Here is a 98,704-nt window from a genome sequence, read left to right as displayed (position 1 = left end):
GCCCAAATCGCATCCCCGATTTACCCCACCTCATAATCCCCCCGCACGTCCGGCCCCGGCCCCCCCCCGCACCCCGGGGGGCGGCCGGCGCCCTACGTGTATTCAGCTCTGCGTGGGTTCAGCCCCCGGCTGCTTCAGCCCTGCTGCCGCGACGGCCGTGAAGGCCTCCGCAGTGCCGCCCACCGCTTGGCGACCCGCTCGGACCCCCGTGCCTTGACCGCCGTCCAGCGGTCCGAGACCGCCCACACCACCCGTGCGGCCGAACGCGGGGCGAGTGTCGCCCGCAGCCGTGCCGAGCGGTTCGACGTGGCCCACAGGCCGTCCGACACACGCCGCACGTCATCGGCCAGGCCCGCCGTCAGCTGCGGCCGTGGCGCATAGAGCACCTGTTCGACCGCAGCGGCCAGCCGGTGGACCGATTCCGCGGGTGCCGCGGTGAGCTGACCGATCCGTACGATCCGGGCGGCCGCCTTGCGCGGGGTCTGTGACTCGTCCGGCGCGATCCCGTGGTCCCAGGCCGTGTCGGTCACCTCGAGCCAGGCGGCGAGGGTCCGCGCGGCCGCGTCCGCCTCCGTACGGCCCGTCGAGCCCAGGCGCACCGCACGGATGCGCCGGCGCCACAGCATCGGCAGCAAGGGCAGGCCGAGGACCACCAGCGCCCCCAGGGTCACCGCCACGATCGTGTCGATCGGCGGTCCGTCACCGCCCGAACCGCCCGCGACCGCCGGGGCCGTGCTCGCGCAGCCGCCCTGCCGCTGCTGGTCGGGCGGGCAGCTCGCGGAGGCGGAGGGCTCGTCGGACGGCGCCGACGACGAGGTCGGCTCCGGCGCCGCCGGGTCGCTCGCACCGTCGGAGGGGGTGTCCGGACGCGTGTACTCCGGCACCGTGCCGCGGTTCGGGGTGGGCTCGAAGCGGGTCCAGCCCACGCCCTCGAAGTACAGCTCGGGCCAGGCGTGCGCGTCCCGCAGACCGACCGACATCGAGCCGTTCGCCTGCGCGGCGCCGGGCGTGAAGCCCACCGCCACGCGCGCCGGGATGCCCAGGGTCCGCGCCATCGAGGCCATCGCGAACGAGAAGTGGACGCAGAAGCCTTCCTTCTGCTCCAGGAAGCGGGCGATCGCCGCCGGGCCGCTGCCCGCGCGCACCTGCGTGTTGTAGGTGAAGCCGCCCTCCGAGGCGAAATAGTCCTGGAGATTGACCGCTTTCTCGTAGTCGTTCGACGAGCCCTTGGTGATCCTGCGGGCCTCGGACGCCACCACGGACGGCAAGGTGTCGGGCACCTTGGTGAAGTCCCGCGCGATCTGCCTCGGCGGCTCGGCGGCGTTGGCCAGCTGCTCGGCCGTGGGCTCCACGATGAGGCTCTTGACCTCGTACTGCGCGCCGCGTGTCGTCTGCCCGCGGTCGCCCACCAGAGCGCGCCCCACCGGCTCGTACCGCCAGCGGCCGTTGATCTTCACCTCGCTCGCCGGGTAGGGCATCGGCAGCCAGTTCTGCGCGTAGCTGTCGGCGGCCGCGATGTTCGTCTGGATCTCGCTCCTGCGGACGTCGGGGTAGAGCCCCGGCGGGTCCTCCAGGCGCGGGGGTACGTCCTCGATGCTGCGGACGGTGGTCTTCCAGGTCGTGCCGTCGAACTGGTCGAGGGAGACGATCCGCAGGTAGAGGTTCTCCGTCTCCTTGGCGTTCGTCTTGTACGAGATGACCTCGCGGTCGTCCGGTTCGTTCAGGCTGTCCTGGAGCGCGACCAGCGGATTGACCGCGGAGATCGTGCCGCCACCACCGGAACCCGAACCTCCGGCGCCGCCGGAACCGTTGAGGAGCCCGCCGTCCAGGGCGGGCAGCGCGAGCGGCACCACCAGGGCGATGCCCAGGGCCACCGCGCCGATGCGCCGGCCCGTGCGGACCGGCGCGATCGCACCGCTGTCGGTCTCGAGGCCCCCGGAGATCCGTCCCGGCGCCCGCGCCGCGCCCCCGAAGACCCGCCCCCACTGGGAGAGCCGGTCCCGGCCCTCCGCCAGGAGCAGCAGCAGATACCCGGCGGCCGCGAGCAGGAACCACAACCACCCGGCGCCGTCCCCGGAGAGCCCCGCCGCGACCGAGTACAGCGCGAGCAGCGGCAGACCCGCGGGCGCCGCCGTACGGAACGTGACCGCGAGGGCGTCCACCGCGAGGCCGATCACCAGGACGCCGCCGACCAGCATCAGCCGGATGCCGTCACTGAGCGGCGCCGGGATCGCGTACTGCCCGACGTCGTTGCCGCCCGCCTCGAGGAGCAGCCCGAACTCCCGGAACACGTCGGGGCCCGGGATCACCCCGCCGATCGCCTGCCTGCGGGCGAACACCAGCGTCAGCATCAGCAGCGTCACCAGGGCCTGCACCGCGACCGTGACCGGCCGGGCCAGCGGGACCCGCCGGGTGAGCGCACCCACGCCGCTCTGCAGCGCGAGCAGGATCGCCGCCTGGACGAACCACGTCGCCGGATCGACGAGCGGCAGCAGCGCCCCCGAGGCCATCAGCGTGGCCGCCGTGGCACAGAGCGCGAGTCGCGCGCGCCCACTCATGAACGTCCCCCTGTTGTCGTGCCCTTGGTCCTGCCTGCCGGGCCGCCGATCGCCCCCGGCCCCCGCCTCATCCCCAGCCCCCGGTCGTCGTGCCCGCCGTGGGAGCCGGGCCCGCGCCTGCCCGCAGATGGTCGGCCTGACGCCACAGGTCCACCAGGGCGGCCCCGGGAGGCACCGCCACGGCCGTCCAGCCCGCCTCGCGCAGCATCCGGACCCGCTCGTCGCCGGGGCCCGCGGGAGCGCCGCCGGAGCTCTGCGCCCAGACCGTGGCGTCCAGGACGAAGGCGACCGCGGCGCCACTGCGCTGGCGCATCTTGGCGGCCACCGTCGCCTGTTCCTCGTCGAGGTCGCCGAAGAAGGCGATCAGGAGGCCTTCGTTGCCGCCGCGCAGCACGTCGTACGCGGGTGAGAGCCCCGTGCCGTCCGAGTGGTCGATCACCGCGAGGGTGTCCATCATCAGCCCTGCCGCGTCCGCCGACTCCTGGCTCGCGCCCGCGAAGCCGTCCGAGCCCTCGCCGGGCACGGAATTCCCGGTGTCCGTCAACAGCCGTACGGAAAAGCCCCGTTCGAGCATGTGGACCAGCGTGGACGCCGTGCCCGACACCGCCCACTCGAAGGCCGAGTCGGGCCCGGCACCCCGGAAGGCCCGCGCCCGGGTGTCGAGCAGGACCGTGCAGCGGGCCCGCTGCGGCTGCTCCTCGCGGCGCACCATCAGCTCCCCGTAGCGAGCCGTGGAGCGCCAGTGGACGCGGCGCAGGTCGTCGCCGTGGCGGTAGCCCCGCGGGATCACGTCGTCCTCGCCCGCGAGGGCGAGCGAGCGGTTGCGCCCGTCGCCGTACCCCTTGGCCTCGCCGGTGAGCCGCACCGGAGGCAGCGCTTCCACCCGCGGGATGACCGTCAGGGTGTCGTACGTGGAGAAGGAGCGGGTCAGTTCGCACATCCCGAAGGGGTCCGTCAGACGCAGTTGCAGCGGGCCCAGCGGATAGCGCCCCCGCAGGTCCGAGCGGACGCGGTAGGAGACCTCACGGCGGCCCCCCGCCTCCACCCTGTCGAGCACGAACCGGGGCCGTGGTCCCAGGACGTAGGGCACCCGGTCCTGGAGCATGAGCAGCCCCGTGGGCAGCCGCGAGACGTTGTCCATCCGCAGGTGGACCCGCGCCTCCGAACTGGCGGGCACGCGCCCGGGGGAGAGCCTGCGGCTGCCCGCGACGCGGTAGCGCGTGCGGTAGAGCACCGTCGCGCACACCAGCGGGAGCACGGCGAGCAGCAGCCCGACCCGGAGCAGATCACTCTGCCCCAGGACATACGCGCAGATGGCCGCGGCGACCCCGGCCGCGAGGAACGAACGCCCGCGCGTGGTCAGACCCGCGAGCGCGGTCCGCAGTCCGCCCTTGCCCTCCTCGTCCTGCGCCGGCTGCGGCCCCCCGGCCGCCATCACAGCCTCCGTGCGCCGGGCGGCTGCTGGTTGAAGTAGCCGCTGTTCGGCTGGACGGCGGCGGGCACGGGCGTGCGCTGGAGGATCTCCAGGACGACGGATTCCGCCGTACGCCGGTTCAACTGGGCCTGGGCCGTGGGCAGCAGCCGGTGCGCGAGCACCGCCACGGCGAGGGCCTGGACGTCGTCCGGCAGCGCGAAATCGCGGCCGCTGAGCGCCGCGGAGGCCTTGGCCGCCCGCAGCAGGTGCAGCGTCGCGCGCGGCGACGCCCCGAGTCTCAGGTCCGGGTGGTTGCGGGTCGCCGCCACCAGGTCCACGGCGTACCGCCGTACGGCCTCGGCGACGTGGACCGTGCGGACCGCGTCGATGAGCTTCACGATGTCGTGCGCGTGCGCCACCGGCTGGAGGTCGTCGAGCGGCGAGACACCGCCGTGCACGTCCAGCATCTGCAGCTCGGCCTCCGCGTTCGGATAGCCGATCGAGACGCGCGCCATGAAGCGGTCGCGCTGCGCCTCGGGGAGGGGATAGGTCCCCTCCATCTCGACGGGGTTCTGCGTCGCCACCACCATGAAGGGGCTCGGCAGCTCGTAGGTCTGCCCGTCGATGGTGACCTGGCGCTCCTCCATGGACTCCAGGAGCGCCGACTGCGTCTTGGGGGACGCGCGGTTGATCTCGTCGCCGATCACGATCTGCGCGAAGATCGCGCCGGGCTTGAACTCGAAGTCCCGGCGCTGCTGGTCGAAGATCGACACACCTGTGATGTCCGAAGGCAGCAGATCAGGCGTGAACTGGATGCGCCGCACGGAGCAGTCGATGGACCGTGCCAGCGCCTTGGCCAGCATGGTCTTGCCCACGCCCGGCACATCCTCGATCAGCAGATGCCCCTCGGCGAGGAGCACGGTCAGCGAAAGCCGTACGACCTCTGGCTTGCCCTCGATCACACCCTCGACCGACCCGCGGACACGCTCCGCTGTGGCGGTCAGATCTGTGAGGCTCGCTCGATCGTCATAGGTCGTCACCCGGCCCTCCTCGGACACGTTCTCCCGGGCCGACGCATGTGTGTGCGGCCCGGCCCACCCCGAATCACGGACACCACGCACGAATCGTTCAGCGTGGTGCCCACCCCGCATTCTTGTTGGGCATACCGGGTTGTGTCACTCGCCCGCGGATAACTGGCGGCGATATGTCAGCTCTTACGGCCTTTTGCCTGCCGAGGTGTTCCGGAAAGATCGGCTCCGGACCCGGTCACGCAGGGTCGATCTCCCGCAGCAGACCGGTGGTCACATCGAAGACGAATCCCCGCACATCGTCGGTGTGCAGGAGGAACGGCGAGGTCCGCACCCGCTGCATCGACTGGCGTACGTCCTGATCGACGTCCCGGAAGGACTCCACCGCCCAGGCGGGCCGCTGGCCGACCTCGAGCTCCAGCTCGTGCCGGAACTCCTCGGTGAGGCTCTCCAGACCGCAGCTGGTGTGGTGGATCAGCACGACGCTGCGCGTGCCGAGTGCGCGCTGGCTGATCGTCAGGGAACGCATGACGTCGTCGGTGACCACGCCGCCCGCGTTGCGGATGGTGTGACAGTCGCCCAGCTCGAGGCCGAGCGCGGCGTGCAGATCGATGCGGGCGTCCATGCAGGAGACGACGGCCACGCCGAGGACGGGGCGTGCGTCCATGCCCGGGTCCGTGAAGCCGGACGCGTACCGCTTGTTCGCCTCGACGAGGCGGTCCGTGACGGTGTCGCCGGCGGCTATGCCGCCGGTCTGCTCTGCGGGGAAGCCCGTGGGCGATGCGGAAGTCGACATGGCTACGACGGTAGTCGGCACTGATCGCCGGGGCCCGCTGTGAGAAGGGACAAAGAACGTCAATGAGCCTTGTTGTGAGCTAACCCACAGGGGTGCGGCGGCTACACCCGAACGGGTGACGAGGCGTCTTTCGCGGTCCGTCGACGACCCGTCCGCGACGCGCAGGCCAGTTGATTGACCGGGCGACACGGTGGACTAAAGTGACGCGAAGTGGGAGCCGTGACCCTGCTCCCAGCTGGACTGTTCACCCGGAGATTCCCTGAATCCCCCCACGTGCGCGACGCGTACGTACGGCTCGGCCTCCTCCCGCTCCCGGTCGGCTGACGCCACTTCCCCGGCGCCAGCAGGCCATTCCCCTTCTGGAGCGGGCGGGGACCCGGCCGTGCGCACCGCGCTCCGCGCCGGACCTGAGAGGGCCCTTTGAGCCACACCCGACACGTCCCGGTGATGCTCCAGCGATGCCTGGACCTGTTGGCCCCCGCGCTCGCCGAGCCGGGCGCGGTCGTCGTCGACTGCACCCTCGGACTCGGCGGCCACAGCGAGGCGCTGCTCTCCACCTTCCCGTCGGCCCGCCTCATCGGCCTCGACCGGGACAAGGAAGCCCTGCGGCTCTCCGGGGAGCGGCTCGCCCCCTTCGGTGACCGGGCCGACCTCGTGCACGCGGTCTACGACGAACTGCCCGAGGTGCTCGACCGGCTCGGCATCGCGAAGGTGCAGGGCGTCCTGTTCGACCTCGGCGTCTCCTCGATGCAACTCGACGAGGCCGACCGGGGCTTCGCCTACGCGCAGGACGCGCCCCTGGACATGCGCATGGACCAGACGACCGGCATGAGCGCCGCCGAGGTCCTCAACACGTACGCACCGGGTGAACTGGTGCGGATCCTGCGCCAGTACGGCGAGGAGAAGCAGGCCAAGCGGATCGTGAGCGCGGTCGTCCGCGAGCGCGAGAAGGAGCCGTTCAGCAACAGCGCGCGGCTCGTCGAGCTGATCCGTGACTCCCTGCCGCAGGCCGCCAAGCGCACCGGCGGCAACCCCGCAAAGCGCACCTTCCAGGCCCTGCGCATCGAGGTCAACGGCGAGCTGAGCGTCCTGGAGGCGGCCATCCCGGCGGCCGTGAAGGCGCTCGCCGTCGGCGGCCGCATCGCCGTCCTGTCGTACCACTCGCTGGAGGACCGGCTGGTCAAGCAGGTGTTCGCGGCCGGCGCCGCGACGACAGCCCCGCCCGGCCTGCCCGTCGTCCCCGAGCGCTACCAGCCCCGGCTCAAGCTGCTCACACGCGGCGCCGAACTCCCCACCGAGGAAGAGGTCGCCGAGAACCGCCGGGCGGCCCCGGCACGGCTGCGGGGTGCGCAGCGCATCCGCGAGGAGGCTCCGTGAAGCGCGCCCGCCGGGAGGACCCGTGAACGGCGTCCCTGAGGAGGCCCCATGAGCAAGAAGCCCGAGCTGCGGGGGAGGGCCGCCCGCCTGGCGCGGCTGCTGCCGTCGGGGCCGAGCCAGGCCGCGCGCACGCCGTTCGTGCTGCTCGTCGTGCTGCTGCTCGGCGGCGGTCTGATCACGCTGCTGATCCTGAACTCCTCGCTCAACGAAGGCTCGTTCCAGCTGAGCGAGCTCAAGAAGGAGACGACGGAGCTCACCGACCAGGAGCAGGAGCTCCAGCGGGACGTGGACGCCTACGCCGCCCCTGAGGCCCTCCAGCGCCGCGCCCGTGAGCTCGGCATGGTGCCGGGCGGTGACCCGGCCTTCCTGAACCCGGACGGCACCGTGCGCGGCGTTCCCGAAGCCGCCGAGCAGTCCTCCGCGCTGCGGCCTGATCCGCGCCCGCAGGAGGTGGCGTCCCCGGCGCCCTCGGTCTCGCTCCCGGTGGCTCCGTCGCCCACACCACTCCCGGCGTCCCCGGCGCCCTCCGCCCCGGCACCGGACGCCTCGCCCACGCCCCACCCCTCCGCGACGCCCGGCCCCACGACCTCCGGCAGGTGACGTAAGTGACGGACCGCCAACCCCCGCGACGCAGGGTCCCGGGACCCGCGCGGCCCTCGCGCCCCGCCCGCCCCGGCGAACAGCGCCGCACAGGAGGGGGGTCCGGGCCCGCGCGCCGCCCGCGCCCCGCCACCCCCAGGCAGCCGCCCCGCACCATCCGTCTCGGCAGCCCGCGGCCCCGGCTTCGCATGGTGAGCCTGGGGCTGACCCTGGTGATGCTGGCCTTCGTCGTGCGCCTCCTGCAGGTGCAGGCGGTCGACGCGAGCGTCTACACCGCCAAGGCCGAGAAGAACCGCTACTTCAGCCATGTCCTGACCGCCGAGCGCGGCGGCATCACCGACCGCCGCGGCGTCGAACTGGCCGCCAGCGTGGACGCGTACGACATCACGGCCGACCCCACGATGTTCACCGCCAAGGAGATGGGCATCAAGGACGCGCCCGAGCAGGCCGCAGCGCTCCTCGCCCCGATCCTCGACAAGGACACCGACCGGCTCACCGAACAGCTGAAGACCCCCAAGACGCGCTACGTCCTGCTCGCCCGCAGGCAGACCCCGCAGGTCTGGAAGCAGATCAAGGACCTGCGCAGCGCGCTCGCCGACAAGGAGAGCGCCGACAAGAAGAGCGCCAACATCCTCGCGGGTGTCTTCCAGGACCCCAGCAGCAAGCGCGTGTACCCGAACGACGACCTGGGCGCCGGGATACTGGGCTGGGTCAACGCCGAGGGCAAGGGCGCGGGCGGCCTCGAGCAGCAGCTCAACAAGGAGCTCGCCGGCAAGGACGGCAAGATCAGGTACGCCCAGTCCGGCGGCCACCAGGTGCCCACCGCCGGCAGCACCGAGACGCCGGCCGTGCCCGGCTCGGACGTCGAGCTCACCATCGACCGCGACATCCAGTGGGCCGCGCAGAGCGCCATCACCAGGCAGGTGGAGAAGTCCGAGGCCGACCGCGGCTACGTGATAGTGCAGGACAACAAGACCGGCGAGATCCTCGCGATGGCCAACTCCCCGGGCTTCGACCCGAACGACCTCTCGCAGGCCGACGGGACGGCCATGGGCAACGCGTCGCTCCAGGACGCCTTCGAGCCGGGTTCCACCGCCAAGGTCATGTCGATGGCCGCCGTCCTGGAGGAGAACGCGGCCACGCCCGCCACCCGTGTGACGGTGCCCAACCGGCTGCACCGCGGCGACCGGCTCTTCCAGGACGACATCGACCACCCGACCTGGCACCTCACGCTCAACGGCGTGCTCGCCAAGTCCAGCAACATCGGCACGATCCTGGCCACCGGAGAGCTGGGAAAGACCCAGAAGGAAGCCAACCGGTCGCTCTACTCGTACCTGCGGAAGTTCGGCATCGGCAAGAGGACCGGGCTCGGCTTCCCCGGCGAGACGGACGGCATCTTCGCGCCCGCCGACAAGTGGTCCACCTCGCAGCAGTACACGATCCCGTTCGGCCAGGGCTTCTCCATCAACGCGATGCAGGCGGCCTCCGTCTACTCGACCATCGCCAACGACGGCGTACGCGTCGAGCCCACGCTGGTGCGCGGCACGAAGGGACCCGACGGCCGCTTCACGCCCGCGCCCAAGCCCAAGAAGACCCGGGTGGTGAGCGCGAAGACCGCCAAGACGCTGTCGCGGATGCTCGAATCCGTCGTCGACGACGAAGAGGGCACGGGCACCAAGGCCCGCATCCCCGGCTACCGGGTCGCGGGCAAGACGGGTACGGCCAACCGGGTCGACCCGGAGACCGGCAAGTACAAGGGCTACACCTCGTCGTTCGCCGGTTTCGCGCCCGCCGACAAGCCGCGCGTCACCGTCTACTGCGCGATCCAGAACGCCACCAAGGGCAGCTACTTCGGCGGCCAGATCTGCGGTCCCATCTACAAGGAAGTCATGCAGTTCGCCCTCAAGACGCTCCAGGTCCCGCCCACCGGCAAGGGCGCGGCCCGGCTCCCCGTCACCTTCGAACCCTGAGCCCCACCAGGACAAACCCGTGACAACGATCACTCCGCGGCCGGGGAACCAGCCCCCGCCACACCGCCCGCTTCGCCCTGAGCCCGGTGCGCCCGGTACGCTCACCGCCGTGCCACACGCTGATCAGTCCCAAACCACCCAGAAGGGCGTTCCCGTGACATATCCGGGGCCGCCGCGGCCGGTCCAGGTCTCCGCGACGCCGCTCGCCAGGATCGCCGATCAGCTGGGCGTCGCCGCCCCGGGCACCGGGGAGGTCAGCGGCATCACGCACGACTCCCGCGCGGTCCGCCCCGGCGACATCTACGCCGCGCTGCCCGGCGCCCGGCTGCACGGCGCCGACTTCGTCGCCCAGGCCGCCGACCTCGGCGCCGCCGCGATCCTCACCGACCCGACGGGCGCCGAACGCGCCGCCGTCACGGGCCTGCCGGTCCTGGTCGTGGAGAACCCGCGCGGCTCCATGGGGGAGCTCGCGGCCACGGTCTACGGCCACCCGGGCCGCGATCTGCTGCAGATCGGCATCACCGGCACGTCCGGCAAGACCACCACGGCGTACCTCGTCGAGGGCGGTCTCAAGGGCGCCAAGTCGACCGGCCTCATCGGCACGGTCGAGATGCGCATCGGCGACGAGCGGATCAAGTCCGAACGCACGACCCCTGAGGCGACCGACCTCCAGGCGCTGTTCGCGGTGATGCGCGAGCGCGGCGTCGAGGCCGTCGCCATGGAGGTCTCCTCGCACGCCCTCGTGCTCGGCCGGGTGGACGGCTGCGTCTTCGACGTCGCCGTCTTCAACAACCTCAGCCCGGAGCACATGGAGTTCCACTCCGACATGGAGGACTACTTCCAGGCCAAGGCGCAGCTGTTCACCAAGCTGCGTTCCAAGGTCGGAGTGGTCAACTTCGACGACGAGTACGGGCGCCGGCTCATCGACGAGTCCGAGGTCCCCGTCACCACCTTCTCCGCCGAGGGCCACCCCGACGCCGACTGGCGCGCGGAAGGCGTAGAGGTCACGCCGTTCGACTCCACGTTCGTCGTGGTCGGCCCGCAGGGCGAGCGGATCACCGCCAAGTCCCCGCTGGCCGGCCCTTTCAACGTCGCCAACACGCTCTCCGCGATCGTCTCGCTGGCCGTCGCCGGGATCGACCCGCAGCAGGCCGCCGACGGCATCGGCGCCGTGGCGGGCGTCCCCGGCCGCCTGGAGCGCATCGACGCCGGCCAGCCCTACCTCGCGGTCGTCGACTACGCCCACAAGACGGACGCCGTCGAATCGGTCCTGCGCGCCCTGCGCAAGGTCACCGAGAACAAACTGCACATCGTCCTCGGCTGCGGCGGCGACCGGGACAAGACCAAGCGGATGCCGATGGGCGCCGCGGCGGCCAGGCTCGCCGACACCGCCGTACTGACCTCCGACAACCCCCGTGGCGAGGACCCCCTCGCGATCCTGGCCACGATGCTCGCCGGTGCCGCCGACGTGCCGTCCCACGAACGCGGTGACGTCGCCGTCTTCGAGGACCGCGCCGCCGCCATCCGCGCGGCCGTCGCCCGGGCCGAGCCCGGCGACACGGTGCTGGTCGCGGGCAAGGGCCACGAGCAGGGACAGGACATCGCCGGGGTGGTGCGTCCCTTCGACGACCGCCAGGTACTTCGCGAAGCAATCCAGCAAACCCAGGGATGAATCTGTGATCGCCCTCTCCCTCGCCGAGATCGCCAGTGTCGTCGGCGGGCAGACGTACGACATACCGGATCCGTCCGTCCAGGTCACCGGACCGGTCGTCAGGGACTCCCGTGAGGTGGAGCCCGGCAGCCTCTTCGTCGCCTTCGCCGGCGAGCGCGTCGACGGCCACGACTACGCGTCCGCGGTGATCGAGGCGGGCGCCGCCGCCGTCCTGGCATCGCGCCCCGTCGGCGTCCCCGCCATCGTCGTCGACGACGTGCAGGCGGCGCTCGGCGCCCTCGCGCGGCACGTCGTGGAGCGGCTCGGTGCCACGCTCGTGGCGCTCACCGGCTCCGTCGGCAAGACGAGCTCCAAGGACCTGCTCGCCCAGGTGCTGCGGAGCAAGGCGCCCACGGTCTTCACGCCGGGCTCGCTCAACAACGAGATCGGCCTGCCGCTCACCGCCCTCAGCGCCACCGACGAGACGCGGTTCCTCGTCCTGGAGATGGGCGCACGCGGCATCGGCCACATCCGCTACCTCACCGGCCTCACCCCGCCGAAGATCGGCCTCGTCCTCAACGTCGGCACCGCCCACATCGGCGAGTTCGGCGGACGCGAGCAGATCGCAGTGGCGAAGGGTGAACTCGTCGAGAGCCTGCCCGCCGACGGCACCGCCGTCCTCAACGCCGACGACCCGCTCGTCCGCGCCATGGCTTCGCGCACGAAGGCGCGCGTCCTGCTCTTCGGAGAGGCCGCCGACGCCGACGTACGTGCCGAGAATGTCCGGCTCACGGAGATCGGACAGCCTGCCTTTACGCTGCACACACCCTCCGGGTGCAGCGACGTGACCTTGCGGCTGTACGGTGAGCACCACGTGTCGAACGCGCTTGCCGCGGCCGCCGTCGCCCATGAGCTGGGCATGTCCGCAGACGAGATCGCCCGCGCGCTCTCCGAGGCGGGCACGCTGTCCCGCTGGCGGATGGAGGTCACCGAGCGCCCGGACGGCGTGACGGTCGTCAACGACGCCTACAACGCGAACCCCGAGTCCATGCGAGCCGCCCTGCGCGCGCTCGCGGCCATGGCCAAGGGACGTCGTACGTGGGCGGTGCTCGGTCATATGGCCGAGCTCGGTGACGAGGGGCTCGCCGAACACGACGCGGTCGGACGGCTCGCTGTCCGGCTGAACGTGAGCAAGCTCGTGGCAGTCGGGGGCAGGGAAGCGTCCTGGCTCCAACTGGGCGCATACAACGAGGGTTCGTGGGGTGAGGAGTCGGTGCACGTGTCCGACGCACAGGCGGCGATCGACCTGCTGCGCAGCGAGCTGCGCCCGGGAGACGTCGTGCTGGTGAAGGCTTCCAGATCGGTCGGTCTCGAGCGGGTCGCCACGGCGCTGCTCGATGACTCCGCGTCTCCCGAGGGGCAGGTCGCCGGCCGATGAGGCAGATCCTCTTCGCGGGTGTGATCGGGCTCTTCCTGACCCTGGTCGGAACCCCGCTCCTTATCAAGTTCCTTGCCCGCAAGGGCTATGGGCAGTTCATCCGGGACGACGGCCCGCGCGAGCACCACAGCAAGCGCGGTACGCCGACCATGGGTGGCATCGCCTTCATCCTCGCCACGCTCATCGCGTACTTCCTCACGAAGATCATCACGGGCACGGAGACCACGCTCTCCGGTCTCCTCGTGCTCTTCCTGATGGCGGGCATGGGCCTCGTCGGCTTCCTCGACGACTACATCAAGATCGTGAAGCAGCGCTCGCTCGGTCTGCGCGCCAAGGCGAAGATGGCCGGCCAGCTGATCGTCGGCATCGGCTTCGCCGTGCTCGCGCTGAACTGGCCGGACAACCGCAACCAGACCCCGGCCTCCACCAAGCTGTCGTTCGTCACGGACTTCGGCTGGTCGATCGGCCCGGTGCTCTTCGTGGTCTGGGCGCTGTTCATGATCCTCGCGATGTCGAACGGCGTGAACCTGACGGACGGCCTCGACGGCCTCGCCACGGGCGCCTCCGTGATGGTCTTCGGCGCGTACACCTTCATCGGTGTCTGGCAGTACCAGGAGTCCTGCGCCAACGCCGTCACGCTGACCAACCCACAGGCGTGTTTCGAGGTCAGAGACCCACTCGACCTCGCCGTCGTGGCCTCCGCCCTGATGGGTGCCTGCTTCGGCTTCCTGTGGTGGAACACCTCGCCCGCCAAGATCTTCATGGGTGACACCGGCTCGCTCGCCCTCGGCGGCGCGCTCGCAGGACTCGCGATCTGCTCGCGCACCGAGATGCTCCTCGCCCTGCTCGGCGGCCTGTTCGTCCTGATCACGATGTCCGTCGTCATCCAGGTCGGCTCGTTCCGCATGACCGGCAAGCGCGTCTTCCGCATGGCGCCACTGCAGCACCACTTCGAACTCAAGGGGTGGTCCGAAGTCCTTGTGGTGGTCCGCTTCTGGATCATCCAGGGCATGTGCGTGATCGTCGGACTCGGCCTCTTCTACGCAGGATGGGCAGCCAAGAAGTGACCAGCTGGCAGGGGAAGAACGTCACCGTCGCCGGGCTCGGCGTCTCCGGGATCCCGGCGGCCCGCGTGCTGCACGGCCTGGGCGCCCTCGTCACGGTCGTCAACGACGGCGACGACGAGCGCTCCCGTACGCAGGCCGATGAGCTGAGGTCCGAGGGCATCAGCGTCCGCCTCGGCGACGGGGCCACCCTGCCCGAAGGCACCGAACTCGTCGTCACCACACCCGGCTGGCAGCCGGACAAGCCGCTCTTCGCGGCAGCCGCCGCTGCCGGTGTCGAGGTGTGGGGCGACGTCGAGCTCGCCTGGCGCCTGCGCGACCCCGATGCCGCTCCGTGGCTCGCGGTCACCGGCACGAACGGCAAGACCACGACCGTGCGCATGCTCGCCTCGATCCTGGAGGCGGCCGGTCTGCGCACCGCCGCCGTCGGAAACATCGGGGTCTCGCTCCTCGACGTCGTCACGGGCGACGAGCCGTACGACGTGCTCGCCGTCGAGCTCTCCAGCTACCAGCTGCACTGGGCGCCCTCGCTGCGCGCCCACTCCGCGACCGTCCTGAACCTCGCGCCCGACCACCTCGACTGGCACGGCTCCATGGAGGCGTACGCCGCCGACAAGGGCCGGATCTACGAGGGCAATCAGATCGCCTGCGTCTACAACGTCGCCGACAAGGCGACGGAGGACCTCGTCCGCGAGGCCGACGTCGAAGAGGGCTGCCGCGCCGTCGGTTTCACGCTGAACGCGCCCGCGCCCTCGCAACTGGGCGTCGTGGACGGCATTCTGGTCGACCGTGCGTTCGTGCCGGACCGTCAGAAGCAGGCGCAGGAGCTCGCCGAGATCTCCGACGTGCAGCCGCCCGCGCCGCACAACATCGCCAACGCCCTGGCCGCGGCCGCTCTCGCGCGCGCCTACGGCGTGCCCGCGACGGCTGTACGCGACGGCCTGCGCGCCTTCCGTCCGGACGCCCACCGCATCGAACACGTCGCCGACGTGGCCGGGGTGGCGTACGTCGACGACTCCAAGGCCACCAACACCCACGCCGCGGAAGCCTCGTTGGCGGCGTACGAATCGATCGTCTGGATCGCGGGCGGGCTCGCCAAGGGCGCCACCTTCGACGAGCTGGTCACCAAGTCGGCCAAGCGGCTTCGGGGTGTCGTCCTGATCGGCGCCGACCGCGCGCTGATCCGCGAAGCCCTGGCGCGACACGCGCCCGAGGTCCCGGTCGTCGACCTCGACCGGACCGACACTGGGGCGATGTCCGAGGCGGTACGGCAGGCGGCACGGCTCGCCGAGCCGGGGGACACCGTACTGATGGCTCCGGCCTGTGCGTCGATGGACATGTTCACCAACTACAACAAGCGTGGTGACGCGTTCGCGGACGCGGTCCGCGAACTCGGCGCGAGCGCCTGACGCGGGCCCAGTGGTCCGGGGCGCCCGGCACCCTTAGGAGGGCACGTGGCAGCGTCTTGGTGGCTGGGCGGGGGTCCTGATGGCAGGCAGTAGCGGGCGCGCGCCCACGCGCCTTGCCAAGCGTCCCGCGCCGGTCCGTTCCCCGCGGGCTCCGCGCCCGCCGAGCGAGAACGCGGTGCGGCGGTTCGTCACCCGGCTCAAGCGCGCCTGGGACCGGCCGCTGACGGCCTACTACCTCATCTTCGGCAGCAGCCTGCTGATCACCGTGCTCGGCCTGGTGATGGTCTACTCGGCGTCGATGATCCAGGCGCTGCAGCTCGACCTGCCCGCCGCGTACTTCTTCCAGAAGCAGTTCGTCGCGGCCGTGCTCGGGTCGATCCTGCTGCTCGTGGCCATGCGCATGCCCATCAAGCTGCACCGGGCGCTCGCCTATCCCATCCTCGCCGTGACCGTCTTCCTGATGGTGCTCGTGCAGGTCCCCGGGATAGGGCGCAGCGTCAACGGAAACCAGAACTGGATCTATCTGGGCGGCCCCTTCCAGCTCCAGCCCAGCGAGTTCGCCAAGCTCGCCCTCGTCCTGTGGGGCGCCGATCTGCTCGCCCGCAAACAGGACAAGCGCCTCCTCACCCAGTGGAAGCACATGCTGGTGCCGCTCGTCCCGGTCGCCTTCATGCTGCTCGGCCTGATCATGCTGGGCGGCGACATGGGCACGGCGATCATCCTCACGGCGATCCTTTTCGGCCTGCTCTGGCTCGCGGGGGCGCCCACCCGGCTCTTCGCGGGAGTGCTCTCGATCGCGGCCCTGCTCGGCGTCATCCTCATCAAGACCAGCCCCAACCGCATGGCGAGGCTCGCCTGCATCGGCGCGACGGATCCGGGCCCCGGCGACCAGTGCTGGCAGGCCGTGCACGGGATCTATGCCCTCGCATCCGGCGGATTCTTCGGTTCCGGCCTCGGCGCGAGTGTGGAAAAATGGGGTCAACTGCCGGAACCGCACACCGACTTCATCTTCGCCATCACCGGGGAGGAACTCGGCCTGGCGGGGACGCTGTCGGTGCTCGCCCTGTTCGCGGCTCTAGGCTATGCGGGTATCCGCGTGGCCGGACGCACGGAGGACCCCTTCGTACGGTATGCCGCGGGAGGCGTGACCACCTGGATCACGGCGCAGGCCGTGATCAACGTCGGTGCGGTGCTCGGTCTGCTGCCGATCGCCGGTGTCCCGCTCCCGCTGTTCTCCTACGGGGGTTCGGCCCTGCTGCCGACCATGTTCGCCATCGGACTCCTCATCGCCTTCGCGCGGGAGGATCCGGCGGCAAAGGCGGCCCTGGCCATGCGGCAACCTCGGGTGAGATGGAACACGATGAGACGGCGCGTCAAGGCGCGTTCGTCCGGAGAGCGGTGAATTTCGGTGCATGTCGTACTCGCCGGTGGGGGGACCGCCGGCCACATCGAGCCCGCGCTCGCCCTCGCGGACGCCCTGCGGAGGCAGGACCCGACCGTGGGCATCACGGCCCTGGGCACGGAGCGTGGACTCGAGACCCGACTCGTACCCGAGCGGGGCTACGAACTGGCGCTGATCCCGGCCGTTCCGCTGCCGCGCAAGCCCACTCCTGAGCTGATCACCGTCCCGGGGCGGCTGCGCGGCACGATCAAGGCGGCCGAGCAGATCCTGGAGCGCACGAAGGCGGACTGCGTGGTCGGCTTCGGCGGCTATGTCGCGCTGCCGGGCTACCTCGCGGCCAAGCGGACCGGTACGCCGATCGTCGTGCACGAGGCCAACGCGCGCCCCGGCCTCGCCAACAAGATCGGTTCGCGGTACGCGCACGGGGTGGCCGTCGCCACGCCGGACAGCAAGCTGCGCAACTCCCGCTACATCGGCATTCCGCTGCGCCACACCATCGCCACGCTGGACAGGGCCCGGGTCCGTCCGGAGGCGCGTGCCGCCTTCGGCCTCGACCCGAACCTGCCGACGCTCCTGGTCTCCGGTGGCTCGCAGGGCGCGCGGCGGCTCAACGAGGTCGTCCAGCAGGTCGCTCCGGTCCTTCAGCGCGCCGGGATCCAGATCCTGCACGCGGTCGGCCCGAAGAACGAAATGCCGTACGTCGAGAACATGCCCGGTATGCCGCCCTACATCCCGGTACCGTACGTGGACCGGATGGACCTCGCGTACGCCGCGGCGGACATGATGCTCTGCCGTGCGGGCGCGATGACCGTCGCCGAACTCTCCGCCGTCGGGCTGCCGGCCGCCTACGTCCCGCTGCCCATCGGCAACGGCGAACAGCGGCTGAACGCCCAGCCGGTGGTGAAGGCGGGCGGTGGACTCCTCGTGGACGACGCCGAACTGACGCCCGAGTGGGTGCAGGGCAACGTACTCCCGGTGCTCGCCGATCCGCACCGGCTGTACGAGATGTCCCGTGCGGCCTCGGAGTTCGGCCGCAGGGACGCCGACGACCTCCTCGTCGGCATGGTGTACGAGGCGATCGCGTCGCGCCGCAACGGGTGAGACGGCACTAGAGCACAAGAAGGCAGGGGACCGTGGCCGGACCGACCACCGCCGAACGGCAGAAGCCCGCTTCTGGTGGGTCCCGCCCGCCCCGCCCTCCGCGCTCTCTGCGATCCCGCGTACGCATGCCGCGGCCGCGCACCCTGATCTTCTCGCTGATCGCGCTCACGCTGGTCGGTGCGGGAGGATTCTGGCTGTTCTACGGCTCGCAGTGGCTGCGCGTGGAGCGCGTGACGACGTCGGGGACCCGGGTCCTGACGCCCGAAAAGGTGCGCGCGGCGGCCGCGGCTCCGGTCGGGGCACCCCTGATCTCGGTCGACACCGACGCCCTTGAGGACCGGCTGCGCAAGAGACTTCCGCGCATCGACTCGGTCGAGGTCGACCGATCCTGGCCGCACACGATCGGTCTGAAAGTGACCGAACGCAAGCCGGTTCTGCTTATCGAAAAGGGCGGAAAGTTCGTCGAAGTGGACGCCAAGGGAGTGCGATTCGCCACGAGCGGACAAGCGCCCAAGGGTGTCCCACTCCTGGAATTGAGGCCGGATCAGGAGAACGCGGAGGCGAGTCTGCGCCGTTTTGACTCGCACCGACTGCGGCGTGAGGCGGTACAGGTCGCGGGTGCGCTGCCCGCGGCGGTGGCCCGCGATACTCGGGCCGTCAAGGTCCGTTCGTACGACTCCATCTCGCTGGAGTTGAGCGGCGGACGCACCGTGGAGTGGGGCAGCAGCGAGAAGGGTCAGACGAAGGCAAGCACACTCACCGCCCTGATGAAAGCCGCCCCCAAGGCACGGCACTTCGATGTGAGTGTCCCCACCGCCCCTGCGTCGTCGGCGAGTTGACGCATATCGCCGCAGGCCAGCACCCTGGTTCGGCAGCGCTACGGCTGATCACATAGGGTGAAAAGAAAAACGGGAGGTTCGGCGTGTTCGTTGAACGTGCGCCACTTGTCGACTTAGTGTCCTGTTCGGAAGAGTCCAAGGAACAGACACACTGGTAACCCTAAACTTCAGCGTTAGGGTTCGGGTCGGCGTTCGGACCGTCCCATTCGGCATCAGTCGTCGCGGCGCTTGACCGCGAGGCGGCGACACGTAACTCGAGGCGAGAGGCCTTCGACGTGGCAGCACCGCAGAACTACCTCGCAGTCATCAAAGTCATCGGTGTCGGCGGCGGTGGTGTCAATGCCATCAACCGGATGATCGAGGTCGGTCTCAAGGGCGTCGAGTTCATCGCCATCAACACCGACGCGCAAGCCCTGTTGATGAGCGACGCCGACGTCAAGCTCGACGTAGGCCGGGAACTCACCCGTGGCCTCGGCGCCGGAGCCAACCCGGCAGTCGGCCGCAAGGCGGCCGAGGACCACCGCGAGGAGATCGAGGAGGTCCTCAAGGGGGCCGACATGGTCTTCGTGACCGCCGGCGAAGGCGGTGGCACCGGCACCGGCGGCGCACCTGTCGTCGCCAACATCGCCCGCTCCCTGGGCGCCCTGACCATCGGCGTCGTGACCCGGCCGTTCACCTTCGAGGGCCGTCGTCGCGCCAACCAGGCCGAGGACGGGATCGCGGAGCTGCGCGAAGAGGTCGACACCCTCATCGTCATCCCCAACGACCGGCTCCTGTCCATCTCGGACCGCCAGGTCAGCGTTCTGGACGCCTTCAAGTCGGCGGACCAGGTCCTGCTCTCCGGTGTCCAGGGCATCACCGACCTCATCACGACCCCGGGTCTGATCAACCTCGACTTCGCCGACGTCAAGTCGGTCATGTCCGAGGCCGGTTCGGCACTCATGGGCATCGGCTCGGCCCGCGGCGACGACCGCGCGGTGGCCGCCGCCGAGATGGCGATCTCCTCGCCGCTCCTGGAGGCGTCCATCGACGGAGCGCGGGGAGTCCTGCTCTCCATCTCCGGCGGCTCCGACCTCGGCCTCTTCGAGATCAACGAAGCGGCCCAACTGGTCAGCGAGGCGGCCCACCCCGAGGCCAACATCATCTTCGGCGCCGTCATCGACGACGCCCTGGGCGACGAGGTCCGGGTCACCGTCATCGCGGCGGGCTTCGACGGCGGGCAGCCGCCGTCCAAGCGCGACACCGTCCTCGGCTCGGCGTCGTCGTCCAAGCAGCGTGACGAGCAGCCGGCGGCCACGAGCCGTCCGGCCGAGTCCCGTTCGCCTTACGGCGGCCTCGGCAGCGTCACGTCGCACGAGGAGCCCTCGGCCCCGGAGCCCGTCGAGACGACCCCGGTCAACGAGACCCCGTCCGCGCCCGTGGCCCCGCCGCAGGTGCCGCCGGCCCGTCCCTACTCGGACAGCCAGGCCGAAGAGCTGGACGTGCCGGACTTCCTGAAGTGATAGACCGGCACAGCACCACGGGCGGCGCGCACTTCGCCTTCACCGACAGGTGGGGCGGGGTGAGCGCCGTTCCGTACGCGGAGCTCAATCTCGGCGGCGCGGTCGGCGACGACCCCGAGGCCGTGCGCACGAACCGTGCGCTGGCCGCCACATCGCTCGGCATCGAGCCGGCGCGCGTGGTCTGGATGAACCAGGTCCACGGCCCCGACGTCGTCGTGGTCGACGGGCCCTGGGGCTCCGACGCCGAGGTCCCGGCGGTCGACGCCGTGGTGACCGCCCGCCGCGGCCTCGCCCTGGCGGTCCTCACCGCGGACTGCACGCCCGTCCTGCTCGCCGACCCGGTGGCCAAGGTGGCCGCCGCGGCGCACGCGGGCCGGCCCGGCATGATCGCCGGGGTCGTGCCCGCGGCCGTCGAGGCGATGATGAAGCTCGGCGCGGACCCGGCCCGCATGGTCGCCCGCACCGGGCCCGCCGTCTGCGGCCGCTGCTACGAGGTGCCCAAGGAGATGCGCGCCGACGTCGCCGCGATCGAACCCGCGGCGTACGCCGAGACGAGCTGGGGCACCCCGGCGGTCGACGTGACCGCGGGGGTGCACGCCCAGCTGGAGCGGCTCGGGGTGCGCGACCGGGAGCAGTCGCCGGTGTGCACCCTGGAATCCGGTGACCACTTCTCGTACCGCCGCGACCGGACCACCGGTCGTCTCGCGGGCTATGTCTGGCTGGACTGATAGGGCATGACGGACCGTAAGTCTCAACTCGCCGCAAATCTGGCACAGGTCGAGGAGCGCATCGCCGCGGCGTGCGCGGCGGCGGGGCGCAAGCGGGAGGAGGTGACCCTGATCGTGGTCACCAAGACCTATCCCGCGAGCGATGTGCGCATCCTCTCGGAACTCGGCGTGCGTCATGTCGCCGAGAACCGCGACCAGGACGCGGCCCCCAAGGCCGCCGACTGCTCGGATCTGCCCCTCGACTGGCACTTTGTCGGTCAATTGCAGACCAACAAGGTCCGTTCTGTGGTCAGTTATGCCGATGTGGTGCAGTCCGTGGACCGCCCCAAGCTCGTCACCGCCCTGTCGGCCGGTGCCGTGCGGGCCGAGCGGGAGATCGGCTGTCTGATCCAGGTCGCCCTCGACGCCGAGGAGAACGGCCGGGGCGAGCGCGGGGGTGTGGGCCCCGGCGGAATCGAGGAGTTGGCCGGGCTGGTGGCCGAGGCCCCGGGGCTGCGGCTCGACGGTCTGATGACCGTGGCGCCGCTCACCGGTCCGTACGCGGGACGGCAACAGGCGGCGTTCGAGCGGCTGATGGAATTCTCAACCCTCATGCGCGCGACTCATCCGGCTGCGAACATGGTGTCGGCAGGGATGAGTGCGGACCTCGAACAGGCCGTGGCGGCCGGAGCGACACATGTGCGCGTCGGTACGGCGGTACTCGGAGTCCGACCCGGGCTCGGGTAACGTCGCCAAGAAGTCGGACCACAGCAGAAAATATGGTCATTCTCGCTGTTGGGCGGGGAGGCCTCGTGGATCGCGGGCAGTTGGTGACGACAGCCGATCCACCACAGAGCGGAGGACTCAGAGCATGGCCGGCGCGATGCGCAAGATGGCGGTCTACCTCGGCCTCGTGGAGGACGATGGGTACGACGGTCCGGGGTTCGACCCCGATGACGAGTTCGAACCCGAGCCGGAGCCCGAGCGGGACCGCAGGCGGCACGAGTCGCCGCACCAGCCCCATCAGTCCCGTCAGGCACACGTGCCCGAAAGGGACGAATCGGTACGAGTGGTGCAGCCCCCCGCACAGCGTGAGCCGGTCGCCCATTCCGCTTCGCTAGCCGCGGAATCCGGACGTCCGGCACGTATCGCCCCCGTGGCATCCATCACACCTGAACGTCAGAGCCTGGAGAAGAACGCACCGGTGATCATGCCCAAGGTCGTGTCCGAGCGGGAGCCCTACCGCATCACCACGCTGCACCCGCGGACGTACAACGAGGCCCGTACCATCGGGGAACACTTCCGCGAGGGCACTCCGGTGATCATGAATCTGACCGAGATGGACGACACGGATGCGAAGCGACTTGTCGACTTTGCCGCCGGTCTGGTGTTCGGTCTCCATGGCAGCATTGAGCGAGTGACGCAGAAGGTGTTCCTGTTGTCGCCTGCTAACGTCGATGTAACGGCGGAGGACAAGGCTCGCATCGCAGAGGGCGGGTTCTTCAACCAGAGCTGAGACGTAAGTGAAGCAGTAACGCAGAACCGGCAAACGCAGCACGGGTAACAGGGGAGAGGGAACCGCGAACATGAGCGTGGTCTGGCAGGTGCTTTACATCGCGCTGATGTGCTTCCTCATCGTGCTGATCTTCCGGTTGGTCATGGACTACGTCTTCCAGTTCGCCCGCTCATGGCAACCCGGCAAGGCGATGGTGGTCATTTTGGAGGCCACCTACACTGTCACTGATCCACCGCTCAAGCTTCTGCGGCGGTTCATTCCGCCGCTGCGTCTCGGGGGCGTGGCGCTCGACCTGTCCTTCTTCGTACTGATGATCATCGTCTACATCCTGATCACCGTCGTCAGGTCGGTGTCTGTGTGAACGATACGGTCTTGCCGAATGCCGACGACTACGTTGAGGTGAAGAGATGCCGTTGACCCCCGAGGACGTGCGGAACAAGCAGTTCACGACCGTCCGCCTCCGAGAAGGCTATGACGAGGACGAGGTCGATGCCTTCCTCGATGAGGTCGAAGCCGAACTGACTCGCTTGCTCCGCGAGAACGAGGACTTGCGCGCCAAACTGGCCGCTGCCACCCGCGCCGCTGCGCAGAACCAGCAGCAGGGCGGCATGCGCAAGCCTCCGGAACCGCAGGACCAGCGCGGTCCCGGCGCACCGGTGCCCGCCGCAATATCGGGCCCGCAGCCGGTGCCGCCGCAGCAGCAGCACCCGCAGCACCAGCAGATGGGCGGTCCGCCGCAGCTGCCCGGTGGTGCGCCGCAGCTGCCCGCAGGCCCCAGTGGGCACGGCCCGCAGGGCGGTCCGCAGGGACCGGGCCCGATGGGTCAGGGTCCGATGGGCGGCCCCATGGGTGGTCCCATGGGCGGCCACGGTCCGCAGATGCCCCAGCCCGGTCAGGGCCCCGGCGGCGACAGTGCCGCGCGCGTGCTCTCCCTCGCCCAGCAGACCGCTGACCAGGCGATCGCGGAGGCCCGTTCCGAGGCCAACAAGATCGTCGGCGAGGCGCGTTCGCGCGCCGAGGGCCTTGAGCGTGACGCCCGTGCCAAGGCTGACGCCCTGGAGCGGGACGCGCAGGAGAAGCACCGCGTCGCGATGGGCTCCCTGGAGTCCGCCCGCGCCACGCTGGAGCGCAAGGTCGAGGACCTGCGCGGCTTCGAGCGCGAGTACCGCACGCGTCTGAAGTCCTACCTGGAGTCGCAGCTCCGTCAGCTGGAGACCCAGGCCGACGACTCGCTGGCCCCGCCGCGGACCCCGGCGACGGCTTCCCTTCCGCCGTCCCCGGCGCCTTCCATGGCACCGGCCGGCGCGGGCGCCCCGTCGTACGGCGGCCAGCAGTCGATGGGCGGCAACCAGCAGAACGCCGGTCCGTCCTACGGCGGCCAGCAGCAGATGTCCCCGGCGATGACCCAGCCGATGGCGCCGGTGCGGCCGCAGGCTCCGCAGCCCATGCAGCAGGCCCCGTCGCCGATGCGTGGCTTCCTCATCGACGAGGACGACAACTGACGGCCGTTTCCACGCCTTAGGCGTCGGCAGCGTTCAGGGCGAGGCTCCCAGTTCTTCTGGGAGCCTCGCCCTTTTCCGTACATGGGCGCGCAACGCCGAAGGCCCGGCCCCGCCATCTCTGGCGGGACCGGGCCTTCGCTGCTTCCCGGGGCGGTTACGCCTTACGGAGACGGAACGTGAGCGACAGCGACTCGTCCGTGAACGTCTCGCCGTACGCCTCGTCGGCCTCGCCCTGCTCGAAGTCCGTGGCGAGGACCTCGTCCGCGATGAGCTCGGCGTGGTCGGCCAGGGCCGTGAGCACGACCGGGTCCGTGGAGGTCCAGCGCAGGGCGATCCGGTCCGCGACGTCCAGGCCGCTGTTCTTGCGGGCCTCCTGGATCAGGCGGATCGCGTCACGGGCGAGGCCTGCCCTGCGCAGCTCCTCCGTGATCTCCAGGTCGAGGGCGACCGTGGCGCCGGAGTCGGACGCCACCGACCAGCCCTCGCGCGGGGTCTCCGTGATGATGACCTCGTCCGGGGCCAGCGTCACCGTCTCGCCGTCCACCTCGACGGACGCCGTGCCCTCGCGCAGGGCCAGGGACAGCGCGGCCGCGTCGGCGTCGGCGACGGCCTTGGCGACCGCCTGGACGCCCTTGCCGAAGCGCTTGCCCAGCGCGCGGAAGTTGGCCTTCGCGGTGGTGTCGACCAGTGAGCCGCCGACCTCGGAGAGCGACGCCAGCGAGGAGACGTTGAGCTCCTCGGTGATCTGGGCGTGCAGCTCCGGGTTGAGCGAGTCGAAGCCAGTGGCCGCGACCAGGGCGCGGGACAGCGGCTGACGGGTCTTGACGCCCGACTCCGCGCGCGTGGCGCGGCCCAGCTCCACCAGGCGGCGCACCAGCACCATCTGCTTCGACAGCTCCGGGTCGATCGCCGACAGGTCGGCCTCGGGCCAGGACGTCAGGTGGACCGACTCCGGGGCGTCCGGGTCGACCGGCACCACCAGGTCCTGCCAGACGCGCTCCGTGATGAACGGCGTCAGCGGGGCCATGAGCCGGGTGACCGTCTCCAGGACCTCGTGCAGGGTGCGCAGGGCCGCCTTGTCGCCCTGCCAGAAGCGGCGGCGGGAGCGGCGTACGTACCAGTTCGAGAGGTTGTCGACGAACGTGGACAGGAGCTTGCCCGCGCGCTGCGTGTCGTAGCCCTCGAGGGCCTGGGTGACCTGGTCGGTGAGCGCGTGCAGCTCGCTGAGCAGCCAGCGGTCCAGGAGCGGGCGCTCCGCGGGCGCCGGGTCGGCGTCGCCGGGGGCCCACTTCGACGTGCGGGCGTACAGGGCCTGGAAGGCGACCGTGTTCCAGTACGTGAGGAGCGTCTTGCGGACGACCTCCTGGATGGTGCCGTGGCCCACGCGGCGTGCCGCCCACGGGGAGCCGCCGGCCGCCATGAACCAGCGCACCGCGTCGGCGCCGTGCTGGTCCATCAGCGGGATCGGCTGGAGGATGTTGCCCAGGTGCTTGGACATCTTGCGGCCGTCCTCGGCGAGGATGTGGCCCAGGCAGACCACGTTCTCGTACGACGACTTGTCGAAGACGAGCGTGCCGACCGCCATCAGCGTGTAGAACCAGCCGCGCGTCTGGTCGATGGCCTCCGAGATGAACTGCGCCGGATACCGGCTCTCGAAGAGCTCCTTGTTCTTGTACGGATATCCCCACTGCGCGAAGGGCATCGAACCGGAGTCGTACCAGGCGTCGATGACCTCGGGGACGCGCGTCGCGGTCTCCTGGCAGGTCGGGCAGGGGAAGGTGACCGCGTCGATGTACGGGCGGTGCGGGTCGAGCTCCGACTGGTCGGTGCCCGTCAGGTCGGAGAGCTCGGCGCGCGAGCCCACACACGTCAAGTGGCCTTCCTCGCAGCGCCAGATGGGCAGCGGGGTGCCCCAGTAGCGGTTGCGGGACAGCGCCCAGTCGACGTTGTTGTTCAGCCAGTCGCCGAAGCGGCCGTGCTTGACCGAGTCGGGGAACCAGTTGGTCTTCTCGTTCTCCTGGAGGAGGCGGTCCTTGATGGCGGTCGTGCGGATGTACCAGGACGGCTGCGCGTAGTAGAGCAGCGCGGTGTGGCAGCGCCAGCAGTGCGGATAGCTGTGCTCGTACGGGATGTGCTTGAAGAGCAGACCGCGGTCCTGGAGGTCCTCGGTGAGCTTTTCGTCGGCCTTCTTGAAGAAGACACCGCCCACGAGCGGGACGTCCTCCTCGAAGGTGCCGTCCGGGCGCACCGGGTTCACGACGGGGAGGCCGTACGCGCGGCAGACCTTGAGGTCGTCCTCACCGAAGGCGGGGGACTGGTGGACCAGACCCGTGCCGTCCTCGGTGGTCACGTAGTCGGCGTTGACCACGTAGTGCGCGGGCGCGGGGAACTCGACGAGCTCGAAGGGGCGCTGGTAGGTCCAGCGCTCCATCTCGGCGCCGGTGAAGGTCTGTCCGGTGGTCTCCCAGCCCTCGCCGAGGGCCTTCTCGACGAGCGGCTCGGCGACGACGAGCTTCTCGGAATCCTCTGAACCCTTCGTCGCGACGACGTACGTGACGTCCGGGTGCGCGGCGACCGCGGTGTTGGAGACGAGGGTCCACGGGGTGGTCGTCCACACCAGGAGGGCCGCCTCGCCCGCCAGCGGGCCGCCGGTGAGCGGGAAGCGGACGAAGACGGAGGGGTCGACGACCGTCTCGTACCCCTGCGCGAGCTCGTGGTCGGAGAGGCCGGTGCCGCAGCGCGGGCACCAGGGGGCGACGCGGTGGTCCTGGACCAGGAGGTCCTTGTTGAAGATCTCCTTCAGGGACCACCAGACGGAGTCGACGTACTCGGGGTTCATGGTGCGGTACGCGTCGTCGAGGTCGACCCAGTAGCCCATGCGGGTCGTGAGGTCGGCGAAGGCGTCGGTGTGCCGGGTCACGGACTCGCGGCACTTGGCGTTGAACTCGGCGATGCCGTACGCCTCGATGTCCTTCTTGCCGTTGAACCCGAGCTCCTTCTCGACCGCGAGCTCGACCGGGAGGCCGTGGCAGTCCCAGCCGGCCTTGCGGGCGACGTGGTAGCCCCGCATGGTGCGGAAGCGCGGGAAGACGTCCTTGAAGACGCGGGCCTCGATGTGGTGGGCGCCCGGCATGCCGTTGGCGGTGGGCGGACCTTCGTAGAACACCCACTCGGGGCGGCCCTCGGACTGCTCCAGGCTCTTGGCGAAGATCTTCTGCTCGCGCCAGAAGTCGAGCACGGCGTGCTCAAGGGCGGGCAGGTCGACCTGGGCGGGCACCTGGCGGTACTGCGGCTGCGTATTCAACGGCTGCGTGTTCAACGCGCTTCCTCCGGCGGACGATTCCGTTCCGTCGGAGGGACGAGAGCCCTTGTCGTGCTCCCGCGGTACCACCCTCCTTGGCCTTCCCTGCGCGTGTGGCGCACGGAAAAGCCCCCTCATTGGGGTCGCGATGCCGGGTCTACTGGCCTCTGCCTGGGCTTCGGCTTTCTTCCGGCGACTCCGGGGTGATCTTCACGTCGCGCCTGCCCCCGGGCTCACACCGTCCCCGGGTCGCTCATGGCCGCGTACGCCGCTACTCGTCCCCATCCACGCTTCTCGCTCCGCCCAGTGTAAGGGCCCCGGGCGAACGCGGCCGACCGGTTTTCGCGGGGCGGCGGGGGCCGGCGGCGGGGGCTTCAGGCGTGCTGGGGGACTTCGTCCCTGAGGGATTCGCGGACCATCTTGCGCAGCTCCGCGCTGTCGGTGTGGCCGTGGACCGACACGGCGTGCTCACTGGCGGCACGGACCACTTCCTCCTCCTCGCCGGAGATGGCGAGGGTGCAGTTGGTCTCGCTCGGGAACTCTCTGCAGTCGGCTGTCTTGCGCATGGTGCACCTTCTTCGGTTATGCACCAGTTTATTCCTGTTTCCGGCCTCGAATCGGCTCGCGCCCGGTGGCGTCCGTACCGCCGGGACTGACCCGAATGGCGACATGCGCCGAGCCCGGTTCCTGGCCCGTCCCGCCGGGCGGATTACCGGGCTGGGAGCTGGGCACAACGCATGCATGCTCGCCGCGCGGCACCCGTGGGGCGGGCGCATCAGGCGGCGTGCCCCGTTGCCGCGGGCTCCGAGTCGATTTATCGTCCCAGCACGAATCGCGTGCAAGATCACAATATGTGAAGGGGCCGCGGCCATGGTGGCGAAGAAGACCGCCGTACAGCATCCGGCGTCGGGCAGATCCACGGGCGCGGCCACGAAGAAGACCGCTGCCGAGAAGACCGCTGCCACGAAGACAGCCGCCAAGAAGACGGCAGCCAAGAAGACCGCCGCCAAGGAAGCCGTGGCGAAGAAGGCGGCCGTCAAGAAGGCCGTCGCCAAGAAGGCGGTCGAGAAGGTCGCCGACATCGGCAAGAAGACAGCCGTCGAGGAGGGCGCGGCCAAGGAGCCCGCTCCGAAGAAGGCCGCCGCGGGGAAGAAGGCCCCCGCGGCCAAGAAGACAGCTGCCAAGAAGAGCACGGCCAAGAAGACGGCCGCGACAGCGGCCGAGGGTGCGGCTCAGGCCGCGGAGACGACGGGAGCCACGACAGTGGTCACGAAGAAGACTCCGGGCACGGCGACGGCAGCCAAGAAGCCGACGGCGGTGCCCAAGGCGCGCGTCGCCGCCGCGGAGCCCGGTGAGCTCGCGGTCCGCCCCGGCGAGGACCCCTGGACCCCGGAGGAGGTCGAGGAGGCCCGCGCTGAGCTCCAGAGCGAGGCGCTGCGCCTCGGCAGCGAGATCACCTCCTCCGAGGACGCCCTGGCGGGTCTGATGCGTGACTCCGGGGACGGCGCGGGCGACGACGACGCGGACACCGGCACGAAGAACATCACGCGGGAACATGAGATGTCGCTGGCCGCCAACGCACGCGAGATGCTCGAACAGACGGAGCGCGCCCTGGAGCGCCTCGACGCGGGTACGTACGGCATCTGCGAGAACTGCGGCAGTCCCATCGGCAAGGCGCGGATGCAGGCCTTCCCCCGCGCGACCCTGTGCATGGACTGCAAGCAGAAGCAGGAACGGCGCTACTGAACACGGCCTGACCACCTGGTGCCGTACGTGTGTGCCGTACCCTCGTCCCCAGTCAGGTACCTAGGTTGAGGGACTCACGTGGCAGAGGCGGAGCGCATCATCGGTACGCCGGATATCCCTGAGGCCGACGGGGCCGAGCCGGAGCAGTCCGCCTCGGGCTCCGGCGAGCCGTCGGGGCAGGACGAGTCGGCCGCGCCGGACGAGCAGGGCCCCAAGGGCAAGGGAAAGCGGAAGCTCCTGGCCCTGTTCGCGGTGGCCGTGTTCGCGTACGCCCTGGATCTCATCAGCAAGATGATCGTCGTCGCGAAGCTCGAGCACCACGAGCCGATCGAGATCATCGGGGACTGGCTGCAGTTCAACGCCATCCGGAACGCGGGCGCGGCCTTCGGGATGGGCGAGGCGTTCACCGTGATCTTCACCTTCATCGCCGCGGCGGTGATCGTGGTCATCGCCCGCCTGGCCCGCAAGCTCTACAGCATGCCGTGGGCCATCGCGCTCGGCATGCTGCTCGGCGGCGCCCTGGGCAACCTCACCGACCGGATCTTCCGTGCCCCCGGTGTGTTCGAGGGAGCGGTGGTCGACTTCATCGCGCCCAAGGGCTTCGCGGTGTTCAACCTCGCGGACTCGGCGATCGTGTGCGGCGGCATCCTGATCGTGATCCTGTCCTTCCGCGGCCTGGACCCGGACGGCACCGTCCACAAGGACTGAGCCCGGGCGGTGAGCGGGCCTCCGGCGGGGCTCGCGGTGCGGGAGTGTCGGCCGCCTCCTGCATACTCAATGGGTGAGCACGATTCCCGAGATCCGTACCCTGCCCGTGCCGGACGGCCTGGAGGGCGAGCGCGTCGACGCCGCCATCTCCCGCATGTTCGGTTTTTCCCGCACGAAGGCCGCCGAGCTGGCGGCGGCAGGCAAGGTGATGGTCGACGGCAGCGTGGTCGGCAAGTCCGAGCGTGTGCATGGCGGCGCCTGGCTGGAGGTGGAGATGCCGCAGGCGCCCGCTCCGGTGCAGATCGTCGCCGAGCCCGTGGAGGGCATGGAGATCATCCATGACGACGACGACATCCTCGTGATCGTCAAGCCGGTGGGCGTGGCCGCGCACCCGAGCCCCGGCTGGACCGGCACCACGGTGATCGGCGGCCTTGCGGCGGCCGGGTACCGCATCTCGACCTCCGGTGCCGCCGAGCGCCAGGGCATCGTGCACCGCCTGGACGTGGGCACCTCCGGCCTGATGGCGGTCGCGAAGTCGGAGCGCGCGTACACCTCCCTGAAGCGGCAGTTCAAGGAGCGCACGGTCGACAAGCGTTACAACGCGCTCGTGCAGGGTCACCCCGACCCGATGAGCGGCACGATCGACGCCCCCATCGGCCGCCACCCGAACCACGACTACAAGTGGGCGGTCACGGCCGAGGGCAAGCCCTCCGTCACGCACTACGACCTCATCGAGGCGTTCCGCGCGGCCTCGCTGCTCGACATCAAGCTGGAGACGGGCCGCACGCACCAGATCCGCGTGCACATGGCGGCCCACCGCCACCCGTGCGTGGGCGACCTGACGTACGGCGCCGACCCCACGTTCGCCAAGCGGCTCGGTCTCACCCGCCAGTGGCTGCACGCGGTGCGGCTCGGCTTCGAGCACCCCGGTGACGGGCAGTGGGTGGAGTTCGAGAGCACGTATCCGGACGACCTCCAGCAGGCGCTTGACCGCGTCCGGGCGGAGAGCGAATGAGCGCCGGGGTCACCTGCCGGGTCGCGGTGGGGACCGACGACCTGGAGGCCTGCTTCGCGGTCCGCAAGGAAGTCTTCGTCGTCGAGCAGCAGGTCCCCGAGGACCTTGAGTACGACGCGTACGACGCCGACGCGGTGCACGTCATCGCGGTCCGCGACGACGGTCTTCCGCTGGGCACGGGCCGCCTGCTCACCGGTGCGGCGGCCGCCGCGAAGAACGGCGGGGACGCCCTGGTGGGCGCGCTCGGCCGGCTCGCGGTGACCAAGGAGGCGCGCGGCCTCGGGGTGGGCGCGGCCCTGGTGCGGGCGATAGAGGACGCGGCACGCGCGCGTGGCCTCACCGCCGTCGACCTGCACGCCCAGACGCACGCCCTCGGGTTCTACGAGCGCCTGGGGTACGAGGTCTACGGCCCCGAGTTCCCGGACGCGGGGATCCCGCACCGGGCGATGCGCAAGTCGCTGGGCTAGCGAGCCGCGCGGGCGCCCGGAGGGGCATCGGCCGGTTCGCGGGGAACGCGTGGCAGGGTTGAGGTCTTGATCGGCTGAGGCTCGGACCGTCCCGGGCCGGCGAGCTGCCTCGAACCGTCTCGAACCGCCGGAGGGCGCACCGTGGACCAACTGGCGCTGCTGCTCATTCTGTTGCTCGGTGCTGTCGTGACGGTGCCGTTGGGGGAGCGGCTCGGGCTGCCCGCGCCCGTCCTCATGACGCTGGCCGGGATCGTGCTCGCCTTCGTCAGCTGGGTCCCGAACGTCGAGATCCCGCCCGACTACATCCTGCCGCTGGTCCTTCCGCCCCTGCTGTACGCGGCCGTCCAGCGGACCTCCTGGCGGCAGTTCGCGGCCAACAGACGACCCATCTTCCTGCTCGCCGTGGCCCTCGTCTTCGTGACGACCGCCGCGGTTGCCGCCATCGCCAACTCGGTGGTCCCGGGGCTGCCGATCGCCGCGGCCGTGGCCCTCGGCGCGCTCGTGGCGCCGCCCGATCCGGTCGCCGCGACCGCCGTCGCCGGGTCGCTCGGGCTGCCGCGGCGGCTCGTGTCGATCCTGGAGGGGGAGGGTCTCTTCAACGACGTCACGGCGATCGTGCTCTACCACGTGGCGATCGCGGCGGCGATCAGCGGGACCTTCTCCTGGCCGTCGGCGGTGGGGCAGTTGGTGCTCTCCGGGGTGGTCGCCGTCGCCGTGGGCGTCGCGCTCGGCTGGCTGACCAACAAGCTCATGGGGGTGCTCGGCGAGGCCACCCTGCAGACCGGCCTGACGCTGCTCGTGCCCTTCGTGAGCTACGTGCTCGCCGAGGAGCTGCTCGGCTCCGGCGTGCTCGCCGTACTGACCACCGCGCTCTACCTGGCGGAGCACGGCGCCGACGCGGACGACGTGCTCGGCCGGATCACCGGGCAGACGTTCTGGCAGATCGTCGACACCTTGGTCACCGGCGTCGCCTTCGGGCTCATCGGGCTCGAACTGCACAACGTCTTCGGCACGGCGAACGGCCGTGAGCTGCAGATGATCGGCTGGGGCGCGGCCGTCGTCGCCGTCGTCATCGGCGTACGGCTGCTGTGGCTGCTGCCCGCGACCTGGCTGGCCAAGCGGCTGCACAAGCTGCGGGACTACGACGAGGACATCCCCACGACCTGGCGCGAGACCGTCGTCATGTGGTGGTCCGGGATGCGCGGCGTGGCGTCTGTCGCCCTCGCCCTGGCCATTCCGCTCAAGACGGAGAGCGGCGACCCCTTCCCGGCCCGCGACGAGATCATCTTCATCGCCTTCTGCGTGATCATGGCCACGCTCGTCGTGCAGGGGCTCACCCTGCCCTGGCTGGTGAGGAAGCTCGGGGTGCGCGCGGACACGGACGCCGAGCGGGCCGTCGAGCGTGATCTCGCCGTCCGGGCGGCGAAGGCGGCCAAGCGCCGCCTGAAGGAGATCGAGGAGGTCGAGGAACTGCCCGAGGACCTCTCGGAGCGGCTCCTGCGCGGCGCCTTCGACATCGGGGCCAGGATCAGCCCCGACATCGTCGACGACGAGCGGCGCGAGCGGTACTCCAAGCGCGCCGACCGTCTCAAGGCGGTCCAGCGCATCCAGCGCGACATGATGTCCGCCGCGCGTCACGAGATCCTCGCCGCGCGCAGTGAACCCGGCGCCGATCCGGAGATCGTCGACCGGGTCCTGCACCAGCTCGACGTACGCAGCCTGCGGTCCTGAGAGGGCCCGGGTTCAGCCCCGGCCCGTGCGGGGCACGATCGGCGGCGGCGGATGCGGACCGTCGTCGGCCGGCGGCAGTTCGGCCCAGGCCGTGCTGACCTTGGGCAACGCGTACGCGTGGTGTTCGGTCAGCCAGCGGACCAGGTGCTCGCGCACGGTGACCCGCACCGTCCAGATGTCGTCCGCGTCCTTGGCGGTGACCAGGGCGCGGACCTGGATCGTGTTCGGTGTGGTGTCGGTGACCGCGAGGCCCCAGTCCCTGCCGTCCCAGGCGGCGCACTCGCGCAGGATGTCCTGGAGCTTCTCGCGCATCTCGGTGATGGGCGCCGTGTGGTCCAGCTGGAAGAAGACCGTGCCGGTCATCTGGGCGCCGCCGCGCGACCAGTTCTCGAAGGGCTTCGACACGAAGTAGGACACCGGCATCGTGATCCGGCGCTCGTCCCAGGTCCGTACGGCCAGGAAGGTCAGGGTGATCTCGTCGATCGTGCCCCACTCGCCGTCCACGACGACCGTGTCGCCGATCCGCACCATGTCGCCGAAGGCGATCTGCAGCCCCGCGAAGAGATTCGACAGCGTGGACTGGGCGGCGACGCCCGCGACGATGCCGAGCACACCGGCCGACGCGAGCAGCGACGTCCCGGCCGCCTGCATGGCGGGGAAGGTCAGCAGCATCGCCCCGACGGCCACGACACCGACGATCGCGGTGACCACCCGCTGGATGAGGGTGACCTGCGTACGCACCCGCCGGACGCGGGCCGGATCGCGGTGCGCGTTGGCGTACTGGGCGTAGGTGGCCTCCACGATGGCGGTCGCGATGCGGACGAGGAGCCAGGCCACCGACCCGATGAGCACCAGGGTCAGGGTCTGCGCGATACCCGCCGAATGGTCCTTCCCGATCTCCGCTTGTTCGAATGAGCCGCGCAGCAGTGCAGCACACAGGGCCAGTTGAGAGGGCAGCCGGCAGCGGCGCAGCAGGCCCCACAGTGGGTTGTCGGGGTGACGGTCGTCGGCCCGGCGCAGCAGCACATCGGCCAGCCAAACCACGGCCAGCGTGAGCACGACCGAGCCGCCGACCACGATCAACGGACGCAGTACGTTCTCCATGCCCCCGAGGGTAGGTGGCACGATGGCCTCATGAACATCATGCTTTTCCACTCGACGTACGGGCTGCGGCCCGCGGTGCACGCGGCGGCCGACCGGCTGCGCGCGGAAGGCCACGAGGTGTGGACGCCCGATCTGTTCGACGGGCGCACCTTCGACACGGTCGAGGAAGGCATGGCCTTCAAGGACGAGCTCGGCAAGGACGAGCTCCTGAAGAGGGCGATCCTGGCCGCCGCGCCCTACTCCGAGCGGGGTCTCGTCTACGCCGGGTTCTCGTTCGGCGCCGCCACCGCGCAGACCCTGGCCCTCGGCGACGACAAGGCGCGCGGACTGCTGCTCCTGCACGGCACGTCGGACATCGCGGAGAACACGACGGCGGACGAGCTGCCGGTGCAGCTGCACGTCGCCGAGCCGGACCCGTTCGAGACGGACGACTGGCTGAGCGCGTGGTACCTCCAGATGGGCCGCACGGGCGCCGACGTCGAGGTCTACCGCTACGCGGGAGCCGGTCACATCTTCACCGACCCGGACCTGGACGACTACGACGCCGAGGCGGCGGAGGCGGCGTGGCGGACGGCGATCGGCTTCCTGGAGACGCTGTAGCCCGTCACCCGGCAGCGTCGCCCGTCACCCGTCACCCGGCAGCCGCGTGGCATCACGTGGCCGCCCTTCACGCGCGCGTGCAGCGTCCCACCGGGGCGCTGGCGGGCGGCTTGCACATGATGCCGAAGTCGGCGTCGCTGGAGCTGAGGTAGCGCCCCGCGCAGTCCTTGTCGGTGGTCCTGCCGCGCTCGGCGCAGAACCGCAGCGCGGCCCGGCCGTCCGCGAACGGCCCAGGAGCGTAGATCACCCAGAAGCCCGGCCGCAGCGACGCGTAGTCGTCGCTGCGCAGGTAGCGCGCCTCCGGCACGTCCTCGCGCACGGCCGCGAGCCGGCGGTCGCGGTCGTCGGTGCTCGAGCCCACGGGCTCGGAGAAGAGCTGGGCGATCCAGCTGCCGGACGCGGGCGGGTCGCCGGGCGAGGACTCCGGGTGCCCGGGTGTCCTGCCGGGCTTCGGCGACGCTTCGGGCGAAGCCTCCGCGGAGGCGCGCGCACCGCCCTTGCCCTGCGCCCGGTCCGTCTTCGTCCCGTCCCGCAGCGCGAGCACCAGTGCGGCACCGGCCACCAGAGCGAGCGCCACCGAGACCGCCGCGACGAGCACAGGCGTACGTCTTGGGGACTCGGCGGGCGGCGGCACCACCAGTGCCGCCGGCTGCTCCGAGACCAGCGTCGGCTGCCGGGTGACGCCATCGGCCACGTCGGCGAGCATCGCGTCGAGGCGCTCCGCGTCCGGGCGCAGCGCCGGGTCCCGCACCAGCAGGGCGGTCAGGACCGGCGTGAGCGCCTGGGAGCGCACCGGCGGCGGCACCGGGGCGTCGAGGACGGCGGCGAGCGTGGCGAGGGTCGTGGCGCGGCGCAGCGGGCTGACGCCCTCCACGGCGACGTACAGGACGACGCCGAGTGACCAGAGGTCGCCCGCCGGGCCCCGGTCGGTGCCGCGGATGCGCTCGGGCGCGATGTACTCCGGCGACCCGATCAGGTCGCCGGTCGCGGTGAGCTGCGTGGAGCCCTGGAGCGAGGCGATGCCGAAGTCGGTGAGGACCACGGAGACGCCGGTGCCGGGGGTCTCCTCCCGCAGCAGGATGTTCGCGGGCTTCACGTCCCGGTGCAGGATGCCCGCCGCGTGGGCGACGCGCAGCGCCGAGAGCAGCTGGCGGCCGATGCGCGCCGCCTCCCGGGGCGGCAAGGTGCCCTGCTCCAGGAGGTCCTGGAGCGTGCGCCCCGGCAGTAGCTCCATCACCAGCCAGGGGTGCGGGCCCGTGTCCACGATGTGGTGGATCGTCACCACATGGGGGTGATTGAGCCGGGCCAGCGCCCTTGCCTCGCGAAGGACCCGCTCCCGCAGGACGCGCGACTGGTCGTCCGTCAGCTCGTGCAGGGCGGGGCGCACCTCCTTGAGGGCCACCTCGCGGTGCAGCACGGTGTCGCGCGCCCGCCACACCGTGCCCATGCCTCCGCTGCCGAGCCGCTCGATGAGCTCGAAACGACCGTCAACCACGTCCCCCGGGTCACTCATGCCGTCAGAGTAAGGGGCGGCTCCGGCAGCGCCGCACGTGACCCGGTCAGCGCACCGGCGCGTACGCCCGCTCGACCCGCTGGGTGCCGCTGAGGGTGCGGTACGAACGGGCCCATTTGGACGTCGCCTTGGGGTCCTTTCGGTCGGACAGGACGTAGTAGTCCATCTGCGAGCGCTCGGCGGTGACGTCGAGGACGCCGTAGCCGTGCGAGTCCATGTCCAGCCACTTCACGTGGCGGTTGGCCGCCTTCACCGCGCCGACCGCGACCAGCGAGAGGGTGTGCGGGGCGACGTGCAGCATGTCGTCCACGTTGTCGGAGGTCACGGACGTGACCACGAACTCCGTGGCCGCGGAGGGCGATCCGGGGTACGTGGCGGCCCTGACCGGTACGTCGTTCGCCCAGGCCATGTGGATGTCCCCGGTGAGGAAGACCGTGTTCCGGATCGCCTTGTCGACCAGGTGGGAGATGAGCTCCTTGCGGTCGTCGGTGTAGCCGTCCCACTGGTCGCCGTTGATGGCGAGGCCTTCCTTGGGCAGTCCGAGCAACTCCGCGATGGGCTCCAGGAGATGGGCCGGCACGGAGCCGAAGGCCACCGGCGAGATCATCACCGAGGTGCCGACCAGCTTCCAGGAGGCGTCGGACGAGGCCAGGCCCGCCTTCAGCCAGTCGAGCTGGGCGCGGCCCGTGATCGTACGGTCCGGGTCGTCCACGTCACCGCTGCCGAAGCCGGCCTGCTCGGAGCGGAAGGAGCGCAGGTCGAGCAGGTGCAGATCGGCCAGCTTGCCGAAGCGCAGGCGGCGGTAGACGGTCCCTTCGGTAGAAGGGCGTACGGGCATCCACTCGAAGTAGGCCTGCTTGGCGGCCGCCATGCGCTGCGCCCAGTCGCCCTCGGACTCCGGGGAGTGGTTCACCGCGCCGCCGGACCAGGTGTTGTCGGCGAACTCGTGGTCGTCCCAGATCGCGATCAGGGGGTGCGTGGCGTGCATCGCCTGCGCGTCCGGGTCGGTCTTGTGGGCGCCGTGCCGGGTGCGGTAGTCGGCGAGGCTGACGATCTCGTGCCGCGGCTCGTGCTGCCGCACGGCGTACTTGGCGGCGGGGTACTCGCCGCTCGGGTACTCGTAGAGGTAGTCGCCGAGGTGCAGCACCGCGTCGAGCTCGGTGCGGGCCGCGAGGTGGCGGTACGCGGAGAAGTAGCCCGCCTCCCAGTTGGCGCAGGACACCACCCCGAACCGGACGCCGGGGGCCGCCGCTTCGTGGGCGGGGGTGGTGCGGGTGCGGCCCACGGGGGAGTGCGTGTCACCCGCGGAGAAGCGGAAGTAATAGGTGGTGGCAGGGTTCAAGCCCCTTACGTCGGCCTTGACCGTGTGGTCGGCCGTGGCCCGCGCGGTCGTGCTGCCGTGGCCGACGACCTGGGTGAAGCCCTTGTCCTTGGCTATCTCCCAGCGCACTTCGGTGTCGGGGCCCTTGCCGGAGCCCGGCGTGGCCTCCGGTGTCGGCGTCACGCGGGTCCACAGCAGGACGCCGTCAGGCAGCGGGTCTCCCGACGCGACGCCGTGGTGGAACGCGGGGCCCTCGGCGGCGTGGGCGAGGGGAGCGGCGGCGAGCGGCGCGAGGGCCGCGGTGGCGGCAGCGGCCTTGACGACCGTACGGCGGCTCGGGGCCGGGGAGTTGAGCGATCTGTGTGCGCTGATTCGACTGGTCACGGGCGATTACCTTACTGATCAGTAATCGCCAAGAGCGGGCGAACGTGAAATGTTCGCCCGCTCTTGTGTCAAGTGCCGTTCAGCCGACGGCCTTCAGGTCCGCTCAGGCCTTGAGCGCCGCGTCGATGGCCGTCTTGTACTCCTCGACCGTCGAGGGCGCGTTCTTCTTGTCGGAGCCGGTCAGCTTCTTGCCGTCCATGACGAAGGAGGGCGTGCCGTCGACGCCGTCCTTGTTGTCGTCGAACTTCTGCGACATCTCCAGGGCCCAGCGGTCGTACGTGCCGTCCTTGACGTCCTTCGCGAAGGTCTTGCTCTTCTTGAGCTCGGGGACCTGGTTCGCGATCTTGGTCAGGACCGCGTCGTCCGCGAACTTGTCCTCCGTCTCGGAGGGGTGGTTCTCCTTGGCGAACAGGGCCTTCTTGTAGTCGAGGAAGGCCTGGTCGCTCACGTTCAGGGCGGCACCGAGCGCGCTGAGCGCGTTCTTGGAGCCCTCACCCGTGAGGTTGCGGTCGAGGAACGAGGCGCCGATGAACTGGATCTTGTACTTGCCGTCCTTCAGGTCCTTCTCGACCGTCGGGCCCACGGTCTGCTCGAAGCTGGCGCAGACCGGGCAGCGCGGGTCCTCGTAGACCTTGAGGGTCTTCTTGGCGCTGTCCTTGCCGATGACGACGGTCGTGCCGTCCGTGCCGGCGGAGTTGGTCGGCTTGACCAGTTTCTCGTCCTTGGCGGCTTCCCAGTGGTCGGGCTTGTTGGCCTGCATGACGGCGTAGCCGACGCCGCCCGCGATCGCCAGGACGGCGACGACCGAGACGCCGACGACCATCGACCGCTTCCGCTTCTGGCGCTTGCGCTCGGCTTCCTGCTGGGCGCGGATCCGCTCGCGGGCCGCCGACTTGGCGGCCTGGCTGTTGCGCTTGCTCATGATGTCGTTCTCCGTAGGGGTGACGTGCGTGGGGACGGTGGTGCTCAGGCGAAGACGGCCGAGCACGGCGGTCCACGCCGTCCCACGAAGTGCACGAGAAGCCGCGTACGCGCGGTACGCACCCGGCGCGCGGGGCGGGCGGCCCGCAGGACGGGCCGCGGGCGGATGCCCGCCGCGGCGACCGCGACGAGCAGCGGCCGGAAGGTGGAGGCGCCCACCGCGCGCAGCACCTGGGCCAGGGCGCGTTCCCCGCGCCGCAGCCAGGCCGCCGCGAGCAGGCCGACCGTGATGTGTGCGCCGAGCAGCAGCCAGGCGGCGCCGGGATCGGCGTCGGCGAGCAGCACGGCGGCACGGTGTCCGTCGCCGCCGGTCATCTGGGCCAGCGGGGTGCCGACGCCGGTGCCGCCGCACAGCACGTCGAAGCCGACGGAGCGCAGCGGACCCGCGACGGGGCCGCCCGCCTGGCCGTAACAGACGTGCTGGCCCGCGGTGAACACCGTGTCGGCGGCCAGCTCGAGGGGGATCAGCAGGGCGGCGATGCGGCCGTAGCCACGCTCGCGCCCCGCCAGGGCGTACGCGATGACGAAGACCGCGGCGGAGATCACCGCGACGGTGGTCAGCGGCAGCGGGGCGCGGGACAGCAGGACGTGCGACGCGGCGGAGAGCGTCACGACGAGCGTCGTGAAGAGGGCCGCGCGCACGGCTCTGAGCTGGGTCCCGGATATGTCCATGGCGCAGCCGAGTGTGCCATGCGCTCCCGTAAGGCAGCCCTAAAGGGTGCCTATGAGTTACGTCTACGGCTCACCCGGCGTCGGCTCCGTGCCTACAGACCCGGGATCCGGCCGTTACGGAACAGGTCGACGAAGATCTGGTGGTCCCTGCGGGCCCGCGCGCCGTACTCGTGCGCGAAGTCCACGAGCAGGTCACCGAAGCCCTCTTCGTCCGCCGCGATGGCGGCGTCGATCGCGCGCTCCGTGGAGAACGGCACCAGGTCCGAGTGGCCGCTCTCGTCGTCCGCCGCGGAGTGCATCGTGGCGGTGGCGCGGCCCAGGTCGGCGATGACCGCGGCGATCTCCTCCCAGTCGTCGATGTCCGACCAGTCCAGGTCCACGGCGTACGGAGAGACCTCGGCGACCAGCTGTCCGGAGCCGTCCAGCTCGGTCCAGCCCAGCCACGGGTCGGCGTGCGCCTGCAGCGCGCGCTGCGAGATGACCGTGCGGTGGCCCTCGTGCCGGAAGTAGTCGCGGGCCGCGCCGTCGGTGATGTGCCGCGAGACGGCCGGGGTCTGCGCCTGCTTGAGGTAGATCACGACGTCGTTCTCCAACGCGTCGCTGTTGCCCTCCAGGAGGATGTTGTACGAGGGCAGTCCCGCGGAGCCGATGCCGATGCCGCGCCGGCCCACTACGTCCTTGACGCGATACGAGTCGGGGCGGGTGAGCGAGGACTCGGGCAGCGTCTCCAGATAGCCGTCGAAGGCGGCGAGCACCTTGTACCGCGTGGCCGCGTCGAGCTCGATGGAGCCGCCGCCCGGGGCGAAGCGGCGCTCGAAGTCGCGGATCTCCGTCATGGAGTCCAGGAGGCCGAAGCGGGTGAGCGAACGCGCGTCGCGCAGCGCGTCGAGGAGCGGGCCCTGGGCGGTGTCCAGGGTGAAGGGCGGCACCTCGTCGCTCTTGGCGCCGGTCGCCAGGTCATGGATGCGCTCGCGGTACGCCGCCGCGTAGATCCGGACCAGGTCGGTGATCTGCTCGTCGCTCAGCGCCTTCGTGTACCCGATGAGGGCCACGGAGGCGGCGAAGCGCTTCAGGTCCCAGGTGAAGGGGCCGACGTACGCCTCGTCGAAGTCGTTCACGTTGAAGATCAGGCGGCCCTGGGCGTCCATGTACGTGCCGAAGTTCTCCGCGTGCAGGTCGCCGTGGATCCACACCCGCCCCGTGCGCTCGTCCAGGTAGGGACCGCCGTGCTGCTCGCGCTCCAGGTCCCCGTAGAAGAGGCAGGCCGTGCCGCGGTAGAACGCGAAGGCGGAACCGGCCATCTTCCGGAACTTCACCCGGAACGCCGCGGGGTCCGCGGCGAGCAGCTCGCCGAACGCGGTGTCGAAGACGGAGAGGATCTGCTCGCCGCGCTGCTCAGCGGTGGGCTGCGGGTCCGACATCGCGGGGTGCCTCCAGGTAACGGGTGGTGCCAGGTGCTGCATGACATTTTGGACAGGTGTTCCGACCTGTCCAACGCACGACGGTACCCCCGAGTGCCCGCCGCTTGTCAGTGCTCCGGATTAGACTTCCACGCTGTCCCCCCAGACTGCCCGCAGCCTGTCGCCACCCGTTCTCCGGAGGCCTTCCCCGTGACCAAGCCGCCCTTTACGCACCTCCACGTCCACACCCAGTACTCGCTGCTGGACGGTGCCGCGCGGCTCAAGGACATGTTCGACGCCTGTAATGAGATGGGCATGACGCACGTCGCCATGTCCGACCACGGCAACCTCCACGGGGCGTACGACTTCTTCCACTCGGCGCAGAAGGCGGGCGTGACGCCGATCATCGGCATCGAGGCGTATGTGGCGCCCGAGTCCCGCCGCAACAAGCGGAAGATCAAGTGGGGCCAGCCGCATCAGAAGCGTGACGACGTGTCCGGTTCCGGTGGTTACACCCACAAGACGATCTGGGCGGCGAACAACACCGGTCTGCACAACCTCTTCCGGCTGTCGTCGGACGCGTACGCCGAGGGCTGGCTGCAGAAGTGGCCGCGCATGGACAAGGAGACGATCTCCCAGTGGTCGGAGGGCCTGATCGCCTCCACCGGCTGCCCCTCCGGAGAGCTCCAGACCCGGCTGCGCCTCGGCCAGTTCGACGAGGCCGTGAAGGCCGCCGCCGAGTACCAGGACATCTTCGGCAAGGACCGGTACTTCCTGGAGCTGATGGACCACGGCATCGACATCGAGCGCCGGGTCCGCGACGACCTGCTGAGGGTCGGCAAGAAGCTCGGCATCCCGCCCCTGGTGACGAACGACTCGCACTACACGTACGCGCACGAGTCCGTCGCGCACGACGCCCTGCTCTGCATCCAGACCGGCAAGAACCTCTCGGACCCGGACCGCTTCCGCTTCGACGGCACCGGTTACTACCTGAAGTCCACGGACGAGATGTACGCCATCGACTCCTCCGACGCCTGGCAGGAGGGCTGCCGCAACACGCTCCTGGTGGCCGAGCAAATCGACACCACCGGCATGTTCGAGAAGCGCGACCTCATGCCGAAGTTCGACATCCCGGAGGGCTTCACCGAGGTCACCTGGTTCCAGGAGGAGGTCCGGGTCGGCATGAACCGCCGCTACCCGGGCGGTGTCCCCGAGGACCGGCAGCAGCAGGCCGAGTACGAGATGGACATCATCATCCAGATGGGCTTCCCGGGCTACTTCCTCGTGGTCGCCGACTTCATCATGTGGGCCAAGAACAACGGCATCGCGGTGGGCCCGGGCCGTGGCTCCGCGGCAGGCTCGATCGTCGCGTACGCCATGGGCATCACCGACCTCGACCCCATCACGCACGGCCTGATCTTCGAGCGGTTCCTCAACCCCGAGCGCGTCTCCATGCCCGATGTCGACATCGACTTCGACGAGCGCAGGCGCGTCGAGGTGATCCGGTACGTGACCGAGAAGTACGGCGCCGACAAGGTCGCCATGATCGGCACGTACGGAAAGATCAAGGCGAAGAACGCCATCAAGGACTCCGCGCGCGTGCTCGGATATCCGTACGCGATGGGCGACCGCCTCACCAAGGCGATGCCCGCCGACGTCCTCGGCAAGGGCATCGACCTCTCCGGCATCACCGACCCCAAGCACCCGCGCTACAGCGAGGCGGGCGAGATCCGGGGGATGTACGAGAACGAACCGGACGTCAAGAAGGTCATCGACACCGCCAAGGGCGTCGAGGGCCTGGTCCGGCAGATGGGCGTGCACGCGGCCGGCGTGATCATGTCCAGCGAGCCGATCGTGGACCACGCGCCGATCTGGGTGCGGCACACGGACGGCGTGACGATCACGCAGTGGGACTACCCCCAGTGCGAGTCGCTCGGCCTGCTCAAGATGGACTTCCTGGGTCTGCGAAATCTGACCATCATGGACGACGCCGTCAAGATGGTGCGGAACGACAAGGGCATCGACCTGGAGATGCTCTCGCTCCCGCTGGACGACCCGAAGACCTTCGAACTGCTCTGCCGCGGTGACACGCTCGGCGTCTTCCAGTTCGACGGCGGCCCGATGCGTTCGCTGCTCCGCCAGATGCAGCCCGACAACTTCGAGGACATTTCCGCCGTATCGGCGCTCTACCGCCCGGGCCCGATGGGCATGAACTCGCACATCAACTACGCGGAGCGCAAGAACGGCCGCCAGGAGATCACGCCGATCCACCCGGAGCTCGAAGAGCCCCTGAAGGAGACGCTCGGCCTGACCTACGGCCTCATCGTGTACCAGGAGCAGGTGCAGAAGGCCGCGCAGATCATCGCCGGCTACTCCCTCGGCGAAGCCGACATCCTGCGCCGCGTGATGGGCAAGAAGAAGCCCGACGAGCTGGCGAAGAACTTCGTCCTGTTCCAGGAGGGCGCCAAGAAGAACGGCTACTCGGACGCCGCGATCCAGGCCCTGTGGGACGTCCTGGTGCCCTTCGCGGGATACGCGTTCAACAAGGCGCACTCCTCCGCGTACGGCCTCGTCACGTACTGGACCGCCTACCTCAAGGCGAACTACCCCGCCGAGTACATGGCCGCGCTGCTCACCTCGGTGAAGGACGACAAGGACAAGTCGGCCATCTACCTGAACGAGTGCCGGCGCATGGGCATCAAGGTCCTGCCGCCCAACGTGAACGAGTCCGTGCACAACTTCGCCGCCCAGGGCGACGACGTGATCCTCTTCGGCCTGGAGGCCGTCCGCAACGTCGGCACGAACGTGGTCGAGTCGATCGTCCGCTCGCGCAAGGCCAAGGGGAAGTTCGCCTCCTTCCCCGACTACCTCGACAAGGTCGAGGCCGCCGCCTGCAACAAGCGCACCACGGAGTCACTGATCAAGGCGGGCGCCTTCGACACCATGGGACACACCCGCAAGGGCCTGACCGCGCAGTACGAACCCATGATCGACAACGTGGTGCAGGTCAAGCGCAAGGAGGCGGAGGGGCAGTTCGACCTCTTCGGAGGGGGCGAGGAGACCGGCGGCGAGCCGGGCTTCGGACTCGACGTGGAGTTCTCCACCGACGAGTGGGAGAAGACGTATCTGCTCGCCCAGGAGCGGGAGATGCTCGGTCTGTACGTCTCCGACCACCCGCTGTTCGGCCTGGAGCACGTCCTTTCCGACAAGGCCGACGCGGGCATCGGCCAACTCACCGGCGGTGACTACTCGGACGGCTCGATCGTCACCATCGGCGGCATCATCTCCGGCCTGCAGCGCAAGATGACCAAGCAGGGCAACGCCTGGGCGATCTCGACCGTCGAGGACCTCGCGGGCTCCATCGAGTGCATGTTCTTCCCGGCGACCTATCAGCTGGTGTCCACCCAACTCGTCGAGGACGCCGTGGTGTTCGTCAAGGGACGCCTCGACAAGCGCGAGGACGTGCCGCGCCTGGTCGCGATGGAGATGCAGGTCCCCGACCTGTCGAACGCGGGCACCAACGCGCCCGTCCTGATCACCATCCCGACGGTGAAGGTGACGCCGCCGATGGTCAGCCGACTCGGCGAGATCCTCAGCCACCACCGCGGCAACAGCGAGGTGCGGATCAAGCTCCAGGGGGCCCAGAAGACGACGGTGCTGCGGCTCGACCGCCACCGCGTGCAGCCGGATCCCGCCCTTTTCGGCGACCTGAAGGTGCTCCTCGGCCCGTCCTGCCTGGCCGGGTAGAGGCCGGTCTCGTATGAAGGGGCGCACCCGGAACTCCGGGTGCGCCCCTTCACGCTTATCCGCCTGCGTGGGCGTCAGTTGTGGCCGAAGCGGCGCTGGTGCTTGCGCGCGACCTCGGACGGGCTGCCCTGTGCCTGCACGTTGGACTGCACGCGCTGCTCGGCCTGCTCCGCGGACGACTTGGCCTGCTCCTGGGCCTGCTCGGCGGCCGAAGCGCGGTTCTGGTCGCCACCCTGCTTGCGGTTCTTGTTCTTGGCCATGGTGATCTTCCTCCTGAGGGGGATCTGGGGGCCAGGACGCGACCAGATTCACATACGGCGACAAGCTGCGCATTTCAGAGAATTACCGTGCGTAATAAGCCCTGTCGGAGAGTGAAGTCGCGATACGCCACGCCGAAGATCGAGTTCCGGCCGTTAACCTCCGCCGGGTCGGGCAGACTCGAAGGAAACCCGAACCATTGCTTCCAGGGAATCTCCAGGGAAAGAGGGTGGATCGCGTGGACCGCTGCATCGTCCTGGTGGACGCCGGGTATCTGCTGGGTGCCGCCGCGAGTCTCCTCGCGGGCGAGCCGTCCCGGTCCCGGATCACCGTCGATCACACCGCCCTGATCCAGGGCATCCGTGAGCGCGCGGAATCCGACACCGAGCGCCCCCTGCTCCGGATCTACTGGTTCGACGGAGCCCCTGACCGCGTGCCGCAGCCCGAGCACCGCAGGCTGCGCGTCATGCCCCGCGTGACGGTCCGGCTCGGCGCCCTGACCCGCAGCGACGGACGGTGGGCCCAGAAGGGCGTCGACGCCGCCATGCACGCCGAGCTGACGGAGCTTGCCCGCAACCGCGCCTGCTCGGACATCGTGCTCGTCACCGGCGACGGGGACCTGCTGCCCGGCATGATGGCCGCCAAGGAGCACGGCGTCGCCGTCCACCTGTGGGCCGTCCAGGCCGCCGACGGGGACTACAACCAGTCCGAGGACCTCGTGGCCGAGGCCGACGAGCGGCGCGTCCTCGACCGGGTCTGGATCACCAAGGCCGTACGCCCCAAGGAGCTCACCGGCGTCTGCGCGCCCTCTCCCGTCCCGCGCCCCGAGATCGCCGCCATCCTCTCCGCGCCCCTGCCGGAGTCCGCGCTCGCGGCCAGCGCCCAGCGCGCCGCCGACGAGGCCGCCGGAGTCGGCCGGCACGGCCATGACGGGCCGCACGCCCAGCACGCGCAGGACGTCCGGCACGCCGAAGCCGGGGCCAACGGCGACAGCGGCGGCGCCCACCACATCCCGCCGGGCAAGGGCGTGCCCACCCCCAAGGACCTGGCCGCCCTGCGCGGCCCCGGCACCGCGGTCGGCAAGGACCCCACCAACGCCACGCTGCGCTGGTCCTCCGACAAGGGCTGGGTCGAGCGCCCCGGCGGCGCCGCGGAGAGCCCGGAGGCCGCGGCCCTGCCGACGCTCGCCCAGCTGACGACGGCCGAGCAGCGCTGGGCGGACCGCGAGGAGGACATCACCACCGTCGGCGGTGACCCCTTCGAGGTCGGGCAGGTGTTCGCGCGCCGCTGGATGGCCCGTCTGCCGGAACAGCACAACCTGCAGAAGCTCTCGACGATGTATCCGCGGATCCCGCACCGCGTCGACGGCGAGCTCCTGCGGTACGCGGCCCGCTTCGGTCTGCTCGCCCACAAGGACGACCAGATCGACGAACACGACCGGTACGCGATCCGGGCGGGCTTCTGGCGCGAGATCGACGTGCACACGGCGGTGGAGCACGCACCGGTGGGCGACCGCTCCGGCGAGTGACCGAACAGGCACGCGAACGAGTGACGGAACACGTCCGCAGATGACTGATACGGGGCGTACTGGGCGCCCCGGGCGACGTACCGGGTGCGGGACCCCGTACCCTCGTCCTTCGTGAGTACGCGCTCGGCACAGGCAGTCCGACAGGGGCTCCGACAGGGTCACGGCAGCGATGCCGTCTGCGCGGTGCGCGACCTCGTCAAGACCTATCCCGCCGCCCGCGGCAGGCGCGGCAGGCCCGCGACGCCCGAGGTGCGCGCCACCGACGGCATCAGCCTCGAGGTCAGGCGCGGCGAGATCTTCGGCCTCCTCGGACCCAACGGCGCCGGCAAGTCCACCCTCGTACGGCAGCTGACCGGCCTGATGCGGCCCGACAGCGGGAGCGTCGAGATCCTCGGGCACGACATCCTGCGCCACCCCGAGCGGGCCGCGCGGATCCTCGCGTACCTGGGCCAGGAGTCCACCGCGCTCGACGAGCTGACCGTCTCGCTCGCCGTCGAGACGACCGCGCGGCTGCGCGGCCTCGACGTCCGCGCCGCGCGGGCCGAGCGGGACGGCGTACTCGAAGAGCTCGCGCTCACCCCGCTCGCCTCGCGGCCGCTCAAGAAGCTTTCCGGCGGACAGCGCAGGCTCGCCTGCTTCGCCACCGCCCTGGTGGGACAGCGGCCGCTGCTCGTCCTCGACGAGCCGACGACCGGCATGGACCCCATCGCGCGGCGCGCCGTCTGGGGCGCCGTCGACCGGCGCAGGGCCGAGCACGGCACGACGGTGCTGCTCGTCACCCACAACGTCATCGAGGCCGAGACGGTCCTCGACCGTGTCGCCGTCCTCGAACACGGCAAGGTCATCGCCTGTGACAGCCCCGTGGGGCTGAAGGAGCAGGTCGCCGGCGAGGTGCGGGTCGAACTCGTCTGGCGGGAGCGGGCGCCGCTCGACGTCCCGGAGGTCGCCGCGCTGCGCTCGTCCGCGGTGGAGTCCGGCCGGCGCTGGTCGCTGCGGCTGGCCCCCGACGAGGCGCGGGCGGCCGTCGCGGCGGTCACCGGCGGGGCCGCCTTCGCCGCGCTCGACGACTTCACCTTGGCCACACCGAGTCTGGAGGACGTGTATCTCGCCCTGGGCGGGAACGGGGAAGGGCTGGTGAAGGCGTGACCTTCGCCGGACGGATGAACAGCGACAGCAGGAGGACCGTTCGGTGAGTGCCGTTCCCCTGGAAGCGGCCGTAAGGGCCGACGACCGAGAGTGGCAGGCCGAGGCCGCCGAGCCCCTGGGGCCCCGTGCGCGGCTGTTCCCCGCGCTCGCGGCCGTCTACCGGGCGCAGCTGTCCCGGGCCCGCGTCGCACGCATCCCGCTGCTCTTCGTGGCCACCTTCCAGTCCGTCGGGATCATGATCCTGATGCGGGGCGTCGTGGACGGGGGCGGTGAGGCGCGTGCCGTCGTCGCCGGGTCCTCCGTGCTCGTCGTCGCGTTCGTCGCGCTCAACCTGCTCGCGCAGTACTTCGGGCAGCTGCGGGCCGACGGCGGCCTCGACCACTACGCCACGCTGCCCGTGCCGCCCGCCGCGGTGGTCCTCGGAGCCGCGGCCGCCTACGCCTCGTTCACCGTGCCGGGCACCCTGGTCACCGCGGTCGTCGGGTGCGGTCTCTTCGGACTCCCGATGGCGAACCTCTGGGTGCTCGCCGCGGTGATCCCACTGGCCGGTGCCGCGCTCGCCGGGCTCGGCGCCGCCCTCGGCCTGCTCGCGCCCCGTCCCGAACTGGCCACGCTGCTCGGCCAGTTGGGCATGTCGGCGGCGCTGCTCCTGGGTGTCCTGCCGGCCGAGCGGATGCCCGGGTTCCTGCAGTACGCGCGTGACCTGCTGCCCTCGACGTACGGGGTCGAGGCGTTCGCCCATACCTTCGGGCCGCATCCGGACTGGGCGACCGTCGCCCTCGATCTCGCCGTCTGCGCGGGGGTCGGCGTCGCCTCGCTCGCGATCGCCACCTGGGCGTACCGCCGTGCGGCCGTGCGATGACGCGGTCCGTGCCGTGCAGTGAAGCGGTCCCCAGGTAGTACTGGCACCATGTGTGGGTGACTGCACCGCTGACGCCCTCCCAGCCGCCCCACGACCGGCCCCCGCACGACCCCTGGCAGCAAGCCGCTGAGCCGTCCGGAGCCGTTCCCCTGCCGGCGGACGAGGAGGACGGTCCTGGCATGAAGACCGAAGTGCGGCAGGCCGCGGTGATCGCGGTCGTGGTGGCTGTCTGCGGCGTGCTGCTCGGCCTGCTGTGGCTGTGGCTCGCGCCTCGTGTGCCGTTGATCGCCGACAGCGAGACGGTGTACCTCAAGGACACCGAGGGGGAGCAGGCGATCGGCGTCGACGGAACGTTCACCCTGCTCGCGCTCGCGTTCGGCGCGGTGAGCGGCGCCGTGGTGTTCCTGCTGCGCAGGCGGGGCGGCATTCCGCTGGTCGTCGGGCTGACGGCGGGGAGCCTGCTGGGGGCCGTGCTCGCCTGGCGTCTGGGCATCTTCCTGGGGCCCGAGACGGATGTCGTCGCCCATGCGAAGTCCGTGGGCAAGGGCGTGGCGTTCGACGCTCCCATGGAGCTCAAGGCCAAGGGCGCGCTGCTCGCCTGGCCCGTGGCCGCGCTGCTCGTGCACCTGGGACTGACCGGGCTCTTCGGGCCGCGGGACCCCGAGCCGTACCCCCTGCCCTACGGGGATCCCGGGCGGGCAGAGGGCGGCCCGGACTCAACCGGGGCGTGAGACCGCCCCTCGGGGCCGTCGTGGACGTCAGGCGGGGCGCCTTCCGTGGTTCGCCTTGCCCTTGCGCACCCGCCACTTCCTCTTGCGCGTCTTCTTCGACATGAGGGTGGTACTAGTCGAGGCCGCGGCCCCCGTCGAGGGCCTATTCACGCCCGATCGGGGCCAGTACCGCGCCCGTGAGACGCGCCAGGTCACCGGGGGCCAGTTCCACTTCCAGGCCCCGGCGGCCCGCCGACACGCAGATCGTGGCGTGCGAGGAGGCCGAGTCGTCCAGGACCGTGCGGAGCTTCTTGCGCTGGCCGAGGGGCGAGATGCCACCCCGTACGTACCCCGTGGTGCGCTCGGCCGCCGCGGGGTCCGCCATCACCGCGCGCTTGCCCGAGACCGCCGTGGCCAGGGCCTTGAGGTTCAGGGTGCCCGCCACCGGGACCACGGCCACCGTCAGCTCGCCGTCGACCTCCGCGACCAGGGTCTTGAAGACCCGGTCGGGGGAGACGCCCATGGCCTGGGCCGCCTCCGCGCCGTACGAGGGGTGCGCGGGATCGTGTTCGTAGGCGTGGACCGTGTGGGCGGCGCCCGCCGCGGTGAGGGCGACCGTCGCCGGGGTGCCGCCCGCACCCCCTTGCTGTTTCTTCTGCTTCTTCGCCAAAGCGCTCGCGCCCCAAGTCCGTTGCGGTCTGTGTCAGTTGAGGCTTGTGGTGCCGCGCGTGAGGTCCGTCGCGGGCAATGACGGCAGATTACGGATGATGGCGGTCTCGGCGCGAAGGACTTTCAGCTCGTCGTGCAGGCGTGACGCCGTGTCCGGCGCCTCCAGGAGCCGCTGCTTCGTGGGGGTGTCGAGGACGGCGGCGGCTGCGACCAGGTACGACACCACGGACGGGTCGTCCGGCAGCTCGGCGCCCGTGGACAGGGACCGCTCGCGCGCCCCGGCAAGTCGCTTCTGGTAGGCGCGGAACGCCCGCAGGACGCCCTCGGCGAGGGCGCCCGCCTCCTCGCCCGGATCCTCGGGCAGCTCCTCGACCTCCGCGGTCAGGAAGGCGCCCGACGCGTCCACCGAGTGCAGGCGTACGCGGGTGGTGCCGGTGGCCAGCACCTCGAAGCCGCCGTCGGCGCGCTCCCTGATCGTCGCCGCGTCCGCGATGCAGCCCACCGCGTGGAAGGCCTTGAGCGGGTCGTCGCCGAAGCCGGCGGTGGGGCCCTGCTCGGGCTGTGAGGTGGGGTCCGGGAGGCCCGGGGCGCTCGGAGCGACCTCGAGGCCGTCACGGATGGCGACGACCGCGAAGAGGCGCTGCTCCTCGTCGGGAGTCTTGAGCAGATCGCGCATCATGGCGCGATAACGCTCCTCGAACACGTTCAGCGGGAGCACGAGTCCCGGGAACAGCACCGAGTTGAGCGGGAAGAGCGGAAGCCGGACGGTGGTCACGAGCTGCAAGCCTAATGGTCGCCGGACCCCAATCGTCCGCCACCGGTGCGCAGCGGGGTCCCGGAGGCCACCTCGATGCGTATGCCGTCGCGCAGTTCCAGGAACTGGCCGAGCGGATCGTCGGACATCCGGTCCCACGGGAAGGACGTGGCATAAGGCCCGATGAGGCGCATCTGCTCCAGGGCGTCGCTCCACCGCTCCAGGCGTACCAGGACGAACGCGAGGACGTTGCGGACCTCCGCGGGCCAGGGGTCCCCGGCCTCGTACTCCCGGGACACGGCGATCCCCAGGTCGGCCGCGGCGTCCAGGCGCTCGCGCGGCACGCTCCCCGAAGCGCTGGTGAGATACGCGAACGCCGCCCGCGCGGGCAGCGCCTGGATCAGCGAGCCGGGCAGTGCGTCGCGGGCGGCCCGCTCGGCGAAGTCGAAGCACTGGCGGTGCGAGCCGTACCAGGACGCGGAGAGGTACTGGAGCGCCGAGGCGTGGCAGCCGTAGTGGTGGGAGGAGCGGTGCACCGCCTCGGCCCGGAGCTCGTCGAAGACCGAGTGCGGGGCATGGGTGCCGCGCGCGTGGTCCAGGGCGATCCGCCACGGCACGGGGTCGCGCGGGTCGGCTTCGGCGGCGGCGGTGATCAGGGGCGCCGTATCGCGAAGCAGCTCGGCGCGGGCGGGCGACTCCCAGCCGCGGACGACCGCGAGCTCGGCCTTGACGAGCAGCGCGTCCGGGTCGTGCGGCGAGGCGGCCTGCCAGTCGTCGAACCACTCGGGGCGGGAGCGGGCGAAGGCGGCCAGACGCGTCGTGTAGCGGTCGCGGTTCTCCCATTCGTTGCCCTCGCGCGTCATGGCGAGCAGTTTGGCGGCGGGCCCGTGGTCGCCGCGGCCCGCGGCGACGAGCGCGGGGCCGAGGCGGTCATCGGGTGCGTCGAGGAGCACCTCGTCGTCGGGGGTCAGTCCGGAGGCGAGGAGCGGTGTGTTCCTGACCATTCGTGCGGTGCGGATCAGGGCGCGCAGGAGTGCCATCGTGTGGGTATTGAAATCCGCAGGTCGGGGCAGTGCCAGAGGGTGGCCGGTGAAGCTTTGGCATCAGTCGTCGGGTTGCCTGACACATGGTCAAGGGCTGGCAAAATCTCTGCTCCCGGGCGGCTCCGCAGCCCCTCAGTTCCTTCGCAACAGCCTGGTCGCCCCCGCCGCGACCGTCGTCGCGAGCACCCAGCCGAGCAGGATCAGGATGGCCGCGAACCACTGCCAGCCGCCGCGCAGCTGCCAGTAGCTGTCCTGGCCGAGGTTGATGACCGGGAGCAGCAGGTCGAGGGTGAAGAGCGCGGGGTTCCAGTTCGGGTGCTCGCCCGGCTTGATCGCCGGATGGTCGGCGCGGGTGAAGGCCACCGCGCTCACCGCCCACAGCACCGCCATCCACAGGGCGGCACGGCCGGGCCGGTAGCCGTAGGCCACCGTCCAGTCCTGGGCGAAGCCCCAGAGTTTCGCCGCGAGCGGCAGGGTCTCGCGGCGTCTGCGCTGCTTGGCGAGCAGGACCTCGCGGGCGTCGGCGTCCTCGCCGCCGTTGCGCAGGACGGCGGCCAGCTTCTCGTACGGCTCGGGGTTGTACTCGGCGGTCGCGGCCGCCACCCAGGCCAGGCGCCGGGCGAGCGGGAAGCTGCCCTGCGGGACGAGGTTCTCGTAGCTGAAGCCGCCCATCTGGAGGCCGCCGGGGCCCGGCCAGCTGGTCGACTTGTCGATGAGGTTGACGACCTTGGCGCCGGACAGAATGATCTTGCCGCGCTGCGGGGCCTCGCCGAGGAAGCGCAGCTCCGGGGTCTGGACGCGGCGCAGCGACACCTCCTGGTCGTTCTCCAGGGTGAAGCGCGCCTGGGCCAGGTCGACGGCGTCCCCGAAGCGGCCGTCGTCGAGCCGGATGCCGCCCTGGCACTCGAAGCGCTGGACGCGGGTGCCGCGCGGGGGAGTGGTGCCGCTGGTCATGGGGGGATCGCCGAGGGCGGCGGGCGTCATGTAGAGGGTGCGTTCCACGGTCATCTGCGGGGCGTTGAGCGCCCGCTGGCCGTACGGATTGGCGAGCTTGCTGCCGCGCAGGCTGAAGGAGACACCGACCTTCGCGCCGCGCAGGCTCAGCTGGCCGTGCGACTCCATCATCTCGGCCTGCAGGTCCTGCCCGACCGAGAGCCCGTCGCCCATGATCGAGTTGCCGCGCCGGTCGCGGTAGATCACGGCCTGGTTGATCAGCAGGTCGGTGCCGATCTGGGCGTCCGTGAGCCGCATGCCGTTGTGGATCCGGCAGCGCGGCAGATGCAGGTCGCCCTCCGTGTGCAGGCGGGCCGCCTCCACCCGCGGGATCGAGCAGTTGACGAGCCGCAGGGTGGTGAACTTGGCCTCGGGGACCAGCACTTCCTTCTCGAAGCGGCAGTGCTTCAGCTCGGCGTAGGGAAGGACCTCGCCGCCCGCCAGATCGAGCACGTCGGTGATCTGGAGGCCCGAGAGCTTCAGCGACGAGACCCGCCCGGAGAGCGCGGGCGGCCCCTCGAGGAGCAGCCAGCACACGATGCGGGCGCGCACGCTGCGTTCCGGGCCCCAGGGATGGCCGCCGTGCGGATCGTCCGCCATCGCGTCACCCGACCGGAGGTCGTACACGCTGCCGTTGCGAAAGGCCTGCCACATGCCGATCTCGGCGGCGGTCAGTCCGTCCGGCGGATCACCGATGCCGGTGTCGTCGACCACTGCTGTTGTCCTCCCGTACTGCGATCCCGTGCCGCGGCCGGCCCCGCGATGCGCCCTGGTCTCGTACACCTGTTTCATGCCCGCTCAGTGACGGGCTGAACGCTAGTGGTGAACGTCGCCTTCCGGGATTCATATCAGCCAGTGATACGGCGTCCGGCCGGGAATCCGGGTCTGAGAGAATTGGCCATGTGATCTCCCGAATCGATCTGCGCGGCGACGCCCTCCCCGAGGGTCCCGCCCTGCGCACCCTGCTGCCCCGTGCCGACTTCGACGTCGCGGCCGCCCTGGAGAAGGTGCGGCCCATCTGCGAGGACGTGCATCATCGTGGCGACGCGGCGCTGATCGAATACGCGGAGAAGTTCGACGGAGTACGGCTGACGCAGGTCCGTGTCCCCGCGACCGCCATCGCCGCGGCCCTGGCCGATCTCGACCCGGTGGTGCGTGAGGCACTGGAGGAGTCGATCCGCCGCGCCCGCATCGTCCACCGCGAGCAGCGCCGCGCCCCGCACACCACCCAGGTCGTGCCCGGCGGCTCGGTCACCGAGAAGTGGGTGCCGGTCGAGCGCGTCGGGCTCTACGCCCCGGGCGGCCGCTCCGTCTACCCGTCGTCCGTGATCATGAACGCGGTCCCGGCGCAGGAGGCCGGCGTCGAGTCGATGGCGCTCGCGTCCCCGCCGCAGGCGGACTTCGACGGACTGCCGCACCCCACGATCCTCGCCGCCTGCGCCCTCCTCGGCATCGACGAGGTGTACGCGGTGGGCGGCGCCCAGGCCGTCGCGATGTTCGCGTACGGCACCGAGACCTGCGCACCGGCCAACATGGTCACCGGCCCCGGCAACATCTGGGTCGCGGCCGCCAAGCGCTACTTCACCGGCCGCATCGGCATCGACACCGAGGCCGGACCGACCGAGATCGCCGTCCTCGCCGACGACACGGCCGACGCCGTACACGTGGCGTCCGACCTGATCAGCCAGGCCGAGCACGACCCGCTCGCGGCAGCCGTCCTGGTCACCGACTCCGTGGCGCTGGCCGACGCGGTCGCCAAGGAGCTCGAACCGCAGGTCGCGGCGACCAAGCACGTCGAGGACCGGATCGTCCCCGCCCTGGCGGGCAGGCAGTCCGCGATCGTCCTGGTCGACGGCCTGGACGAGGGCCTGCGCGTCGTCGACGCGTACGGCGCCGAGCACCTGGAGATCCAGACCGCGGACGCCGCGGCCGTCGCGGACCGGGTGAAGAACGCGGGCGCGATCTTCGTCGGCCCGTGGGCCCCCGTCTCGCTCGGCGACTACTGCGCGGGCTCCAACCACGTCCTGCCGACGGGCGGCTGCGCCTGCCACTCCTCGGGGCTCAGCGTCCAGTCGTTCCTGCGAGGCATCCACATCGTCGACTACACCCGCGACGCCCTCGCCGACGTGGCCCGGCACGTGGTGACGCTCGCCGAGGCCGAGGACCTGCCCGCGCACGGTGCGGCGATCAAGGCCAGGTTCGGATGGAAGGTGCCCACCCAGTGAACGTCCGGATCGACGACCTTCCCGTACGCGACGAACTGCGCGGCAAGTCCCCCTACGGGGCGCCCCAGCTCGACGTCCCCGTACGCCTGAACACGAACGAGAACCCCTACCCGCTCCCCGAACCGCTCGTCGAGCGCATCGCCGAGCGCGTGCGCGAGGCGGCCCGCGACCTCAACCGCTACCCCGACCGCGACGCGGTCGAGCTGCGCACCGAGCTCGCCCGCTACCTCACGGACACCGGCGGTCACGAGGTCACCCTCGCGAACGTCTGGGCGGCCAACGGCTCGAACGAAGTCATCCAGCAGCTCCTGCAGACCTTCGGCGGGCCGGGCCGCACCGCCATCGGCTTCGAGCCCTCGTACTCGATGCACGGCCTCATCGCGCGCGGCACCGGCACCGCCTGGATCTCGGGCCCCCGTGGCGACGACTTCACGATCGACGTCGAGGCGGCGACGAAGGCCATCGCCGAGAACCAGCCCGACGTCGTCTTCATCACCACGCCCAACAACCCCACGGGCAACGCCGTCTCCGGCGAGACGGTCCTCGCGCTCTACGAAGCCGCGCAGGCCGCCAAGCCGTCGATGGTGGTGATCGACGAGGCGTACGTGGAGTTCAGCCACGGCGACTCGCTGCTCCCGCTGCTCGCGGGGCGCCCGAACCTCGTCGTCTCCCGCACGATGTCGAAGGCCTTCGGCGCGGCCGGGCTGCGCCTCGGCTACCTCGCCGCCGATCCGGCGGTCGTCGACGCCGTACAGCTCGTACGGCTGCCGTACCACCTGTCGGCCGTCACGCAGGCCACCGCCCTTGCCGCCCTGGAGCACACCGACACGCTCCTGAAGTACGTCGAGCAGCTGAAGCGGGAGCGCGACCGGCTCGTGGGCGAGCTGCGTGCGATCGGCTACGAGGTGACCGACTCCGACGCCAACTTCGTCCAGTTCGGGCGGTTCGAGGGCGAAGGGGCCGCCCACGCGGTCTGGCAGCGGATCCTCGACCGGGGCGTCCTGGTCCGGGACAACGGAGTGCCGGGATGGCTGCGGGTCTCCGCAGGAACCCCGGAAGAGAACGACGCGTTCCTCGATGCGGTACGCGAACTGAAGAAGGAGCAGCAGGGATGAGCCGCGTTGGACGGGTCGAACGGACCACCAAGGAGACGTCGGTCCTCGTCGAGATCGATCTCGACGGCACCGGCAAGGTCGAGGTGTCGACAGGCGTGGGCTTCTACGACCACATGCTCGACCAGCTCGGCCGCCACGGCCTCTTCGACCTCACGGTCAAGACCGAGGGCGACCTGCACATCGACACCCACCACACCATCGAGGACACCGCCCTCGCCCTGGGTGCCGCCTTCAAGCAGGCGCTCGGCGACAAGGTGGGCATCTACCGCTTCGGCAACTGCACGGTCCCGCTGGACGAGTCGCTCGCCCAGGTGACCGTCGACCTCAGCGGCCGCCCGTACCTCGTGCACACCGAGCCCGAGACCATGGCGCCGATGATCGGCACGTACGACACGACGATGACCCGGCACATCCTGGAGTCCTTCGTCGCGCAGGCCCAGATCGCCCTGCACGTCCACGTGCCGTACGGCCGCAACGCCCACCACATCGTGGAATGCCAGTTCAAGGCCCTGGCCCGCGCGCTGCGTTACGCCTCCGAGCGTGACCCGCGCGCCGCCGGGATCCTTCCCTCCACGAAGGGCGCGCTGTAAAGCCATGACCGGCCTCACCACCATCCTCATCGTCGTCGGCCTCTTCCTGATCGGCGGCATCATCTCCTTCGTCAAGCAGGGGATGCCCAAGAGCCTGATCACGCTGCTCTCCATCGCCGCGGCCATGTGCATCGTCGCGGGTGTCATGCGCCTCGACTACTGGAACTGACGGGAGCTGATCCACGTATGACCGCCCCCAAGAAGGTCGTCGTCTTCGACTACGGCTTCGGGAACGTCCGTTCCGCCGAGCGCGCCCTCGCGCGGGCCGGCGCGGACGTCGAGATCACCCGTGACTACGACAGGGCCATGAACGCCGACGGCCTCCTCGTCCCCGGCGTCGGCGCCTTCGCCGCCTGCATGCAGGGGCTCAAGGAGGCGCGCGGCGACTGGATCGTGGGCCGCCGGCTCGCGGGCGGCCGCCCGGTGATGGGCATCTGCGTCGGCATGCAGATCCTCTTCGCGCGCGGCATCGAGCACGACGTGGAGGCCGAGGGCCTCGACGAGTGGCCCGGCACCGTCGAGCCGCTGAAGGCCGAGATCGTCCCGCACATGGGCTGGAACACGGTCCAGGCGCCGGACGACTCGCAGCTGTTCGCGGGCCTCGACGCCGACGCCCGCTACTACTTCGTGCACTCGTACGCCGTGCACCACTGGGACTTCGAGGTCGGCAACCCCGCCTTCCGCGCGCCCAAGGTCGCCTGGACCACGCACGGCGAGCCCTTCGTGGCCGCCGTCGAGAACGGCGCGCTGTGGGCCACGCAGTTCCACCCCGAGAAGTCCGGCGACGCCGGCGCCCAGCTCCTCACCAACTGGATCGGAACCCTCTAGGAATGTCAGGGACCTCTGTGAGCAAGCTCGAACTCCTTCCCGCCGTCGACGTCCGCGACGGCCAGGCCGTACGCCTCGTCCACGGCGAGTCCGGCTCTGAGACCTCCTACGGCTCCCCGCTGGAGGCCGCCCTCTCCTGGCAGCGGTCGGGCGCCGAGTGGCTGCACCTGGTCGACCTGGACGCCGCCTTCGGCACCGGCGACAACCGCGCGCTCATCGCCGAGGTCGCGGGCGCCATGGACATCAAGGTCGAGCTGTCCGGCGGCATCCGCGACGACGCGTCCCTGGAGGCCGCGCTCGCCACCGGCTGCACGCGCGTGAACCTCGGAACGGCCGCCCTGGAGACCCCGGAGTGGGTCGCCAAGATCATCGCGTCGCACGGCGACAAGATCGCCGTCGGCCTCGACGTCCGCGGCACCACCCTCCGCGGCCGCGGCTGGACCCGCGACGGCGGCGACCTCTACGAGACCCTGGAGCGCCTCGACTCCGAGGGCTGCGCCCGCTATGTCGTCACCGACATCGCCAAGGACGGCACGCTGCAGGGCCCGAACCTGGAGCTCCTGCGCAACGTCTGCGCGGCCACGGACCGCCCGGTGGTCGCCTCCGGCGGCGTTTCCTCGCTCGACGACCTGCGCGCGATCGCCGAGCTCGTCCCGCAGGGCGTCGAGGGCTCCATCGTCGGCAAGGCGCTGTACGCGAAGGCCTTCACCCTCGAAGAGGCTCTCGCCGCGGTGGCGGCGTCATGAGTGACCTCATCCGCCGGGTGAGCTCGGGCGGCCCGTGGGAAGAGGCCATCGGCTACTCCCGCGCCGTCGAGCTGCCCAACGGCCTCGTCCTGGTGTCGGGCTGCACGTCGGTGGTGAACGGCGAGATAGATGCCGGAACCCCCTACGAGCAGGCGGCCAACGCCTTCCACGTGGCCGTCGAGGCGCTGAAGAAGCTGGGCCTCGGCCGGGAGCACGTCGTGCGCACCCGCATGTACCTGACCCACGCACGCGACGTGGAGGAGGTCGGCCGGGCCCACAAGGAGCTCTTCGACGACGTCCGCCCCGCCGCGTCGATGCTCATCGTCTCCGGCTTCATCGACCCGAGTCTGGTCGTCGAGGTCGAGGTCGAGGCGTACGGTCCGCGCGCACGGGCAGGTGGCGAATGACCCTCTCCGTACGTGTCATCCCCTGCCTGGACGTGGACAACGGCCGGGTCGTCAAGGGCGTCAACTTCCAGAACCTGCGCGACGCGGGCGACCCCGTCGAGATGGCCAAGGTGTACGACGCCGAGGGCGCCGACGAGCTCACCTTCCTGGACATCACCGCGTCCTCCGGCAACCGCGAGACGACGTACGACGTGGTCCGGCGCACCGCCGAGCAGGTCTTCATCCCGCTCACGGTGGGCGGCGGTGTCCGCACGGCCGAGGACGTCGACAAGCTTCTGCGGGCCGGCGCGGACAAGGTGGGCGTGAACACGGCCGCCATCGCCCGCCCGGAGCTGATCCGCGAGATCGCGGAGCGGTTCGGCCGCCAGGTGCTCGTCCTCTCGGTGGACGCGCGGCGCACCGCGTCCGGCAGCTTCGAGGTGACGACGCACGGCGGCCGCAAGTCCGCCGGGATCGACGCCGTCGAGTGGGCGCACCAGGCCGCCGAGCTGGGCGCGGGGGAGATCCTGCTCAACTCGATGGACGCGGACGGCACCAAGGACGGCTACGACATCGAGATGATCGCGGCGGTACGCCGGCACGTCACCGTCCCCGTCATCGCCTCCGGCGGCGCGGGCCGCCTCGACCACTTCCCGCCCGCCATCGAGGCGGGCGCGGACGCGGTCCTGGCCGCCTCGGTCTTCCACTTCGGCGATCTGCGGATCGGCGAGGTGAAGGGGACGCTGCGGGGAGCGGGACATCCCGTTCGCTGAGGCGCGCGCCTTGGCGAAGGAGCCCCGGTCGCCCCGTAGCAGCCGGGGCTTTCTGCCGCCGAGACAGGAAGGGAAAGTTGCGCAATATATATTGCGCAACTTTCCCTTCCTATCTACGGTCGAGACATGGACGACAACGAGAAGCCACGACCCCGCGCGACCCGCAGGATCACCGACGTCGGCACGCTGAAGGCCTTCGGGCATCCGCTGCGGCTGCGGATCTACAGCACCCTGCGGGTCACCGGCCCCTCGACCGCCTCGCAGGTCGCGAACCAGGTCGACGAGGCGGTCTCGCTGGTCAGCTACCACCTGCGCAAGCTCGCCGAACACGGCCTCATCGTCGAGGCCGAGGCACAGAGCGGTGACGCGCGGGAGCGGTGGTGGCGGGCGGCGCAGGACACCCTGAGCTTCCGGCACGAGGACTTCAAGGACTCGCCCGAGGGCGCCGCCGCGCACACCGCCGTCGTCCGCACCCTGATCGCCCAGCGCGAGGAGCAGTACCGCACCTATCTCGCCCAGCAGGAGGCGTGGGGCTCGCAGTGGCGCATCGCGGCCGATCAGTCGGACTTCCTCGCCCGCCTGAACCCCGCCGAGCTCACCCGCCTCAACGCCGAGATCCACGCCCTGATCAAGACGTACGAGGAGCAGGGCAAGGCCGCCGAGGCCGCGGGCGACACCGAGGGGCGCGAGAACGTCGCCGTGCATCTGGCCAGCTTCCCCTTCCGGCTCTGAGGGGAGCTGCTCACATGACCGCCACCGTCATACGCACAGCCCCCGCCACGGAGAGTCCCGCGTACAAGGACGGCAACGTCCTGCGCTGGCTCGGTGCGTACAGCGCCTCCGCGGTCGGCGACAACGTCTACTACCTGGCCCTGTCCTGGGCCGCCGTCCGGTCAGGGGGCCCCGCGCAGGCAGGCCTTGTGATGGCCGTGAGCGCCGTGCCGCGGGCGCTCCTGATGCTGGGCGGGGGAGTCGTCGCCGACCGCTTCGGGCCGCGCAGGGTCGTCATCGGCAGCGACGCGGTGCGGTGCGCGGCGGTGCTCGCGGTGGCGGGACTGCTGGTCGTGGCGAGCCCCGGGGTGTGGCTGCTCGGCGCGCTCGGCCTGGTCTTCGGAACGGTCGACGCGCTGTTCATGCCCGCCGTCGGAGCGCTGCCCGCCCGCGTCACGGGACGCGGCCAGTTGGCGCGGGTGCAGGGGATGCGGGGCCTGGTGGTCCGGCTGGCCCACGTCGTGGGCGCCCCGCTCGGGGGGCTCGGCGTCGCGCTCGGCGGCTCAGCGGCTGCCTTCGGCATCGCGGGGGCGCTGTTCGCGGTGTCGCTGCCGCTGCTGATCTCGCTGCGGGTGCGGGAACTGCCGGATGACGGCAAGGCCGGCGAACGGACCGCGTGGAGCGAACTGGGCGACGGGCTGCGGTACATCCGCGGACACCGTGTCCTCGCCCCCCTGATGCTGCTCGTCGCCCTGGCCGACCTGGGGTTCGTCGGGCCGCTGAACATCGGGCTCACCATGCTGGCCGACGAGCGCGGATGGGGTGCCGCGGGGGTCGGTGTCGTCCTTGCCGGGTTCGGGGCGGGCGCCGGGGTCTCCGCGCTCTTCCTGACGGTGCGGGGGAGGGTGCCGAAGGCCGGTCTCGTGCTGTCGGTGACGTGCCTCGCCGGAGCGGTCGGGGTGGGCGCCGTGGCGTACGTGCCCGCCCTCTGGGCCGCCGCGGGGGTGGCGCTGCTGGTGGGCCTGCTGATCGGCCTTACGGGGGCGGTGAGCGCGGCCCTCGCGCAGACGGAGGCCGACCCGGCCTACGTGGGGCGGGTGACCTCGGTGGGCAGCCTGGTCAGCCTGGGTGTGGCACCGCTGACGTATCCGCTGACGGGCGTGGCCGTCGGGGCGTGGGGCACGGCGCCGGTGTTCACCGTGAGCGCGGCGGCGTGCGGGCTCGCCGGTCTCTTCGGTCTCTGCTCCCGCGGACTGCGGGCAGCGGAACTGCCCCGCTGAACCCCCGTACGGGTCCGCTACGCCCTTCCCTGCATCAGCTGCACCAGGTTCCCCACCGTGTCGTCGAGCACCGCGGTGATCACCGGGCCCTGCCTCTCGGGGCCGTGGGTGAACGTCACGCCCAGGCCGACCAGCCGCTCGTGCTCGGCCCGTACGTCGTCGACCTCGAGGACGATGCACGGGATTCCCGCCGCGTGCAGCGCCTTGCGGTACGGCTCGGCGATGGGCCCCTCGCCCGGCTCCAGGAGCAGCTCCACGTCGTTGTGACCGCCCGCCGCCCCGACCGTGACGAAGGGCACGCCACCGCCCGGCCACACGTGATTCCGGGTCTCGAAGCCCAGGACGTCCGTGTAGAACGCGTGGGCCCTGGCCACGTCGTCCACGTACACCCCGGTCATCGCGACCCGGATCATCAGATGCCCAGTTGCTTCGTCTCGTGCAGTCTGGCGATCGCGTCCTTGTCGCCGTCCAGCTCGACGTTGGCCGCGTCCTGCCGTCCGTGCACGAACATCAGCAGTTCGGACGGCTCGCCGGTCACCGTCACCACGGGAGTGCCGCGGTGCGCCACCACCGTCTGGCCGTCCGGGCGCCGCAGGACCACGCCCACCGGCGCCTTGCGGCCCACCAGGCGGGCCATCCGCTCCAGACGGGACCACAGGGCGTCCGAGAAGACCGGGTCGATCTCGCGCGGCGCCCAGTCGGGCCGGGCGCGCCGCACGTCCTCGGTGTGGACATAGAACTCGACGGCGTTCGACGCCTCGTCGATCTGCTTGAGGGAGAAGGGGGAGAAGCGCGGCGGGCCCGTCCTGATCAGCTGGATCAGTTCCTCGTACGGCTTCGCGGCGAACTCGGCCTGCACACGTTCCAGGCGCGAGGCCAGCTGCTTGATGAGAAGCCCGCCCGCGGCGTCCGCGCGGCGCTCGCGGACCACCACATGGGCGGCGAGGTCACGGGTGTTCCAGCCATCGCAGAGAGTGGGGGCGTCGGGGCCCTCCGCCTCCAACAGATCGGCGAGGAGAAGTCGTTCACGCTTGGCATGGGTCGACATAAGCCCCAGCGTACGACTCGGCAGGAGGTCCGCCCAGTGGACGCGGCCCGGTGGGGCCGCGGGGCGCGGCACAATGGCCCCATGACCGCAACGCCCCCGCCCAGCAGCCTGGACCCCGAGATCGCCGCCCGCCTCAAGCGCGGCGCCGACGGACTCTTCCCCGCCATCGCCCAGCAGTACGACACCGGCGAGGTGCTGATGCTGGGCTGGATGGACGACGAGGCGCTGCACCGCACGCTCACCACGGGGCGCTGCACGTACTGGTCGCGCAGCCGCCAGGAGTACTGGGTCAAGGGCGACACGTCCGGCCACTTCCAGTACGTGAAGTCCGTGGCCCTCGACTGCGACGCGGACACCGTCCTGGTCCAGGTCGACCAGATCGGCGCCGCCTGTCACACCGGCACCCGCACGTGCTTCGACGCCGACGCCCTCCCGGTCACCTTCACCGGCACCGAAGCGTGATCGTCTCGCCGTCCCGCAGCACGATGCGGGACGGGTCGCCCGCCCAGCGGCGCCCGGCGACGTCGGCGCCGCACTTCTCCCGTACGCCGCTCACACCCCACTCGGTCATGAACTGACCCAGGGTGAAGTCGCGCCATTCCTCCGACTCCACGTGCAGGGTGCCGCTGGTGTCGTGCGTGTGCAGCGGGCTGTAGCGGGGCCTGGGCCCCGAGCGGTCGATGCCGATGTCCGCGGGGACCGTGACGGGGCTGGTGCCGGAGTACACCTTCAACGTGGTGTGGATGTGCATGTCCATCGCCTCGGAGTCGAGCATCTCCAGGCCGGCGGCGCGGACCCGCTCGGGCACGTTCTTGGGGGCGGGCCACACCACCGGCTCGGGCGCGGCGGCCGCGAACGCGGTAGAGGCGAGCAGGAGGGCGAAGGCGGGCAGCATACGGCGGTTGGTCATCGTCCCGTTCTAGTGGCACGGGCCCTGCCCGTCCGCCCACGACACCGTCGGCCACCCGCACGGCCGTAAGCTCCTCCCATGGATCTCGAGACCTTCCGCAAGCTCGCGAGCGACCGCCGAGTGATCCCCGTCAGCCGCAGGCTCCTCGCGGACGGCGACACTCCCGTCGGGCTCTACCGCAAGCTCGCCGCAGAGCGCCCCGGCACGTTCCTCCTGGAGTCCGCGGAGAACGGCCGGTCCTGGTCTCGCTACTCCTTCGTCGGGGTCCGCAGCGCCGCCACCCTCACCAGCCGGGACGGCGAGGCCCACTGGCTGGGCACGCCACCCGTCGGTGTCCCCACCTCCGGAGACCCGCTCGACGCCCTGCGCGCCACCGTCGAGGCCCTGCACACCCCGCGCGACCTGGCGTCCGGGATGCCGCCCTTCACCGGCGGGATGGTCGGATACCTCGGCTACGACATCGTGCGGCGCCTGGAGAAGATCGGCCCCGGCGAGCGGGACGACCTCAAGCTGCCCGAGCTGACCATGCTGCTCACCAGCGACCTCGCCGTACTCGACCACTGGGACGGCTCCGTGCTCCTGATCGCCAACGCGATCAACCACAACGACCTTCAGACGGGCGTCGACGAGGCGTACGCCGACGCGGTAGCCCGCCTCGACGCCATGGAGGCCGACCTGTCGCGGGCCGTCTCCCAGCCCCCGGCGGCCCTGCCGCCCTCCGAGCTCCCCGAGTACACCGCGCTGTGGGGCGGCGAGCAGTACCAGGAGGCCGTCGAGGACATCAAGGAGCGCATCCGCGCGGGCGAGGCCTTCCAGGTCGTCCCCTCCCAGCGCTTCGAAACCCCGTGCGAAGCAAGTGCGTTGGACGTCTACCGCGTGCTGCGGGCCACCAACCCGTCGCCGTACATGTACCTCTTCCGCCTCGACGGATTCGACGTGGTCGGGTCGTCGCCCGAGGCCCTCGTCAAGGTCGAGGACGGGCGCGCGATGGTGCACCCCATCGCGGGCACCCGGCCGCGCGGCGCGACCCCGCAGGAGGACCAGACCCTCGCCGACGAGCTGCTCGCCGACCCCAAGGAGCGGGCCGAGCACCTGATGCTTGTCGACCTGGGCCGCAACGACCTGGGGCGCGTCTGCGAACCCGGCTCGGTCGAGGTCGTCGACTTCATGTCCATCGAGCGGTACTCCCACGTCATGCACATCGTGTCGACGGTCACCGGCCAGGTCGCCGAGGGCCGCACCGCCTTCGACGTCCTGACGGCCTGCTTCCCCGCGGGCACCCTCTCCGGTGCCCCGAAGCCCCGCGCGATGCAGATCATCGACGAGCTCGAACCCTCCAGGCGCGGCCTGTACGGCGGCTGTGTCGGATATCTCGACTTCGCGGGCGACTCCGACACGGCCATCGCCATCCGCACCGCGCTCCTGCGCGACGGCACGGCATACGTCCAGGCCGGAGCCGGGGTCGTCGCCGACTCCGACCCGGTGGCCGAGGACACCGAGTGCCGCAACAAGGCGGCGGCGGTCCTGCGGGCCATCCACACGGCGAACCGGCTGCGTCGCCCCGATGGACGTGAGGGATAGTGGAGGGGTGACTTCTGCCGTACCTCCGCCCCGCACCCAGGCCGCTGATCTCGATGGTGCCGCCGATGCCGACGCCGGGCCCGAGACCCGGGCCCAGCGCAGCGGCCGGCGCAGCATCGCCGTGGCCCTCCTGTTCGGCGCGGCAGGCGCGGCCCTCGCGTTGCTCGCGTCCCGCCAGACCTGGGCCAACGGCACCGCTTCGGTGGCGGGCGGCGAACTGCCCCTGAGCGCCACGGGCAGCGACGTCACGGGCGTGCCCGCGGCCCTCGCGATAGTGGGCCTCGCCGCGCTCGTCGCCGTCTTCGCCGTCCGCAGGGCCGGACGGATGCTCGTCTCGCTCCTTCTCGCGCTGAGCGGCGCGGGCACCGTGGTGGCCGCCCTCCTCGCCGCCGACGACAGCGGCGCGCTCGACGAGAAGGCCGCCGAGGCCTCCGGCGACGCCGCCGCCACGATCGGTGATCTCAGCCACACCGCCTGGCCGTACGCCGCGGCCGCCGCGGGCGCGCTGATCATGATCGCCGGGCTGCTCGCCCTGACGTACGGCCGGAACTGGCCCGCGATGTCGGGACGCTACGAACGCGACGGCGCCCCGCGCCCGCGCAAGGCGCCGGCCAAGGTGGACCCGGACCGCCCCGAGGACCTGTGGAAGGCCCTCGACCGCGGCGAGGACCCGACGCGGGAGGCATGACCCCGCGCTCACGGCACGTGCGCGAGTACGGGACAATGGAGCGGTGAGCGTTCGGCTCACCCCACGCATCACCACCACGCATACAGCAACGAGGAGCAAGTCATGGCGGGCACGAGCCACGGACACACCCCGGCCGCCTGGACCGGTGTCATCATCGCCTTCATCGGTTTCTGCGTTTCGGGTGCCTTCATGGTGATGGCCAATCCGCTGGGCTTCTGGGCCGGCATGGTCATCATCGCCGTCGGCGGCGTCGTGGGCATGGCCATGCGTGCCGCGGGCCTGGGCCAGGCAAAGCGCAGCCCGCAGCCGAAGACGGGCCAGCTCGCGCACTCCGAGGGCTGAGTTCCACCGGCGTACGAGGAGGCGGACCCGGCAGGTGCCGGTACCGCCTCCTCGCGCGTTTCCCCGCCGGGCGCAGGCCGCCGCCGAAGGGCACAATGCATCGGGTGAACGCTGAACCCGAGCGCGCGGCACCACCCGCCGGCCCCGCACTGCGGCGCCTCGCCGTGCCCGTCGGCGTGCTCGGCCCGGTGATCGCCGCCTTCGCCTACGTCGGGACGGTCGACCCGAACGACCCCGGCCACTACCCCGCCTGCCCGCTGCTGCAGCTCACCGGCGTCTTCTGCCCCGGCTGCGGCGGTCTGCGCAGCGCCCACGCCTTCATCCACGGCGACCTCGGCACGGCACTCGGCGCCAACGCGCTGGCCGTCGTCGGCTACGCCGTCTTCGCGGTCCTGTGGACCCTCTGGGCGGCCCGTGCGGCGCGCGGGCGACGCCTGCGGATCGAGTTGGGCCCGGCGCAGCTGTACGGCATTGGGGTGCTGATCGCCGTGTTCACCCTCGTGCGCAACCTGCCGTTCGGGGCATGGCTGCATCCTTGAGTTCCGAGAAACCGCAGGCAGCGGGGCCATCGGGTGTCCAGGTCGTGGGACTGGCGTCAACCGGATGCGGGGCCTTCGCCCTCCTGCGGATACCATCGCAGTGACCATCGGAATGCCGGATGAGGCAGCCGAACAGCTTGAGGTTCAAACAGCAGCTTCACCGTCAGGAAGGGGGCCGCTCGCGTGAGTGTGCTCGACGAGATCATCGACGGAGTCCGTGCCGACCTCGCGGAACGGCAGGCGCGCGTCAGCCTCGACGAGCTCAAGGAGCGCGCGGCGAAGGCTCCTGCGGCCAAGGACGGGGTCGCCGCGCTGCGTGGCGACGGCGTCAAGGTCATCTGTGAGGTCAAGCGCTCCAGCCCCTCCAAGGGCGCGCTCGCCGCGATCGCCGACCCGGCCGGGCTCGCCGCCGACTACGAGGCGGGCGGCGCGGCCGTCATCTCCGTGCTCACCGAGGAGCGCCGCTTCGGCGGCTCGCTCGCCGACCTGGAGGCCGTCCGGGCCAAGGTCGACATCCCGGTGCTCCGCAAGGACTTCATGGTCACCTCGTACCAGCTGTGGGAGGCCAGGGCCTACGGCGCCGACCTCGTCCTGCTGATCGTGGCCGCCCTGGAGCAGCCCGCCCTGGAGTCGCTCATCGAGCGCGCCCATTCGATCGGCCTCACGCCGATCGTCGAGGTGCACGACGAGGACGAGGCCGAGCGGGCCGTGGACGCGGGCGCGCGCATCATCGGCGTCAACAACCGCGACCTCAAGACCCTGAAGGTCGACCGCTCCACCTTCGAGCGCGTCGCGCCCGAGCTGCCGGACGACGTCGTCAAGATCGCCGAGTCCGGTGTGCGCGGGCCGCACGACCTCATCGCGTTCGCCAACGCCGGCGCCGACGCGGTGCTTGTCGGGGAGTCCCTGGTGACCGGCCGCGACCCGAAGGGCGCGGTCTCCGACCTGGTCGCCGCGGGCGCGCACCCCGCCCTGCGGCACGGGCGGAGCTGACCCCACCCGATGACCGCCTTCGCCCGCCTCGCACCCGGCTGCCGCCCTCGCGGCTGCCGGGCGCCCGCGCGGCGCGTGCGGGGCAGGCGGGTGCGCTACCACATCGGTGCCGAGCCGGGCCAGATCCCTGGGATGCGATGGCGAGGCGGCGCCTGAGCGCCGCAGAGCTGCGAAGCGCCCCGTAAGGGGCGCGGGGAACCGCGCGATCAGCCCAGGACGGGCCGCAGTCGCGCAAGAACCCCGGCCAGCAACGGCGCCACGGCGTATTCATGCCGGAACGTCAACGCCATTTTTAGCGAGGTATCGCCATGCCCAGCCAGTTCTTCATCCCGGACCCGGAGGGTCAAGTCCCCACCGTCGAGGGCTACTTCGGCGCGTTCGGCGGCAAGTTCATCCCGGAGGCGCTCGTCGCCGCCGTCGACGAGGTCGCCGTCGAGTACGACAAGGCCAAGAACGACCCCGAGTTCGCCCGCGAGCTCGACGACCTCCTGGTCAACTACACCGGCCGCCCCAGCAGCCTCACCGAGGTGCCCCGGTTCGCCGAGCACGCCGGTGGCGCCCGCGTCTTCCTCAAGCGCGAGGACCTGAACCACACCGGCTCGCACAAGATCAACAATGTGCTCGGCCAGGCCCTGCTCACCAAGCGCATGGGCAAGACCCGCGTCATCGCGGAGACCGGCGCCGGACAGCACGGCGTCGCCACCGCCACCGCCTGCGCGCTCTTCGGCCTCGAATGCACCATCTACATGGGCGAGATCGACACCGAGCGCCAGGCCCTGAACGTGGCCCGCATGCGCATGCTCGGCGCCGAGGTCATCGCCGTGAAGTCCGGCAGCCGCACCCTGAAGGACGCCATCAACGAGGCGTTCCGCGACTGGGTCGCCAACGTCGACCGCACGCACTACCTCTTCGGGACCGTGGCGGGCCCGCACCCCTTCCCCGCCATGGTGCGCGACTTCCACCGCGTCATCGGGGTGGAGGCCAGGCGCCAGATCCTGGAGCGCGCGGGACGGCTCCCCGACGCCGCCGTCGCGTGCGTGGGCGGTGGCTCGAACGCCATCGGCCTCTTCCACGCCTTCATCCCGGACGCCGACGTCCGGCTCATCGGGTGCGAGCCCGCGGGCCACGGCGTCGAGACCGGTGAGCACGCGGCCACGCTGACCGCGGGAGAGCCGGGCATCCTGCACGGCTCGCGGTCGTACGTCCTCCAGGACGAGGAAGGGCAGATCACCGAGCCCTACTCGATCTCCGCCGGACTCGACTACCCGGGCATCGGCCCCGAGCACGCCTACCTCAAGGACAGCGGCCGCGGCGAGTACCGCGCGGTCACCGACGACGCGGCCATGCAGGCCCTGCGCCTCCTGTCGCGCACCGAGGGCATCATCCCGGCCATCGAGAGCGCCCACGCGCTCGCCGGGGCGCTCGAGGTCGGCAAGGAGCTCGGCAAGGACGGGCTGATCATCATCAACCTGTCCGGTCGCGGCGACAAGGACATGGACACGGCCGCCCGCTACTTCGGCCTGTACGACACGGACGCCGCCGTCGAGGCGGACGCGGCCGGCACCGGCGCGGAGATCGAGGGGGACGCCAAGTGAGCGGCAACATCCAGCTGTTGGACGAGACTCTCGCGGCTGCCAAGTCCGAGGGCCGATCCGCCCTCATCGCCTACCTCCCCGCCGGGTTCCCGACCGTGGACGGCGGCATCGCGGCCATCAAGGCCGTCTTCGACGGCGGCGCCGACGTCGTGGAGGTCGGTCTTCCGCACAGCGACCCGGTCCTCGACGGGCCCGTCATCCAGACCGCCGACGACATCGCGCTCAAGGCGGGCCTGAAGATCGCCGACGTGATGCGCACGGTGCGCGAGGCCCACGAGGCGACCGGCAAGCCCGTGCTCGTGATGACGTACTGGAACCCCATCGACCGCTACGGCGTCGAGCGCTTCACCGCCGAGCTCGCCGAGGCGGGCGGCGCGGGCTGCATCCTGCCCGACCTGCCCGTACAGGAGTCGGGCCTGTGGAGGGAGCACGCCGAGAAGCACGGCCTGGCGACGGTCTTCGTCGTCGCGCCGAGCAGCAAGGACGAGCGGCTCGCCACCATCACCGCGGCCGGCTCGGGCTTCGTGTACGCGGCGTCCCTGATGGGCGTCACGGGCACCCGCGAGTCCGTGGGCGAGCAGGCGCAGGAACTGGTGCGGCGCACCAAGGCCACCACCGACCTGCCGGTCTGCGTCGGCCTGGGCGTCTCCAACGCCCGCCAGGCCGCCGAGGTCGCGGGCTTCGCCGACGGCGTGATCGTCGGGTCGGCGTTCGTGCAGCGGATGCTGGACGCCGAGGACGAGGCGGCGGGCCTTGCCGCCGTTCGCGCGCTCGCGAGTGATCTCGCGCAGGGAGTTCGCGGCAACGCGTAACTCGTACGGGTGGACCTGGGACCGGGGAGGCATGCTCGTGCCTCCCCGGTTCGTTGGCGGGGTGTGAGCGAGAAGAACCGTGAGGGAAAGCGCGCGGCCCGCGACCGGCTGGCGGAAGATCGAGAGCGGCAGAAGTCGCGGGACAAGCAGCGCAGGGTGTTGATCGTGAGCGCCGCCGTCGTGGGCGTGCTCGCGCTCGCCGCCGTGGCCGGTTTGGTCGCTGCCAACTCAGGTGACGACAAGAAGACTTCGGGTCCCTTGTCCGCCCCCAAGGGGGCGAGCGGCGAGGATCAACTCGCCATCCCCGTCGGCAAGGACAGCGCCAAGTCCACCCTCACCATCTGGGAGGACTTCCGCTGCCCCGCCTGCAAGCAGTTCGAGGACATGTACCGCAAGACGATCCATGAGCTCACCGGCAAGGGCCAGCTCAAGGTCGAGTACCACCTGGCGACGATCATCGACGGGAACATGGGCGGCAGCGGCTCCCTGCGCGCGGCCAACGCGGCCGCCTGCGCCCAGGACGCCGGTAAGTTCGTCCCGTACCACGACGTGCTGTTCATGAACCAACCCGCGGAGACGGACGACGCGTTCAGCAAGAACAGCAAGCTGATCGAGCTCGCGGGCAAGGTGGACGGCCTCGTGAACGACACCTTCGAGAAGTGCGTCGACGACGGCAAGCACGACAGCTGGGCCCAGAAGTCGAACAAGGCCTTCCAGGAAGCGGGCCTGCAGGGCACGCCGAGCGTGCTGCTCGACGGCAAGAACATCTTCAGCGACCAGAAGAACCCGCTGACCCCGGCGAAGCTGAAGGCGAAGGTCGAGGAAGCCAACAGGGGCTAGCCGCCTCCGGGGCGGGGTCGTTCCGGGGCCCCCGCCCCGAGCCTGTTATGGAGACGTAGCCGGGCTGGTTGCCTCGGGCACCACCCGGCACGGTAGCGTCGGACCTGCCATGGACCTTGCCTTCATTCCCAGCCCGTCGCGCGGTGTGGTCGAACTCGGACCCATTCCGCTGCGCGGCTACGCGTTCTGCATCATCATCGGCGTCTTCGTCGCCGTCTGGCTCGGCAACAAGCGGTGGATCGCTCGCGGGGGCCGCCCAGGCACCGTGGCCGACATCTCCGTCTGGGCCGTGCCGTTCGGCCTCGTCGGCGGGCGTCTCTACCACGTGATCACGGACTACCAGCTGTACTTCAGCGAGGGCCGTGACTGGGTGGACGCCTTCAAGATCTGGGAGGGCGGCCTCGGTATCTGGGGCGCGATCGCGTTCGGCGCGGTCGGTGCCTGGATCGGCTGTCGCCGGCGCGGCATCCCGCTGCCGGCCTGGGCCGACGCCCTCGCCCCCGGCATCGCCTTCGCCCAGGCGATCGGCCGCTGGGGCAACTGGTTCAACCAGGAGCTGTACGGCAAGGCCACGGATCTGCCGTGGGCGCTGAAGATCACGTCGGCGGAGGACGGCCGGGTGCCCGGCACCTACCACCCGACGTTCCTCTACGAGTCCCTCTGGTGCATCGGCGTCGGCTTCCTGGTCATCTGGGCCGACCGCCGCTTCAAGCTGGGACACGGCAGGGCGTTCGCCCTGTACGTGGCGTCGTACTGCGCCGGGCGCGGCTGGATCGAGTACATGCGGGTCGACGACGCGCACCATGTGCTCGGCCTGCGGCTGAACGTCTGGACCGCCATCGCGGTGTTCGTGCTCGCCGTCGTGTACTTCGTGCTCTCCGCGAAGAAGCACCCCGGCCGCGAGGAGATCGTCGAGCCCGTGTCCGCCGGTGAGGAAACCTCGGACGACGCGTCGCCAAAGGACACGGACAAGGCCGAGGACACGGAAAAGGCCGAGACCGAGGCCGAGGACGACGGGGACAAGGGCAAGGACGGAGCCGGAGCCGAGTCCGCCAAGAAGGGCTGACGCGCTTCTTGCACCGCACGGAGACGGGGCCGCCGGATCACTGATCCGGCGGCCCCGTCCCCATGTACGGCTACGGTCGGCGCCGAGCCAAATCCAGGACCCGCCGCGCTCCGTCCACCACGGCCTTGTCCACGAACGTACCGTCCGGGAGCGCCAGGGCGCCCGCCTCCGTCGTGGACGCCTTGACGATCTGCTCGGCGTGGTCGATCTCCTCCGGCGTGGGGAGGTAGGCGCGTTCGATGGCCGGGAGCTGGCGGGGATGGATGGCGGCGCGGCCCAGGAACCCCAGGGCACGGCCGCGCGCGCAGGACGCCGCAAGCCCCTGGACGTCTCGGATGTCGGCGTACACCGACTGCGCGGGCGGCGCCAGGCCCGCGGCCCTGGCTGCCACCACCACGCGCGCGCGAGGCCAGTCGAGGCCCGCCTCCTCGCGTACTCCCAGGTCAGCGCGGAGGTCGGCCTCGCCGATGGAAAGGCCGTGCAGGGCCGGGTGCGCGGTGGCGATGGCGAAGGCGTGCTCCAGACCGACGGCGGACTCGATCAGGGCGTGCAGGGCAGGGGCGCCGCCGTCCGCCGGAGCCGACCGCTCCGCGACGCGCACGACGTCGGCGGGGCAGGTCACCTTCGGCAGGCGGAGACCGGACACCCCGGGCAGGTGCGCGATCGCCCCGAGGTCGGCCTCGGCGAGCGGGCCGTCCAGGGCGTTCACGCGGACGTGGACCGGGACGCCGGGGGTCTCGGAGAGCAGCTCGGCCGTCGCCGCCCGCGCGTACTCCTTGCGGTCGGGGGCGACCGCGTCCTCCAGGTCGACGATGACGACGTCGGCGCCCGCGAGCAACGCCTTCGCCACCACTGACGGGCGGTCGCCCGGCGCGTAGAGCCAGGTCAGCGGTGTGTCCCTCACAGGGCGCCCTCCTTGCGCAGTCCCGCGATCTCCCCTTCCGTCAGGCCCAGTTCGGTCAGGACATCCTCCGTGTCCGCTCCGTGCGGGCGGCCCGCCCAGCCGATCGAGCCGGGGGTCTCGGAGAGGCGGAAGAGGACGTTCTGCATGCGCAGCGGGCCAAGCTCCGGGTCGTCGACCGTGGTGACGGTGTCCAGGGCCGCGTACTGGGGATCGGTCATCACGTCGCGTACGTCCTGGATGGGGGCGACCGCGGCCTCCGCCTTCTCGAAGGCCTCGATCACCTCGGCGCGGGTGTGCAGGGCGATCCAGCCGCCGACCGCCCCGTCGAGCTCGTCCGCGTGGGCCGCCCGCTCCGCGCCCGTCGCGAACCAGGGCTCGGAGATCAGCTCCGGGCGGCCCACCAGGCGCATCACGCGCTCCGCGATCGACTGGGCGGAGGTGGAGACGGCGACCCAACTGCCGTCCGCCGTGCGGTAGGTGTTGCGGGGCGCGTTGTTGGTGGAGCGGTTGCCGGTGCGGGGCTGGACGTGGCCGAGCTGGTCGTACCAGAGCGGCTGCGGGCCGAGGACCGTGAGGATCGGCTCGATGATCGCCATGTCGACCACCTGGCCCCTGCCCGTCCGGTCGCGGGCGGCGAGCGCCGTCATCACCGCGTACGCCGTGGCGAGGCCCGCGATCGAGTCGGCGAGGCCGAAGGGCGGCAGGGTCGGCGGCCCGTCCGGTTCGCCGGTGATCGCGGCGAAACCGCTCATCGCCTCCGCGAGGGTGCCGAAGCCGGGGCGGCGGGAGTACGGGCCGAACTGGCCGAAGCCCGTGACGCGGGTCAGGACGAGACGGGGGTTCACCTCGCTCAGCTCCTGCCAGCCCAGGTCCCACTTCTCCAGGGTCCCCGGACGGAAGTTCTCGACGACCACGTCCGCCGTGGCGGCGAGCCGCAGCAAGGTCGCGCGGCCGCCGGGCGTGGAGAGATCGAGGGTCATCGTGCGCTTGTTGCGGCCCAGGATCTTCCACCAGAGGCCGACGCCCTCCTTGGACGGGCCGTGCCCACGGGACGGGTCGGGCTTTCGCGGGTGTTCGACCTTGATGACCTCCGCGCCGAAGTCGCCGAGCATCGTGGCGGCGAGCGGACCCGCGAAGAGCGTCGCCAGGTCCAGGACGCGGAGCCCGGTGAGGGGCGCCGTCATGACGCGGAGCCGTTCGCCTGGTTGTCGATCTCGGAGCGGAACGGCATGGACGCCGACGCCCCCGGTCGCTGGACGGAGAGTGCGGCGGCCGATGACGCCCAGGTGAGCGCGTCCCGCACGGAGCCGCCCTCGGCGAGCGCCACCGCGAGGGTGCCGACGAAGGTGTCGCCCGCGCCGGTCGTGTCCACGGCGGTGACCTGCGGGGCCGGGACCATGACCGGTTCGGCGCCCCTGGCCGCGTACAGGCTGCCGCGCGAGCCGAGTGTGACGACGACTTCGGGGACCTGGGAGAGGAGCGAGCGGGCGGCGTCGTGCGGATCGGTCAGGCCGGTGAGGGTGGCCGCCTCGTACTCGTTCGGCACCAACAGGTCGACGGAGGCGAGGAGTTCGGGGGGCAGGGGTTGGGCGGGGGCCGGTGTGAGGATGGTGCGCACGCCGTGCCTGCGGGCGGCCCGCGCGGCGGCGAGCACCCCCGCCACGGGGATCTCCAGCTGGAGCAGCAGGGTGTCGGCGGAGGTGATCAGGCCCTCGTCGCCGGGGGCGAGCGCGGTGAGTGTGGCGTTGGCGCCGGGGATGACGACGATCGCGTTGCCGCCCTCGTCGTCGACCACGATGTGCGCGGTGCCGGTGGCCGCGGTGTCCACGGTGCGCAGCAGGTCGGTGTCGACGCCGGAGTGTTCGAGCGCGCTGCGCAGTTGGGTGCCGAAGGCGTCGGCGCCGACCGCGCCGATCATCGACACGGCGTCGGCGCCCGCGCGGGCCGCGGCGACGGCCTGGTTGGCGCCCTTGCCGCCGGGGAGCGTGCGGAACTCGCGCCCGGTGACGGTCTCCCCGCGCTGCGGTGCCTTGGCGACGTACGCGACGAGGTCCATGTTCGTGCTGCCGAGCACGGCGATGTGGGTCATGGGCGGGGTCTCTCATCTCTCCTGGGCGAGTTCGGCCGTGGCAAGTTCGGCCGTGGCAAGTTCTGTCGTGAGGTCCGCGAGGGCGTCGAAGCCGGTGCCGTCGAAGCCCGGGACAGAGCTGGCGAGGCGGTTCTTGAGCGGGGACGTCCAGCGGTCGGGCAGCGCGTCCGGGTGGCCCGCGAGCAGGCCCGCGATCGAGCCCGCGGTGGCGCCGTTCGAGTCGGTGTCCCAGCCGCCGGACACCGCGCGCGTGATGGAGCCGGTGAAGTCGCCGTCGGCGTGGGTGAGGGCGGCGGCCAGGAGGGCGGCGTTGGGGATGACGTGGACCCAGTGGAGGTGGCCGTGGGTGGCGTGCAGCTCGTCCACCACTTGCTCGAAGTCCGTTGTGGTGGCGGCCAGTTGCACGCCGTGGCGGATCGCGCGGGACAGGCGTGAGTCCCGCGGTACGACGCTGAGACCCGTGCGCAGGCAGTGGTGGACGTCTCCGGTGCCGGCCGCCGCCTCGGCGATGGTGGCCGCCGCGAACATCGCGCCGTACACGCCGTTGGCGGTGTGGGTGAGGGCCGCGTCGCGTCGGGCCTGGTCGGCGGCGGCCCCGGGCGCGCCCGGGTTCGTCCAGCCGTGCACGTCGGCGCGGATCAGGGCGCCGATCCACTCGCGGAACGGGTTGTGGTGGGTGGCGGTGTGCGGGGGCTCGATGCCGTTGAGGAGGTTGCGGTAGGCGACGCGTTCGGCGGTGAAGGTGCGGGCGGCGGGCAGCTCGTCCAGCCAGAGCTTCGCCACGTCCGTGGTGGTGAAGTGTCTGCCGTGGCGCTGGAGGAGCCGGAGGTTGAGGAGGGGGTAGTTGAGGTCGTCGTCCTCGGGCATGCCGTCGATGTTCTCTGCGAGGGAGGTGGGCGCGGAGCGTCTGTTCCAGGGGTGGGCTTCCCGGAGCTCCGGGGGGAGGCCCTTTTCCGTGAACCAGGTCGTGAGGGGCCAGTTGCCGGTTGCCTTGGCGAGGCTTCTGATGGCGGCGAGGGGGAGCTTCTCGACCGGCTTGCCCAGGAGGCAGCCTGCTGCTCTGCCCAGCCAGGCCGCGTGCAGGCGGTGACGCAGGGCCTCCTTTTCCCCGATCCCGCCCCTTCCCGGAACCGCCTGCCGCGGGGCCTTGTTCTCCGGTGCGGGTGGGCACAACGGTGCGGACAGATCGTCCAGGAGCTGTACGGCCAGGGCCCGTAGCTCCGGGGAGGGCGGCGCCGGCGATGCGCCCGCTCGGGGCGGGGCCAGGTGGCCTCCCGCCGCCAGCCAGCGGGTGCGTACGGAGCTGACGTCCCGGCCCTCCTCCTCCGCCTGTCGGAGTTCGTGGCCGATCAAGTCCTCCGGCTGGACCCACGTGAGGCGGATCATGGGGTGGCCGTCAGGGCCGCGTACGCCGATTCGTGGGCGCGGCGGCGGCGCACGTCGCGGGTGAAGATCTCCTGGGTGACCTCCGCGAGTGTCGTCGCGGGGGCGTGCAGGTCCAGACGGCTCGCCTCCGCGACCGTCTTCGACCACTCGGCCGGGGCCTCCGAGCCGAGGGCGCCGGCGATGGCGCCGCTCATGGTGGCGATGGAGTCGCAGTCGCGGCCGTAGTTGACCGAGCCGAGCACCGTATGGCGGTAGTCGCCGTCGCCCACCAGGAGCATGCCGAGGGCGATCGGGAGTTCCTCGATGGCATGCAGGCGGGAGGGGCGGCGGGCCCCGATGGAGGGGGCGCGGTAGTCCTGGCCGACCGTGTCGAAGGGGGTGACGGCGGTGCGGAGGGGGATGAGCGCCGACTCGAAGTCCGTGTGGTGGGCCGCCACTTCGGCCGCCGACTCGATCGCGGCCCGCGTGCCGTCCTTCGCGAGGGAGAGCGCGGTGTCGATCACCGAGGTCGGGGTCGCGCCCGGCGCGCAGGCCGCCGCCACCGCGGCCGCGAAGACCGCGGCCGCCTCTCGCCCGTACGACGACTGGTGGGCGCCCGCGACATCGAGGGCCTCGGCGTACGCACCCGCCGGGTTCGCCGCGTTGACCAGGCCGACCGGGGCCATGTACATCGCGGCGCCGCAGTTGACGATGTTTCCCGTGCCCGCCTCGCGCGGGTCGACGTGCCCGTAGTGGATACGGGCGACGATCCACTTCTCGGCGAGGAACAGGCGGTGCAGCGGGATGGCCTCCGTCTCCAGTTCCGGGATCCAGCGCGGGTGCGTCATGAGGTCGGGGACCAGGTGGTCGGCGACCGCGTAGGCGTCCAGGTGGTCGCGGACGGCGGCGTACACGCGGATGAGCGCGTGCGTCATCAAGGTGTCGTCGGTGACGTGCCCGTCGCCCTTGTGGTACGGCGCGATGGGGCGGGCGGTGCGCCATTGGTCGCCGTTCCAGGGGCCGACGATGCCGTGTACGCGGCCGCCGTGCCGCTCGACGATCTGCTCGGGGGAGTAGCCCTCGACGGGGCCGCCGAGGGCGTCGCCCACCGCCGCACCGACCAGGCAGGCGGTGATCCGCTCGGAGAGCGGCAGATCGGTGGGGAGGAGTTCAGTGGCCGGGGTGCGGGGTGTCAGTGACGTCATGTCGGAATTGTCCTCCCGGAGCGGTCAGTTCCGTGGCTGCGAGATGCCCGGCGAGTTCCACCAGGTCGGTGCCCGCGAGGCGGGGGAGCGCACAGCCGGACAGGGTGCGGCAGGCGTCGCGCCAGGCCTCGGGGATGGCGGTGGCCGTGCCGAGCACCCCGGTCAGGGCGCCGGCCAGGGCGGGGGCGGAGTCGGCGACGCGGGAGAGGCAGGCGGCGGCGGGGACCGCGTCACGGATGCGGCCGCGGGCCGCGGTGGTCAGGGCGAGGGCGACCGGGACGGTCTCGGCGGCGGCGATGCCGTAGCTGTAGACGTGGTCGACGATCTGGTGCTCCAGGAGCGGGACGAGACCGAACGCGCCGTCCTCGGGCTGGCTGCGGGCGAGCTTGACGGCGTGCCAGGCGTTGCGGCCGATCTCGGTGTGCTCCGGGAGTTGGGCGAGAGCGGCATCCACGGTGGCGTCGACGTCCGCGCCGCCCAGTGCCGCGGCGATGGCGGCGGCCATGGCGCGGGCACCGTGCACGCCGTCGCCGTCCTGGGAGTAGCGGGCGTCGAACTCGGCCAGGGCGGCGGCCTGTTCGGGCTCGCCGGGATGGACGAGGGCGAGGACACAGGCGCGTACGCAGGCGGCGTCGTCGAAGAAGTGGGGGTTGTCGTGGCCGGTGGCGGGCGGGCGCAGGCCGGTGGCGAGGTTGCCGAGCCCCGCGCGTACGGAGATGCGGGCGCGCAGGGGGAGGACGGCTGACTCGACCTCGGGGGCGCGGGCCGCCGCCGCGGCGATCTCGCTGGCGAGGGTGTTCCAGGCGAGGTCGAGGGCCGCGCGGACCCGGCGGTCCCGGGACAGCCGGGGGTCGAGGGTCCCGTCCGCCGCGCGGAGCAGCGACTCGGCGGCGAAGGCCGCCCATTCGGCGTCGTCGGAGGGGCCGAGGCGGAGGGGTTCCGGGGGCTGGTTGAGCGCGATGGGGACGGGGAGGGTGGTGGTGGCGTTCTGCTCGGCGAAGGTGTCCAGTTCGCGGGTGAGTCTTCGTGTCCACTCGGGCATGCGGGCGGCGCGGTGCCTGGCGGCGGGCCAACCGGCCGCGTCGCCCGCGGCGAGGCCCAGCAGGAGGCCCTCGATGCGGGATCCGGGCGCGTCGCCTCGACCGGCACCCGGCGTCGTGGGCACAGCGGGAGCCGCTGCGGGGTAAACGGGTGGGTGCGCGGGAAAGATCCGCCGCGGAGCGGCGGGCTTGTCGGCGGTCACGAGACCCTCCGGTCAGGAACAAGCAACTCAGCCACGTCCAGTACGTGATGCCCCCGCATCGAGGGCAGGCAGCTGCCCCGCGCAGGCCCGATCGCCGCGGCCCACGGCGGCGGAATCGCCGAGGCACCGCACGTGGCACCGGCGAGCGCGCCGGCCACCGCCGCGGTGGTGTCCGCGTCACGCCCCATGTTGACCGCGGTCAACACAGCCTCCGGGAAATGGCCGGAGGCCGCCGCGTACGCCCCGAAGGCGAGCCCCACCGCCTCGGGGGCGAGGTCGGTCCAGGGGTAGCCGCCGATCACCACGGCGGAGCGCACCGCCCGCTCCCCCCGATGCGCCACCGCCACCGCCCGCCGCAGCGAGCGGGAGGTCCAGCAGTCCTCCGGGATGACGGACAGGGCCGCGGTCACCACGGAGTCCACCGGCGCCCCGCCCATCGCCGCCGCCACCCCCGCTGCCACCGCCTGACCGCCGTAGATGCCCTCGCCGTCATGGCTGACCGAGCCGTCGATCGCCACGAGCCGGGCCGCTTCGGCGGGGCGTCCCGCGGCGAAGACCCCGAACGGGGCGGCCCGCATCGCGAGGCCGTCGCTCCACGCGTGCCGGTGCTGCGCCGAGATGGGCGCCGCGAGGCCGCGGCGCAGGTTCTCCAGCGTGCCGCGCTCGCTGAAGCCCGCGCCCCGGAAGGGGCCCTCGTCGAGGTCCGCGATCCACTCGTGCCAGGCCGCCTCGACATGCGCGACGGTGAGCTCCGAGCCGTGCCGGGCGAGCAGCAGCCCCGAGAAGATCGCGTACTCGGTGTCGTCCGTGCCCGCGGGATGCTCGGCGACGTACCCGGTGATGCGTCCCCAGCGGCGGCGGATCTCCGACGGCTTCATGTTCTCGGCGGGCGCGCCCAGCGCGTCCCCGACCGCGAGGCCGAGAAGGGCGCCACGCGCCCGCTCCCTCAGGCCGAGGTCCCCGGCCACTCCTGTCACACCGGTCAAGCTCGTCATGCCGTGCCTCCATGGTGCCGAGACGTTGCGTGTATCCCTGCCACGCGGCACCCCCGACACGAGCATCCGCACCGCGTACGTCACCCCTCCGCCCCATGCGCTCACCGGTTCGACAGACGGCTGTTCATGCAGGTAAGTACGGCCTTCCTTGCTGGCGAGAGCGATTTTTCGCGCGTACTTTCGAGATCGTCCAAGCACTGAGGGGGCCCACCATGGCGATCATCGAGACCGAAGCGGCACTGCACGAGGCACACCGCGACAACCACACCCACCGCGACGTCAACGGCGGCTGGCTGCGCCCTGCCGTCTTCGGCGCGATGGACGGCCTGGTGTCCAACCTGGCCCTGATGACCGGCGTCGCGGGCGGAGCCGTCTCACAGCAGACCATCGTCGTCACGGGTCTGGTCGGCCTTGCCGCGGGTGCCTTCTCCATGGCGGCCGGTGAGTACACCTCGGTCGCCTCGCAGCGTGAGCTCGTCCAGGCCGAACTGGACGTGGAGCGGCGGGAGTTGCGCAAGCACCCGGCGGACGAGGAGCGGGAGCTGGCCGAGCTGTACGAGTCGCGCGGCGTCGAGCCGGGCCTCGCCCGCGAGGTGGCCAAGCAGCTGTCCAAGGACCCCGAGCAGGCCCTGGAGATCCACGCACGTGAGGAGCTGGGCATCGATCCCGGCGATCTGCCATCGCCGCTCGTCGCCGCGGTCTCCTCCTTCGGCGCCTTCGCGCTCGGCGCCCTGCTTCCCGTGCTGCCGTATCTGCTCGGCGCCGACACGTTCTGGCCCGCGCTGCTGCTCGCCCTGATCGGCCTTTTCGCCTGCGGCGCCGTCGTGGCGAAGGTGACCGCGCGGTCCTGGTGGTTCAGCGGCCTGCGGCAGCTCGCGCTCGGCGGGGCGGCGGCGGGTGTGACGTACGCCCTGGGCAGCTTGTTCGGTACCGCCGTAGGATGAACCCTTGCAGTCCTATGCGGGACTCTGCATAACTAGCCGTTACTCGGCGGTTTCGAATCCTTGACCACCGGGCATGAGCCGTAAGCGCTGCGGGCAATGAGGCCCGTGCCGCTGTCGGGCCTACGGTCATCGATCTGTCCGCAGAGGTCCCCCCACCGCTCCCACTCCTCCGGGCGGTGTCCACATGGTGGAATGAGCTATCCGCTTTTCGAGAAGCGTTCCATCATGTAACCTGCTCGAAATTTTGCCTGGGCCAACGTCGTCCCTCGCTTATTGCATATGCCACGACGACGACGGGAGAGCCAATGCGTACGCACGCCTGGTCGCCCATGGACGGTCGCCCCGCCCCCCAGGGCATGTACGACCCCCGTAACGAGCACGACGCCTGTGGTGTCGGGTTCGTGGCCACCCTCACCGGTGTAGCCAGCCATGAGCTTGTCGAACAGGCGCTGACCGTACTGCGCAATCTCGAACACCGTGGCGCCACCGGTTCCGAGCCGGACTCCGGTGACGGCGCCGGAATCCTGCTCCAGGTCCCGGACGCTTTCCTGCGCGAGGTCTCCGGCTTCGCGCTCCCCGAGGCCGGCGCGTACGCCGTCGGCATCGCCTTCCTGCCCGTCGACACCGCGGGCACGACCGACGGCGCCGTCTCACAGATCGAGACGATCGCCTCGGAGGAGGGCCTGACGGTCCTCGGCTGGCGCGACGTCCCCGTCGCCCCCGAGCTGCTCGGCTCCACCGCCCGCTCGACGATGCCGGTCTTCCGGCAGATCTTCGTGGCCGACGGCGAGAGCACCGGCGTCGCGCTCGACCGCAAGGCCTTCGTCCTGCGCAAGCGCGCCGAGCGTGAGGCAGGGACGTACTTCCCCTCGCTCTCCGCCCGGACCATCGTCTACAAGGGCATGCTGACCACCGGCCAGCTGGAGCCGTTCTTCCCCGACCTGTCCGACCGCCGTTTCGCCACGGCCGTCGCGCTCGTCCACTCGCGCTTCTCCACGAACACGTTCCCGAGCTGGCCGCTCGCACACCCGTACCGCTTCGTCGCGCACAACGGCGAGATCAACACGGTCAAGGGCAACCGGAACTGGATGCGGGCGCGCGAGTCGCAGCTCGCCTCCGGCCTGTTCGCCTCCGCCGCCGAGGACAGCACCGAGAAGCTGGACCGCGTCTTCCCGATCTGTACGCCGGACGCGTCCGACTCGGCGTCCTTCGACGAGGTGCTCGAACTTCTCCACCTCGGCGGACGTTCGCTTCCGCACTCCGTCCTGATGATGATCCCCGAGGCGTGGGAGAACCACGCCTCGATGGACCCGGCCCGCCGCGCCTTCTACCAGTACCACTCCACGATGATGGAGCCCTGGGACGGCCCGGCCTGTGTCACCTTCACCGACGGCACCCAGGTCGGCGCCGTTCTCGACCGCAACGGTCTGCGTCCGGGACGCTACTGGGTCACCGACGACGGCCTCGTCGTCCTCGGCTCCGAGGTCGGCGTCCTGGACATCGACCCCGCGAAGGTCGTCAAGAAGGGCCGCCTTCAGCCCGGCCGGATGTTCCTCGTGGACACCGCCGAGCACCGCATCGTCGAGGACGACGAGATCAAGGCCGCCCTCGCCGCCGAGAACCCGTACCAGGAGTGGCTGGAAGCCGGCGAGATCGAGCTCTCCGACCTGCCCGAGCGCGAGCACATCGTGCACACGCACGCCTCCGTCACGCGCCGCCAGCAGACCTTCGGCTACACCGAGGAAGAGCTGCGCATCATCCTCGCGCCGATGGCCAAGACCGGCGGCGAGCCGCTCGGCTCCATGGGCACGGACACCCCGATCGCGGCCCTCTCCGAACGCCCGCGGCTGATCTTCGACTACTTCACGCAGCTGTTCGCGCAGGTCACCAACCCGCCGCTTGACGCCATCCGTGAAGAGCTCGTCACCTCGCTGCACTCCTCGCTCGGCCCGCAGGGCAACATCCTGGAGCCGACCGCCGCGACGTGCCGCAGCGTCACGCTGCCCTTCCCGGTGATCGACAACGACGAGCTCGCCAAGCTCATCCACATCAACGCCGACGGCGACATGCCCGGCATGACGGCCGCGACCCTCTCCGGTCTCTACCGCGTCAGCGGCGGCGGCGACGCCCTCGCCGCCCGCATCGAGGAGATCTGCGCCGAGGCCGACGCCGCCATAGAGGCCGGCGCCCGCCTGATCGTGCTCTCCGACCGGCACTCCGACGCCGAGCACGCGCCGATCCCCTCGCTGCTGCTCACCGCGGCCGTCCACCACCACCTCATCCGTACGAAGCAGCGCACCCAGGTGGGCCTGCTCGTCGAGGCGGGCGACGTCCGCGAGGTCCACCACGTGGCCCTCCTCATCGGCTACGGCGCCGCGGCCGTCAACCCCTACCTCGCGATGGAGTCCGTCGAGGACCTCGTCCGCGCCGGCACGTTCCTCCCGGGCATGGAGGCCGAGCAGGCCATCCGGAACCTGATCTACGCGCTCGGCAAGGGCGTCCTGAAGGTCATGTCCAAGATGGGCATCTCGACCGTCGCCTCCTACCGCGGCGCGCAGGTCTTCGAGGCCGTCGGCCTCCAGGAGAACTTCGTCGCGAAGTACTTCGTCGGCACGACGTCCAAGATCGGCGGGGTCGGCATCGACGTCGTCGCACAGGAGGTCGCCGCCCGGCACGCCAAGGCGTACCCGGGCTCGGGCGTCGCCTCCGCGCACCGCGCGCTCGACATAGGCGGTGAGTACCAGTGGCGCCGCGAGGGCGAGCCGCACCTCTTCGACCCGGAGACGGTCTTCCGCCTGCAGCACTCCACGCGCAACCGCCGCTACGACATCTTCAAGAAGTACACGGACCGCGTGAACGAGCAGTCCGAGCGCCTCATGACGCTGCGCGGCCTGTTCAACCTGAAGTCCGACCGCCCCTCGATCTCCGTCGACGAGGTCGAGTCGGCCGCCGACATCGTCAAGCGGTTCTCGACCGGCGCCATGTCGTACGGCTCGATCTCCCGCGAGGCGCACGAGACCCTCGCCATCGCCATGAACCAGCTGGGCGGCAAGTCCAACACCGGTGAGGGCGGCGAGGACCCGGACCGCCTGTACGACCCGGCCCGCCGCTCGTCCATCAAGCAGGTCGCCTCCGGCCGCTTCGGTGTGACCTCGGAGTACCTGGTCAACGCGGACGACATCCAGATCAAGATGGCGCAGGGCGCCAAGCCCGGCGAGGGCGGCCAGCTGCCCGGCCACAAGGTCTACCCGTGGGTCGCCAAGACGCGTCACTCGACGCCCGGCGTCGGCCTCATCTCGCCGCCGCCGCACCACGACATCTACTCGATCGAGGACCTGGCCCAGCTGATCCACGACCTGAAGAACGCGAACCCGCAGGCGCGGATTCACGTGAAGCTGGTCTCCGAGGTCGGCGTCGGCACGGTCGCCGCGGGTGTCTCCAAGGCGCACGCCGACGTCGTCCTGATCTCCGGCCACGACGGCGGCACGGGTGCGTCCCCGCTCACCTCGCTCAAGCACGCGGGCGGCCCCTGGGAGCTCGGCCTCGCCGAGACCCAGCAGACGCTGCTCCTCAACGGCCTGCGCGACCGCATCGTGGTCCAGACGGACGGTCAGCTCAAGACCGGCCGTGACGTCGTCATCGCCGCGCTGCTCGGCGCCGAGGAGTTCGGTTTCGCGACCGCGCCGCTCGTCGTCTCCGGCTGCGTCATGATGCGCGTCTGCCACCTGGACACCTGCCCGGTCGGCATCGCCACGCAGAATCCGGCGCTGCGCGAGCGGTTCTCCGGCAAGGCCGAGTACATCGTCAACTTCTTCGAGTTCATCGCCGAAGAGGTCCGCGAGATCCTCGCCGAGCTCGGTTTCCGCACCATCGAGGAGGCCGTCGGCCACGCCGAGCTCCTCGACACCGAGCGCGCCGTCAAGCACTGGAAGGCGCAGGGCCTCGACCTGGAGCCCCTCTTCCACGTGCCGGCGCTGCCCGGCGGCGCCGTGCGCCACCAGATCGCCGCCCAGGACCACGGCCTGGAGAAGGCGCTCGACAACGAGCTGATCAAGCTCGCCGCCGACGCGCTCTCCGCGGCCGGCGCGACCGACGCCCAGCCGGTCCGCGCGCAGGTCGCCATCCGCAACATCAACCGCACGGTCGGCACCATGCTCGGCCACGAGGTGACGAAGAAGTTCGGTGGCGCGGGCCTGCCCGACGACACCATCGACATCACCTTCACCGGCTCGGCGGGCCAGTCGTTCGGCGCGTTCGTGCCGCGCGGCGTGACCCTCCGTCTGGAGGGCGACGCCAACGACTACGTCGGCAAGGGCCTCTCCGGCGGCCGCATCATCGTCCGCCCGGACCGCGGCGCCGACCACCTCGCCGAGTACTCGACGATCGCGGGCAACACCATCGCGTACGGCGCGACCGGCGGCGAGCTGTTCCTCCGTGGCCGCACGGGCGAGCGGTTCTGCGTCCGCAACTCCGGTGCGACGGTCGTGTCCGAGGGCGTGGGCGACCACGGCTGCGAGTACATGACCGGTGGCCACGCGGTGGTCCTCGGCGAGACGGGCCGCAACTTCGCGGCCGGCATGTCGGGCGGCATCGCGTACGTCATCGACCTCGACCGGGACAACGTCAACGCCGGCAACGTGGGCGCCGTCGAGGCCCTGGACGACTCCGACAAGAAGTGGCTGCACGACGTCGTGCGCCGCCACCAGGAGGAGACCGGGTCGACCGTCGCCGAGAAGCTGCTCGCCGAGTGGGACACCGCCGTGGAGCGCTTCAGCAGGATCATCCCCAGCACGTACAAGGCAGTGCTCGCCGCCAAGGACGCCGCCGAGCGAGCCGGTCTCTCCGAGACCGAGATCACCGAGAAGATGATGGAGGCGGCGACCAATGGCTGATCCCAAGGGCTTTTTGAACCATGGCCGCGAGGTCGCGCAGACCCGCCCGGTCGGGGAGCGCGTCCGGGACTGGAACGAGGTCTACGTCCCCGGCTCCCTCCTCCCGATCATCTCCAAGCAGGCGTCGCGCTGCATGGACTGCGGTATCCCGTTCTGCCACCAGGGCTGTCCGCTGGGCAACCTGATCCCGGAGTGGAACGACTTCGCGTACCGCGAGGACTGGTCGGCCGCCTCGGAGCGGCTGCACGCCACGAACAACTTCCCGGAGTTCACCGGCCGCCTCTGCCCGGCGCCCTGTGAGTCGGCGTGCGTGCTCGGCATCAACCAGCCCGCCGTCACGATCAAGAACGTCGAAGTCTCCATCATCGACAAGGCGTGGGACACCGGCGACGTGCTGCCGCAGGCGCCCGACCGGCTCTCCGGCAAGACCGTCGCGGTCATCGGCTCGGGCCCGGCCGGTCTGGCCGCCGCCCAGCAGCTGACGCGGGCCGGTCACACGGTCGCCGTGTACGAGCGCGCCGACCGCATCGGCGGCCTCCTGCGCTACGGCATCCCCGAGTTCAAGATGGAGAAGCGCCACATCAACCGCCGCATCGAGCAGATGCGCGCGGAGGGCACCAAGTTCCGTACGGGCGTGGAGATCGGCCGCGACATCGACGCGGTGAAGCTGCGCAAGCGGTACGACGCGGTGGTCATCGCCGCGGGCGCCACGATGGCACGCGATCTCCCGGTCCCCGGCCGCGAGCTCAAGGGTGTCTACCAGGCGATGGAGTACCTGCCCCTGGCCAACAAGGTCCAGGAGGGCGACTACGTCACGACCCCGGTCTCGGCCGAGGGCAAGCACGTCGTCGTCATCGGCGGCGGCGACACCGGCGCGGACTGCGTGGGCACGGCCCACCGCCAGGGCGCGGCCTCCGTGACGCAGCTGGAGATCATGCCGCGTCCGGGCGAGGACCGGAACCCGAACCAGCCGTGGCCGACCTTCCCCATGCTCTACAAGGTGACCTCCGCGCACGAGGAGGGCGGCGAGCGGGTCTACTCCGTCTCGACCACGCACTTCGAGGGCGACGAGGACGGGAACGTCCAGTTCCTGCACCTCACCGAGGTGGAGTTCATCGACGGCAAGCTGACGCCGAAGCCGGGCACGGAGCGCAAGATCCCCGCCCAGCTGGTGACGCTCGCGATGGGCTTCACGGGCACGGACCGCGAGAACGGTCTGGTGGACCAGTTCTCCCTGGACCTCGACGAGCGCGGGAACGTCGCCCGCGACGCCGAATTCCAGACGAACGTGCCCGGCGTCTTCGTCGCCGGTGACGCGGGCCGCGGTCAGTCGCTCATCGTCTGGGCCATCGCCGAAGGCCGCTCGGCCGCGAAGGGCGTGGACCGGTTCCTGACCGGCGCGAGTGACTTGCCCTCACCCATCCGCCCGACGGACCGGTCCCTGATGGTCTAGTCCCGCCCCCCCCAGTACGTCCCGTACAACGGCGTACGGAACTGATGCGGCGCCCGCCCTGTCCCCGACCGGACTTGGGCGGGCGCCGTGGCGTTTCCGGGCGGCTTGTACGGCTCCCGGTCCGCCAAGAACCCTCTGCACCCAGTGCAACGCTCATTGCTTGCAACGCAAATCACGTTTCGGACCCCTTAGCCGAATGGGTCTAGACCGCGCCCTGAGCCTGTGACCACAATCGCTCCCACAAACGGATCGGCGCAGTTACAGCACGTACCCATGAGGGGGCCGGTATGAAGCGACGGGTCATCGCGGCAAGTATCGCCATGACGCTCGGACTGACCGCGACGGCATGCGGCAGCGATGACGGTGGCGACAGCGGCGGCAAGGCGACGGACGGCAAGGGCAAGACCCTCACCGTATGGATCATGGAGGGGACCAACCCCGACGCCAGGCCCTTCTTCAAGGAGGCCGAGAAGGCGTTCCAGAAGAAGACCGGCGCCAAGATCCACGTCGAGTACCAGCAGTGGGCCACCGCCCAGAAGAAGTTCACGACCGCCATCGAGGGCGGCGAGGACCAGGTCCCGGACGTGGCCGAGGTCGGCACGACCTGGGTGCCGCAGTTCGCCGAGACCGGCGCCCTCGTCGACGTGACCGACGACGTCAAGAAGTCGGGCCTCAACGATGATCTCGTCGAGGGCCTCGCGGACGCGGGCACGCTCGACGGCAAGCAGTACGGCATGCCGTGGTACGCGGGCGTACGCAGCATCGTCTACCGCAAGGACATCTTCGAGAAGCACAAGCTCAAGGCCCCGACCACCTGGAAGGAGCTCCAGTCCGCGGCCAAGACGCTGAAGGACAAGGAGCCCGGGATGATCCCCTTCCCGGTCGCGGGCGGCGCCGAAATGTTCGCCACCCCCTTCATCTGGGGCGCCGGAGGCGAACTCGCCACCGAGCAGGGCGGCAAGTGGAAGTCCGGCATCAACTCGCCCGAGGCCGTCAAGGGCATCGAGTTCTACACGGGCCTCGCCACCAAGGACAAGGTCTCCCCGGCCAAGGTGAACACCTGGACGGAGAAGGAGGTCGGCGACGCCTGGGGCAAGGGCCAGGTCGCGATGTCCGTCAACGGCAACTGGACCCCCAAGGCCATCGTCGAGGCCAACCCCGACCTCAAGGGCAAGCTGGGCGCCGTGCCGATCCCCGGCCAGACCGGCGGCATGAGCAAGTCCTTCCTCGGCGGCTCCTACCTGTCCACGTTCAACACGGACAAGAAGGACCTCGCCTGGGAGTTCGTGAAGATGCTGACCACGGGTGACTTCGCGGCCAAGTGGGCGGCCGAGACCAACTACTTCCCCGGTCAGAACTCCGAGCTGAAGAAGATCGAGGCCAAGAAGGACCCGCTGGTCGAGCCGTTCGCCAAGCAGATGCTGGAGGCCGGCGCGACCGTCCCCAAGACCAAGGCGTACGGCGAGATCCAGGCGTCGAAGGTCATCCCCGGCATGGTGCAGTCGATCCTGACCGGCAAGTCCTCCGTCCAGGAAGCGGCGGACAAGGCCGCCAAGGACATGGACGCGATCTTCGCCAAGGACAAGTAGGCAAGGGCGAGTCGGCACTGTGAAGAACACGTTCGTCAGCGACGGGCCGAAGGAAGGCGCCGAGGCCCGTCGCCCCGCCGCCCCCCGCCCGGAACACGAAGCGGCCCTCCGCAAGAAGAAACTGGTCGGCCTCGCCCGGCCGTGGCTGCTCCTGGCTCCCTCCCTCCTGGTCCTCGCGGGCCTGCTGCTCTGGCCGCTGATCCAGGTCGGCAAGCTCTCCATGCAGGACTACGCCGTCAAGTTCGGCGGCGGAGTGGGCACGTACACCGGATTCGACCACTACACCGACCTGCTCGGCAGCGGACTGCTGTGGAAGACGGTCCTGCCCAACACGGCGTTCTTCGCGATCGCCTGCGTCGGCCTCACCGTCGCGCTCGGCACGCTCGTCGCGCTGCTGCTCAACCGCCTGGGCCCCGCATGGCGCCTCATCTGCTCCATCGCGATCCTGGCGGCGTGGGCCATGCCCGCCGTCACCGGGACGTACGTCTGGATCTGGCTCTTCCAGCCGCAGGACGGCATGGTCAGCCAGATCGCGGGCTCGATCGGGCTCATCGACCCCGAGACCACCAACTGGTTCACCGAGCGCGGGCCGTTCTACGCGATCGCGACCCTGAACGTCGTCCACCACGGATTCCCGTTCGTCGCCATCACCGTCCTCGCGGGCCTGATGACGATCCCCAAGGAGCTCTACGAAGCGGGGGAGCTGGACGGGGCCAACGCCTGGCAGCGGTTCTGGAAGATCACGGTGCCGACGATCAAGCCCGTCTTCCTCGTCGTGACCATCCTCTCCACCATCTGGGACTTCAAGGTCTTCACCCAGATCTATCTGATGCCGGGCGGTGACGGCGCCAACGAAGAGGTCTACAACCTCGGCGTCTTCTCCTACATCCAGGCGTTCGCCAAGAACGACTACGGCACGGGCGCTGCGGCCGCGGTCCTGCTGACCCTGCTGCTGCTCGCCATCACGATCGTCTACATCCGCACGCTGTTCCGGCAGGGGGAGGAGGACCTGTGACGACCCGCCGCACCACACCCGCCGCACGCATCGGCCTGCCCGTCGCGGTCGCCGCGCTGCTGCTCTTCACGCTCTTCCCCGTGTACTGGATGATCTCCACGGCACTCGACCCGAAGGCCGTCACACGTGGCTCGGACGTGCTGCCGAGCGGGCTCAGTTTCGAGCACTTCACCTACGTGTTCGAGAAGGGCAACTTCGGCACGTACCTGCTGAACTCGGCGCTCGTCGGCTTCGGCACGATCATCGCCGCCGGGGTGCTCTCGCTCTTCGCGGCCATCGCGGTGGCCCGCTTCAAGTTCCGGTTCCGCACCTCTGTACTGATCATGGTCCTGATAGTGCAGATGGTGCCGCTGGAGGCGCTCGTCATCCCGCTCTTCATCCAGATGCGGGACTACGACATGCTCAACTCGCTGCTCGGCCTGACGATCGTCTACGTCGCGCTCTCGCTGCCCTTCGCGATCTGGACCCTGCGCGGCTTCGTCCAGACCGTGCCCAAGGAGGTCGAGGAGGCCGCGTACATCGACGGGGCGTCCTGGTTCCGGATGTTCCGGTCGGTGCTGCTTCCGCTGGTGGCGCCCGGACTCGTCGCGACCTCGATCTTCGCCTTCATCACGGCGTGGAACGAGTTCGTCTTCGCGTACACGTTCATGAAGGGCAGCGACAAGTACACGGCCGCCGTGGGCATCTACCAGTTCTTCGGTGAGAACTCCACGGCCTGGGGCCCGGTGATGGCCAGCTCCACGCTGGTCACCGTGCCGGTGATGATCTTCTTCGTGATCGTGCACCGGAAGCTCGGCTCGGGCCTGGCGGCCGGAGCCGTCAAGGGCTGAACCCGGCGGGGGGCGTTCAGGGGGACCGCTTACGGAACCTTGAACGTCTCCCCGTACACCTTCCAGGTCAGCGGCGTCTTGAGGGCCAGATTGCCGTCGTAGAGGAACTGGCGCTGGGCTGTCTCGACGCGGGTCGTGTCGCGGTGGGCCTTCTTCTCCTTCATCGCCTTGGTGCGGATGTCGAGGAAGATGTCCAGGTACGCCTTCTCCTTGCCGCCCTGGGCGGGTGTGTCCGCCTCGTTCAGCGCCTTCTCGCGCAGACCGTAGAAGCCGCTCGGGCCGGTGCCGGGGCCGTGCAGGACCATCGCGTCGTAGTAGATGAACTGGCCGAGCGTGCCGAGCCCGTCGAGCTTGGCCAGGCGCACCGCCGGGTCGAAGTAGACACTGTCACGCGTCTTGTCCTGCGCCTTGCGGAACGCGGGCTTCGCGGCCTCCGCCTTCCATGCCTCGGTGAAACCGGGGTCCAGGCCCTCGTGCGAGTCGCTGCCGTCGACCTTGCGCAGGGCGGGCAGATAGCGGGCGAGGCCGTTGTCCGGGTGGTCCTTGGTGTACTGCTCGACGAGGGTCAGCAGGTCGTTGGTGCCGGTGCAGAAGCCGATGATGCCCGCGGTGTAGCCGTTCCCGTCGCCGATGTCCTCGATGTAGCCGTACTGGCCGCGCCAGTTCAGCGTGGAGTTCTCCGCGCTCGTCACGAGCTTCTGGGCCAGCTCCTTCTTGGCGGGCGTCGCGAGGCCCGGGGGGAGGTCCGCGATCAGCTTGTCGTCGGCCTTGATCTCGGAAGCCGACTTGTCCTTGTCGTACGGCCGCTGGCTGCCGGGCCCGTGCTGACCTGCGGCGGCATCGCTGTCGGAGTCCCCGCCCAGGAGGTAGACGGTGATCGTGGCGACCGGGGCGACGGCGAGAAGGAGGAGCCCTGCACGTTTCATTCGCACAAGAGTACGTGCGGTTTCGCGGTAGCGCGCCTTCCGGATCCGGCTCCACCGACAGGTGCGGACCGGCGGGGCCCGGGACAGATCACCCCGTGTCATCCCGTGGTCGACCCACCGTCCACCGCGAACTCCGCCCCCGTGATGTACGAGGACGCCTCGGACGCGAGAAAGAGGACCAGCTCTCCCACCTCCTCGGGGCGGCCCATCCGCCCCAGCGGCAGGTGGGACCAGTCCCGCCCCGCGGACGTCGAGGAGATCATCGGGGTGTCGATCGCCCCCGGGTGAACGGAATTGACCCGTACCCCGTATTCCGCGAGGTCCAGCGCCGCACTCCGCGTAAGCCCCCGCAGCCCGAACTTCGTGGACCCGTACGCCGCATGCCCCCGAATCCCCACCAGGCCCGCGGTCGACGAGACGTTCACGACCGAGCCGCCGCCGGCATCCCGCAGCGCGGGCAGCACCGCCTGGATGCCCAGGAACGGGCCGAGGAGATTGACCCGGAGCAGCGCGTCGAAGTTCTCGTACGTCTCCTTCTCCACGGAAGCCGTCCGCCACAGCGCCGCGTTGTTCACGAGCGCGTCAAGGCGGCCGAAGGCCTCGACACCGGCCGCCACGGCCGACGCCCAGCTCTCCGCGCCGGTGACGTCATGGCGCACGAAAAGACCCTGCGCGCCGAGGGACTTGGCGACCTCGCGCCCCTCCTCCTCCCGCACGTCCGTGACCACGACCCGCGCCCCCGCCTCCGCGAAGAGCCGTGCCTCGGCCGCCCCCTGCCCACGCCCCGCTCCGGTGATCAGTACGGCCTTGCCGTCGAGCCCGTAAGAGATCACGTCACGCCTCCAGCCTCTCCCGTACCCTCGGCTCCATGGAATCGGCGATCAGCCTGAGCAAGGTGGAAGAGGCGGCGCCCGCCCTCGTGAACCTCTACAAGAGCGCCGGGGCCAGCCTCGACAAGCACGGCCTGAACGGCGAACGCGCCGCGGTCTACCTCGTCGTCGACTACTCCGGTTCCATGAAGCCGTACTACAAGGACGGCACCGTCCAGGCCCTCGCCGACCGCGTCCTCGGCCTGTCCGCGCACTTCGACGACGACGGCACCGTGCCCACGGTCTTCTTCTCCACGGACGTCGACGCCGTCACGGAGATCGCCCTCGACCGCCACCGCGGGCGCATCGACGAGATCGTCGCCGGACTCGGCCACATGGGAAAGACCAGCTACCACCTGGCGATGGACGCCGTGATCGACCACTACGTCGACAGCGGTTCCACGGCGCCCGCCCTGGTCGTCTTCCAGACCGACGGCGGCCCCATCAACAAGCTCGCCGCCGAGCGGTATCTGTGCAAGGCGTCGAAGCTGCCGCTGTTCTGGCAGTTCATCGGCTTCGGTGACGCGAAGAGCAAGCAGTTCGACTACCTCCGCAAGCTCGACGAACTCGCCGTCCCCGCCAAGCGCGCCGTCGACAACGCGGGCTTCTTCCACGCCGGGCAGGACCCGCGCACCGTCCCGGACGACCGGCTGTACGACCAGTTGGTGGGGGAGTTCCCGGCCTGGCTCGCGGCGGCGCGGGCACAGGGGATCGTGACCGCCTGATCCCCGTGGCGACCGACCGCCGGATCTCCTAGCCGACCATGCGCTCCCGCAGCGCGAGAATCGTCCGCGTATCAAGCCCGAGTCCCTTCCTCAGATAGCCGTTGAGTCCGCCGTACTCCTTCTTGACCTCGGTCAGGGCCGCCTCCAGATAGCCGGTGCGGACCTCTTGGAGCGGGATCAACAGCTCGGGGTTCTGCATCAGACCGCCTTGCTTCAGGCCCTCGCGCACCTTCGCGTCGTACGCGGCGCGATAGGTGTTGGACGCCAGGAAGTCGCGTACGGCGGTGTGCTCGGGGACGCCGACCGCGCGCAGCAGCAGATAGCTGGCCCAGCCGGTGCGGTCCTTGCCGGCCGTGCAGTGGTAGAGCAGCGGTGACGTCTTGCCGCCGTGCGCGATGTCGCGCAGGGTCGCCGCGAACTGCGCGCGGTTGGGGCCGTCGGTGACGAAGGTGCGGTAGACGTCGCGCATGAAGGAGTCCGCCCTGCCGTTGCCCAGCATCTCCTCCTGCTTGACCGGGTCCCTTGAGCCGATCACGGTCATCAGCGTCGTGAAAAGGCCGTTGTCGCTGATGGGCCGGGCCGTCGGGGCGAGCCCGGCGGGCAGCCGGTCGGGCCCGTCGTACTGGACCTCGGCGGGCACCCGGAAGTCGACGACCTTCTTCAGGCGGAGCCCGGCGAGGGTGGCGATGTCGGCGTCGGTGAGCTTGGCGAGGGCGTCGGCACGGAAGACCTGGCCGTAGCGGACCCGCTCGCCGTCGTAGGTGCGATAGCCACCAAGGTCCCTGACGTTGACGGCGCCCTGGAGGGGGATGTGGCGTACGCCGTCGTACGCGGGCCGCGGGTGGTGCGGGGCGGCGTGCCGGGCCGTGCCGCGTTCGGGTGCGGTCGGGTCGGCGTGGGCCGCCCAGGCGGGCAGGGTGCTCAGCGCGAGCGCGGAGACCGCGACTCCGACTGCCGTACGGGTTCGGGAGATGCGCATCGGGCCGCCTTCCTCGGTAGCGGTCGCCATGGCCACACGTCGCTCAACCAAGCGATTGTTTGGCTGAAGGTAGCGGGACGCCCCGAAAGGAGGAAGGTGTGCGCGGCAGGTATCTCGCGGTCCGTGAAGCGACGCGACCCTTGGGGTCACCGGGACCTGTGCGGGATGTGGGGGGTCCCGAAACGGGGGGTCCCTCGTCCGTGTTAGGCTTATGCGTCGCAGTTTTGGTACCCATGAACTTTATGTGCGCCTGACGGGAATGCTCCGAAGGCGCACTATTGTTTTTTTCCGGTTCTCTCCGGGATGGGGGTCATTGCAGCGCTTGGAATCCACAATTCCGTGGTTTTCCTTACTCTGCCCCTGTTGAGGAGATTGACATGGCAACCGGCACCGTTAAGTGGTTCAACTCGGAAAAGGGCTTCGGCTTCATCGAGCAGGACGGCGGCGGCCCCGACGTCTTCGCCCACTACTCGAACATCGCGTCCTCGGGCTTCCGTGAGCTCCTCGAGGGCCAGAAGGTCTCCTTCGACGTCACGCAGGGCCAGAAGGGCCTGCAGGCCGAGAACATCGTTCCCGCCTGATCGTCGTAGCACGCGAACCTCATAGCCGGGGCCCGCACCGGATAGGTGCGGGTCCCGGCTTGTGCTGTCACCAGGTCCAGGAAGGCATTTCCGTATGAATCGCTCCGAACGCCCCGCACGTCCTGCCCGTGGGCGCTCCACGAACGCACGCGGAAAGGCCCCGGTGGCCGGCGGCGGCCAGGCGAAGGGCGCCGCGAAGAAGCAGGGCCGCGCCAAGCCGAGGCCCGTCGGCGGTGAATTCGCGCTGCCCGAGAGCATGACGCCCGCGCTGCCCTCGGTCGAGGCGTTCGCCGACCTGGACATGCCCGAGGCCCTCCTGAAGACGCTGGCCGCGCAGGGCGTGACCGAGCCCTTCCCGATCCAGGCAGCCACGCTCCCCAACTCCCTCGCGGGCCGCGACATCCTGGGCCGTGGCCGCACCGGCTCCGGCAAGACCCTCGCCTTCGGCCTCGCGCTCCTCGCCCGCACCGCGGGCCGCCGCGCCGAGCCCCGCTCGCCCCTCGCCCTGGTGCTGGTCCCCACGCGTGAGCTCGCGCAGCAGGTGACGGACGCCCTGACCCCGTACGCGACGTCCGTGAACCTGCGCATGTCGACGGTCGTCGGCGGCCTGTCCATCACCAAGCAGGCGGGGACGCTCCGCCGCGGCGCCGAGATCATGGTGGCGACGCCCGGTCGTCTCAAGGACCTCATCGAGCGCGGCGACGCTGATCTCTCGCAGGTGCGGACCACGGTCCTCGACGAGGCCGACCAGATGGCCGACATGGGCTTCATGCCGCAGGTCACCGCGCTCCTGAAGCAGGTGGAGCAGGGCGGTCAGACGATGCTCTTCTCCGCGACGCTCGACAAGAACATCGACCGTCTGGTCCGGATGTTCCTGACGGACCCGGTGGTGCACTCGGTCGACCCGTCCGCGGGCGCGGTCACGACGATGGAACACCACGTCCTGTACGTGGCGGACGAGACCGACAAGAAGGCGGTCGCCCTGCGGATCGCCGCCCGTGAGGGCCGGGTGATCATGTTCCTGGACACCAAGCGCGCGGTGGACCGCTTCACCAAGCGGCTGCTCGCCAACGGTGTACGGGCCTCCGGACTGCACGGCGGCCGTTCGCAGCCGCAGCGCAACCGGACCCTGGACCAGTTCAAGACCGGGCAGGTCACGGCGCTCGTCGCCACGAACGTGGCGGCGCGTGGCATCCACGTCGACGACCTCGACCTCGTCGTGAACGTCGACCCGCCCACCGACCACAAGGACTACCTCCATCGCGGTGGGCGTACGGCGCGTGCCGGTGAGTCCGGCAGTGTCGTCACGCTCGTCCTGCCGGACGAGAAGCGGGAGATGACGCGTCTGATGTCCGACGCGGAGATCAACCCGAAGACGGCGCGGGTGAAGTCCACGGACGAGGAGCTCTCCCGTATCACCGGGGCGCGTGAGCCTTCCGGGGTGCCGGTGGTGATCGAGGTTCCGCAGCAGCAGCAGGCCTCGCCGCAGCGAGGGCGGAGGCGTCCCGCCGGGCAGGGCGGGGGAGGCCAGGGCCAGCGCCGTTCGCGCCCCCAGGGGCAGTCGCAGTCTCAGGGCGGCGGCCAGGGCCAGGCCCGGTCCCAGTCCCAGGGCCAGCCCCGGTCCCAGGGCCAGGGGCAGGGCCAGTCGAGGACCCAGGGCCAGGGCCAGTCCAGGACCCAGCCGCAGGCCGGCGGCAGGCCCTCGGCGGGGGGCTCGGCCGGTGGTGGCCGCGCCAGGCGTGGTGGCGGTCGCTCCGGCGGGGGCGCGGGGCGCCGGGCGGCGTAGCGCTGTCCTCGGCGGCGGGGCTCTTACCCCGCCGCCGGGGCGGACGCCGCGTTCTCACCGCCGCGGCCGCGGCCGCGTTCGCACCGCCCCGGCGGTATCCGATGCCGAACAGGCCTTCCCCGCCACCCGCCCGATCCCCTGCGGCGGCATAAGGACCGAAGGACCGAAGGAGGGCAGGAGGCCCCGATGTCCGAGAAACGTGAGCGTCAGTTGCTCCCCCTCGTCGGTACCGACCGGCAGGATCTGCGTGCCGACTGCGGGAGTTGTTTCGGGCTCTGCTGCGTGGCCCTCACCCTCTCCAAGTCCTCGGACTTCCCCGTCGACAAGGCGGCCGGGACCCCCTGCACAAACCTCCGGCAGGACTTCCGCTGCGGCATCCACCAGAAGCTGCGCCAGAAGGGCTACTCGGGCTGCACGGTCTACGACTGTTTCGGCGCCGGGCAGAAGGTCTCCCGGTCCACGTACGGGGGCGTCGACTGGCGGCAGGACCCTGACACCGCCCGCGAGATGTTCGACGTCTTCCCGGTGATGCGCCAACTGCACGAACTCCTCTGGTACTTGACCGAGGCGATCGACCTGCCCCAGACCCGCCCGATCCGGGCGGAGCTCCAGGGCGCGCTGGAGAAGACCGAGCACCTCACCCGCGGCACCCCGGCCGAAGTGGCAGGGACGGACGTGGCCGCACACCGTGCGGACGTCAACGTGCTGCTCCTGCGCACCAGCGAGGCCGTGCGCGCGGACATCCGCCGGAAGAAGAAGGACCGCAGGGGAGCCGATCTCTTCGGCGCCCGTCTCCGCGGCGCCGACCTCCGCGGTGTCACCCTCCGCGGCGCCTGCCTCATCGCCGCCGATCTCAACGGCGCCGACCTGCGGCAGACCGACCTGATCGGCGCGGACCTACGGGACGCGGACCTGCGGGGCGCCGACCTCACCGGCAGCATCTTCCTGACGCAGTCGCAGGTGAACGCGGCGAAGGGCGACGCGGAGACGAAGCTGCCGCCGGCCCTGGCCCGCCCCTCGCACTGGGGTTAGCCGGCAGAGGGCCCCGAGCTCCCCGCCTCACGTATCGCACTCCAGGACTGTCCGGCACAACGTGCACCGCGCCCGCGTCCGCCCCCGGGCAGGCAACCGGAGGCGCTGCAGGCACGTGGGGCAGGGGAACGAGACCCGCAACGGCTCGGCGGCCCCGCCCGACCCCCGGGAGAACGAGTACGCCTCGCCCCCGGGAGAGGCCCCCGCCCCGCCGGAGCCCCGCTCCAGCGCGTGCCGCCGGTCCTTCGCGTACCGCCGCCGTCCCGCCCATCCCGCGGCCGTCAGCGGAGGCTGCCGTTCGTCGCGCCGGGCCTGCTCAAGACCTTTCGTATAGGCGGTGTACGCCTGGGCGCTGGTGAACCAAGTCTCCGGTGCCTCACCGAAGGCGATGGCCCGCTTGGCCAGGACGTACCCGAACTCCTCCGGCGTGAGGTAGCCGAGCTTCTGGGACGAGGCGCCGTCCTCCCGGTAGGCGTCCAGAAGGAGCCACCCCGCCCCCAGATACGTGGTGGCGGTGTCCGTGAGGATCTCGTTGTCCCGGGTGCCGGGGAACACCAGATCAAGCCGGTGCAGATACACGTGCATGACCTCGTGGGCGAGCGCCGCGCCGATGTCCCTGCGGTGTGTGCGGAACCGGTCGTTGAGCTCGATGAAGTACTCGGGCCCCGCGGTGAGTTCGACGTTCGCCGCGTGTTCCATCTCGCGGAAGCTGACGATCACGCGCGCGTCCGGTAGCCGCAGGTGGCGCACCATCTCGCGGGCCACGCGCTGCACGCCCAAGTGCAGGTCGTCCTGGTCGGAGAAGGCGACGTCGGCGGGGACGATGCTGGTGCCGAAGGTGTGGACGGTGTCGTACGACAGGCGTCTGTAGAGCGCGGTGATCGCGGAGCGCACCGTGTCCAGGTGGGGGTATCCGTGCACCACCGGCCCGCCGTCCGCCATGCCGGCACCCCCTGGATACGACCTCAACTCGCCTCCACTGTAAGGCGGGTCCCCGTCGGCGGAACCAGGGGACGCGGAGGGTGCTGGCCGAAAACCGCCCCTTGCTCTATGCGGACACCGATCTCCATAATCCGCAACAACGCTTTGGCGGGCTCATGCCATTCTCGCGTTCGTCGTGGGAGGAAGTGGGTCCGCCGTCGCGTGCAACCCCCCACGAAACCCCCCACGAACCCCCCACGAAGGAGCACCCGTTGAACACCAAGCTGCGTGGAGTCAAGAGAGCCGCCACCCTCGGTGCCATCGCCCTCGCCGCCGTCAGTCTCCAGCCCGTCGCCGCCTCCGCGGCCCCGCACCCCGGCCCCACCCCGGGTGAGCGCGTGGTCGGCGGAACCCCCGCCGAGCAGGGTGAATTCCCGTTCATGGTGCGTCTGTCGATGGGCTGCGGCGGCGCGCTGTACGCCCAGGACGTCGTGCTGACCGCCGCCCACTGCGTGGACGGCTCCGGTGACAACACGAGCATCACCGCCACCGGTGGCGTCGTGGACCTGGAGAGCCCGGACGCGATCAAGGTGAAGTCCACGAAGGTCCTGCAGGCGCCGGGCTACAACGGCAAGGGCAAGGACTGGGCGCTCATCAAGCTGGAGAAGCCGATCGACCAGCCCACGCTGAAGATCGCCAAGGACACCAAGTACAACGAGGGCGAGTTCGACATCGCCGGCTGGGGTGCCGACAAGGAGGGCGGCGA

The 98,704-nt window shown here is 70.7% G+C and carries 90 protein-coding genes (1 of these 90 running past the window's edge); 59 read left to right on the top strand and 31 right to left on the bottom strand.

Going from position 1 to position 98,704, the window contains the following annotated elements; translation table 11 throughout:
* Window positions 1–134 precede the first annotated feature (134 nt).
* The 4 genes from ACWD02_RS30595 to ACWD02_RS30580 all read right to left on the bottom strand — a co-directional run bounded on the left by ACWD02_RS30595 (window position 135) and on the right by ACWD02_RS30580 (window position 5,859).
* Window positions 135–2,558, bottom strand: a complete 2,424-nt coding sequence (locus tag ACWD02_RS30595) for a transglutaminase TgpA family protein (protein WP_451215992.1) — start codon at window positions 2,556–2,558, stop codon at window positions 135–137.
* A 67-nt stretch (window positions 2,559–2,625) separates the two neighbouring features.
* Window positions 2,626–3,993 carry a DUF58 domain-containing protein gene (locus tag ACWD02_RS30590; RefSeq protein ID WP_451215989.1) on the bottom strand — a complete coding sequence of 456 codons (1,368 nt, stop codon included), beginning with the start codon at window positions 3,991–3,993 and terminating at the stop codon, window positions 2,626–2,628.
* Complete coding sequence (locus ACWD02_RS30585; protein WP_363208238.1) at window positions 3,993–5,012, bottom strand: AAA family ATPase; 1,020 nt, start codon at window positions 5,010–5,012, stop codon at window positions 3,993–3,995. The genes ACWD02_RS30590 and ACWD02_RS30585 overlap by 1 nt, the downstream gene beginning before the upstream one ends.
* 226 nt (window positions 5,013–5,238) lie before the next feature.
* Window positions 5,239–5,859: a beta-class carbonic anhydrase gene (locus ACWD02_RS30580; protein WP_451215986.1), complete on the bottom strand. Its 621-nt coding sequence runs from the start codon at window positions 5,857–5,859 to the stop codon at window positions 5,239–5,241.
* Window positions 5,860–6,216: 357 nt separating this feature from the next.
* Between ACWD02_RS30580 and rsmH the strand changes: the two genes are divergently transcribed.
* From rsmH to ACWD02_RS30500, 16 genes are all read left to right on the top strand, one after another.
* Window positions 6,217–7,173: a 16S rRNA (cytosine(1402)-N(4))-methyltransferase RsmH gene (gene rsmH, locus ACWD02_RS30575; RefSeq protein WP_451215983.1), complete on the top strand. Its 957-nt coding sequence runs from the start codon at window positions 6,217–6,219 to the stop codon at window positions 7,171–7,173.
* 48 nt (window positions 7,174–7,221) lie between these two features.
* Window positions 7,222–7,773, top strand: coding sequence for a cell division protein FtsL (locus ACWD02_RS30570; protein ID WP_451215980.1), 552 nt, complete (start codon window positions 7,222–7,224; stop codon window positions 7,771–7,773).
* A gap of 5 nt (window positions 7,774–7,778) precedes the next feature.
* The gene (locus ACWD02_RS30565; RefSeq protein WP_451215977.1) at window positions 7,779–9,743 is read left to right on the top strand and encodes a peptidoglycan D,D-transpeptidase FtsI family protein; all 1,965 of its coding nucleotides are present in this window, start codon (window positions 7,779–7,781) and stop codon (window positions 9,741–9,743) included.
* Between the two features lie 19 nt (window positions 9,744–9,762).
* Window positions 9,763–11,415, top strand: a complete 1,653-nt coding sequence (locus ACWD02_RS30560; protein ID WP_451215974.1) for a UDP-N-acetylmuramoyl-L-alanyl-D-glutamate--2,6-diaminopimelate ligase — start codon at window positions 9,763–9,765, stop codon at window positions 11,413–11,415.
* Window positions 11,416–11,419: 4 nt separating this feature from the next.
* On the top strand, window positions 11,420–12,832 hold the full coding sequence (locus ACWD02_RS30555; RefSeq protein ID WP_451215971.1) for a UDP-N-acetylmuramoyl-tripeptide--D-alanyl-D-alanine ligase: 1,413 nt from the start codon (window positions 11,420–11,422) through the stop codon (window positions 12,830–12,832).
* Window positions 12,829–13,899 (top strand): phospho-N-acetylmuramoyl-pentapeptide-transferase, encoded by a 1,071-nt coding sequence (gene mraY, locus ACWD02_RS30550; RefSeq protein WP_160504534.1) that lies wholly within the window; start codon window positions 12,829–12,831, stop codon window positions 13,897–13,899. Before ACWD02_RS30555 ends, mraY begins: the two co-directional genes overlap by 4 nt.
* The gene (gene murD / locus ACWD02_RS30545; protein ID WP_451215968.1) at window positions 13,881–15,305 is read left to right on the top strand and encodes a UDP-N-acetylmuramoyl-L-alanine--D-glutamate ligase; all 1,425 of its coding nucleotides are present in this window, start codon (window positions 13,881–13,883) and stop codon (window positions 15,303–15,305) included. The genes mraY and murD overlap by 19 nt, the downstream gene beginning before the upstream one ends.
* Window positions 15,306–15,384: 79 nt before the next feature.
* Window positions 15,385–16,707: a putative lipid II flippase FtsW gene (gene ftsW / locus ACWD02_RS30540; RefSeq protein WP_451215965.1), complete on the top strand. Its 1,323-nt coding sequence runs from the start codon at window positions 15,385–15,387 to the stop codon at window positions 16,705–16,707.
* 6 nt (window positions 16,708–16,713) lie between these two features.
* Window positions 16,714–17,808: an undecaprenyldiphospho-muramoylpentapeptide beta-N-acetylglucosaminyltransferase gene (gene murG, locus ACWD02_RS30535; RefSeq protein WP_160504531.1), complete on the top strand. Its 1,095-nt coding sequence runs from the start codon at window positions 16,714–16,716 to the stop codon at window positions 17,806–17,808.
* Window positions 17,809–17,840: 32 nt separating this feature from the next.
* Window positions 17,841–18,647, top strand: a complete 807-nt coding sequence (locus ACWD02_RS30530) for a cell division protein FtsQ/DivIB (protein WP_451215961.1) — start codon at window positions 17,841–17,843, stop codon at window positions 18,645–18,647.
* A gap of 275 nt (window positions 18,648–18,922) precedes the next feature.
* Window positions 18,923–20,149, top strand: coding sequence for a cell division protein FtsZ (ftsZ, locus tag ACWD02_RS30525; RefSeq protein ID WP_451215958.1), 1,227 nt, complete (start codon window positions 18,923–18,925; stop codon window positions 20,147–20,149).
* On the top strand, window positions 20,146–20,877 hold the full coding sequence (pgeF, locus tag ACWD02_RS30520) for a peptidoglycan editing factor PgeF (RefSeq protein WP_451215955.1): 732 nt from the start codon (window positions 20,146–20,148) through the stop codon (window positions 20,875–20,877). The genes ftsZ and pgeF overlap by 4 nt, the downstream gene beginning before the upstream one ends.
* 6 nt (window positions 20,878–20,883) lie before the next feature.
* A complete protein-coding gene (locus ACWD02_RS30515; RefSeq protein WP_451215952.1) occupies window positions 20,884–21,603 on the top strand; it encodes a YggS family pyridoxal phosphate-dependent enzyme in 720 nt (239 codons plus the stop codon).
* Between the two features lie 124 nt (window positions 21,604–21,727).
* The gene (locus tag ACWD02_RS30510; RefSeq protein WP_451215949.1) at window positions 21,728–22,372 is read left to right on the top strand and encodes a cell division protein SepF; all 645 of its coding nucleotides are present in this window, start codon (window positions 21,728–21,730) and stop codon (window positions 22,370–22,372) included.
* A gap of 70 nt (window positions 22,373–22,442) precedes the next feature.
* Window positions 22,443–22,733, top strand: coding sequence for a YggT family protein (locus ACWD02_RS30505; RefSeq protein WP_160504525.1), 291 nt, complete (start codon window positions 22,443–22,445; stop codon window positions 22,731–22,733).
* A 46-nt stretch (window positions 22,734–22,779) separates the two neighbouring features.
* Window positions 22,780–23,874 (top strand): DivIVA domain-containing protein, encoded by a 1,095-nt coding sequence (locus tag ACWD02_RS30500; RefSeq protein ID WP_451215946.1) that lies wholly within the window; start codon window positions 22,780–22,782, stop codon window positions 23,872–23,874.
* Between the two features lie 154 nt (window positions 23,875–24,028).
* On the opposite strand, the gene ileS is transcribed toward ACWD02_RS30500, so the two are convergent.
* Together ileS and ACWD02_RS30490 are read right to left on the bottom strand one after the other, a co-directional pair.
* Window positions 24,029–27,178, bottom strand: a complete 3,150-nt coding sequence (gene ileS / locus ACWD02_RS30495; protein ID WP_451216031.1) for an isoleucine--tRNA ligase — start codon at window positions 27,176–27,178, stop codon at window positions 24,029–24,031.
* A 371-nt stretch (window positions 27,179–27,549) separates the two neighbouring features.
* The gene (locus ACWD02_RS30490; RefSeq protein ID WP_363208222.1) at window positions 27,550–27,741 is read right to left on the bottom strand and encodes a DUF1059 domain-containing protein; all 192 of its coding nucleotides are present in this window, start codon (window positions 27,739–27,741) and stop codon (window positions 27,550–27,552) included.
* A 304-nt stretch (window positions 27,742–28,045) separates the two neighbouring features.
* Between ACWD02_RS30490 and ACWD02_RS30485 the strand changes: the two genes are divergently transcribed.
* The 5 genes from ACWD02_RS30485 to ACWD02_RS30465 all read left to right on the top strand — a co-directional run bounded on the left by ACWD02_RS30485 (window position 28,046) and on the right by ACWD02_RS30465 (window position 32,842).
* A complete protein-coding gene (locus ACWD02_RS30485; protein WP_451215943.1) occupies window positions 28,046–28,921 on the top strand; it encodes a TraR/DksA family transcriptional regulator in 876 nt (291 codons plus the stop codon).
* Window positions 28,922–28,999: 78 nt separating this feature from the next.
* Window positions 29,000–29,629 carry a signal peptidase II gene (gene lspA / locus ACWD02_RS30480; protein ID WP_451215940.1) on the top strand — a complete coding sequence of 210 codons (630 nt, stop codon included), beginning with the start codon at window positions 29,000–29,002 and terminating at the stop codon, window positions 29,627–29,629.
* A gap of 73 nt (window positions 29,630–29,702) precedes the next feature.
* Window positions 29,703–30,644 carry an RluA family pseudouridine synthase gene (locus tag ACWD02_RS30475; protein ID WP_393398431.1) on the top strand — a complete coding sequence of 314 codons (942 nt, stop codon included), beginning with the start codon at window positions 29,703–29,705 and terminating at the stop codon, window positions 30,642–30,644.
* Entirely contained in the window at window positions 30,641–31,111 is a 471-nt protein-coding gene (locus ACWD02_RS30470) for a GNAT family N-acetyltransferase (RefSeq protein ID WP_451215936.1), read from the top strand. The genes ACWD02_RS30475 and ACWD02_RS30470 overlap by 4 nt, the downstream gene beginning before the upstream one ends.
* A gap of 141 nt (window positions 31,112–31,252) precedes the next feature.
* Window positions 31,253–32,842 (top strand): Na+/H+ antiporter, encoded by a 1,590-nt coding sequence (locus ACWD02_RS30465; RefSeq protein ID WP_451215933.1) that lies wholly within the window; start codon window positions 31,253–31,255, stop codon window positions 32,840–32,842.
* Between the two features lie 12 nt (window positions 32,843–32,854).
* Here the strand turns inward: ACWD02_RS30465 and ACWD02_RS30460 are convergent, their stop codons facing one another.
* Window positions 32,855–33,946 (bottom strand): mechanosensitive ion channel family protein, encoded by a 1,092-nt coding sequence (locus ACWD02_RS30460; RefSeq protein WP_451215930.1) that lies wholly within the window; start codon window positions 33,944–33,946, stop codon window positions 32,855–32,857.
* A gap of 30 nt (window positions 33,947–33,976) precedes the next feature.
* Between ACWD02_RS30460 and ACWD02_RS30455 the strand changes: the two genes are divergently transcribed.
* A complete protein-coding gene (locus ACWD02_RS30455; protein ID WP_451215927.1) occupies window positions 33,977–34,546 on the top strand; it encodes a dienelactone hydrolase family protein in 570 nt (189 codons plus the stop codon).
* Between the two features lie 67 nt (window positions 34,547–34,613).
* Here ACWD02_RS30455 and ACWD02_RS30450 read toward each other — a convergent pair whose 3' ends face one another.
* From ACWD02_RS30450 to ACWD02_RS30430, 5 genes are all read right to left on the bottom strand, one after another.
* Window positions 34,614–36,059 (bottom strand): protein kinase domain-containing protein, encoded by a 1,446-nt coding sequence (locus ACWD02_RS30450; RefSeq protein WP_451215924.1) that lies wholly within the window; start codon window positions 36,057–36,059, stop codon window positions 34,614–34,616.
* A 46-nt stretch (window positions 36,060–36,105) separates the two neighbouring features.
* Window positions 36,106–37,764 carry an alkaline phosphatase D family protein gene (locus ACWD02_RS30445; RefSeq protein ID WP_451215922.1) on the bottom strand — a complete coding sequence of 553 codons (1,659 nt, stop codon included), beginning with the start codon at window positions 37,762–37,764 and terminating at the stop codon, window positions 36,106–36,108.
* Between the two features lie 103 nt (window positions 37,765–37,867).
* Window positions 37,868–38,686 (bottom strand): thioredoxin domain-containing protein, encoded by an 819-nt coding sequence (locus ACWD02_RS30440; protein WP_451215919.1) that lies wholly within the window; start codon window positions 38,684–38,686, stop codon window positions 37,868–37,870.
* Window positions 38,687–38,730: 44 nt separating this feature from the next.
* The gene (locus tag ACWD02_RS30435; RefSeq protein WP_451215916.1) at window positions 38,731–39,417 is read right to left on the bottom strand and encodes a hypothetical protein; all 687 of its coding nucleotides are present in this window, start codon (window positions 39,415–39,417) and stop codon (window positions 38,731–38,733) included.
* Window positions 39,418–39,509: 92 nt separating this feature from the next.
* Window positions 39,510–40,838 (bottom strand): DUF2252 domain-containing protein, encoded by a 1,329-nt coding sequence (locus tag ACWD02_RS30430; protein WP_451215914.1) that lies wholly within the window; start codon window positions 40,836–40,838, stop codon window positions 39,510–39,512.
* A gap of 189 nt (window positions 40,839–41,027) precedes the next feature.
* On the opposite strand from ACWD02_RS30430, the gene dnaE reads away from it, so the two are divergent.
* Window positions 41,028–44,564 carry a DNA polymerase III subunit alpha gene (gene dnaE / locus ACWD02_RS30425; RefSeq protein ID WP_451215911.1) on the top strand — a complete coding sequence of 1,179 codons (3,537 nt, stop codon included), beginning with the start codon at window positions 41,028–41,030 and terminating at the stop codon, window positions 44,562–44,564.
* A 74-nt stretch (window positions 44,565–44,638) separates the two neighbouring features.
* On the opposite strand, the gene ACWD02_RS30420 is transcribed toward dnaE, so the two are convergent.
* On the bottom strand, window positions 44,639–44,824 hold the full coding sequence (locus tag ACWD02_RS30420) for a hypothetical protein (RefSeq protein WP_365822676.1): 186 nt from the start codon (window positions 44,822–44,824) through the stop codon (window positions 44,639–44,641).
* A 236-nt stretch (window positions 44,825–45,060) separates the two neighbouring features.
* Here ACWD02_RS30420 and ACWD02_RS30415 point away from each other — a divergent pair, with 236 nt between their 5' ends.
* The 4 genes from ACWD02_RS30415 to ACWD02_RS30400 all read left to right on the top strand — a co-directional run bounded on the left by ACWD02_RS30415 (window position 45,061) and on the right by ACWD02_RS30400 (window position 49,089).
* Window positions 45,061–46,350: an NYN domain-containing protein gene (locus ACWD02_RS30415; protein WP_451215907.1), complete on the top strand. Its 1,290-nt coding sequence runs from the start codon at window positions 45,061–45,063 to the stop codon at window positions 46,348–46,350.
* Between the two features lie 111 nt (window positions 46,351–46,461).
* Window positions 46,462–47,496 carry an ABC transporter ATP-binding protein gene (locus tag ACWD02_RS30410; protein WP_451215904.1) on the top strand — a complete coding sequence of 345 codons (1,035 nt, stop codon included), beginning with the start codon at window positions 46,462–46,464 and terminating at the stop codon, window positions 47,494–47,496.
* Window positions 47,497–47,539: 43 nt separating this feature from the next.
* On the top strand, window positions 47,540–48,358 hold the full coding sequence (locus ACWD02_RS30405) for an ABC transporter permease (RefSeq protein ID WP_451215902.1): 819 nt from the start codon (window positions 47,540–47,542) through the stop codon (window positions 48,356–48,358).
* A 56-nt stretch (window positions 48,359–48,414) separates the two neighbouring features.
* Window positions 48,415–49,089, top strand: coding sequence for a DUF2567 domain-containing protein (locus tag ACWD02_RS30400; RefSeq protein ID WP_451215899.1), 675 nt, complete (start codon window positions 48,415–48,417; stop codon window positions 49,087–49,089).
* 142 nt (window positions 49,090–49,231) lie between these two features.
* On the opposite strand, the gene ybaK is transcribed toward ACWD02_RS30400, so the two are convergent.
* From ybaK to ACWD02_RS30380, 4 genes are all read right to left on the bottom strand, one after another.
* Window positions 49,232–49,738: a Cys-tRNA(Pro) deacylase gene (ybaK, locus tag ACWD02_RS30395; protein ID WP_451215897.1), complete on the bottom strand. Its 507-nt coding sequence runs from the start codon at window positions 49,736–49,738 to the stop codon at window positions 49,232–49,234.
* A gap of 33 nt (window positions 49,739–49,771) precedes the next feature.
* Window positions 49,772–50,512, bottom strand: a complete 741-nt coding sequence (locus ACWD02_RS30390) for an LON peptidase substrate-binding domain-containing protein (RefSeq protein WP_451215894.1) — start codon at window positions 50,510–50,512, stop codon at window positions 49,772–49,774.
* Window positions 50,513–50,523: 11 nt separating this feature from the next.
* Window positions 50,524–51,531, bottom strand: coding sequence for a hypothetical protein (locus ACWD02_RS30385; protein WP_451215891.1), 1,008 nt, complete (start codon window positions 51,529–51,531; stop codon window positions 50,524–50,526).
* A gap of 135 nt (window positions 51,532–51,666) precedes the next feature.
* On the bottom strand, window positions 51,667–53,181 hold the full coding sequence (locus ACWD02_RS30380) for an oxidoreductase (protein WP_451216028.1): 1,515 nt from the start codon (window positions 53,179–53,181) through the stop codon (window positions 51,667–51,669).
* 248 nt (window positions 53,182–53,429) lie between these two features.
* Between ACWD02_RS30380 and hisD the strand changes: the two genes are divergently transcribed.
* The 10 genes from hisD to ACWD02_RS30330 all read left to right on the top strand — a co-directional run bounded on the left by hisD (window position 53,430) and on the right by ACWD02_RS30330 (window position 61,181).
* Complete coding sequence (gene hisD, locus ACWD02_RS30375) at window positions 53,430–54,752, top strand: histidinol dehydrogenase (protein ID WP_451215889.1); 1,323 nt, start codon at window positions 53,430–53,432, stop codon at window positions 54,750–54,752.
* Entirely contained in the window at window positions 54,749–55,867 is a 1,119-nt protein-coding gene (locus ACWD02_RS30370) for a histidinol-phosphate transaminase (RefSeq protein WP_451215886.1), read from the top strand. Before hisD ends, ACWD02_RS30370 begins: the two co-directional genes overlap by 4 nt.
* Window positions 55,864–56,457: an imidazoleglycerol-phosphate dehydratase HisB gene (gene hisB / locus ACWD02_RS30365; protein WP_135330188.1), complete on the top strand. Its 594-nt coding sequence runs from the start codon at window positions 55,864–55,866 to the stop codon at window positions 56,455–56,457. The genes ACWD02_RS30370 and hisB overlap by 4 nt, the downstream gene beginning before the upstream one ends.
* A 4-nt stretch (window positions 56,458–56,461) precedes the next feature.
* On the top strand, window positions 56,462–56,626 hold the full coding sequence (locus ACWD02_RS30360) for a hypothetical protein (protein ID WP_451215882.1): 165 nt from the start codon (window positions 56,462–56,464) through the stop codon (window positions 56,624–56,626).
* A 17-nt stretch (window positions 56,627–56,643) separates the two neighbouring features.
* Window positions 56,644–57,285, top strand: a complete 642-nt coding sequence (hisH, locus tag ACWD02_RS30355; RefSeq protein ID WP_451215879.1) for an imidazole glycerol phosphate synthase subunit HisH — start codon at window positions 56,644–56,646, stop codon at window positions 57,283–57,285.
* Between the two features lie 17 nt (window positions 57,286–57,302).
* On the top strand, window positions 57,303–58,031 hold the full coding sequence (gene priA / locus ACWD02_RS30350; RefSeq protein WP_451216025.1) for a bifunctional 1-(5-phosphoribosyl)-5-((5-phosphoribosylamino)methylideneamino)imidazole-4-carboxamide isomerase/phosphoribosylanthranilate isomerase PriA: 729 nt from the start codon (window positions 57,303–57,305) through the stop codon (window positions 58,029–58,031).
* Window positions 58,028–58,438 (top strand): RidA family protein, encoded by a 411-nt coding sequence (locus ACWD02_RS30345; protein ID WP_451215876.1) that lies wholly within the window; start codon window positions 58,028–58,030, stop codon window positions 58,436–58,438. Before priA ends, ACWD02_RS30345 begins: the two co-directional genes overlap by 4 nt.
* Window positions 58,435–59,190 carry an imidazole glycerol phosphate synthase subunit HisF gene (gene hisF, locus ACWD02_RS30340; RefSeq protein WP_451215874.1) on the top strand — a complete coding sequence of 252 codons (756 nt, stop codon included), beginning with the start codon at window positions 58,435–58,437 and terminating at the stop codon, window positions 59,188–59,190. Before ACWD02_RS30345 ends, hisF begins: the two co-directional genes overlap by 4 nt.
* Before the next feature lie 126 nt (window positions 59,191–59,316).
* Window positions 59,317–59,922 carry a helix-turn-helix domain-containing protein gene (locus ACWD02_RS30335; protein WP_451215872.1) on the top strand — a complete coding sequence of 202 codons (606 nt, stop codon included), beginning with the start codon at window positions 59,317–59,319 and terminating at the stop codon, window positions 59,920–59,922.
* A 14-nt stretch (window positions 59,923–59,936) separates the two neighbouring features.
* On the top strand, window positions 59,937–61,181 hold the full coding sequence (locus ACWD02_RS30330; protein ID WP_451215870.1) for an MFS transporter: 1,245 nt from the start codon (window positions 59,937–59,939) through the stop codon (window positions 61,179–61,181).
* 17 nt (window positions 61,182–61,198) lie between these two features.
* On the opposite strand, the gene ACWD02_RS30325 is transcribed toward ACWD02_RS30330, so the two are convergent.
* Window positions 61,199–61,594: a VOC family protein gene (locus tag ACWD02_RS30325; protein WP_451215868.1), complete on the bottom strand. Its 396-nt coding sequence runs from the start codon at window positions 61,592–61,594 to the stop codon at window positions 61,199–61,201.
* A complete protein-coding gene (locus tag ACWD02_RS30320; RefSeq protein WP_451215866.1) occupies window positions 61,594–62,229 on the bottom strand; it encodes a TIGR03085 family metal-binding protein in 636 nt (211 codons plus the stop codon). Before ACWD02_RS30320 ends, ACWD02_RS30325 begins: the two co-directional genes overlap by 1 nt.
* A gap of 81 nt (window positions 62,230–62,310) precedes the next feature.
* Here ACWD02_RS30320 and hisI point away from each other — a divergent pair, with 81 nt between their 5' ends.
* Window positions 62,311–62,691: a phosphoribosyl-AMP cyclohydrolase gene (gene hisI / locus ACWD02_RS30315; RefSeq protein ID WP_451215864.1), complete on the top strand. Its 381-nt coding sequence runs from the start codon at window positions 62,311–62,313 to the stop codon at window positions 62,689–62,691.
* Here hisI and ACWD02_RS30310 read toward each other — a convergent pair.
* The gene (locus tag ACWD02_RS30310; RefSeq protein WP_451215862.1) at window positions 62,672–63,139 is read right to left on the bottom strand and encodes a hypothetical protein; all 468 of its coding nucleotides are present in this window, start codon (window positions 63,137–63,139) and stop codon (window positions 62,672–62,674) included. The two genes, hisI and ACWD02_RS30310, sit on opposite strands and share 20 nt — an antisense overlap.
* 78 nt (window positions 63,140–63,217) lie before the next feature.
* Between ACWD02_RS30310 and ACWD02_RS30305 the strand changes: the two genes are divergently transcribed.
* The 10 genes from ACWD02_RS30305 to lgt all read left to right on the top strand — a co-directional run bounded on the left by ACWD02_RS30305 (window position 63,218) and on the right by lgt (window position 71,595).
* Window positions 63,218–64,720, top strand: a complete 1,503-nt coding sequence (locus tag ACWD02_RS30305; protein ID WP_451215860.1) for an anthranilate synthase component I — start codon at window positions 63,218–63,220, stop codon at window positions 64,718–64,720.
* Window positions 64,704–65,408 (top strand): TIGR02234 family membrane protein, encoded by a 705-nt coding sequence (locus tag ACWD02_RS30300; protein ID WP_451215858.1) that lies wholly within the window; start codon window positions 64,704–64,706, stop codon window positions 65,406–65,408. Before ACWD02_RS30305 ends, ACWD02_RS30300 begins: the two co-directional genes overlap by 17 nt.
* A gap of 102 nt (window positions 65,409–65,510) precedes the next feature.
* Complete coding sequence (locus tag ACWD02_RS30295; RefSeq protein ID WP_451215856.1) at window positions 65,511–65,750, top strand: HGxxPAAW family protein; 240 nt, start codon at window positions 65,511–65,513, stop codon at window positions 65,748–65,750.
* 95 nt (window positions 65,751–65,845) lie between these two features.
* Window positions 65,846–66,289, top strand: coding sequence for a DUF2752 domain-containing protein (locus tag ACWD02_RS30290; protein WP_451215854.1), 444 nt, complete (start codon window positions 65,846–65,848; stop codon window positions 66,287–66,289).
* Window positions 66,290–66,472: 183 nt separating this feature from the next.
* Window positions 66,473–67,282 (top strand): indole-3-glycerol phosphate synthase TrpC, encoded by an 810-nt coding sequence (gene trpC / locus ACWD02_RS30285; protein WP_451215852.1) that lies wholly within the window; start codon window positions 66,473–66,475, stop codon window positions 67,280–67,282.
* A 9-nt stretch (window positions 67,283–67,291) separates the two neighbouring features.
* The gene (trpM, locus tag ACWD02_RS30280) at window positions 67,292–67,438 is read left to right on the top strand and encodes a tryptophan biosynthesis modulator TrpM (RefSeq protein ID WP_451215850.1); all 147 of its coding nucleotides are present in this window, start codon (window positions 67,292–67,294) and stop codon (window positions 67,436–67,438) included.
* A 152-nt stretch (window positions 67,439–67,590) separates the two neighbouring features.
* The gene (gene trpB, locus ACWD02_RS30275; protein ID WP_451215848.1) at window positions 67,591–68,877 is read left to right on the top strand and encodes a tryptophan synthase subunit beta; all 1,287 of its coding nucleotides are present in this window, start codon (window positions 67,591–67,593) and stop codon (window positions 68,875–68,877) included.
* Complete coding sequence (gene trpA / locus ACWD02_RS30270) at window positions 68,874–69,689, top strand: tryptophan synthase subunit alpha (RefSeq protein WP_451215846.1); 816 nt, start codon at window positions 68,874–68,876, stop codon at window positions 69,687–69,689. Before trpB ends, trpA begins: the two co-directional genes overlap by 4 nt.
* A 63-nt stretch (window positions 69,690–69,752) precedes the next feature.
* Window positions 69,753–70,529, top strand: a complete 777-nt coding sequence (locus ACWD02_RS30265; protein ID WP_451215844.1) for a DsbA family protein — start codon at window positions 69,753–69,755, stop codon at window positions 70,527–70,529.
* 109 nt (window positions 70,530–70,638) lie between these two features.
* On the top strand, window positions 70,639–71,595 hold the full coding sequence (gene lgt, locus ACWD02_RS30260; protein WP_451215842.1) for a prolipoprotein diacylglyceryl transferase: 957 nt from the start codon (window positions 70,639–70,641) through the stop codon (window positions 71,593–71,595).
* A 70-nt stretch (window positions 71,596–71,665) separates the two neighbouring features.
* On the opposite strand, the gene ACWD02_RS30255 is transcribed toward lgt, so the two are convergent.
* The 7 genes from ACWD02_RS30255 to ACWD02_RS30225 are packed head-to-tail and all read right to left on the bottom strand — an operon-like array spanning window position 71,666 to window position 79,396.
* Window positions 71,666–72,499, bottom strand: coding sequence for an HpcH/HpaI aldolase/citrate lyase family protein (locus tag ACWD02_RS30255; RefSeq protein WP_451215841.1), 834 nt, complete (start codon window positions 72,497–72,499; stop codon window positions 71,666–71,668).
* Window positions 72,496–73,683, bottom strand: a complete 1,188-nt coding sequence (locus ACWD02_RS30250; RefSeq protein ID WP_451215839.1) for a CaiB/BaiF CoA transferase family protein — start codon at window positions 73,681–73,683, stop codon at window positions 72,496–72,498. Before ACWD02_RS30250 ends, ACWD02_RS30255 begins: the two co-directional genes overlap by 4 nt.
* Entirely contained in the window at window positions 73,680–74,588 is a 909-nt protein-coding gene (gene rbsK, locus ACWD02_RS30245) for a ribokinase (protein WP_451215837.1), read from the bottom strand. The genes ACWD02_RS30250 and rbsK overlap by 4 nt, the downstream gene beginning before the upstream one ends.
* A 12-nt stretch (window positions 74,589–74,600) precedes the next feature.
* On the bottom strand, window positions 74,601–75,974 hold the full coding sequence (locus ACWD02_RS30240; protein WP_451215835.1) for an ADP-ribosylglycohydrolase family protein: 1,374 nt from the start codon (window positions 75,972–75,974) through the stop codon (window positions 74,601–74,603).
* A complete protein-coding gene (locus ACWD02_RS30235) occupies window positions 75,971–77,158 on the bottom strand; it encodes an ADP-ribosylglycohydrolase family protein (RefSeq protein WP_451215833.1) in 1,188 nt (395 codons plus the stop codon). The genes ACWD02_RS30240 and ACWD02_RS30235 overlap by 4 nt, the downstream gene beginning before the upstream one ends.
* The gene (locus tag ACWD02_RS30230; protein ID WP_451216022.1) at window positions 77,124–78,368 is read right to left on the bottom strand and encodes an ADP-ribosylglycohydrolase family protein; all 1,245 of its coding nucleotides are present in this window, start codon (window positions 78,366–78,368) and stop codon (window positions 77,124–77,126) included. Before ACWD02_RS30230 ends, ACWD02_RS30235 begins: the two co-directional genes overlap by 35 nt.
* A gap of 29 nt (window positions 78,369–78,397) precedes the next feature.
* Entirely contained in the window at window positions 78,398–79,396 is a 999-nt protein-coding gene (locus ACWD02_RS30225; RefSeq protein WP_451215831.1) for an ADP-ribosylglycohydrolase family protein, read from the bottom strand.
* 212 nt (window positions 79,397–79,608) lie between these two features.
* On the opposite strand from ACWD02_RS30225, the gene ACWD02_RS30220 reads away from it, so the two are divergent.
* The 6 genes from ACWD02_RS30220 (at window position 79,609) to ACWD02_RS30195 (ending at window position 90,119) form a co-directional block, all read left to right on the top strand.
* On the top strand, window positions 79,609–80,340 hold the full coding sequence (locus ACWD02_RS30220; RefSeq protein WP_451215829.1) for a VIT1/CCC1 transporter family protein: 732 nt from the start codon (window positions 79,609–79,611) through the stop codon (window positions 80,338–80,340).
* 305 nt (window positions 80,341–80,645) lie between these two features.
* Window positions 80,646–85,232 (top strand): glutamate synthase large subunit, encoded by a 4,587-nt coding sequence (gltB, locus tag ACWD02_RS30215; RefSeq protein ID WP_451215827.1) that lies wholly within the window; start codon window positions 80,646–80,648, stop codon window positions 85,230–85,232.
* The gene (locus ACWD02_RS30210; RefSeq protein WP_451215825.1) at window positions 85,225–86,685 is read left to right on the top strand and encodes a glutamate synthase subunit beta; all 1,461 of its coding nucleotides are present in this window, start codon (window positions 85,225–85,227) and stop codon (window positions 86,683–86,685) included. The genes gltB and ACWD02_RS30210 overlap by 8 nt, the downstream gene beginning before the upstream one ends.
* 287 nt (window positions 86,686–86,972) lie before the next feature.
* A complete protein-coding gene (locus ACWD02_RS30205; RefSeq protein WP_451215823.1) occupies window positions 86,973–88,274 on the top strand; it encodes a sugar ABC transporter substrate-binding protein in 1,302 nt (433 codons plus the stop codon).
* 19 nt (window positions 88,275–88,293) lie between these two features.
* Entirely contained in the window at window positions 88,294–89,289 is a 996-nt protein-coding gene (locus ACWD02_RS30200; RefSeq protein ID WP_451215821.1) for a carbohydrate ABC transporter permease, read from the top strand.
* Window positions 89,286–90,119 carry a carbohydrate ABC transporter permease gene (locus ACWD02_RS30195; RefSeq protein ID WP_451215819.1) on the top strand — a complete coding sequence of 278 codons (834 nt, stop codon included), beginning with the start codon at window positions 89,286–89,288 and terminating at the stop codon, window positions 90,117–90,119. Before ACWD02_RS30200 ends, ACWD02_RS30195 begins: the two co-directional genes overlap by 4 nt.
* A gap of 29 nt (window positions 90,120–90,148) precedes the next feature.
* On the opposite strand, the gene ACWD02_RS30190 is transcribed toward ACWD02_RS30195, so the two are convergent.
* The gene (locus ACWD02_RS30190) at window positions 90,149–91,045 is read right to left on the bottom strand and encodes a chitosanase (RefSeq protein ID WP_451215817.1); all 897 of its coding nucleotides are present in this window, start codon (window positions 91,043–91,045) and stop codon (window positions 90,149–90,151) included.
* 98 nt (window positions 91,046–91,143) lie between these two features.
* Complete coding sequence (locus ACWD02_RS30185; protein WP_451216019.1) at window positions 91,144–91,875, bottom strand: SDR family NAD(P)-dependent oxidoreductase; 732 nt, start codon at window positions 91,873–91,875, stop codon at window positions 91,144–91,146.
* Between the two features lie 38 nt (window positions 91,876–91,913).
* Here ACWD02_RS30185 and ACWD02_RS30180 point away from each other — a divergent pair, with 38 nt between their 5' ends.
* Window positions 91,914–92,639 (top strand): vWA domain-containing protein, encoded by a 726-nt coding sequence (locus tag ACWD02_RS30180; protein ID WP_451215815.1) that lies wholly within the window; start codon window positions 91,914–91,916, stop codon window positions 92,637–92,639.
* 28 nt (window positions 92,640–92,667) lie between these two features.
* On the opposite strand, the gene ACWD02_RS30175 is transcribed toward ACWD02_RS30180, so the two are convergent.
* Entirely contained in the window at window positions 92,668–93,618 is a 951-nt protein-coding gene (locus ACWD02_RS30175) for a tyrosine-protein phosphatase (protein WP_451215813.1), read from the bottom strand.
* A 377-nt stretch (window positions 93,619–93,995) separates the two neighbouring features.
* Here ACWD02_RS30175 and ACWD02_RS30170 point away from each other — a divergent pair, with 377 nt between their 5' ends.
* From ACWD02_RS30170 to ACWD02_RS30160, 3 genes are all read left to right on the top strand, one after another.
* Window positions 93,996–94,199: a cold-shock protein gene (locus tag ACWD02_RS30170; protein WP_037661310.1), complete on the top strand. Its 204-nt coding sequence runs from the start codon at window positions 93,996–93,998 to the stop codon at window positions 94,197–94,199.
* Window positions 94,200–94,293: 94 nt separating this feature from the next.
* Entirely contained in the window at window positions 94,294–95,985 is a 1,692-nt protein-coding gene (locus ACWD02_RS30165) for a DEAD/DEAH box helicase (protein ID WP_451215811.1), read from the top strand.
* A 186-nt stretch (window positions 95,986–96,171) separates the two neighbouring features.
* Window positions 96,172–97,017, top strand: a complete 846-nt coding sequence (locus tag ACWD02_RS30160; RefSeq protein ID WP_451215809.1) for a pentapeptide repeat-containing protein — start codon at window positions 96,172–96,174, stop codon at window positions 97,015–97,017.
* A gap of 27 nt (window positions 97,018–97,044) precedes the next feature.
* On the opposite strand, the gene ACWD02_RS30155 is transcribed toward ACWD02_RS30160, so the two are convergent.
* The gene (locus tag ACWD02_RS30155) at window positions 97,045–97,959 is read right to left on the bottom strand and encodes a hypothetical protein (RefSeq protein WP_451215807.1); all 915 of its coding nucleotides are present in this window, start codon (window positions 97,957–97,959) and stop codon (window positions 97,045–97,047) included.
* Window positions 97,960–98,210: 251 nt separating this feature from the next.
* Here ACWD02_RS30155 and ACWD02_RS30150 point away from each other — a divergent pair, with 251 nt between their 5' ends.
* On the top strand, window positions 98,211–98,704 hold the 5' portion of the coding sequence (locus ACWD02_RS30150; RefSeq protein WP_451215805.1) for a S1 family peptidase. Its footprint extends 304 nt past the window's final position; 494 of the gene's 798 nt are visible here — the first part of the coding sequence; the start codon lies at window positions 98,211–98,213; the stop codon falls past the right edge of the window.

The sequence above is a fragment of the Streptomyces sp. NPDC002853 genome, assembly GCF_053591915.1.
Note: the sequence above shows the minus strand (reverse complement) of the source record. Positions and strands in the feature narration are given on the sequence as shown.

Coding starts and splice junctions, on each gene's coding strand:
- ACWD02_RS30460 (WP_451215930.1), bottom strand. CDS start 33,946: ATGGAGAACGTACTGCGTCCGTTGATCGTGGTCGGCGGCTCGGTCGTG.
- ACWD02_RS30205 (WP_451215823.1), top strand. CDS start 86,973: ATGAAGCGACGGGTCATCGCGGCAAGTATCGCCATGACGCTCGGACTG.
- ACWD02_RS30510 (WP_451215949.1), top strand. CDS start 21,728: ATGGCCGGCGCGATGCGCAAGATGGCGGTCTACCTCGGCCTCGTGGAG.
- ACWD02_RS30590 (WP_451215989.1), bottom strand. CDS start 3,993: ATGGCGGCCGGGGGGCCGCAGCCGGCGCAGGACGAGGAGGGCAAGGGC.
- ACWD02_RS30435 (WP_451215916.1), bottom strand. CDS start 39,417: ATGGACATATCCGGGACCCAGCTCAGAGCCGTGCGCGCGGCCCTCTTC.
- ACWD02_RS30305 (WP_451215860.1), top strand. CDS start 63,218: ATGGATCTCGAGACCTTCCGCAAGCTCGCGAGCGACCGCCGAGTGATC.
- ACWD02_RS30505 (WP_160504525.1), top strand. CDS start 22,443: ATGAGCGTGGTCTGGCAGGTGCTTTACATCGCGCTGATGTGCTTCCTC.
- ACWD02_RS30240 (WP_451215835.1), bottom strand. CDS start 75,974: ATGATCCGCCTCACGTGGGTCCAGCCGGAGGACTTGATCGGCCACGAA.
- ACWD02_RS30485 (WP_451215943.1), top strand. CDS start 28,046: ATGGTGGCGAAGAAGACCGCCGTACAGCATCCGGCGTCGGGCAGATCC.
- murD (WP_451215968.1), top strand. CDS start 13,881: ATGGGCAGCCAAGAAGTGACCAGCTGGCAGGGGAAGAACGTCACCGTC.
- ACWD02_RS30470 (WP_451215936.1), top strand. CDS start 30,641: ATGAGCGCCGGGGTCACCTGCCGGGTCGCGGTGGGGACCGACGACCTG.
- gltB (WP_451215827.1), top strand. CDS start 80,646: ATGCGTACGCACGCCTGGTCGCCCATGGACGGTCGCCCCGCCCCCCAG.
- ACWD02_RS30335 (WP_451215872.1), top strand. CDS start 59,317: ATGGACGACAACGAGAAGCCACGACCCCGCGCGACCCGCAGGATCACC.
- ACWD02_RS30380 (WP_451216028.1), bottom strand. CDS start 53,181: ATGTGGCAGGCCTTTCGCAACGGCAGCGTGTACGACCTCCGGTCGGGT.
- ACWD02_RS30330 (WP_451215870.1), top strand. CDS start 59,937: ATGACCGCCACCGTCATACGCACAGCCCCCGCCACGGAGAGTCCCGCG.
- ACWD02_RS30170 (WP_037661310.1), top strand. CDS start 93,996: ATGGCAACCGGCACCGTTAAGTGGTTCAACTCGGAAAAGGGCTTCGGC.
- ACWD02_RS30295 (WP_451215856.1), top strand. CDS start 65,511: ATGGCGGGCACGAGCCACGGACACACCCCGGCCGCCTGGACCGGTGTC.
- ACWD02_RS30300 (WP_451215858.1), top strand. CDS start 64,704: ATGGACGTGAGGGATAGTGGAGGGGTGACTTCTGCCGTACCTCCGCCC.
- ACWD02_RS30165 (WP_451215811.1), top strand. CDS start 94,294: ATGAATCGCTCCGAACGCCCCGCACGTCCTGCCCGTGGGCGCTCCACG.
- hisB (WP_135330188.1), top strand. CDS start 55,864: ATGAGCCGCGTTGGACGGGTCGAACGGACCACCAAGGAGACGTCGGTC.
- ACWD02_RS30325 (WP_451215868.1), bottom strand. CDS start 61,594: ATGATCCGGGTCGCGATGACCGGGGTGTACGTGGACGACGTGGCCAGG.
- ACWD02_RS30515 (WP_451215952.1), top strand. CDS start 20,884: ATGACGGACCGTAAGTCTCAACTCGCCGCAAATCTGGCACAGGTCGAG.
- ACWD02_RS30160 (WP_451215809.1), top strand. CDS start 96,172: ATGTCCGAGAAACGTGAGCGTCAGTTGCTCCCCCTCGTCGGTACCGAC.
- ACWD02_RS30320 (WP_451215866.1), bottom strand. CDS start 62,229: ATGTCGACCCATGCCAAGCGTGAACGACTTCTCCTCGCCGATCTGTTG.
- ACWD02_RS30455 (WP_451215927.1), top strand. CDS start 33,977: ATGAACATCATGCTTTTCCACTCGACGTACGGGCTGCGGCCCGCGGTG.
- ACWD02_RS30500 (WP_451215946.1), top strand. CDS start 22,780: ATGCCGTTGACCCCCGAGGACGTGCGGAACAAGCAGTTCACGACCGTC.
- ACWD02_RS30490 (WP_363208222.1), bottom strand. CDS start 27,741: ATGCGCAAGACAGCCGACTGCAGAGAGTTCCCGAGCGAGACCAACTGC.
- ACWD02_RS30345 (WP_451215876.1), top strand. CDS start 58,028: ATGAGTGACCTCATCCGCCGGGTGAGCTCGGGCGGCCCGTGGGAAGAG.
- ACWD02_RS30420 (WP_365822676.1), bottom strand. CDS start 44,824: ATGGCCAAGAACAAGAACCGCAAGCAGGGTGGCGACCAGAACCGCGCT.
- ACWD02_RS30440 (WP_451215919.1), bottom strand. CDS start 38,686: ATGAGCAAGCGCAACAGCCAGGCCGCCAAGTCGGCGGCCCGCGAGCGG.
- ACWD02_RS30360 (WP_451215882.1), top strand. CDS start 56,462: ATGACCGGCCTCACCACCATCCTCATCGTCGTCGGCCTCTTCCTGATC.
- trpB (WP_451215848.1), top strand. CDS start 67,591: ATGCCCAGCCAGTTCTTCATCCCGGACCCGGAGGGTCAAGTCCCCACC.
- ACWD02_RS30290 (WP_451215854.1), top strand. CDS start 65,846: ATGCATCGGGTGAACGCTGAACCCGAGCGCGCGGCACCACCCGCCGGC.
- ACWD02_RS30210 (WP_451215825.1), top strand. CDS start 85,225: ATGGCTGATCCCAAGGGCTTTTTGAACCATGGCCGCGAGGTCGCGCAG.
- ACWD02_RS30385 (WP_451215891.1), bottom strand. CDS start 51,531: ATGGCACTCCTGCGCGCCCTGATCCGCACCGCACGAATGGTCAGGAAC.
- ftsW (WP_451215965.1), top strand. CDS start 15,385: ATGGCAGGCAGTAGCGGGCGCGCGCCCACGCGCCTTGCCAAGCGTCCC.
- hisI (WP_451215864.1), top strand. CDS start 62,311: ATGACCGCAACGCCCCCGCCCAGCAGCCTGGACCCCGAGATCGCCGCC.
- ACWD02_RS30250 (WP_451215839.1), bottom strand. CDS start 73,683: ATGACGGCGCCCCTCACCGGGCTCCGCGTCCTGGACCTGGCGACGCTC.
- ACWD02_RS30235 (WP_451215833.1), bottom strand. CDS start 77,158: ATGACGTCACTGACACCCCGCACCCCGGCCACTGAACTCCTCCCCACC.
- ACWD02_RS30175 (WP_451215813.1), bottom strand. CDS start 93,618: ATGCGCATCTCCCGAACCCGTACGGCAGTCGGAGTCGCGGTCTCCGCG.
- ACWD02_RS30570 (WP_451215980.1), top strand. CDS start 7,222: ATGAGCAAGAAGCCCGAGCTGCGGGGGAGGGCCGCCCGCCTGGCGCGG.
- ACWD02_RS30225 (WP_451215831.1), bottom strand. CDS start 79,396: ATGACGAGCTTGACCGGTGTGACAGGAGTGGCCGGGGACCTCGGCCTG.
- ACWD02_RS30310 (WP_451215862.1), bottom strand. CDS start 63,139: ATGACCAACCGCCGTATGCTGCCCGCCTTCGCCCTCCTGCTCGCCTCT.
- ACWD02_RS30220 (WP_451215829.1), top strand. CDS start 79,609: ATGGCGATCATCGAGACCGAAGCGGCACTGCACGAGGCACACCGCGAC.
- ACWD02_RS30155 (WP_451215807.1), bottom strand. CDS start 97,959: ATGGCGGACGGCGGGCCGGTGGTGCACGGATACCCCCACCTGGACACG.
- hisH (WP_451215879.1), top strand. CDS start 56,644: ATGACCGCCCCCAAGAAGGTCGTCGTCTTCGACTACGGCTTCGGGAAC.
- ACWD02_RS30595 (WP_451215992.1), bottom strand. CDS start 2,558: ATGAGTGGGCGCGCGCGACTCGCGCTCTGTGCCACGGCGGCCACGCTG.
- mraY (WP_160504534.1), top strand. CDS start 12,829: ATGAGGCAGATCCTCTTCGCGGGTGTGATCGGGCTCTTCCTGACCCTG.
- ACWD02_RS30190 (WP_451215817.1), bottom strand. CDS start 91,045: ATGAAACGTGCAGGGCTCCTCCTTCTCGCCGTCGCCCCGGTCGCCACG.
- ACWD02_RS30450 (WP_451215924.1), bottom strand. CDS start 36,059: ATGAGTGACCCGGGGGACGTGGTTGACGGTCGTTTCGAGCTCATCGAG.
- ACWD02_RS30180 (WP_451215815.1), top strand. CDS start 91,914: ATGGAATCGGCGATCAGCCTGAGCAAGGTGGAAGAGGCGGCGCCCGCC.
- hisF (WP_451215874.1), top strand. CDS start 58,435: ATGACCCTCTCCGTACGTGTCATCCCCTGCCTGGACGTGGACAACGGC.
- lgt (WP_451215842.1), top strand. CDS start 70,639: ATGGACCTTGCCTTCATTCCCAGCCCGTCGCGCGGTGTGGTCGAACTC.
- ACWD02_RS30430 (WP_451215914.1), bottom strand. CDS start 40,838: ATGTCGGACCCGCAGCCCACCGCTGAGCAGCGCGGCGAGCAGATCCTC.
- rbsK (WP_451215837.1), bottom strand. CDS start 74,588: ATGACCCACATCGCCGTGCTCGGCAGCACGAACATGGACCTCGTCGCG.
- trpM (WP_451215850.1), top strand. CDS start 67,292: ATGACCGCCTTCGCCCGCCTCGCACCCGGCTGCCGCCCTCGCGGCTGC.